Raw genomic sequence first — 113798 nt, 5'->3', positions numbered from 1 at the left:
AATTAGACCGGAACTGGCGCCCATCGCTCTGGAGTGCAAGATTTAGCGTAGTTCCACCTACTTCAGACCCGAGAACAATTCAGGTAGCCGCTCGACCTGTGGTATCGTTCCTACAACTCCATCGCCTCGGGATGGTCTGCTGCGGCTTTGGGTCACAACATGAAGTGACGGCGTGCCTGGCGCAGGCCCGGGCGCGGGTCCACGCCGACCGTGAGCGCCTCCTCACCTATCCCCGAGCCGGCTGTCTGAAGAGGAGAGCGTCACCGGAGACTTCGGCACGGCCTTGAGAAGCTGCCCTGGATGTGGTGGTCAATTCGCGCCTCACACCTCCGTGTGTCCCTGGTGTGGGCGAAGCGTGCTGCTCGGCGTCATCGTTCAGCTCGGTGTGGCTGCTGTGCTGCTGATGGGTGTCGCGACATTCACCGGGATCATTGACTTGTCTAAGCTGGTGCACTCCGTGGTTCCTCAAGGAGTGCTGGCGACGCCTGAGGTGCCGCCGACAGCTCCTCAGGCTGCCAGGGACGATGGGAAGCCGATGCTCGACCGGGCATTTGAGGCCCTGCCGGCTCCCGACCAGGCAGGGAAAGGAGCCCAGCCGCCCAGCTGCAATGTCGCGGACTCGGCTCGCCTGAGTCGCCTGGGTCGCGAGCATCAGGATTGGAACCAGCAGGTGCGCGCCCTCATTTCGTGTCGTCAAGTTCGACCCGGATTCAATGTCGACCAACTTCGGGCCGCTATGGGCCGGCCGGCGAGGATAGTGCGGACTGACTCGGGCGGAGAGGAATGGATCTACAGTCACTTGAGGGTCGTCGTGAAGAACGGGCAGGTCGCAGCCGTCAAGCGTTGACCGCATCGCGTGTCCCGCCGCTTGCCGTCGCGGTGTTCGCGTTCGGCGCTCTCACCCGAATCGTCGGTTTTCTGCAGAATGCCTCACTTAGCGGCGATGAGGCGATGCTCGGTTTGAACATCGGGCGCCGCGGCTTTCTCCGATTGCTTCAACCCCTCGACTATGGTCAGGTCGCCACGATCCCCTTTCTCTGGGCCGAGCGCCTCCTCGTCCTGCTGGGGGGCGTCTCCGGCTACTCTCTGAGAGTGGTGCCGCTGCTCGCCGGCATCGGGCTGCTGTGGGTTCTTTATCGCTTGGCCGCCGAGGTGACCGGCCGAGTCGAGGCACTGGTGGCGCTGGCGCTGGTCGGCACGGCGTTTCCCCTGATCCGGTACTCCGTCGAGGTCAAGCCATACATCGTGGACGCGTTCGTTGCCACGGTGCTGGTCTGGACCGGATGCCGTGTGGCAGAGGACCTGGGCAACCGACGCAATTGGCTCCGGCTCGCGCTCGGCGGAGTGGCGGCCGTGCTGGTGTCCACACCGGCCCTCCTGGTCTCGGGTGCGGTGGCCGGAGGGTTGGCTGTGACTGCGCTCCGCGCCCGAAGGACACGGGCGTTGGTCGGACTCGGGGCGATCCTCACCTGTTGGCTGGCGATCTTCGGTGTCACCTACGCCACATGGTACGCCCCCAACGCCCGCGCCCCGTACATGCGCGACTTCTGGAGCCAAGCCATCCTGCGGCTTGGCACCCCCCATCTCATCTCCCGTTCCTGGTTGGGCCTCGAGGAAACCGGCTGTACCCTGACCTGCTGGCGCGGACTCGTCGACGTCACTCCTCTGCTTATCCTGCTGACTTGCATCGGGGTGGCCGGTATCTGGCGCCGCCGGGGCCCGGACTATGCCATTCTGGTCGCCGGCCCGCTCGCCGCCGCCTTCGGCGCTTCGGCGGTCGGCCAGTATCCCATCGCGGCACGCCTGGTGCTGTTCGCCGCCCCGCTCCTGGCGATTATGGTCGCAACTGGCCTGGTCGGCCTGGCGGAGCGCGCCGAGAGCATGTGGCCCCGAATCCGTTCCCGATGGCTGGTCATGGCTTTCCTCTACCCCTCGGTGATGGTCGCGGCGGTGCTTACGTTCGTGCCACCACCGGACTGGGGGATTCGAGGTTTGGAGGTACGCCCCTTGGCGGACGACTTCCGAGTTCGTTCCAGAGGAGAGCCGATCTACGTGTTTGCCCGGGTCACCCCGCCCTGGGTCTTCCACACCACGGACTGGAGCCGGCCGGACACGGCGCGTCTGGCCTGGGTAGCCAGGATTGCAGGGCCTGATGGCCCGGGCTTCGTCAATGGGGCGAGCCGGGGAAGGCGGGTCGCCGGCGATGCGGATTCGCTGGTCTACCGGCAGAAACGCGGAATCGAGCTCTTTGGCACCCCGAGTGGATCTCAGGGCCGGATGGGCACGGGGTATACTCCGCCCCAGCCCGATCCGGGCTGGGCAGAGAATGAAGCCAGAAGAATTCGCGACGCCGCTCGGCCTTACGCCTGGATGGTGCTCTCGGACTATGCCCACCCTAATCTGGATGAGCGCGCATTGCTTATGGCCGCCGTTGACGATGCCGGTGGAGAGGTGATCTATACCAACCAAACGGCGGACGCAGTGCTGTATCGACTGCGCTTTAATCCTCCGCGACGAATTGAGGCCCGATGCTCCCCCACGAATATGAAGCGATGCATGCGCTCGAAACCCAACATTGGTGGTTTCGGGGACGTCGCAGGGTGCTGCTCGATTTCCTCCGCGCCGTCACCACGACCCGCTCATCAGTTCCGCGGATCCTCGACTACGGGTGCGGCACGGGTGGCAGTACCAGCGTCTACGCATCATTGGGAGAGGTCTTCGGGATCGAACCGGACCGTGAGGCGGTATCACTCACGGGGGCGCGGGGTGGTGGCCGTTTCTGCCGTGCAGTCGGGACCCAGCTGCCTTTCCGCGCGGCCGTGTTCGATGCTGTCGTGGCGTCCGACGTGCTGGAGCACATCGAGAACGACCGCGTGGCCGTGGCCGAAGTGGTGCGGGTGCTCAAGCCTGGGGGAGCGTTTGTCTTCAGCGTGCCGGCCCACCCTTGGCTTTTCTCCGAGCACGACGCCGCTCTTCTCCACTTCCGCCGTTACACCCGGTCGGCACTTCGCTGTCTGATGGAGGAAAGCGGACTCCAGATCGAGCGGCTCTCGTACTGGAATACGGCACTTTTCCCCGTCGTCTGCCTCCGCCGACTACTCGCCCGCCGGCGGGCTGGGGCCCAGGCGGATTCGGATGTCAGACCGGTCCCATGGCTGGTCAACGAGACCCTTGCGTCGATCTTGACTACTGAGGCCACGATCCTGCGCCATGTTTCGCTGCCCTGGGGCGTGTCACTCGTCGGTACGGCGCATCGGGCGTGAGCCCGACTCCGGACAACGGTCAATAGCCTGGTCGGCCGAGTCGGCGAGCGCAGGTGTCATGTCCAAGGGAGTATCGGCACGCCGAATCACCACGGCGAGAGAGTCGCAGTACCATGTACGCCAGCGCCCGTCTCGCACAAGCTCGTGTGGCAACGGCGCATTTCGCGGTAAGAGCAGGAGAGAGATGTCCCACTTGGCCAAGAGCTCCCGCCACCCTGGACTCATCCGGGTGATCTTCGAGTACTCCCGAAACAACTCCACACCGAAGAAGTCCGTTCCCCCATCGATGAAGATCTTTTGCTCCGGCCAGGCGTAATCGACGTAGCCGCCCCAGGCAAACTCGGTGAATAAGTGCCCCTGGAGATGGGCAACTCTGGCCTGCTGGACCGCGGTGACCGGAAAGACGGTGGCATCGAACCGGTCGTCGATGAGCTTCAGTGAGCCCAACAGCCCGTGGCTGAGCGCGAGGGCCAGCATCAAGAGCGTCGTCGGAACTGTCCAGATGAGGGTGGTGGCCGCCCTGGCGGTGATCTCGAAGCGCCCGCGCACGCCTCTCGGGTCGGGCAGTCGGCGCCACGCCTCGTCCATGTGAAGGGCCACCAAGGGGAGTGCCGTCAGGCCGAACAGCGACATGTTGCGCACCGCAATCAGGGATAAGGCCGTTCCCGCGCAGATCACCAGCAGGCGGGGGAGCGACGGGCGATTCCCCTTGGCGCTCAGCGCCATGATGCAGATGAGCAGCGCCCCCAGGAATAGCTTCGGTCCGACCTCGTGGAAGTCGGGCGAAGTGAATTCTGCCGTATTGTCGAACACGTACTGCTGGCTTAGGAACTCGAATAAGTGCCGATGCAAGCCTATCCCATGTGGATTGAGCAGGGTGGCGCTGACCGCTGCCATTAGCGCCGTGGAGTAGTACCGCACACGAGCTGCCCACTTGGCCCTTGCGCATCCGAGGGCGAACTCGCCAATGCTGCCGGCCAGGTACAGCCCCGTTAGGATCCAGCCGTAAAGGAAGCCACCGTGGACGTTTGCCCAGACCGCAAAAAGGGCGGCGAATGGCAGGAAGGGCTTGTGGGGCTCCCGGTCTAGCAGCTCCAGGAGAAGCATCACGGCCACGAACGAAAAGAGATGGGGGCGTGCCAGCCAGTGCCCCGCGCCCACGAGCGCTGCCATGAGGGTGGTTAGGTAGGCCAGCAGTGGATCCACCCCGCGCCTGAGGAGGAATCTCGCCAGCAGGGCATAGGTGAGTCCCACCAGGAGCCCCGCCAACACTGCCACTCCCGGAAGTCCGCCGGCACGCTCGGCGAGGGAATAGAAGATCTGGCTGCCGTACTCGAACCCCACGAACGGGGCGCCGGGACGGGTGAAAGAAAACGGGTCGTGGCGGATGAGAGCTCCGTGATCCAGCATGTAGCGGCCATGTCGAAGATGGCGGGCCAGGTCCCCGTCCGAGTTGAGCAGCGGCTGCTGGAGGCCGATCGGCACCACGGCCGCCAGAATCACGAAAACCACGGCCGGGATGGATGGAGGGCCTGGCCGGAAAGCCTGTCGGAAGACCTGGGGCGTCATGGATTCCTGTCGCTGTTGGCCGGACACGGGGTGAGATCTGGCAGGTGGACTCAATTATCCGGTTTCCCGCCGACCTGGGCAAACATAGGCCTTTCTGGCCCACTTGCGGCGGGGGTGCCAGACCCGTACCATCACTACCTCACAGCAACAGGGAAGTGGCATTCCTGAGGGATTGTTTGGCCGTTTTGGGCGGTTTCGAGTTGCGCGGGCGCAACGTTCGTCTGCACCAATCCTGCAGCAGCGAGACTCTGGCCCGAGTCCTGAACGATGTCCCTCCCGAAGCCAATTCTGGCCGACGGTTGTGCGGGCCGAGCCTATCTGATAAAGCTTTCAAAGACAATAGCTTGTAGGGGAGCTGGAGGCACTTTACCAGCTGTGGAGTTGAACCTGAGCTTGCTTTGGGACCATGCCTATACCCCCCGTGTGGGCATGCCTTTTGCCCGGTGTCATGCGCATTACCACTCCTTAGCGCAATGTCTGTTACCGGCCTGTGTCCGGCTCGGGTTTACGGCGGATCCTCACCCCTGAGGTCTGCCCGTCCGGGGTGATCCTGGCTCTCTGGGCTAGGTCCCCACAGTCAGTACCACCCTATCCGTGGTTGGAGGAACAACGTATGGTGAACCTCGCGAAGGCTTTCTGGAACGACGAGTCGGGGCAGGGTCTGGCGGAGTATGCCCTGCTGCTCGGTCTCATCGTGGTTGGTGTGGTCCTCATCATCAAGGGAATGGGCGCCCACATCAAGAACATCTTCGGTAAGGCGAACAACTCGCTGAATTCCGCGGATACCCCCTAACCTTCGCGGGGTTCCGGGTTGGGCGAGGTTGCCAGAGGAATTCCGCGCTCAGGCCCCCTGGCTAGTGTGGTCCAGGCAGCCCGGAGGGGGCAGGCGTGATTCAGACCGTGGCGGACGTGGTGATCACGATGTTCCTCTGTGCGGCAGCGTGGTGGGATATCACCAGCCGCCGCGTTCCGAACCAGCTGACCCTTGCGGGACTCGCGGCGGCGGTGCTGCTGCGAGCCCCGCTTGGTTTGGAGGCCTGCCTACGGGGTCTCGAGGGGTTCGGGGTGGCACTCGGAGTTGCCCTCCTCTTCTATGCCCTCGGGGCGGTCGGGGGGGGCGACGCCAAGCTCCTGGCCGTGGCGGGAGCGTTCTTGGGAGTTAATGCGCTCCCCGGCGCTTTGGCGTACATTGTGCTATTGGGGGCGGCCTTGGCCGTGGTCATGATGGCCAGGAAGCGCCTCCTCGTCTTGCTTTTCATCAATACGTTGGAGCTGTTCCGGACCCGGCGCATGCTCGCGCGCGAGGGCGAAGTGCGGACGCTGGATTCTCCCGGCGCCCTGACGATCCCGTACGCCGTCCCGATCGCTGTCGGGACCCTCATGTGGTGGTTCGGACAAGGAGTCCGGTTATGAGACCTAGGAGGGGGAAAGGTGGCCGGGGTCGTCGAGGCCAAGCCCTGGCGGAATTCGCCTTGATCATGCCCCTGCTATTCCTGCTCATCGCAGGCATCATCGAGTTTGGCCGCGGGTGGAACATCAAGCAGGCGGTGACCGATGCCGCCCGGGAGGGAGCCCGGTATACCGTCGTACAGGATCCCGCTGGGGCGGCGCTGAGCATGACGGATGTCGAGGACAAGATTAAGGAGCGCCTCGCGCTCGCGAGCATCCCGACCACGGATCCACCCACGACGATCTCCATTACCCCTGCTGGGTTCTTTAAGTGTGGCGCCGGGGGCGCCGGTGAGCCGATGACCGTGCTGGTCTCGACCACGCACCGAATGGGCTTTGTGGGCGCGCTGCTGGGATGGGCCGGTGGGAGCAGCACAATCACCATCTCCTCCACGTCAACTATGCGGAACGAGTGTACATGACCGTGCTGGTCTCCACCACGCACGGCATGGGCTTTGTGGGCGCCATGCTGGGATGGACCGGTGGGAGCAGCACGATCACCATCTCCTCCACGTCAACTATGCGGAACGAGTGTTGATTCCTATGCGAAAAGCGCGTCCTTGGCTGATGCTGGTCCTCGCCCTCTCGTCCGGTGGGCTGGCCGCGGTACTCGCCCTGCGTTATCTGCGCGAGCAGGCGACGCCGCTGATGGCGGCGGAGCCGAAGAAAGTCAACGTCGTGCTGGCCGCACGGAGTCTGCCGATCGGCTCGGTCATTACCGAACAAGACGTCAAGATCGTGGGCTGGCCGGGCGCTGCGGTCCCCGGTGGCTACATCGGTTCGATTGCCGACGCCCTTGGCCGCGGGGTCATCACCTCAGTGGCCGAAAACGAGCCCCTGCTGGCCGCAAAGGTCTCGACCAAGGATGCCGGCGGTGGGTTGCCGATCATCATCAAGGATGGAATGCGGGCGATGAGCGTCCGGGTGGACGAGGTCATCGGCGTCGCCGGCTTCGTCGGTCCTGGAACCCACGTCGACGTGATGCTCACACTCGATAAGGGCGACACTCGTTCGCAATCCAGTACCCGCACCATTCTCCAGAATGTGCAGGTCCTGGCGGCGGGTCAGCAGGTTCAGCGCGACAAGGATGGAAAGCCGCAGACTGTCAGCGTCGTCACGCTCCTCGTGACGCTCGAGGACGCCGAGCTTCTGGTATTGGCGGGCAAGGAAGGACGCATCCAGCTTGCCCTTCGGAACACGCTGGACACCCTGTCGGTCGCGACCGCCGGCGCGAAAGCGGACCAGCTCACTCCGGGCGGAGCGCCCCCGCGCGCCCCACGATCTCCCTCCCGCAACCGGGTCGTGCCCGAGGTTGCGCCCAGAGTGGACCACACGGTCATTGAAGGATACCGTGGCGGTGAGCGCACGCTGACGACGTTCCAGAAGCCCTGACCCTTACTCCGGGAGATTCGTGAGCACCCATCGGCGCGGCCTGATCCCTGTCCTGTCTCTCCGGCGCCTCGTGGGATGCGCCGCCCTGCTCGGGGTTCTGAGCGTCCAGACCGCCGCGGCGCAGCGCGTGGTGCGCGCCCCGGAACAGGTCGTCTCGGTGTCGAAGGGGGCCTCGGCCCTGCTGGTCAACACCACGGCGATCCAGCGGTTCTCCATCGGCGATCCAACGGTCGCCGAGGCCGTCGTCGTCTCGCCCACCGAGGTCCTGATCAACGGGAAGGCGCTGGGTACCACCAGTCTCTTCCTGTGGGACAACGCGGGCGCCATCAAGCTCTACTCCATCGAGGTCACCGCGGACGCGGCAGGTATGGAGCGCTACCTGGCCTCCGTGCTCGAGGGCGAGCACGTGGACGTTGTGGCGAGCGGAAACGTCGTGACCCTCTCCGGCACGGTCCGGGACGCCAGCGTGGCCAACCGCGCGGTGGAGATCGCCAAGGGCTCGGGTGCCACCATCGTGGACAACCTGACCACTCCCGAAGCCGTCCAGGTGATGCTGAACGTGCGGTTCGCGGAAGTGAACAAGAGCGTACTCAAGCAGTTCCGCTCCCAGATCGCGACGCTCAACCCTCACAAACTGGACGACAACGGTAACTGGCAGGGTGCCAGCAACACTGTCCCCCCCGGTAATACCGGTGCGGGCGGATTCTCCGATGGCATCGTCGATGTCGGCCTGTTCAATGCCAATGCCAGCATCGAGCTCCTGATTCGGGCGCTACAGTCGAAGGGCGACTTCCGGAGCCTCGCCGAGCCGAACCTCATCACCTTGCCTGGCAAGGAGGCGAGCTTCCTGGCCGGCGGCGAGTTCCCCTATCCAGCCGTGCAGGGCGGCGGCGGCTCCGGCTCGGTGTCGATCGTCTTCAAGGAGTTCGGCATCCGGCTCAAGTTCCTCCCGACCATCACCCGGAACGGAAGCATCCGGCTCAAGGTCATGCCGGAAGTCTCCTCGCTCGACTTCTCGAACCCGCTGGTCTTCGGGGGCTTCACCATCCCGAGCATTCTGTCTCGCCGGGCCGAGACCGAGGTCGAGATGAAGAATGGGCAGTATCTGGCCATTGCCGGGCTGATGGACAACACACTAACTGATAACGCTACTAAGATTCCGATCCTGGGGGATCTCCCGATCCTGGGACAATTCTTCCGTTCCAAGGACGCTCGGCAGAACCGCACCGAGCTCCTGGTGCTGGTCTCGCCCAAGCTGGTATTGCCGAGCGACACTCCGGCGCCGCTGCCGACCGGCGAGCCCCAGACCTGGCGCTGGAGCGGGTCTATGAAGATGCGGGCATCGGTGGACACGAATTCCACGAAGTGACGCTATTGGGATCACGAAGTGACGCTACTGGGATGTTGTAGTCGACGATTCGGAGGCGGTATGAGTCGCACTATTGCACGCAGAGACCGGCGCGGCGTCGCACTCGTGATCATGGCGGTGATGATCATCATGACGCTCGGGATGGCGGCCCTCGCCATCGACTACGGAATGATCAAGTCGTCTCAGACCGAGGCGCAGCGGGCGGTGGACGCCTCGGCCCTGGCCGGCGCGAGTGCCTTCCAGATCTCGGACCCGGCCGTCGACAAGAATGCGCTTGCCATCACGCGGGCGAAGGAATTTGCCCGGAAGCACACCGTGCACAATGTCTTGATCACGGACCCAGAGGTCGACGTTCATCCCGACGCGACGGTCGACACGGTCGGTGTAGTTTGGGCGCGGTCCGGTCTCAGGCTCTGGTTCGCGAACATCTTCGGTTCCAGCACGATGGGAATCACCGCGCACGCGACGGCTCAGGCCAGCGAATCTGGCAACGCGAACTGCCTCAAGCCGGTCGCGCTGCCCGACATGTGGAACAACGTCAACAACGTGACGTCGGCGAACTCAGGACCAGGGACGCAGCTTGAAGATAAGAACGGCAATCACGTCTGGGATGCCCCGGACCTGAACGGTAACGGCATAGTCGACCCGGGCGAATTTGAGCCGTGGACGTTCAACACTGGGGACGTCTACGATCCCCCGACCACCGGCTACGGCACTACGTTTCGTGATGGGTACACTGCTCCGGTTAAGGATTACGGCAGGCAGGTTCTCCTGCAAACCTTCGATCAGAGTCCAAGCGGCGACAGACTCGTCTCGTCGTATTTTCGAACCTGGCAGGACAACGCCAACACGGGGGGTGTGGATTCCCTCGCGGCAGGCATCAGGGGCGAGCGCTGCATCGAGGCCTCGGTCGGTACCCCGTACACTCAGGCCAATGGCGCCAAGGAACCGCTGCAGCTCGCCTGGGAGTACATCATCAATCAAGATGCTTCGGCCCATTGGCAGGATACCCCGACCGCTACGGTAGTCGGCTCAACCTTTGGGACTAACTGGCTGACTCAGAGTCCTCGGGTAGTCGTCGTCGGCCTCTATCCTCCCGCTATGGCCAACTCCCCGAGCTCGAACCCGATTCAGTTTACGAACTTCGCCAAGATTTGGATTGACCAGCGACCCTGCTCGGCCACCTCGGGCGGGCTGGGGACCTGTAAGAACCCCATCACTGCCAGGTTCCTGGGGTATGTTGAGGGTGGCACTGGTGGTCCGACCACCGGCTCTCTCATCAAACGCCTCGTCCTCATTAAATAAGGAAGCTGGGCTATCGTGACATCTCCGGCTGTCCCACGGGCCGCACTGATCACTACCGATCCCGGGTTCGGGGATCTGGTGCGGCACGTGCTCACGGGCCCTGACCGGCCGCTAGCGATCGAACTGGAATTGACCGTACCGTTCAGCGAGTTCGGCGAACAACAGCTCCACGCGTTGCGGTCGGTAGTGCCCGAGGTCATCCTGTTGGATTTGGAGGACGCGCCCGACCTCGGGCTCAAGTTCGCCCAGTTCATGCTCGACCAGAACCCGGCTCAGCTTTTCGTTGCCACGGGGCCGGTTCTATCGAGCGAGCACCTGCTCGCGGCCATGCGGGCTGGAGTCTCCGAGTATCTGCCGAAGCCCGTGGCGCCGGAGGACCTCCGGGCCGCGGCTACACGGGTCGCCGGAAAGCTCAGGAAACCGGGTGCCGACCAGCAGCGAGCTCCCGGACGGATCCTCGCCTTTTTTAGTCCCAAGGGCGGGGGAGGCTCTACTACGCTCGCCACCAATCTGGCGATCGTGGTCCATAAGACGACGCACAAGCGCACCCTCCTCGTCGATCTGGACCTGGAGATGGGGGAGAGCGCGCTGGTTCTCGGGGTGCAGCCACGGTTCAACTTCGTGGACTTCGTGGAAAATTTCCGCCGGATGGACGCCGGCCTGCTGGCCTCGTACATCGAGCGGCACGATTCCGGCGTCCATCTGCTCTCCGCACCGTTTCAGCCGGAGAAGGCGGAGACCGTTACGGCCGATCAGATCCGCCGCATCCTGGCGTTTCTCCGGCAGCACTACGACTACATCATCGTGGATACGCCCAGGTCGTTCGCCCCGCCCATCCTGGCGGTGTTCGAGCAGGCGGATCTGGTCTTTATCGTGAGCACGGTGGATCTACCGTCGCTGCGGAACATCCAGCGCGGCTTTCCCTTGCTCAAGCGGGTGCTGCCCCGAGGCGAGGAGCAGGTCCGACTGGTGCTCAACCGCTACAATCCTGATGACGCGATCTCGCCCGCGGATGTGGAGCGGAGTCTCGGACTCAAGGTTTACTGGAAGATCAGCAACGACTACGAAGCGGTAATGGGGTCGGTGAACTCGGGCAAGCCGATCGTGCTCAACGGCGGGTCGTCGTACGTCCGGGACATCAAAGGATTGTCGGCCGCACTGACCGGGGTGGCTGAGGCCAAGGTCGCCCGTGGCCCTCTCGGCAGACTCACAGCGTCGGTCGGCAAAGTCTTCGGACGCAACAAGGGGCAAGGAGGAAAGTAGGCCATGGCCAATCACGGCGCAGTGACACCGGGGGGTGGGGGAGCCAACGGGCAGCGCGCGCTGATGCCCTGGGAGCGCGCCAAGGCCGCGGCCGACGCGGCCGGCTCCAATGGGTCGAGCGGTGGCATGCTCAGCGACGCTGCCAACCTGCACGCGCTGCAGCAGGTCAAAGGCCGGATCCACCGGAAGCTGCTGGAACGACTCAACCTCTCCAACCTCGACCGGCTGGACCGCGGGCAGGTCGCCGAGGCGATCCGCAAGGTGGTGCACGACCTGATCACTCAGGAGTCGCTGCCGCTGAACTTCGAGGAGCGGGACCTGGTGGTGAACCAGGTGCTGGATGAGATCTTCGGGTTGGGACCGCTGGAGCCGCTGATCCAGGATCCCGAGGTCTCCGACATCCTGGTGAATACCTACAAGCAGGTCTTCATCGAGCGGCACGGCCGGCTGGAACGGACCGACGTCATCTTCCAAGACGACCGCCACCTGCTCCAGGTGATCGACCGCATCGTCTCGGCCGTGGGCCGCCGGATCGACGACTCCTCGCCGATGGTGGACGCCCGCCTGCCTGACGGCTCCCGTGTCAATGCCATTATCAAGCCGCTCGCGCTGGACGGGCCTCACCTCTCGATCCGTAAGTTCAAGCGCGACGCGCTCTCCGGCGAGGACCTGTTGCGCACCGAGAGCCTGACCGAGCCGATGCTCGAGCTGCTCAAGTGCGTGGTCAAAGCGCGGCTCAATGTGCTCATCTCGGGCGGCACTGGCGCTGGCAAGACGACGCTGCTCAATATCATGTCGTCCTACATCCCGCCTAACGAGCGGGTCCTCACCATCGAGGACTCGGCCGAGCTCCAGCTCAAGCAACCTCATGTGGTACGGCTGGAGACCCGGCCGGCCAACATCGAGGGCTCGGGAGAGGTGCCGCAGCGGCTCCTCCTGGTCAACGCCCTCCGTATGCGGCCCGACCGGATCATCATGGGTGAGTGCCGCGGAGCCGAAGCGATCGACATGCTGCAGGCGATGAACACCGGCCATGACGGATCGATCACCACGCTGCACGCCAACACCCCGCGCGATGCGTTGAGCCGCCTGGAGACCATGATCTCCATGGCAAACCTCGACCTGCCGGAGCGGGCCATGCGGCAGCAGATCGCCAGCGCGATCAACGTGGTGATCCAGGTGAGCCGTATGTCGGACGGCACCCGGAAGATCATGCAGCTTTCGGAGATCGTCGGCATGGAAGGTGACATCATCACCATGCAGGACATCTTCGTATATGAACGCGAGGGGATCGGTCCCGATGAAAAGGTGTTGGGGCACTTCCGCGCCACCGGTATTCGGCCGCGCTTCTCTGAGCGGCTCAAGGCGTTCGGCATCGATCTCTCGAGCTTGCTCTTCTCCAATCTCAGTTCGCCCGAAGCGGCGCGCGGAGGAGCCCAGCGATGGTAGGGATTCCCAACAACATCTGGATCCCGGCCTTCGTCGCCTTCATCGCGGTGGCGCTGGGTACGGTTTCCATCGCGCTCTTATGGGAATGGGCTCAGGAGCAGCGGCGGAAGACCAAGATGGTGGGGGAGCTGCGCTCGCTGGCCAACGAGAACTTCGAGAGCGGCTCCGGGCGCCCGATCTTCCGGTCGGCAATTCTCGATTCTCCCTGGCTCCGGCCGCTCGCTGCCCGGATGCCGGCTCTGCAGGACGCCGAGCTGATGCTCCAGCAGGCCCATCTGTCATGGACCCTGCAGACGCTGATTATTATCTCGATCGGACTCTCGGTGGCGCTGGGGTTCTCGATCCTGATCCTCACCCAGTCATTCTTGATCGCCATTCCGGTCGCCGTGCTGGGTGCGCTGATGCCGACGCTGTATGCGCGCTTCCGCCGAGACCGGCGGCTTAGCCAATTCGAGGAAATGCTGCCGGAGTCGATCGACCTAGTGGGCCGGGCTCTACGGGCGGGGCACCCGCTTTCCTCCGGCTTCAAGATGGCCGCGGATGACGGCGCCGAACCGGTGGCGAGCGAGTTCCGCCGAGTGTTCGAAGAGCAGCGGTTCGGGCTGCCGGTGCAGGACTCATTGCTGGGCATGGCCGACCGGGTGAACATCGTGGACGTCCGCATCCTGGTGACTGCCATCCTCATCCAGCGCGAGGTCGGCGGCAACCTGGCCGAGATCCTGGACAATCTGGCGGCCGTGATCCGAGCGCGCTTCACCATTCGTCGCCAGATCAAGGTGTATACGGCTCAGGGCCGAATGACGGGCTACCTGCTCTCGTTGCTGCCCTTTTTCCTTTTCGGCATTCTGTACTGGATTGCCCCGGAATACATGATCGTCCTGTTCACCGACCCGATCGGAAAGGTGCTCGTGGCGACGGCCCTGAGCATGCAGCTCGCCGGATTTTTCTGGATCCGGAAGATCGTCAACATCGAAATCTGAGGCGCACCCATGCTGGCGTTGATCGCGGTGCTGACCGCGTTTGCGGTCGTTTCGCTGTTGCTGCTGCTGGGGCAGGTCGCCCCCGGCCGGGGAACTCTGTCCACCCAGCTCGACGAGCTGCAGTCGATCGGCGGCCCCGAGGAGACCCTGGCCCGCCGCCGCCGGCAGGCACGGTCGGACCGCCTCAAGGCGGTGCTTCAGGCGTTCGGCGAGCGGATGGAAAGCGGACGCAAGGACACCAGTCAGGTGCGACTGTTCCTGCTTCAGGCTGGCTATCCGGAACATAATGCGGTCGCCATCTACTGGGCCTCGCGCGTTACGCTGGCCGCCTCGTTCACGGTCGGAGCGCTGCTGCTTCTTCCGCTCGCAGGCGTGTCTGCGGTTCAGACCATGCTGGGGGTGCTGTGGCTCGGCGCCATGGGATGGGTCTTCCCCGTGTTCTACGTCCGAAGCCGCCTCAAGTCCCGCCAGAAGGAGATCCAGAAGGCGATGCCGGACATGCTGGACATGCTGGTGGTCTGCGTCGAGGCGGGGCTGGGCCTCAACCAGGCGCTGGTCCGGGTGGCCGATGAGATCGACCATGTAAGCCTGGTCATGAGCGAGCAGCTCGCCCTGGTGAATCTGGAGATGCGGGCCGGCACCCCCCGCGACGAGGCCCTCAAGAACCTGGCGGAGCGTACCGGACTGCCTGACATCAAGTCCCTGGTGGGCATGCTGATCCAGACGGACCGCTTCGGCACGTCGGTTGCCGACGCACTTCGAGTCCACTCCGAAACCATGCGCACCAAGCGCCGGCAACGGGCCGAGGAGGCGGCGGCCAAGACGACCATCAAGCTGGTCTTCCCGCTGGTGCTCTTCGTCTTCCCGGCAATGTTCGTTGTGGTATTGGGGCCGTCGGTCATCGCTCTGTACAGGATGTTCGTCAACCTTCAATGAGGCTGGTGCAGGTCATCAATGCGGACCGGGGAGTCGAGCTGGGTCGCCGGATCGCGCTGGCTGACCACTGGCTTTCCCGGCTCCGCGGCCTGCTGGGGCGGCCCGAGCCCCAGCCGGGCGAAGGCCTGCTCCTGGTGCCCTGCCGGTCGGTGCACATGATGGGCATGCGTTATCCGATCGACGTCGCGTTCCTGGATTCAGATCGGCGGGTGCTGTCGATTCATTGCGGGCTTCGTCCCGGGCCGCGCACCGCCGGAATCCGTGGCGCCCGCTACGCGCTCGAGCTTCCCAGTGGTACGCTGGACGCCACCGGAACCGTTCCCGGTAACCGACTCAACTGGCAGGAGAGCACGCTATGAGCGCCGTCCCGGCTATCCCGCACCTCGACGAGGAGCCTGCACCTGGCCGCCCCGACGCCCCGAGGACACCCGAGAAGCTGGAGGAGCTCGGCCTGGCCCCCGATGCGGTGCGCGACCTCCTGCTCAAGGCGCTCTATGTGCAGGGCAGCCGGACCGGCCAGGAGCTGGCGGAGTACGTCTGCCTTCCGTTCGGCCTGGCGGACGAGGAGCTGTTGACCCTCCAGCAGCGCCGCTTCGTCGAGGTACGCGGCACCATCGGCCCCAACCGGGCGAGCTACCGGTTCGACCTGGTCGCCGACGGACGGGCCCGCGCCAAGGACGCCCTGGAAGCGAGCCAGTACGTAGGACCGATCCCGGTGCCGCTCGCCCAGTACCGCGCATGGATCGAGGCCCAATCGATCCGCCACGCCCACGTGACCCAGCAGGTGATGCGGGACGGCTGCGACCACCTGGTGTTGGACGAGGAGCTGTTCGACATGCTGGGCCCCGCGGTCAACTCGTCCAAGTCGATCTTCCTGTACGGCCATCCGGGCAACGGCAAGACCGCGATCGCCGAGGCGATCTCCCAGATGCTGGGCGGGTCACTCTACATTCCTTATGCGGTGGACATCGACGGTCAGATCATGACCGTCTTCGACGGCGTGCATCACGAGGAGATCGAACCGGAGGGCGGCCGCTCCGACGACCAGGGTATCTGGCTCCGCACCGGCTCCAGCTTCGACCGCCGCTACGCCTTGATCAAGCGCCCCGTGGTGGTCACCGGCGGCGAGCTCTCCATGGAGCAGCTCGATCTCCAGTACGATCCGTTCACCAAGCTCTACCAGGCGCCGTTCCAGGTGAAGGCCAACGGCGGCGTGCTCATCGTGGACGACTTCGGCCGCCAGCGGGTGCCCCCGCGCGACCTGCTCAACCGCTGGATCGTCCCGCTCGAGAAGCGGACCGACTTCCTGACCCTGCACACCGGGGCCAAGTTCCCCATTCCGTTCGACTGTCTGCTGATCTTCGCCACCAACCTCGACCCGGCCGACCTGGTGGAGGAGGCGTTCCTTCGGCGGATCCACTACAAGATCCCGGTGAACGACCCCTCCAAGGAAGGCTACGAGGAGATCTTCCGGCGCTGCTGCGAAGGCTACGCCATCGATTTCGACCCGGCCGCGCTGGCCCAGATCGACCGTGACTGGTACCAGGGGATGAACATCCCGGCGCGCGCGTGCCATCCGCGGGACATCCTCTCCCACGTGTGCGACATCGCCAAGTACCGGGAGACCACGCCTCGGCTCACCCGCGATCTGGTGGACATGGCGTGCCGCTCCTACTTCCTCAGCAACCCGCAGGACCACTGACGCTATGCCCGACCTGAAGTCCGAAATGACGCCGGAGCAGCGGATCAGGCACGAGTTCGAGCGGGGCATCCTCAACCGGGTCGAGACCGTGGAGCGGGAAAACCGCCGGCTCCGGCGTCTCTGGGTGTCCTCGCTCATCAGCATCGCCGTGCTGCTCGGCCTGGCCAGCGCCCTGGTGATCGTCTCCGCCCGCCACGGCTTGCCCGGCACGGTGGCAGATGTGATCGAGTCCCGCCAGTTTCTCCTCCGCGACGCGGACGGCATGGTGCGCGGCGCCTGGGGCACGTTGCCCGACGGTACCATGCGACTCTCGCTCCAGGCCCCCGGCAGCAAGGCCGGGGTGACCCTCACCGCGCTCAAGAGCGGTGCCTCGGGCCTCACCTTCAGCGATAGCTCGGGCCGCTCGCGCGGAGTCTTCGGCATCCTGCCGGACGAAACCCTGAGCCTCACCTTCGGCGACCGCACCGGGATGACCCGCACCTCGCTCGGCTTGAACCCCGAGGGTTCGGCGACGCTGGTCTTCGCCGACCGGACCGGGGCCATGCGCGCGGGAATGGGCGTGGACTCCCGCGGCGCCGGTACCTTCACCGTGGTGGACCGGCCGGGTGCGCAGTCGTCGGCGACGCAATCGGAGCCGGACGACTCCGCCCCGCCCGACACGGCTCCCGCGGCCCCTGCCCCCAAGGCTCCCGCCAAGCGGCGGTAAGACCGCCCGCCATGCGTATCCTCGTCACCGGCGGTGCCGGCTTCATCGGATCCCACCTCTGCGAGCGCCTGCTCAACGAGGGGCACGAGGTCCTCTGCCTCGACAACTTCTTCACCGGGCGGCGGGAGAACGTCGACCACCTGCTGGAGCGGTCCGAGTTCAAGCTGATGCGGCAGGACGTGACCGAGCCGATCTACGTGCCGGTCGACCAGATCTACAACCTGGCCTGCCCCGCCTCCCCGGTGCACTACCAGTACAACCCGGTCAAGACGGTCAAGTCGAACGTGATGGGCGCCATCAACATGCTGGTGCTGGCCAAGCGGGTCGGCGCCCGGATCCTGCAGGCGTCCACCTCGGAGATCTACGGCGATCCCACCATCCATCCGCAGCCGGAGACCTACTGGGGCAACGTGAACCCGATCGGCCCGCGCTCCTGCTACGACGAAGGCAAGCGCGTGGCCGAGACGCTGTTCATGGACTATCATCGGGAGGACGGGGTGGACATCCGCATCGCGCGGATCTTCAACACCTACGGTCCCCGGATGGCCGAGGCGGATGGGCGGGTGGTCTCCAACTTCATCGTCCAGGCGCTCCGGGGCGAGCCGCTCACGCTTTATGGCGATGGCTCCCAGACCCGCTCCTTCTGCTATGTGGACGAGCTGGTGGACGGGCTGATGCGGCTGATGGCCGCGGAGAAGCGGAATCAGCCGGTCAACCTGGGCAATCCGGTGGAGTTCACCATCCGGGAGCTGGCCGAGGAGGTGGCCAAGGTGGTGGGGAAGGAAGTGAAGATCGTCTCCAAGCCGCTGCCCCAGGACGACCCGACCCAGCGTCAGCCGGACATCACCCGCGCCCGCGAGTGGCTCGGCTGGGAGCCCAAGATCCACCTGGTGGAGGGGCTGGGGCGGACGGTGGAGTTCTTCAGGAAACGTCCGCCGAGGGAGACGGGGGCGGGAACCAGGGCTGTCGGCTCACGGGGGGCGGAAAGCACTACCGACTAGACCGGATCCGCTGACAGGAGCGGAACTGCCATCCCGAGTCCCGAGCCCCAATTGCTGCGCTGGGGGCGTGACAGGGCGCCGATCGGGATGACAGCAGGGGCGGGCGACGGGGATCACAGCCCCGGCGGCCGCCCCTCGTCTATGTTCCTGGGGAGCAGCAGGTTGGCCGACCGAACGCGAACCGAGGATCTCCCATGACGCCACGTCGTGCCCTCTCCCGGCTCCTCCTCCCGGCGCTCCTCATCGCCGGCTCGGTGTCGAACTGCGCCAGGAACCCGGTGACCGGGAAGAACGAGCTGTCGCTGGTTTCCGAGTCGCAGGAGATCGAGATGGGCAAGCAGGCCTCCCAGGAAGTGGCCCAGACCATCGGGATCTACCAGAATCCGCAGCTCGAGGCGTATGTCTCGGGGATCGGAAAGCGGATCGCGGCCGCCTCCGAGCGGCCCAACTTGCCGTGGGAGTTCCACGTGGTAAACGACGCCTCGGTCAACGCCTTCGCGCTGCCGGGCGGGTTCATCTACGTCACCCGCGGCCTGCTGGGCTACGTGACCAACGAGGCCGAGCTGGCCACGGTGGTGGGGCACGAGATCGGCCACGTGACCAACCGCCACTCGGTGCAGCAGATCAGCAAGGCCCAGGTGGCCCAGCTCGGCCTCGGCCTGGGGAGCATCCTCTCGCCCCAGGTGGCACAACTCGCCGGAGTGGCCAGCCAGGGGCTCCAGCTCCTCTTCCTCAAGTACAGCCGGGACTACGAGAACCAGGCCGACCTGGCCGGCTTCCGCTACGCGCTCAACCAGGGCTACGACGTCCGGCAGATGAGCAACATGTTCGAGACGCTGGACCGGGTGGGCCAGGCAAGCGGGGGCGGCAAGCTGCCGCAGTGGCTGGAGACGCACCCCGACCCGGAGAACCGGATCAAGGCGACCGAACAGCGGCTCGACACCCTGCACAAGGACCTGTCGAAGGCGATCGTGGGCCGAGATCAGTATCTCCAGCACGTGCAGAACCTGACGTTCGGGGAGGACCCGAGGCAGGGGTATTTCGTGGGCAACCGCTTCTATCATCCTGACCTGCGGTTCCAGCTCACCTTCCCGGAGGGCTGGCAGACCCAGAACGGCGCCAGCGCGGTGGTGGCCCAGAGCCCGGCCCAGGACGCGATGTTCCAGCTCGGCCTCGCGGGCAAAGCCTCGCCGCGGGAGGCGGCCCAGCAGTTCCTCTCACAGCAGGGAATCCAGGCCGGCCAAAGCTCGACCGCCAGCATCAACGGCCTGCCCGCTGCTACCAGCTACTTCCAGGCGCAGGACCAGCAGGGCGGGACGATCCAGGGTGTGGTGAGCTTCGTCTCCTACAACGGGACCACCTACGGACTGATGGGCTACACTGCGGGCGGCAAGCTCGGCACCTATGACCAGGCATTCCGCCAGTCGATCGGCAGCTTCTCGCAGCTGAGCGACCCGGCCGCGCTCAACGTGAAGCCCGCCAAGGTCGAGCTGGTCAAGCTGCCGCGGCAGATGACGCTGGAGCAGTTCAATGCGCAGTACCCGTCCACGATCCCCATCGAGCAGCTCGCGATCATCAATGAGATCGCGGAGCCGGCGTCGAGCATCCCCGCGGGGACGACGGTGAAGCGGGTGGTGGGAGGGATGGGGCCGAAGGGCGAGAATCAGGCGGTGGGGCAGTAGGCGGGAAGGTCGGTAAGACGGTAAGGACGGGAAGGTTCGGAAGGGAAAGGCTCGGATGCCTTCCCGGTTTTCCGGTCTCGCGCTGCTGTCATACCGCAGCTACGGCGGTCCCAGTAAGGTGAGGCAAGGTGAGGCAGGGTGAGGCAGGGGAAAAGATGCTGGGGGAACCCTGCCTCACCCTGCCTCACCTTGCCGTCCTTGCCCCACCCTCCTCAATCCGGCAGCCTCAACAGCAACCTCCCCCCGCCCCCCGCCGGCACCACCTGGGCGAAGATCATCAGCAGCACATCGTCTTTGAGGTCCGGCGCGCAGTCGGGGGGGACGAGGCCACGGACTTCGACGGTGGTATCCTGGGCCGCGAGGATCCAAACGCCCACGCGACGGCCGGCGAGCAGGCCCGGCGCGCTGGCGCACCAGCCGGCGACACGGATCCGGTGGCCCAGCAGGGTGTCGCTGTCCAGCACCTCGCGAAGGCCGACGATGGGGGCCTGCTCCCGGCGGAGGATGGCACCTTGGAGCGGGCTCGGCTCGGCAAGGCGGGGGCGGCTGGCGCAGGCGAACGCTACGCAGGCGAACGCAGCCAGCAGCAGGGTGGCAGCGGGGGAGGAGGTACGCACCCGGGTCCGAACTAGGAGACCCGTCGCGTCTTCCGCTTCATGAAGTCCATCAGGATGAACTGGCCCAGCGTCATCGTGTTGGTGAAGTAAGCCTTGCCTTTGCAGATCGAGGCGACCTGCTTGACGAACTCCACCAGACTCCGGTCCCGGGCGAGCATGAAGGTGTTGATCATGATGCCGTTGCGGCGGCAATTGGCCACTTCGCGGTAGGTGGCCTGGAGGATCTGCGGGTCGAGCCCCATCGAGTTCACGTAGATCCGCCCGTCCGGCATGGTGAGCGCCGACGGCTTCCCGTCGGTGATCATGATGATCTGCCGCATGTCCTTCTTCTGCGCCTGCAGGATACGCCGGGCCAGCTTGAGCCCCTCGGCTGTGTTGGTGTGATAGGGTCCCACCTGCGCCGTGGCCAGCGCGCTCAACGGAATCTCCTCGGCCGAGTCGTGGAAGAGCACCACGCGGAGACTGTCGCCGGGGTACTGGGTGCGGATCAGGTGGGTGAGCGCCAGCGCCACCTTCTTGGCCGGGGTGAAGCGGTCCTCGCCGTAGAGGATCATCGAGTGCGAGCAGTCCAGCATCAGCACGGTAGCGGCGGAGGAGCGGTACTCCGACTGGCTCACCATCAGGTCGCTGTACTCGATGTTGATGGGCACGCCCAGCCCCTCGCGGGCGATGGCGTTGGTGAGAGTGGCGGGCACATCGAGGTTGAGCACGTCCCCGAATTCGTACTGCTTGCTCACCCCTTCGGCCTCGACTCCGGTGGCGAGGTAGGGCGTGTCGTGCGCGCCGAAGCTCGACTTGCCGACGCTGCCCAGCAGGTTCTTGAGGGTCTTGTAGCCGAGAAAGTCGATGCCTTTCTCGGTGAGATTGAACTGCACCTGCTGGGCGGCCGAGCGGGCCTGGCCGCCTGGGCCGAACATCGACTGGTAGCCCTGGGGCACCTGGGGTGCCTGGCCGACGTTGAGGTAGCCTTCGTCGATCAGCCGCTGGACGATCTTGTCGAGCAGCTCGCCGAGTTGCCCTTCGATGTCCTTGTCCTGGGCCGGGTCGCCGGTGGACTCGCCGCGGAGCACCTTGAGCATGTCGGGGGTGAGCTGCCCCGAGTCCATCAGCGCCTGGAGGATGGCCTGGCGCAGCGCGTCCAGCGACCGGTCGCCCTCGCCCATCTCGTCGTTCCAGAACGACGGCGAGCCCCCGGCGAACCCCGACTGGAGCAGGAAGTCGCTCAGCTGGTCGAGCAGCCCCTGCAGATTCACTGCGTCGGCGAGCTCGGGGTGGTATTTGGAATAGGTCGTGAAGCGCATGGCGGGGTGGCCTCCCGTCGAATTGATAATGAGGCTCGGGGGAGACGGGAAGGGCGGTGCGGTAAGGGCGGTAAAGACGGTAAGGGCGGGAAGGTTCGGGGAGGGTACCTCGAGGGCCACGCTGTCATCCCGAGGAACGTCAGCGACGAGGGATCTACTCCGCAGGATGGGACCCCGAAGCCGCCCGCCCACCCGGATATCCACTGCGCTTGTCGGGGAGGCGCGAGCAAGATCCCTCGTCGCTGACGCTCCTCGGGATGACAGCGCAGTGCTTCGGTCCACGGGATGACAGCACGGCCCTCGATGTAAGGCCCCCGAACCTTCCCGCCTTTACCGCCCTTCCCGTCCTTCCCGCTGCCGCCCTTCCGCGATCCAACCTGCCATCCCATCTTAGCCCCCATGCTCATCACCATCTCCCGCCAGTTCGGAGCCGGTGGATCGGAGGTCGCGGAGCGGGTAGCCGCGGCGCTCGGGTGGCGGCTGGTGGACAACGATCTGGTGGAGCAGGTGGCGCGTCGCGCGGGGCTGCCGCCGGAGGAGGTGGCGGAGCGGGAGGAGCGGGTGCCCAGGTTCACCGAGCGCCTGGCCCGTACCCTGGCCGCCGGCACCCCGGAGGTCTTCCCGCTGGTGGGCGAGGGACGGGTGGTGCCCCGGTGCCGGGAGCACGAGCTGGTGAAGATCACCGAAGCCGTGGTCGCCGAAATCGCGGCCGAGGGGCGGGTGGTGGTGGTCGGGCGCGCCACGGCCGCCGTGCTGGCCCGCCAGCGGGACGCCCTCCATGTGCGGCTGGTGGCGCCGAGAGCATTCCGCGCCGACAACGCCGCCCGCCGTCTGGGCATCACGCAGGCCCAGGCCTGTGCCATGATGGATGAGACCGACCGGATGCGGGCCCGATATCACCGCGAGTACTACCATCGGGATTGGAATGACCCCCTGCTGTATCACATGGTGATTAATACGGGAATGGTGGGGATCGCGCGGGCCGCTGAGATGGTCGAGCGGGCAGGGCGGTAAGGGCGGTAAGGTCGGTAAGGTTCGAACGTGGAAGGCCTGGATTCCTCCCCAACTTTTCGTCTCTCCCGCCCTTACCGCCCTTACCGCCTTTCTACTGAAACGAAATCCCCCCCTTCCCATACCCCGGCTCCCTCCGCTCCGGCTTCATCCTCGTGTACCCCAGCTCCTCGCTACGGCTGATGCGCTTCTGGGCGGCGAGACCTTCCAGCAGCAGCTCGCAGGCGGCGACGGCGCGGGGCTTGTCGGTCCGTGAGGTGAGGCCGAATTCCACCACGGTGTCGATCAGCCCGGGCACCACGCCGAAGCCCTGGTAGCAGAGCTCGGAGCGCTCGTCGCCCGGGACCTTGAGGGCGCCGCCGTGGTCGAACCAGGCGACGATCTTGCTCAGATCGGCGCCTCCCATCCGCTCCTCCAGCACCCGGCCGGCCGCGCGCCGGATGAGCTCGCGGGCGATGGCGTCGCCGCCCTGCAGCTCACCCTCGTACTCCAACTCCAGCTTGCCGGTGATCGAGGGCACCGCGGCGTAGACGTCGCTCACCCGGGGCACGATCCGCTCCTCTCCCAGGAGCGCCGTCCGCCGCTCGGCGTTGGAGACGGCGTTCTCCAGCACGCTGATCGGCAGCCGCTGGCTCACGCCCGAGCGCTTGTCCACCCGCTTGTCCTCCCGCGCCTCGAAGGCGACCCGCTCGATCAGCTCCAGCACGAAGTCGGGCACGTCGAGGGGATGCCCGCCACGCTGGGTCCACGCCTCCTGGGTGGTGATCTCCATGCCGAGCTGGACGGTGCGGGGATAATGGGTGATGACTTCGGAGCCGATCCGATCTTTCAGCGGGGTGATGATCTTGCCCCGCGCGGTGTAGTCCTCCGGATTGGCGGTAAAGGCGAGCAGCACGTCGAGCCGGAGGCGCACCGGGTAGCCTTTGATCTGGACGTCGCCCTCCTGCATGATGTTGAACAGGCCGACCTGGACCTTGCCGCTCAGGTCGGGCAGCTCGTTGATGGCGAAGACGGCCCGGTTGGCGCGGGGCAGCAGCCCGAAATGCATGGTGAGCTCGTCCGAGAGCAGGTGGCCGCCCCGGGCCGCCTTGATCGGATCGACGTCGCCGATGAGGTCGGCGATGGTGACGTCTGGCGTGGCCAGCTTCTCGACGTAGCGCTGCTCCCGGGTGAGCCAGCCGATCGGCGTGGCGTCACCGCACTCGGCCAGCAGCTCGCGGGCGTACTTGGAGATCGGGGAGAAAGGATCGTCGTTCACCTCGCTGCCCGCCACCACCGGGATGCGCTCGTCGAGCAGCGTGGTGAGCTCGCGGAGGATGCGGCTCTTGGCCTGGCCCCGGAGGCCCAGCAGGATGAAGTGATGCCGCGCCAGCAGCGCGTTCACGATCTGGGGCAGGATGGTGTCCTCGTAGCCCACGATGCCGGTGAAGAGCGGCGCACCCGAGGCGAGCCGCAGCAGCAGGTTGCTCCGGATCTCGTCGCGGACGGTGCGCCCGCGGAGCGGCGGCTCGGCCCAAGGACTGTTCTTCAGGTCACGTAAGGTGCGCGGCTCGGTCATATCGGCTCATCACTCGACTTCGAAGGCAAAGGTAGGTTCGTTACAAGACACGTAATGCCAACCACTTCTACGCCGCCCGCGGGCGGTTCGGCTTGACAAAGGTCATCCGCGGCTTACTTTGGCCCCATCAGGTCGGACGACGGCTTTGCCATTTCCAGCGGACCGTGTTGGCCCACTTAATCCATTCAGGAGCGACAATGAAGAAGACCCTTTTGATGGCGGCGGCCCTCGTCGTGCTCGCCGGGTGTGGCGAAAAGAAGCCTGCTGGCGCAGCGGGAGATACCACCGGCATGATGTCCTCCGATACTGGTATGGCAGGCGGCGGAATGGCGCACGACAGCGCGATGCCGATGTCCGACTCCACGATGGCCCGGGATACCACTAAGAAGTAAGCTCCCCTGGTCACCTGCTGGGCCGGGCCCCGGGCGCTTCGCCGGGGCCCGATTCTTATCCATCCAGCTCCTCCGCGCCGAACGGCAGGCCCACGACTTTGGCCCGCCGCCCGCCGGCCAGCACCACGTCGCCCGGGGTCACCTCCCGCCGCACGATGGCCAATCCCAGCATTCGGTCCTCCAGCGCGAGCGTGGAGCGCACCGTGCCCACCTCCTTCGTGTCGGTGGTGACGCTGCGGCCCTCCAGCGGCTCGGCCCCGGTCCAGCGGAGTCCCTTGAGCTCCCGGTTGGTGTGGCCCCGGAAATGGAGCCGGGCGACAGTCTCCTGACCGGTGTAGCAGCCCTTGGTGTAGGAGACGCCCCCGATCTCGTCGTAGCGCACCTCCTGGGGCAAGGTGCGCTCGTCGATCTCCGCCCCGAGCGCGGGCCAGCCGCCCAGCACTCGGGCCACTTCCAGATCGCGCTCGTCGCCCGGCACGGCGCACGCGGCAAGGAGCCGCGCGCTCAGCGCGTCCACCGCGGGCGCGAGCCCCACCGCGAGCCCGACGAACGGCGCCGACTCCGGCGCCAGGGCTACGGCCACCGGGCTCAGATCGCCGCCCACCTGGATCACCCGCCCGGCGCCCTCCGGCACCCCCGCACCTGACTTGGCCAGCACCTGGAAGCCGTGGCCTCCCAGGAGCCAAACTACGCGGGCCTGTCCGGTGAGGTCGGTAACCTGGGCCAGCCGGGGCGGCAGGGACCGTTGGAACAGCTCCCGCGCGGCCTCCCGCCCCTTGGGCGACACGATCAGCGTCAGGGCCTCGGGCTGGCGCACCACCCAGGTGTCGACCACGATCATGCCCTTGGGCGTGAGCAGCGCGCCGTAGACCAGGCTGTGGTCTCCCGGCTTCACCAGGTCGTTGGTGAGCAGGCCCTGGAGGCAGGCCAGCGCGCCCGGGCCGGTGATCCGGAAGACGGCCGACTCGGTGGCGACCACCCGGGCGCCGTGCCGCACGCTCTCCAGCCGCGCGCGATCGAGTGTGAGGTCCAGCTCAGCCATGGCGCCACGGCAGCTCGGCCGCCTCGTGACCCAGGAAATCGCGCCAGACCAGGTCCGCGCCGGCGATGGCGTCCTCCGGATGCGAGGTGCAGAGCATGGCGCACTGGAGACCGGCGGCGCGCGCGGCGGCCAGGCCCGGAAGGGAGTCTTCCACCACCACGATCCGCTTGGGCGCGAGGGACAGTGCCGCGCGCGCCCGGTTCAGCCCCTCGGGATCGGGCTTGCAGGCACTCACATCCTCGGCGGCTACGATCTCGGAGAAGTGGGGACGGAGGCCGGTGAGCTCGAGCACCAGCTCGATCTCGCGCCGGAGCGCGCCCGAGACGATGGCGAGCTGGAATCCGTCGAAGGCGGCGTTCTCGATGAACTCGGCCGCGCCCGGCACCAGCCGCATGTCGCCCCGGATGGCGCGCTCATAGCGGGCGTTCTTCCGCTCGATCGCCTCCTGCAGCGCGCCGTCGTCCACCGGACGTCCCAGCCGGCCAAAGCTGTAGCGGAAGCACTCGCGGTCATCGAAGCCGAGGTACTCGCGGGTGTAGGTCTCCCGGTCGAGCGCCTGCCCGTACTCCGCCAGCGTCGCGATGAGGGCATCGCAGTGCTGCGGCTCGTCGTCGATGATCACACCATTGAAATCGAAGATTATCCCTGCGGTCATACGACGAAGGTATAACGGAGTTGGGCTCACCCGTACATGCCCGCGCGGCGATAGCTCTCGTCCAGCAGCTCGACCGGGTGGGCCACCCGGATCGGCAGCCTCGCCGCCAGCACGCCGGCGCCGATCTGCATGAGGCAGCCCGGGTTTCCGGTGGCTACCACCTGGGGCATCGGCTCCGCCGCGGCGTAGCTCTCGATCTTCGTGTCCAGCACGGCGCGCGCCATGGCGGGCCGGAGCATGGCGTACACGCCGGCGCTGCCGCAGCAGCGGTCGGAGCCGGGGAGCAGGCGTAGACGGAGGCCGGGCACCGCACCGAGGACGGCGAGCGGTGCGTCCTGCACCCGCTGCGCGTGCTGCAGGTGGCAGGGCGCATCGTAGGCGACGTCGAGGTCGAGCGCGCCGCCGGGACGCGGGCCCGCCGCGGCGAGCAGCTCGGCGACATCGCGGACCTTGGCGCCGAACGCGGCCGCGGCCTCGGTGCCGAGGAGGTGGCCGTAGTCCTTGAGCAGCGCGCCACAGCCGGCGCTGTTCACCACGATGAAGTCGGCGGACTCGGCAAAGGCGCGAAGGTTCCCCATGGCAAGCGCCTGGGCGGCGGCGCGATCGCCGGCGTGCTCGTGCAACGCACCGCAGCAGACCTGGCCCGGGACCTCGCGGACGGTGTAGCCGTTGGCCTCGAGGGTGCGGCGGGTGGCGGCGTGGACGTGGGGGAAGAGGGTGTCCATCACGCAGCCGCGGAAGAGGGCGACGGTGGGAGTGCGCGCGGAGCTGTCATCCCGAGCCCATTCGCTGCGCTCACGCGGTCCGGATTCGCGGGCAAGATCCCTCGTCGCTGGCGCTCCTCGGGATGACAACGGGTGCTTCCGTCCTTCCCGTCCTTCCCGTCCTTCCCGCCGCCCTCCGCTCGCCGCCAGCATCCCCATTCCGAATCCCACCCTCCCGCCGCCAGCGAGCCACCCCGGCACCCCGCTCGCGCGGAACGCCCGCGCCAGGGTGAACAGCGGCCGCCAGAGCCATTCTCGCCGGAACACGCCCAGAACCACCTTCGCAAGCGGGGGCAGGCCGCGGGACGCGAAGAGCTGGGTCCGCGCCGCCTCGAGGCCGCGACCGTACCCAACGCCCGAGGGGCACACCGGCTCGCAGCCGCGGCAGCCGAGGCAGGCGTCGAGGTGCTGGGCCAGCGCGTCGTCGGCGGGACCGATCTCGCCCCGCTCCAGCGCCCGCATCAGCACGATGCGCCCGCGCGGGCTGTCGGCTTCGTCTCCGGTGGCGAGGTAGGTCGGGCAGGCCGGCAGGCAGAACCCGCAATGCACGCAGGGGTCGAGCGCCGAGTAGCCGGCCTCAGTCACCGGTCACGCCTTCCAGCGCCACTCTCAGACATTGTCCCGGATCGAAGCTGTCCCGGAGCCGCCCGACGATCTGGCCGACGCCTTCGCGGTACGCGCCGAAGTGTCCCAGCGCCCGCCGCACGGGCCAGGGCGCGCGCTCCAAGGTCATCGGGATCTCGCGCGAGGCGGCTACCCTGCGGACCTCGCGGAGCCGCTCCACCGGCGCGTCGCCGGTCCAGCGGATCATCCCGGAGCCCGCGCCCGCCGAGACCAGGCCCTCGTCCAGGGCGTGGGCCAGCAGGTCGACCGTATCGTCGACCCCGTTGCCCAGCACGCCGAGCCGGAGAGTGACCGGCCCGCCCAGAATGCCGCGCGCCACCACGCTCCAGAAGCTCGCCGTACGCTCGGCGGGCAGCGGCTGCCAGACCAGATCGGCGGCCGAGCTCAGCCGGGGCACGTCGCCCCGCACGGCGGCATCGGTGCCGACGAAGCGCGCGGCCAGCACCCACTCCGACTCCGCCGCGAGCGCGGGAGAGATCAGCTCCAGCGCGGCCGGCATCACCTGCGCCTCCATCAGATCGCGCGCAGCGGAGGTGAGCGCGTCGCGAGGGCCGCGGGCCAGCAGGGTGACATCGGCCCGGGGCATCGCCCTGAGTCTCAGGTGCAGCTCCGCGATGATGCCGAAGCCGCCGAACCCACCGACCTGCAGCTTGGTGAGATCGTAGCCCGCGACGTTCTTCACTACCCGCCCGCCGGCCCTCACCAGCCGGCCGTCTCCGGTGGCGACGGTGCAGCCGAGCAGGTGGTCCCGCACCGGGCCGAAGCCGTGGCGGAGCGGGCCCGCGGTGCCGGTGGCCGCGACGCTGCCGATGCTCCGCTCGGGCCGGCCCGGTGGATCGAGCGCGAGCCACATGCTGTCGTCGGCCAGCCGGCGGCGCAGGGTCTCCATCGGCGTGCCGGCCTGGACCGTGGCGACTAGATCGGCCGGGCTCACCGACACGACCTGGTCGAGGGCCCGGGTGCTCACCGCGAGATCGGCCGGCGCATCGCCCGGGAGCCAGGTGCCCTGGCCCTCGATGCGGATCTTCCAGCCCTCCTCGTGGGCCAGGCGGCACACCAGGGAGAGCGCGTCGGCCGACTCGGGGATCGCGCGCGGCAGTCCCACCGGATCGCGCTCCACCCCACCGGTACCGAGCAGTGCCTTGAGCCGCGCCAGGACGATCTTGCCGCTCATCGGACCCCGGGTGCCGCGCGCCACTCCCGGCAAGCGTGGAGCGGCACCACCTTGCCTGGATTGGACCGCTCCGCCGGATCGAAGGCGCAGCGCACCGCCCGCATCGCGCCCAGGGTCTCCGGATCGAAGATCCAGGGCATGTAGTCGATCTTGTCGGAGCCGACGCCGTGCTCTCCGGTGATGCTGCCGCCCGCCGCCACGCAGGCCGCCATGATCTCCCGGCAGGCCAGGTGCACCCGGTGCGTCACATCCGGATCGCGCCGGTCGAAGCTGATGTTGGGGTGCAGATTGCCGTCGCCGGCGTGGAAGACATTGCTGATGCTGAGACGATGCCGGGTGCGGATCTCCTCGATCCGATCCATGACGTCCGGCAGGGCGGAGCGGGGCACCACCGCGTCCTGCACCGCCAGGTCGGGCGCGATACGGCCCATCGCCCCGAACGCCTTCTTGCGTCCCTGCCAGAGGCGGGCGCGATCGGCCGGACTGGTGGCGCTCCGCACCTGGCGGGCGCCGGCCTGCCGGAGAATCGATTCCACGGTGGCGGCCTCGCCGTCGACCGCGTCCGGCTGCCCGTCGAGCTCCACCAGCAGCACCGCAGCCGCGTCGGTGGGATAGCCGGCAGCGTAGATCGAGGCCTCGACGGCGGCGACGCAGGCGCGGTCCATCATCTCCAGCGCGGCGGGCACGATGCCCGCGGCGATGACACCGGAGACCGCCTCGCTCGCGCCGCGCACGGTGGGAAAGTCGGCCAGCATGGTGCGCACGCTCGGCGGCACCGGCTCCAGCCGCACGGTGATCTCGGTGACGATGCCGAACATGCCCTCACTGCCGACGAAGAGGCCGACCAGGTCCGGTCCCCAGGGATCGCCTTGGAGGGAGCCGAGCTGGACCACCGACGCATCGGGCAGCACTACCTCGAGCTGCACGATGTGATTGGTGGTGACGCCGTACTTGAGACAGTGAGGGCCGCCGGCGTTCTCCGCCACGTTACCGCCGACGGTGCACGCCGCCTGGCTGGAGGGATCGGGCACGTAGTGGAGGCCGAGCGGAGCCACCGCCTCGGAGAGGCGGGCATTCACCACGCCGGGCTGCAGCACGGCGCGGCGGAGCACCGGGTCGACCGTGAGGATCCGGTTCATCCGGGTGAGGGCGATCAGCACTGCGTCGGGATCGGCCACCGCGCCACCGGAGAGTCCGGTGCCCGCCCCGCGCGCGACGAAGGGTACACCCACCAGGTGGAGCAGCCGGAGGATGTCGCGGATCTCGGCGGAGCTGGCGGGCATGACCACCAGCCCGGGGAACGACTCCCGGGTGGGCAAGCCGTCCATGGTATAGGTCTTGAGCTCGGCGCGCCGGTGCCGTATCCAGCGGGGGCCGACGATGCGCTCCAGCGCGGCGACTAGCGACGGCTTTACCAGCGACGGCTTCATGTCCCGGCCAGGAGATCGGGATGCGCCGTGCCCCGTCCGTTGGTGTGAGCTCGCTGGTGGACCTCGATTCCCCGCTCGAGCGCGCGAGTGAGCAAGGGCAGGAGCAGGAGGAGCGCCTCGACCCGCCTCGCGATCGAGCGCTCGGTCAGGAGCCGCCGCTTGATGGAGACGTCACACTCGGCGGCCGCGGCGGCGTGGAAGGTGAGGCCGGCGGGATCGTCGGGCAGCTTGGTCTCTTCGGCCTGCAGATCGTTGAGCTGACGCAGGAGACCGAGATAGGTCTGGAACAGCTCGCGCAGCCGCCCGATGCGGTCGTCGGCGGGCTCGCTTCCAGGCTGGTCGTCGAACGTCTGCACCAGCGCTACGTGGTAGGGCACCGGCTCCTCCAGCACCTTGGTGAGCACGAAGCGCGATCCGCCCAGCACTACGATGTTGGAGCGTCCGTCGGGGAGCTCCTGGTTGACCCGGATCTCCGCGGTGCAACCCACCGCTCCCAGCTCGGGCAGCTCCCCGTCCGCGCCGACGGGGGTGATGCCGAAGGTCCGGTCGCCTTCCAGGCAGTCGGCCAGCATCCGCCGGTACCGCGGCTCGAAGATATGAAGCGGGAGCGGAGTAGTGGGGAAGAGCACTACGCCCAGGGGGAAGATCGGGAGTCGGGCGGGCATGATGGAACATAATGGGGCAAGGTGGGGCAGAGTGAGGCAACGTGGGGCAGGGGGAGCTCGCTGGAACTGTGGCACGGGTTGCCGTGCTGTCATCGCGAGTCCGTTCGCGCGCTCAGAGTACAGTCCGCGAGGGATCTTCTCATTACTCGGATCGGACCGGCGCCGTGAGCGGTGGGGACTGTTGCCGTCGCTTTTGCTGTTTGGCTGTCATCCCACGCCGTAGATCTCTCGTCGCTGACACTCCTCGGGATGCCAGCGCCGCCCTTCCCCAGCACCATTCCCTGCCTCACTCTGCCTCACCTTGCCCCACCCTGCCCCACCTTGCCCCACCCTCCCTCACGCCGCTCCCCAGTACCCCCGCAGCGCCCTCACGTCGGCCGAGTCGCGGAGTTTCTCGAAGGCGCGCTCGCGGATCTGGCGGATTCGCTCGCGGGTGACGCCCAGGAGGGTGCCGATCTTTTCCAGGGTGAGTGCCTCGGAGCCTTCCTCCAGGCCGTAGTAGAGCGAGAGGATCTTCCGCTCGCGCGGGGTGAGATGCCGCTGAAAGATTTTATCGATGAACTCGCGCTGCAGCCGAGCGTCGGTCATCTCCTCGATCTCGCCGCCGCCGGTGCCGGCCACGCGCTCGCCGAAGCTGCTGGCGCTCCGGTCCTGCCGTTCGACCGGCGCGTCGAGCGAGACCTCGGTCGAGGTCATGCGGCGGGCGGAGCGGATGTTGTCGAGGGTGTCGTTCAGGGCGGTGGCGATCTCTTGATCGGTCGGCTCGCGTCCCAGCTCCTGGGCCAGGAAGCTCTGGGCGCGGGCCATGCGCACCAGGGCCGAATTCTGATTGAGCGGGATGCGGACGCTGCGGGTCTGCTCGGCCAGCGCCTTCAACACCGCCTGGCGGACCCACCAGACGGCGTACGAGATGAACTTGACCCCGTGGTCGGGGTCGAACTTCTTGACCGCCTTGAGCAGGCCTTCGTTGCCGATGGCCACCAGTTCGGAGAGATCGAGCCCGTGCCCCTGATACTTCTTCACGTAGGAGATCACGAACCGCAGGTTCGCCGTGACCAGCCGCTCCGCGGCCACCTCGTCGCCCGCCAAGGCCCGGCGCGCCAGTCGTTTCTCCTCCTCGGGGTCGGAGATCATGGGGAGCTTCTGGATGTCGAGGAGGTACTGGTCGAAGGCGCCGGCAGGGGCGGAACGCACTAACGCGTGAGCTTTCCGGACACGGACGTGGGCCATAGTCAACCCCAGGGGTGAGTTGAACCGACAGCGGTTTTTGGTTGCGAGAGCGGCGACAGAATGCTCGGAAGGAGTGATCGAATATAGGATTAGCGAGCGGCGCGGTCAAGCAAAGGAAGGTTTCCACATCACAAATCGTTCAAGACCAAACGGTTCGCGCCTTTGTCCACCGATCGCCACATTTTCGAGCCGGCTCCCGGTGGGGACAAAAACTGTAATGTTTTGCAGTCTTTCGGCTTAAAGAATGACCTGAAGTGCCTGTCTCACGATCGCTTCCGGAGCCGGCCGGGTCCACCCCTCGCCCTCATCCATGTGGCCGATTGATGTGGGTAAGGCGAACCGGACCTGGCGGGCCCGATTCTTCTTGTCGCTGCCCATGGCCGCCAGCAGCCGCTCCGGCGGCACCCGAACCGAAAGCCGGACCGGGAGCCCCAACCTCCCCAGCAACGTCGCCACCCGCGCGCGGATGCCCTCTCCGGCCAGTCCGAGTCGCTCGGCCAGCTCGCACTCGGCCAGCAGACCCAGCGCCACGGCCTCGCCGTGGGGCAGGCCGTATCCGGTGGCCTGTTCCAGCGCGTGGGCCACGGTATGCCCGGCGTTCAAGATGGCCCGCCGGCCCGCGTCGCGCTCGTCCCCGCTCACCACCTCGGCCTTGATCGCCACGCTTCCGCGCACCAGCCGGGTGAGGACAGCCTCGTCCCGCGCGAGCAGCGCCGCCGTCTCGCGGTCCATCCACCCGAAGTACTCGGGATCGGCGATCAGTCCGTGCTTCACGGCTTCCGCGAGGCCGCTCCGGTACTCCCGCAGTGGGAGGGTGCGAAGCACGCGGGGATCCGCCACCACCGCCACTGGCGGATGGAAGGCGCCTACCAGGTTCTTTCCCTCCGGCGTATCCACCCCCGTCTTGCCGCCGACCGACGCGTCCAGCATGGCGAGCAGCGTAGTGGGCGCCTGGAGATACGGTACGCCGCGCATGTAGGTGGCCGCGACGAAGCCGGCCAGGTCGCCCGCGACGCCTCCGCCCAGCGCGACGAGTGCGCTGTCCCGGCCGAACCCGCGCTGCAGCAGCTCATCGGTCAGGCGGCTCCATTGTTCCCGGCTTTTCGATGCCTCGCCGGCTGGGAAGGTCAGCACCTCGCCGCCCCACGGCGAACGCGCCAGTCTGCCTCCGTGCAGCAGCTCGAATACCGTGTTGTCCGCGACGAGGGCCGTCCGCCGGCCGGCCAGGTGCTCGGCCACCAGCTCCTCCAGCCGAGCCAGGGCGCCGGGCTCGACGTAGACCGGGTAGCGGCCCAGCGCGTGGCTCACCAGTACCGGTCCGCCGGTCACCAGGTCTCGTCCTCCCGCCCCTCGCGGCGATTGGCCAGCCGAGCCAGGGTGAACAGCAGATCCGAGAGTCGGTTCAGGTAGACCACGAAGAGCGCGGGGACCACCGCCTCCCGTCCCAATTGCACCACGCTCCGCTCGGCGCGGCGGCAGACGGTGCGCGCCAGGTGGAGCGCCGCGGCCTTGGGCGAGCCGGCGGGCAGCACGAAGGCGCGGAGCGGCGGGAGCTCCTGGTCGGCCGCATCCATCGCCCGCTCGAACTCCGCTACCCGCGCCTCCGAGAGCTCCGCCTTCTCCAGCGCCTTGGCCACCTTCTCCGGATCGGGTGTCGCCAGGTGGGCCGCGATGGAGAAGAGGTCCCGCTGCACCGACTGGAGCAGGGGATCGAACAGCTCGACCGGTGCGGTGGCCCGGGCCAGGCCGACGGCGGAGTTGAGCTCGTCGACGTCGCCGTACGCCGCGACTCGCGGGTGATCCTTGGGCACCCGACCGCCGCCGAAGAGGCCGGTCTCGCCCTGGTCTCCGGTCCTGGTGTAGATCTTCACTGGCGCCTTCCGACGGTGCGGAGGAGGGATAGATGAACGGAGGTGTCATCGAACGGAACCAATGTGCCCGGTCCTTCCCGCTCGGGGAAGTCCTCCACGATCGGGCCGTGGGGTCGCCAGTTATATTTATTCAACGGAGTCCGCCCTCACCATTGCCATCACGCAGGAGCTGGATGTGGCCGAGCAGGAGCTGAGAGACATTTCGATCATCGGAGGGGGACCCACCGGGCTCTTCGCCGCCTTCTACGCCGGGATGCGGGGTGCCTCGGCCCGGATCATCGATGCCTTGCCCGCGCTGGGCGGTCAATTGATGGCGCTCTATCCGGAGAAGTACATCTTCGACGTGGCCGGCTTTCCCAAGATCCTGGCCAAGGACCTGGTGCGCGACATGGCCGCTCAGGGACTTCAGTTCGGCGCGACCACCCACATGGGTGAGGTGGTGACCGGTCTCCGCCGGGTGGAGGATGGGAACGGCGGCCACTTCGTGCTGGAGACCGACGGGGGCGACTATCCCTCGCGCACCATCGTCATCGCGGCCGGGATCGGCGCGTTCGAGGCGCGACGGCTGGGCATCGAGGGCGAGGATGCCTTCGAGGAGAAGGGCGTCTATTTCAAGGTCCTCGACCCGAAGCAGTTCGAGGGCCGGCGGGTGCTCCTGGTGGGCGGCGGCGACTCGGCCTTCGACTGGGCGGTCAACCTGCAGGGCGTGGCCGATTCGATCATGCTGATTCACCGGCGGGACGGCTTCCGGGCACACGCCGCCACCATCAACCAGGTCCAGGAGCTGAGCCGGGAGGGCCGCTGCGATCTCCGCACCTTCTGGGAGGTGAAGAAGATCGAGGGCAACGGCCGGGTGGAGCGGGTCACCCTCTTCAACAACAAGACCAAGGAAGAGGAGACCCTGGAGCTCGACGCCATCATCCCGCTCCTCGGCTTCCATTCCGACCTGGGCGCGATCAAGGAGTGGGGACTCGACACCGAGAAGGCCGACATCAAAGTCAACCAGCTCATGGAGACCAACGTCCCCGGCATCTACGCCGCCGGCGACATCACCAGCTATCCCGGCAAGCTGAAGCTGATCGCCACCGGGGCGTCGGAGGCGTGCATTGCAGTGAACAACGCGGTGCACTTCATCAATCCGAAGGCCAAGGTCAACCCGGGGCACTCTTCCAACCTGGCGATCTTCGGGCAGAAGGACGACTAGGGGCTCCTCCCCTACAGCATCTTCGGCCGGAGCAGGAAGCGGAGCTCGCCCGCGGCGGGAGCGAGCTCCGCCAGGTCGAGGCCCAGCACGCCACTCTTGGGAAAGTCGATCCGCACGCCGGTGGCGCTGCCGCCCAGCAGGATGGCCCCCAGCTCCTCCATCCAGGGCGAGTGTCCCACCATCGCCACGATCGTGTTCCGCCCTGGGTCGCCCAGGTCGTCGGCCAGCCGGCTCAGGTCAGGCGAGTCGGCCAGGGCGGTGACGGGAACCGGTTTCTGCTGGAGCTCCAGCTCGCTCGCGAGGATGTCGGCGGTCTCCGCCGCCCGGAGCCAAGGACTGGTGAGGACCAGCTCCGGAATCAGATCGAGACGCTTAAGTGCCCGGCTCACCCGGCGGTGGACCTTGCGTCCCTTGTCGCTCAGCGGTCGTTGGGAGTCGTCGGGCCATTTTGCCGGATCGCGCTCTCCCGCGTCGGCGTGGCGGATGATCAGCAGCAGCATGAGGGGCCTCCCGGACGTATGGTCGTCGCTACCTCCCGATCTCCAGCACCAGGCTGTCGATCGCCGCCAGCATGAGGCGGCCAGGCAGCGTATGGTGATTCGCCAGAATCGAGAAGGTAACCAGCTTTCCGTCCGGCGCGTCGATGAAGCCTGAGAGGCTGTTCACCCGGCCGATGCTGCCGTCTTTGGCCTCCACCCGTCCCGCCAGCGGACTGCCCAGGAACCGGTTCTTGAGGGAGCCGACGGCGCCCGACCGCGGCAGCCCGGCCGCGAACGTCGCATAGCGCGGGTGCGCCCGGATGAAGCGGAGTACCCGGGTGAACGCCTGCGGCGTCACCAGGTCACCGCTGGCGAGGCCGGAGCCGTCGAGCAGATCGAACTCGGTGGAGTCCACACCGACCGAGTCGATCAGAAACCGGCGCTCGACCGCCAGCCCCTCGCTCCACGATCCTGCCCGCCCGAAGCGCCGGCCGAGCTGCTTGAGCAGCATCTCGGCGAACAGGTTCTGACTGCGGTTGAGGATGGGGAAGACCCATTCGCGGAGCGGCCGCGACTGCAGCTCGGCAAGCGGCGCGGTGCTCCGCGCCGAGCGATAAAGCAGCGAGTCTGTGGTGGAGCGGGTAGCGCCGGTGATTGCGATGCCAGACTGTTCCAGTGCCTGCCGCAGCGCGCGGGCGGTGTACAGGTTCGGGTCCGGCAGCGCGAACGACTCGGTCACCGGAGGATGATCCAGCGCCGCGGTTCCCTCGGCCCAGACCTGGAGGGTGCCGGGGACGCGGTAGAACCGGTCGCCGATATCGGAGACGCCGCCCACCGGCACCGTCAGGGTCCGATTTTCGAACGCCACGTCGCCGAAGTCGGGCGACATGGTGATCACCGCCGGCGTGCCCACCGCGGCGCCGGGCCGCCAGAGGAAATCGATGCTGTTGTCGTTGAACGCCAGGGCGGTGACCGGCGCGGCGTACCACCAGTTGAGGTCGAACACTTCCCAGCTGGGGTTGACCGTGGCGGTCTCGAAGTAGCTACCGTCACCCACGATGTCGCCGTGCACCTCGCGGATGCCGCGCGCCCGCAGCGCCTCGGCGAGCTCGGTGAGCCGGGTGAGCGAGCTCCGGTCGCAGGCACCGGCCCGGGTGGTGTCGACCGCGAAACAGCGGCGGCTGAAGGTGGGATCGCCCCGTCCATAGAGGATCAGATCGCCGTTCAGAATGCCGCCGCGCAGCGGGCCGCCGGCGTAGACACTGGTGCGCACGGTCCAGTCGGGCGGGAGCAGCGCCGAGGCCACGGCGGCCACCATGATCTTGGCGTTGCTCGCGGGGGTGAACAGGCGCCGGTCATTGCGGCCGTAGAGCAGGTGGCCGCTCTGGTCCACCACGGCGATGCCCCAGAGCTGCCGGTCGAACGGCGGCGCGTCGAGCCGGGCGTCGAGGCGCCGGCCGAGGGATTGGGCGTGAGCGGAGGAGAAGGAGAGGAGGAACAGCACCGCCAGGGTCATCCCGAGCCCATTCGCGGCGCTCAGGGTAAACTCTGCCAGGGATCTTCTCATCTGGGTCGGACCTCCGCGGCGGCGGTCGGCCCGACCGCCTCGGTTTCGGTGGCCAGTCGGCGAGCCTACGTTGACATGAAGGCGTAAGGTGGTCAAACTACCGGGCTTACAGCATGTCGTCAATTGCCGCTCCCCCATCCGCCCCCCGCTGCCCGGCCGAGGCGCTCCAGTGAGGGGAGCGGTCCCGGTGGCGCTCGGCTTGGCGCTCGCTGTGCTGTGCACGGTGGCCCCGGGCGCGGGTGCACAGGAGCAGCAGCCCGCCCGGGTGGTTCGCCAGCTCTCGTTCGAGGGCAACTCCGCCGTCACCGACGAGGTGCTGGCCAGCGCCATCGCGACCACCAACTCGAGCTGGTTCGCGCGGAGCTTCCTGGTCCGCTGGCTCGGCCTCGGTGAGAAGCGCTACTTCGACGAGCAGGAGTTCCGCCGCGACGTGGTCCGGCTCGAGGTGCTCTACCGGCGGAGCGGCTATCCTCACGTCGCGCTCGACACCACGGTGCGGCGGACGCCGGAGAACGTCTACATCACATTCCGGATCAAGGAGGGTGACCCTACCCGGGTCACGAACTTCGCGGTGACCGGACTCGATTCGCTCTCGCCGACGGTCCGCCGGTCGACCCTGCTGGACCTGCCGCTCCGGCGAGGCGATCCCTTCAACCGGTTCCGGATGCAGGCGGCGTCGGACAGCATCACCCGCCGGTTGCGCGACCGGGGCTATCCCTCCGCCCGCGTCTTCTCCAGCTTCGAGACCAACAAGGAGACCGACACCGCCGCGGTGGCGCTCGAGGTGGTGCCGGGGAAGCGCGCCGTGGTCGGCCAGGTGGGCGTGGTCGGGACCAAGCGGGTGGAGCCGGCACTGGTGCGACGGCTGCTCATCTCCCGTCCCGGCCGGCTCTATTCCCAGGACGAGCTGCTGCAGAGCCAGCGCAATCTGTACCAATCCGACCTCTTCCGCTTCGCCACCGTCAACATCGATTCCTCGGCGTTCGTGGTGGGGTCGGACTCGGTGCCCATCTCGGTGAGCGTCAACGAGAGCAAGCGCCGGCGGATCCAGAGCGGGATCGGCTTCGGTACCGAGGACTGCTTCCGCAGCTCGACCGGCTGGACCTCGAGAAATTTCCTGGGCAGCGCCGGCCGCATTCTCGATCTCACCGGCCGGATCTCCAAAGTCGGGGTGGCGGAGCCGTTCAGCTGGGGCCTGGCCAACTCGATCTGCAGCGCCTCGAAGGACGATACCGTCGGCTCCTCCAAGCTCAACTTCAGTCTCGGCGCCGCCATCAAGCGGCCGGCGTTCCTGTCGCCCAACAACACCATCTCGGTCTCGGTCTTCACCGAGCGCCGCTCCGAGTTCAAGGTGTATCTGCGGCAGGAGACCGGCACCAGCATCACGCTGCGGCGGGAGACGCCGAGGCGGCGGATCCCGCTGTCGCTGGCCTACACGCTCTCCTACGGCCATACCGAGGCGACTGCGGTGAGCTTCTGCGCCTCGTTCAACGCCTGCACGCCGGATGTGGTGGCGCTGCTGCGGCAGAATCGAGTGCTCGCCACCCTCACGGCTCGAGGAACGCTCCCCCGAATCAACAACCCGATCGATCCGTCGCGCGGCTCGCTCAGCTCGCTGGAGATCACCCAGAGCGCCAAGTACCTCGGCTCCTCCTCGTTCCAGCAGTTCACCCGGATCGTGTCGGACTACTCCTGGTACCGGCCGCTGGGGCGCGACGTGGTGTTCAGCTGGCGGGTCCGCGGGGGCATCATCTTCGCTCCCTCGGTGGACGTGGCCACCCAGCGGGGCAGCTTCATTCCGCCGGAGCAGCGGTTCTACGCCGGCGGTCCCAACGACGTGCGCGGCTTCGACCGCAACGAGCTGGGTCCGGTGGTCTACGTGGTGCCCAAGAGCCACGTGGATTCGACGATCCTGAATCCGGTCATGTCGAGGCAGAGGCCGCTCGATCCCGATTCGGTCCAGGTGGCCGCCACCGGCGGGAACACCCTCGCGGTGGCCAACGTCGAGCTCCGGGTGCCGTCGCCGATCTTCAGCTCCCGGCTGCGCTTCGCCGCCTTCGTCGACGCCGGCGGGGTGTGGCAGCGCAACGAGCCCAACTCGCCCGCGGTGATCCGGGTGACGCCCGGCGTGGGGCTCCGGCTGAGCACGCCGCTGGGCCCAGCACGGCTCGACGTGGCATACAACCCGTACAAGCTGCAGGCCGGCACGCTCTTCCAGTTCGACACGACGGGGACGCTGACGCCGGTTCCGGGACAGAGCTCCTACGTGCTCGACCGGAAGGGCCGGCTCACCTACCACATCGCCGTGGGGCAGGCGTTCTGATGCGGCGCGGCGTGGCGCGATTCCTGTTCGTGATTCTGCTGGGCTCGCTCGCGATGGTGCTGGGGGTGGTCAGCTCCATGACACTCACGCCTCCCGGCCGCAACCTGCTGGCGCGGACGGTCACCGAAGGGCTCGGCCGGATCGTGCTGGGCCGGGTGAAGGTCGGGGCTATCTCCGGCTCGTTTCTCTACGATCTCACGCTGGAGAACCTGGTGGTGCGGGACACCAGCGGCGCGCTGCTGGCCGATCTGCCTCGGGTGCGGGTGACCTACCGCCTGCCGAACTTCCTGGCCAAGCAGGTGGTGCTGAGCGGCGTGCAGCTCGAGCGGCCTACCATCCAGCTCATCAAGCACCGGAACGGGCGGCTCAACCTGGAGGAGGTGCTCCGCCTGGGAACCGGCAAGAAGGGCGGCACCTCGCCGCTCATCGATTTCTATCACGTGCGGGTGACCGACGGCGCGCTCCGTATCGCGCTACCCTGGAATCCCGACAAGTCGCTCCGTACGCAACAGGCGCGCGACTCCGCGCTGGCCGCTGAGCGGGCCAAGCCGGGCCGGGTGATCGAGCAGAGTCCGGAGGGACTGCGGAAGGTGATCCTGTTCTCCGACCTCACGACCCGGATGGCGCGGCTGCGCATCTCCACGCCGGATCACCTGCCGTTCAGCATCGACCTCGACTCCCTGGCCACCCGGGTCAGCGATCCCGCGGTGACCGTGCGCGACGCCGTGGGACGGATCCGCCTCCACGCCGACAGCGCCATCTTCGGCTTCTCCCGGGCCGCGCTCCCCGGCACCGAGGTCTCCGGCGGCGGCGCCGTCACCTGGCCGCACGACACGATCCTCTTCGACTTCCAGGCCACCGCGAGCCGGGTGAGCCTGATGGACCTGCTCTGGGTCTCGCCTCACTTTCCCCCCATGATCGGCACCGGTGTGCTGTCCGCCAAGTCGGAGACGGGCGCCCGCACCGCCTACGACATCCGTGATCTGCATCTCCGCGGGGGCGATCAGCGGGTCGACGGCGACCTGGTGGCGATCACCGACAAGAGGCGGGGCCTCGGTGCCCGCGACATGCGGCTCACCCTGCGCCAGCTCGATCTCGACGCGGTGCGCCCCTACCTGGACACCCTGCCGTTCTACGGAACCATCAGCGGCAGTCTGGCCGGGTCGGGCTTTCTCGACGCGATGGATCTCACGCTCGACTGGACCTATACCGACGCCGAGCTCAAGGAGCGCCCGGTGAGCACCCTCGCCGGTGACGGCATCGTGGGCGCCACCCGCGACAGCGGACTCACCTTCACCGACTTCCATCTCCGCCGCTCGAACATCGATCTCCACACGGTCCGGCGCCTGGCACCCGCGGTCATCCTCGAAGGGCGGCTGGCCGCGGCGGGCACGCTCGACGGGCCGCTTCGGAACGTGACCTTCGTCGGGACCTCCCGGCAGCAGGACGCCGCACGGCCGGCCAGCCAGGCCACCGGCACGGTGCACCTCGACACCCGGTTCGACACCCTGGGGCTCGCGACCGACGTCACCTTCGAGCCGCTCTCTTTCGAGGGCATCCGCCGCGCGTTTCCCTCGCTGCGCTCTCAGGGCGAGCTCCGCGGCCGCTTCCAGAGCGAGGGCACGCTGTCCCGGTTGCAGGTCAACACCACACTCACCGGTCAGATCGGCACGGTGGACGCGAACGGCCTGGTGACGCTGCTGCCGCCCAAGTGGGGCGCCGAGCGGCTGCTGCTCCGGTTCTCCCGGTTGGACCTGGAAGCGCTCACCGGACGGAAGCTGCCCACCGCGCTGGCGGGTGAGCTCCGGGTCACCGGCAGCATCGACACGCTCCGCGCGCCGGAGGGTGACCTGGAGCTGGCGCTCGCCCGGAGCCGGGCGCGCGAATGGGATCTCGATAGCTTCTTCGGCCGGGGATCGGTCCACGACAGCGTCATCCGAGTCGACACCGCCTACGCCGAGTGGAAGGGCGCCCGGGCCTCCGGCGGCGGAACGCTCGGCTGGCAGTCGCCGCATGCCGGCCATATGGCCTTCTCGCTGGTGGCAGACAGCCTGATCGGCTTCGACTCCCTGCTGCTCGCGTCCACGGGCCAGAAGCGGGATACCAGCGCCGACGCGCGTCCGCTCACCGGAACCGCCGAGGGAGCGGCGCGGTTTGCGGGAAGCCTCGACTCACTGGAAGCGGCAACCGAGCTGACCGTGCGGGGACTGGAGTGGCAGCGGATCCGGTCGCCCGAGATCTCGGGCAGCTTTACCTGGCTCGGGGGGCGCCGGCCCCGAGTCACGGCGGCGGTGAAGTCGGACTCGCTCACGGTGCAGAAGTGGACCTTCCACCGGCTCACGGCGCAGGCCAGCGGCTTCGCGGACTCGGTGGGATGGACCGCGGGCTCCTCGGTGGGGAGTGTCTCGCGCTTCGACGGCACCGGCCAGTGGTTCCGGAAGGACAGCAGCCAGATCTTCCGGGTCGATACCCTGCTCGCCGGTCTGGCCGCGCACCGCTACCGGCTGCAGGAGCCGGCGAGCATGTCACTCGCCGACTCCGCGCCCTCGGTGAGCCCCTTCGCGCTGGTGGCGACAGACGGCTCCGGTAGCATGCGGGTGGCGGGCCGGGTGCCCGGCACCGAAGCGGGGGCGCTCAGCCTCGAGCTGCTCGGCCTCGACATCCACGACCTCTACGGCCTGCTTCAACGCGACACTACCGGGGTCTCCGGCGAGGTCGGTCTCGACCTGCAGGTGGGCGGAACGGCCAAGGCGCCGACGCTCCGGGGCACCGCGCGGGTGGCGGATGCCAGGTTCGGCGATTTCCAGGCGCCCCTGGCCGAAGCGGTGCTCAACTATCAGAATCGCCGGCTCGACGCCAACCTCGACCTCTGGCGTACCGGGGAGGACCTGCTCCAGGTCGAGGCCCATCTGCCGCTGGATCTCGCCTTCCGCGGGGCGGAGAAGCGGCAGCTCGAGGGGCCACTCTCGGTGCGGGCCCATACCGACAGCGTCGATCTGGGGCTCCTGGAGGCGTTGACCCCGGCGGTGACCCAGGTGGACGGGACGCTGGCAGCCGACGTGCAGGTGGAGGGCAGCTGGGACGCACCGCGCCTGGCCGGCTCGGTGCAGGTGCGGAAAGGCACCATGACCGTGCCCGGCCTCGGAGTCCACTACAACACGGTGCGGGGCAGCGCCATCCTGCAGGGCGATTCGCTGCTGCTGAACGACGTGCTCTTCACTACCAGCGGGGGTGGCCGGCTCACGGTGGGCGGCTCCGTCCGGCTGGAGAACCTGTCCCGGCCGGTGCTCAATCTCGCGGTCAACGCCAAGCAATTTCGCGCCATCGACGTGCGCAGCTTCCTCTCGCTCACCGGCACCGGCGATCTGCAGATCAAGGGCCCGGTGTTCGATGCCACGCTCACCGGACGGCTGCTGGCCAACAGCGGCGTGCTCTATTTCGCCGACCTGATCAACAAGCGGATCGTGGATCTGGAAGACCCGGCCTACGCCGACCTGGTGGACACCACGTTGCTCCGGCAGGAGAAGCTCGGGTCCAAGTTTCAGAATCGCTTTCTCGACTCGCTTCGCATCGACGACCTGCGTCTGGAGATGGGCTCCGACGTCTGGCTCCGCTCGGCCGAGGCGAACATCCAGCTCGAGGGGCAGGTCCGGGCCAGCAAGGTGCGCCAGGAATACCAGCCGACCGGGACGCTCGCCGCGCCGCGGGGCACCTACACGCTCAAGATCGGCCCGGTGGCGCGCGACTTCACGGTGACTCGAGGTGAAGTCAACTATCAGGGCAACTTGAACGCGGTGCTCAACATTCAGGCACAGCACACGGTGCGGCCGGTCCGGGGTGACGAGGTGCCGGTGATCGCCAACATCAGTGGCACCCTCTACGCGCCCAAGCTCACCCTCTCGAGCACCTTCCGGCCGCCCATCTCGGAGACCGACCTGGTGTCGTACCTGATCACCGGACGGCCCGCGAACGAGGCGACGCTGGTGGGGCAGGGGGGCCTGGTGACCACTGGACTGGCCTACTTTTCCAGCGCGCTCTCCAGCGAGCTGGAGCGGGCATTGATCCAGGACCTCGGGGTTCCCATCGACCTGATCGAGATCCGGCCGGGTATCTCGAGTCCTACGGGCGGCGCCACGCTCACTCAGCTCGCCGCCGGCTGGCAGATCGGGAAGAAGACCTTCCTCACCTTCAACGCGGGCTTCTGCCCCGACTTCAGCCAGCTCAGCACCAAGAACCTCGGGGCCGGGCTGGAGTTCCGCTTCAGCCGGGAGTGGAAGTTTCAGAGCACAGTGGAGCCCACCATCCAGTCGTGCCGGCCCGGCGGGCTCACCCAGCCCACCGTGAACACCCCCTACCAGGTGGGCCTGGACATTCTCTGGGAGCGGGAGTTCTAGCGTGGCGCGCGCGCTGTTGATCACCAACCCCGCCGCCGCGCGCACCCGGCGTGCCGCGGTGGAGGCGATCATGCGCACCCTCCGCTCGGCGGGGTGGACCGCGGAGGTGCTCGCCACCGGCGGTCCGGGCGACGCGAAGAGCCTGGCGGAGTACGGGGTGAGCACCGGGGCCGACGTGGTGGCCGTGTTCGGCGGCGACGGGACCACCATGCAGGCGGCGGCGGCGCTGGTGGGCACCGAGGTGGCGCTGGGCGTGATCCCCGGCGGCACCGGCAACCTGCTTGCCGGCAACCTGCGGATTCCCGCGTCGCCGGCCCGTGCCGCGCGCGCGCTCATCGCCGGGCATACCAAACTGTTCGACCTCGGCCGAATGGAGCGCGGGGCCGAGATCCAGTACTTCGCGGTTGCGTGCGGCGCCGGATACGATGCGCGGGTGATGGCCGGCACCCTGTCCCACCACAAGCAGCGCTGGGGGATGGCGGCCTACGTCGCCACCACCCTTCGCCTGATCAGCGAGATCCGCAGCACCGCGCACGTCATCACCGTCGACGGGGTCGAGTACGACGCCAACGCCGCGATGGTGCTGGTGGCGAACTGCGGTGAAGTCATCCCGCCCTACGTCCGGCTCGGCGCCGGCATCACTCCGGACGACGGGCTGCTCGATGTGGTGGTGGTGCGCGCCAACAGCCTGGGCCAGAGCGTCCGGGCCATCTGGGACCTGCTGCGGGTATCCCCGGCACTGGAGGACGAGGACACCTTCGTCGGTTACGCGCGGGGCCGGGAGATCCGGGTGGAGAGCCACCCGGTGCAGCCGGTCCAGCTCGACGGCGAGCCGGGAGGAGAGACGCCGTTCGTGGCGCGCGTGGTGCCCGGGGCCATCCGCATCCTGGTGCCGGGTCCGCCATGAGGCATGGCGCGGACGCGCAGACTGACTAATTTTTGGGGGCCAGCCCTTCGCACCGTTCAGTCCCACCCGAGGTGTCCTTCATGGCGGGTTCTGTTCTGCTCATCGACGATGACGTGGACGTTCTGCGCGGTATCGGCAACTACTTCGAGCGGCTGGGCTACGAGGTCACCCGGGAGCTGAGCGGGGAGGCCGGCATGGCCACCTTCGACCGGCTCCGCCCCGAAGTGGTCATCCTGGACCTCGGTCTTCCCGGCATGGACGGGATGGAAGTTCTGGAGAACATGCGACAGCGCGACGCCGCGGTGATCCTGCTGACCGGCCAGGGCGACGTAGCCACGGCGGTGCGCGCCATGCAGCTTGGTGCGGAGAATTTCCTCACCAAGCCGGTCGACATGGAGCACCTGGCGGCGGCCACCGCCCGGGTGGCCGACAAGGCACGCCTCCGCCGGGTCAACGAGGCGCTCCTGGTGCAGAGCGCGCCGGGACACGGGCTCGACTCGCTGGGGACCTCCACCGGAATGCAGGACTTCGCCCACCAGGTGGGGCTGCTGGCCCAGAGCGAGCGCACCACGGTGCTGCTCACTGGCGAGAGCGGGACGGGCAAGGGGTGGGTCGCCCGGATGATGCACGACCTGAGCCCGCGCGCGCGGGCGCCGTTCGTCGAAGTGAACTGCGCCGGGCTCAACGCCACCTTCCTCGATTCCGAGCTCTTCGGGCATGAGAAGGGCGCCTTCACCGATGCGAAGGACCGGAAGCAGGGGTTGTTCGAGATCGCCGATCACGGAACGATCTTCCTGGACGAGATCGGCGATCTGGCGCCGGAGCTTCAGCCCAAGTTGCTCAAGGTGCTGGAGACCAAGACCTTCCGCCGGTTGGGTGGGACCCGGGAGATCACGGTCGACGTCCGCCTCGTGGCCGCCACCAACAAGGAGCTGCAGGCGGAAGTCGAGCGGGGCCAGTTCCGCGAAGACCTTTACTACCGGCTCAGCGTGATGCCGCTCATGCTACCCGCGGTGCGGGACCGCTCGCGGGAAGACCGGCTGTCGCTCATCACCCGTCTCATGACCGATCTGCGCTCCGAGCTCCCCGATGGGCCGCCGACCCTCACCAGCGAAGTGCTGGAGCGGCTGCTGGCGTATGGTTGGCCCGGCAACGTCCGGGAGATGCGCAACGTGCTGGAGCGCGCGCTGATTCTGGGTCGCGGCGCGCCCGCGGTGAGCGTGGAGCACCTGCCGGGCGAGTTCCGTGCCCGGCCCGGCATCGGCGACCGGCGGCACACGCCGTTGAGCCTGGAGGACCTCGAGCGCCAGCACATCGAGCGCACGCTCAAGCATCACACCGGCAACCGCACCCGCGCGGCCATCGAGCTCGGCATCTCCCGCGCGACGCTGATCAACAAGATCAAGCGCTACAATCTCACTTCCTGAGCCCGCATGGCCGAGATCCACGAGCACGATGCCATGGGTTGCCGCGCCTGCGGTCGGGAAGAGCGGGCCTCCGAAGGCTATCCCTGCGACCTGTGCGGCACGTTCATCTGCCTCATCTGCTCCTTCCGCGGCGTCACCCGCTGCCGCGAGTGCGCCGCCAAGACCGGCACCGCAGCGCCTCCCCCGGCCGGCGCCTGACGCTCGCCCGGGGTTTCCGTCCGTGACCACCGACGTTATCGCGCGCGCCCCTCTCGCACCGCTGTGCGCCCAGCCGAGCCTCCGGGCGGAGCAGGTGAGCCAGCTGGTGCTGGGCGAAGGCGCCGAGCTGCTGGAGAGCTCGGGCGACTGGCGCCGGGTGCGGGCCTTTTCGGACGGGTACGAAGGCTGGGTGCACCGCGGGTATGTATCGGAAGTCGAGCGCTCGGAGCTGGCTGCCTGGCAGCGCGATGCCGGCGGCTGGAGCCTCGGCGCGACTCTCCGGATCGGCAATGAGCCGGTGCGGCTGCCGCTCCGCGCCCGGGTGGCGCTGGACCACGGCGCGGTCCGGCTGCCCGACGGCCGGCGTGGGCGGATCACCGACGGCGCGATCCCCACGGCGGACTCGCTCCTGGCGGAGGCCCGGGCACACGCCCCCGAGCGCTGGGCCCTGGAGCAGTTCGCCAGCGCGCCCTACTTGTGGGGTGGAGTGACTCCGTGGGGCGTCGACTGCTCGGGACTGGTCCAGACCAGCTTCGCGGCCCGGGGCATGAGCCTCCCCCGCGATTCCTCTCAGCAGATCGAGTGTGGCGCGCCGGTGTCGGTCGATCAGCCCCGCCCGGGCGATCTGCTCTTCTTCCGGAGCGAGACCGGCCAGAACATCACCCACGTCGCTTTCGCCGGTGAGGCGGACACGCTGGTGCACTCGACGGTGGCCTGCGGCGGCGTGCTGCAGGAGTCGTGGCTCCCGGGCGCGAGAGCGGGCTCGCTCCGGGAGCGCCTGGTGGCGGTGCGGAGGATGGAGGCGCGGTGAAGCGGAAGCTGGTCCTGTTCGACGTCGACGGAACCCTCCTGCTCACGGCCGGCGCCGGCCGCCGCGCCATCTTCGCGGCGTTGAGCGAGGAGATCGCGGACGTCTCCCCGCTCGACCGGATCCGGTTCGACGGCAAGACCGATCCGGAGATCGTGGCCGAGCTGCTGGCGGCGGTGGGGCAGCCCGAGCCGCGGGACTCGCCGCGGGTGCGGCGCGTGTGCCAGCGCTACGTGGGCCACCTCGCGCGCGAGCTCCAGCTTCCCACGTCCCGAACCACGGTCATGCCCGGCGTGCTCCCGCTGCTCGACCGGCTGCAGGGAGAGACGTCCGTGGTGCTCGGTCTGCTCACCGGCAACGTGGCCCCGGGCGCGGCGCTCAAGCTGCGCTCGGGCGGAATCGATCCGGGCCGCTTTCCGGTCGGTGCCTACGGCTCCGACGCGGGATATCGTCACGAGCTGCCGCCGATCGCCGCGGAGCGGGCCCTGCCGATCTTCGGCCGGGTGCCGAGCGGCGCCGAGGTGGTGATCATCGGCGACACTCCGGCCGACATCGGCTGCGGTGCGGGCATCGCCGCGCGCGCGCTCGGCGTGGCGACGGGGTCCTTCTCGGTGGCCGAGCTCGTCGCGTGCGGCCCCCACGCGGCGTTCGAAGACCTGTCCGACACCGGCCGGGTGCTGGAGGCGATCTTCGGATGACCTGGTCCGTGCCCGAGCTCGGTCCCTCCCTCGGCCAGCTCGGCGACCCGGTGCTGGTGCCTTCCCGCAGCCCCATCGGCGTGACACTGGACGACATCCGACTCGATCTGGTGACCGGCGTCTTCGATCTCGCGGGCGCGGGACGCGCCTTCGCCGCCTCCGGCGACCGCGACGGCGCCGTGGCCTCGCTCGGACGGGTGGCCTGGCTGGCACTGTGGGAGCGCGCGGTGGACGCCGCGGCGGCACGGATCGGCGGTGCGGTCAATGCCCACTTCCGCGAGGCGGCGGCCGAGTCGCGGTTTCCTCCGCGCCGGCTCGGCGCCCTGCTGCTGAGTGACGACGATACCCGGGCCATCGCCGCGCGGCTAGGCAGCGGTGGGGCGCCGCTGGTGACGGCGTTGGACGCGCTGGAGCAGTCGGGCCGCGCCACTTCGAGCCCGCTCCGGTCCGGTGAACCCGATTGGCAGGCCTCGCTCACGGCGGCCAGCCGCCGCCTGGAATCCGCCTGGCGTGGGCTGGAATCGGCCGCGGCGGCCGAGCAGGAGCGTTGGGTGATGGAGATCGAGCAGGTGCGCGCCTGGCGGCGCCCGACCTGGCCGGTCTGGTTGCTCACGGCGGTAGTGCTCAGCGGCGCCAGTTACCTGGGTCTCGTTCTCGGCGGGTTCGTGCCGGTGCCGGCACCGCTCCGGGGTTTCGCCTCCTTCTGGTGGAACTGGCCGTGAGCGTGCTCGGCGTTGGCGTGGACCTGGTCGATCTCGCACGAGTCGCCCGGTTGCTGGACAACAAGGGCGAGCAGGCGATGACCCGCTTCTTCACGGACGAGGAGCGCGCGTACCTCGCCACGCGGCCCGATCCCACCGGTCACGCGGCCGCACGGATCGCGGCGAAGGAGGCGGTGTATAAGGCGCTCCAGGTGCTCCCTGGCGCACGTGGGGTAGGCTGGCAGGAGATCGAAGTGACCCGCGATGACGACGGCCGGCCGGCGATCCGGCTCCATGGCCTGGCGCAAAGCCTGTCGCAAGGCTGCGGGGGGCTTCGCATTCAGGTCTCGCTCACCCACTCGGGCACGGCCGCGGGAGCGGTGGCGGTAGTGCAGACGCCTTGAATCTCCTCGCCCACCCAGCCTCATGCGTCAGAGTGCCTTCCAATTCCGAGTGCCGGACTCTACTTTAATCGCTGGTCTCTTCAAATCGGTGAGAATGATTCTCAGTGGTGCGATGCTTCCGCTCCTCGTCTGGATGGCCGCGGCCATTCCGCAGCAGACCCAGGGCCCAGCGGCGGGGGAGGACCGGGCGCCGGTCGTCCGGCGGGTGGCCGCCACGGCCCAGCTAGCCGCTCAGGAGTACCGCGCTGGTGTGGTAGACGGCCGGGTGGTGGCCAAGAACGAGGTGGAGGAGGCCAGCATGTTCCTCCAGGAAGCCCGGCGCTCGGCCGCGCTTCTCCCCAGCGACAGCGCCCAACCCGCTCTCCACCAGATCGACAGCCTGATTCGCCTGGTGAGCCGGACCTCGCCCCCCGACACGCTCGATGCCCGCGTGCGGAGCCTGGCCGAGGGGCTGTCCCGCCGGTTCGGGGTCTCGCTCGACGAGTTGCCCGCCGAGGCGCCGTCGCTGGCCCGTGGGGCCGAGATCTACCAGGCGAATTGTGCGGGCTGCCACGGTGCCATCGGGCGGGGTGACGGGCCACAAGCTACGGGTCTCGAGCCGCCGCCGGCCAACCTCGCCGATCACGCCGCGCTCCACGACGTTTCTCCGCTCGACTACTACCGTCGCATCAGCATTGGCACCGTCGGCACCGCAATGCCGGCTTTCGAAGCCCGCCTGCCCGCGGAGGACCGCTGGGCCGTGGCGCTCTACGCCAGCGTGCTCCGGCTGCCCGCTCCGGCAGGAGAGGTGCCGCCGGCGCTCCGGGCGTTCGCGACCACCGGCCGGATGTCGGACGATCAAATGGTCGCGGCCCTCGGGTTGCACGACGCCACCGAGCCGGGCGCCCTCGCCCGGGTGGCCGCCGTGCGCACGTTCCAGTCGGATGCCAGCGCCGCCGCCACCGCCCAGATCTTCGACCGGGTGCGCGGGCAGGTGGATTCGGCCTACACCCTGGCCCGCGCGGGTAACCCCGCGGCGACGGCTCGCGCGGTCGATGCGTATATGACGTTCGAGCAGGTCGAGCGAACGGTCCGGACAAAGGACGCGGCGCTCGCGGCCGAGCTGGAGGCGTCGTTCGCGACGCTCCGGGCCCGTGCGGCAGGCGGAGCCACACCGTCGGAGCTGAGCGCCATCCGGGGCCAACTCGCGGCGGGGCTGGAGAAGGCAGAGCGCACCATCGGCAACGATCTCTCGCCGGTCAATCTCTTCTTCCAGTCGTTCATCATCCTGCTGCGGGAAGGGCTCGAGGCGATTCTGATCGTCGGCGCCCTCATGACCTTCCTGAGCAAGATGGGCGCGGGCCACCGCAAGCGGGACATCAACATCGGTGTGGCTGCCGCCGTCGGCGCCAGCCTGCTGACCGCGCTGGCGCTGGAGACGATCTTCGTGCTCTCGCCCGCCAAGCGGGAGGCGCTGGAAGGCGGCACCATGATGGTGGCCACGGTGGTGCTGTTTTACGTGAGCTACTGGCTGCTGTCCAAGATGGAAGTGGTGAAGTGGAATCACTTCGTGAAGAGCAAGGTGCAGGACGCCCTGTCCAGCGGGTCCGCCCTCGCGCTGTCGGCCGCCGCGTTCCTGGCGGTCTACCGCGAAGGGTTCGAGACGGTGCTCTTCTATAAGGCGCTGTTTCTGTCTGGCGGCGGCGGTGGCGCCATGCCGGTGGTGGGCGGCATCGCGGCCGGCTCCGTGGTCCTGCTCATCATCTACGTGGCCATTCACCGGTTCGGGGTGCGGCTTCCACTCAAGCCGTTCTTCGCGGTCACCAGCGCGTTCCTCTACTACATGGCCTTCGTGTTCGCCGGTAAAGGCGTCGCCGAGCTGCAGGAAGGCAATCTGATCCCCAGCAGCTTTGCCCCCTGGGCCCCGCGCATCCCGGCGCTCGGCATTTACCCCACGGCAGAGTCGCTCGCGGTACAGGGGCTCCTGCTGGTCCTGCTCCTGGTGGCACTGGTCTGGAATTTCGTGCTGGAGCCCCGCCGGGTGCGCCGGCGGACCCGAGCCACGGTGCCCGAAGGGCGGGGCGCGCACCACGACCTGCTCCGCTCGTTGGAGCGGATGGAAGCCGATCTGGCGGAGATGCAGGCCGAAGTGGAGCGGATGCGGAGGAACATCGCGATGCCGGCCCCCGGGGCTGCCGCCTCCAAGCCGCCGCGGTGAGCTTCACGACCCCCGACCTTTGCGACCAGTTCGCCCAACACCTCCGCGCGGCGGAGCCGCTGTTCCGCGACTGGGGTGGGGTGTTGAGCTTCGCGGGTCAGATCGAGACGGTGCGGGTGTTCGACGACAACGCGCTGGTGCGGCAGGTGCTGGAGAGCGAGGGCCGGGGACGGGTGCTGGTGGTGGACGGCGGTGGCTCGGTGCGCTCAGCGTTGGTGGGCGGACGGCTTGCCGCGCTGGCCCAGCAGAACGGCTGGAGCGGGCTCGTGGTGCACGGCTGCATCCGCGATTCGGCCGAGCTTGCGGGTACGGCGGTAGGGGTGAAGGCGCTCCACGCCGTTCCGATGCAGAGCGGCAAGGCGGGAACGGGGCAGCGGAGCGTGCCGGTCACCTTTGCCGGTGTGACCTTCACTCCCGGCGCCTACCTGTACGCGGATCGCGATGGTATGCTGGTAGCCGATCGCGACCTGCTGCGGCCCTGAATGCCGAAACTCGAACGGCTCGCCAATGCTGGCGAGCCGTTCGAGTACGTGGTAGATCGCCCCCTGAGTTTTCGGAGACGGACCGAAGTGCCCGCTCCACCCTTCTTCGACCTACCACTTTTTGGATGAAAGTCCTCTTCATTCCGACCTTGTAAGTAGAAGCAAGGGCAGTGCCACTTGGTGCATCACCGTAAGTCATTATGGTACTGGGTCTTAGGGAAGAGCGCCAGAAATGCGCGAGTGGGCTGAAAATGTCGAAGGATTAAACACTACAAAAGACGCACCTGTAATCAATTGAAGTTGCAGCAGTTGCGTCACTGCCTAATTCTTTGACCTCGTCACTTGCTTGCCACCCTCGAGGTAGCCCCCAGGCGCCGGACTGGCCCCCTCCCGCCAGACCGTGAGCAGCCAGACGCCCACCCCGATCAGAATCACCGACGTCAGCTGCGCCAGCGTGAATGGCCCGAGGAACCGATCATCCTTGGCCCGGAGAAACTCCACCGCGAAGCGCTCCGCGCCGGCGAACACCAGGTAGAGCCCGAAGAGCCAGCCCACCGGACGCATCCGCCGCCTCAAGCTCCAGAGCACCCCGAACGCGAGCAGCATCAGGGTGGTCTCATAGAGTTGGGTCGGATGCACTGCCAGGACGGTCGACGGATTGGTGCCCGCCGGCACCGGAATGCCGAACAGGTGCTGCATGTTGCCGGCGGTGGAGGGCGGGAGCCCGCGGGGAAAGCGCACTGCCCAGGGCACGCTGGACGGCCGGCCGTAGTCGTCGTTCACCATGAAGCAGCCGACCCGACCCAGGGCGTAGGCCGCCGCGAGCGCGGGGGCGACCAGCTGCATGGTCCAGCGGAGGGGGACTCGAACGCGCCAGCCGTTGAGGATCACCGCCGCCGTCCCGCCGAGGAAGCCGCCATACCACACCAGTCCGCCTCGGGAGAAGAGCGCGCCCGGGTCGCGGGTGAGGGCCACGTACCAGAGCTTCGCCCCGATGATACCGCCGATGACCGCGGCGGCCACCATGTCGGCCGCATAGTCCTCCGCGAATCCACGGCGCCGGAGCTCCAGCGAGATCAGCCAGCCTCCCACGAGGAAAGCCACCATCATCATGATGCCGTAGCCGGTGATCTCCAGCGGGCCCAGGTGAAAGACCAGGGGATAGATGGTCATGAGGCGAGTCCAGAGACGAGAGATGGCGCGACCAGCCCGGGGATCGGGAGGTCGTCGCGCGGCTCGAGCTCCCACCCGCTTCGCTCCCCGCGTGCCAGGCGCCACGCGCCCGCGGCGGCGATCATCGCCGCGTTGTCGGTGTTGAGCCGCGGAGAAGCTACGCTCACCCGGGCTCGTCCCGCCAGCCGCTCGCGGAGGCGCGCCACCAGCGCCCGGTTGCAGGCGACCCCGCCGCCGATCATCCCCCGCTCGTAGCCCAGCGCCTCCACCGCATGCGCCGCCTTGGCCGAGAGCACGTCGATCACCGCGTCCTGAAAGCCGCGCGCAAGGTCGGCCCGCTCGGCTTCGGGGAGCTCCCGCTGGCCGTCCGGTCCGCGCACCGCGCGGAGCACCGCCGTCTTGAGGCCGGAAAAGGAGAACGCGTACCGGTTGGGGCCTTCGCGGGCCAGCTCCTGGAGCATGGGACGGGGAAAGCGATGGCGATCGCTCCGGCCCTCCCGCGCCAGCCGCTCGATGGGGGCGCCGCCGGGATAGCCCAGGCCCAGCAGCTTGGCGACCTTGTCGAACGCCTCTCCCGCCGCGTCGTCCAGCGTCTGTCCCAGAAGCCGGTACTCACCCCAGGCCGGTACGTCGAGCAGCATGGTGTGCCCCCCGCTCACCAGCAGGGCGACGAACGGGGGCCCCAGCTCCGGATCTTCCAGCACCGGTGCGAAGATGTGACCCTCCAGGTGATTCACGCCGAGCACCGGCCGGTCGAGGCTCATCGCGAGCGTCTTGGCGTACATCACGCCGACCAGGAGCGCTCCCACCAGACCGGGTCCCGCGGTCACCGCGATCCCGTCCACCTGAGGAAGGCCGATTCCCGCGTCTCCCAGCGCGCGCTCCACGACGGATCCGAGGGTCTGCAGGTGCGCCCGGCTCGCCAGCTCGGGCACCACGCCGCCGAATATTCGATGGACGTCTTGCGACAGGATGACCAGGCTACCGAGCTCGGGGCGCCCGCCCCGCTCGGACCGGAGCAGCGCGGCCGACGTCTCGTCGCAGGAGGTCTCGATCCCCAGGATCCACTCGGCCACGTCAGGTCCCCGGCTCGGCCAGCAGGCGCTCGAGCAGGGCGCGATTGACCGGTGAGTTCCAGTCGTGCGCGCCGATGATGCGCTTCACGATGACGCCCTGGCGGTTGAGCAGGAAGCTCTCGGGCACGCCGGTGGTCTGGTAGATCTGCTGGATTCGGGTGCTCCGGTCCTGCAACAGGTCGAACGACAGCCCCAGCTGCTGCCCGAATGCCCGGACCTCGTCGGGCTCGCCTTCGTCGATGCTCACCGCGGCGACCGCGAAGCCGCGGGGGGCGAGGGCCCGATAGACCTGCTCCATCGCCGGCATCTCGATCTTGCAGGGCTCGCACCAGGTGGCCCAGATGTTCACCAGGGTGACCTTGCCCCAGTAGCGCTGCCGGAGCGTCACCGAATCGCCGGTGGCGAGGTCCACCGCGTTGAAGTCCGGCGCGGTGGCGCCCACCTCCACGGAGGCGACCTCGCTGCCGACCCGGGTGAGCACGGCCGCCCCGGTGGCGACGCCCGCCAGCACCACCCCGACGAAGATCCATTGCCTGGACATCGGTCGCCTCAGACGGGCACGGCGCATTGCCGGATGAGGGTTCGTACCGCCTCCGCCGGGTCGGCGGTGCCGAACACGGAGGTGCCAGCCACGAAGGTGTCGGCCCCGGCCGACCATGCCTGGCCGATCGTGGCGCGGGTGATGCCACCGTCGACCTCGAGCGCCGCGCGGGATCCGCCCCGGTCCAGCATCGCGCGGGCCCGGCGGATCTTGTCGGTGGCGTTAGGCAGGTAGGACTGACCGCCGAATCCCGGGTTCACCGACATGATCAGCAGCAGATCGAGATCATCCACCACCTCTTCCGCCAGAGCCAGCGGGCTGGCCGGGTTGAGCGCCAGGCCCGCCAGCATGCCGCGCTCGCGCACGACGGCGAGCTGCCGCTGCACGTGCCAGGTGGCTTCGGGGTGGAAGGTGAAGACCGTGGCGCCCTCGTCGGCGAACTCGGCGATGTACTGCTCCGGCCGCTCGACCATCAGGTGCACGTCGATCGGACGGTCGGTAATCCGCCGGACGGCGTGAATGACCGGTGCGCCGAAGGTGAGATTGGGCACGAAGTGGCCGTCCATCACATCCACGTGGATCCACTCGGCTCCGCCGGCGAGCGCCTGCTCGATCTCCTCCCGCAGCCGCCCGAGGTCGGCGCTCAGCACGCTGGGGGCGATGCGCACGCTCACAGTCCTCCTCCGGTCGGGGCCGCGGCGCTCACCACCAGGTCGACCGCAGCACCTCGGGGCTGGCCGCTCCCGACCCCCGGGCGGGTCGCGATCACCACACCGGCTTCGGGGCCCGCACGTACGGTGTCGATCCGGCCCACCTTGACTCCGGCCGCGTCGAACACCTTCTCCGCGTCGGGAAGCGCGAAGCCGATCACGTCGGGGACGGTGGCCGGCGCCGGGCCGCCGCTCAGGACCAGCTCCACGTTGCTGTTGGGCGCCAGCACCATCTCCGGCGGCGGATCCTGCCACAGCACGGTTCCGCGGGGTGAGGTGTCGCTGGGCCGCTCCTCCTCGATCCGCGGCCGGAATCCCAGCCCGGCCAGCTTGGCCCGCGCCGCCGCCTCGGGAAGGCCGAGCACCCGGGGAATCGGGTGGTCGGTGCCGATCACCGAGCCCGGCGAGATCCACAAGGCCGACACTCCATAGCCTACCACGAACGTGAGCGTCACCAGACCGAGGTCGCGCAGGAACCGCCGGAGCGGCGTGCCCGGACCGAAGGAGAAGGCCGGTCCGGTGTGACGTCGTGTCCTCATCGGGCGCGCCTCAGCCGGGCCGCGAAGGCTCCGTCCATATGATGACGCTGCGGGAGGATCATGAGATCTCCGTCGGGTGACTGCAGGGCCGGCGGGAACGTCTCGCTGGGCTCGCGCTTGAACTCCCGGTGCCGGTCGAGAAAACGAGCGACCTGCCGCTCGTTCTCCTCCGGCTCCAGGGAGCAGGTGGCGTAGATCAGCAGCCCGCCGGGCGCCACCACGGTGGCGGCGCGGTCCAGCAGCTCGGCCTGGCGCCGCTCCAGCATGGCGAGCGCGTCAGGCGTGATCCGAACGCGAGCGTCGGGATGCCGGGCGAAGGTCCCGGTGCCCAGGCAGGGCGCGTCGAGCAGCACCGCGTCCAGCGGCCGGAGCGGCGGGTGCCGCGCGTCCGCTACCACCGTCTGCTCCCGTCCGCTGCCCGCTCGGGCGAGATTGGCCACGAGGCGCCGCACCCGGGCACGGCTCACATCCGCGGCGATGACGCCTGCCACCCGGCGGCCCAGTGAGATCGTCTTGCCGCCCGGCGCGGCAGCGGCGTCGTAGAGCGTCACCTCCGGCGGCAGATCGGCGAACCGGGCGAGCAGCGCCTGCGCCGGATCCTGCACTAGGAAGGCACCTTCGTCGTAGCCCGGAAGATCGGTGGGCCGGGTCCGATCGGTGATCAGACCCGCGCCGTACGGCGCCGGCTCCACCGCGATCCCGGCCCCGCGCCATCTCGCCTCCAGCGCGGGAAGCTCCTCGCGGGCTGCCTGGAGGACCAACCGGGGCCTGGTGTTGTTCCAGAGGAGAAGCGCGCGGGTCTCCTCCGGACCGTACCGCTCGAGCCAGCGCTCCACCATCCACCGTGGATGGGAGAACTCGTCGGCCAGGCGCGCGGCGGCACCGCGGGCAGCGGCGGTGCCGCCGTCGGGCGCGGACGTGGCGGGACCCAGGCGGCGGAGCACCGCGTTCACGAAGCCGCCCGCTCTGGCGCCGCCGACTTCCTTGGCCAGGGTGACGCTGGTGTCCACCGCGGCATGGGCGGGGATCCGGTCGAGCGCCGAGAGCTGAAAGGCGCCGAGTCGGAGGACCTCCTTGAGCTGGGGGGCAACGCCATCCCAGCCGCGGGGTACCAGCGGTGCCAGCCGTTCATCGAGGGTGTTCTGGCTTCGCAGCACGCCCGCCGCCAATTCGTGCGCCAGCCGCCGGTCGGCGGCGGACAGATCCTTCACGGCCTGATCCAGGGCCAGGCCGAACGGCCGGCCGGCGCGGACCTGCTGCAGCACCTCGAGCGCGGCCCGGCGCGATGCGACGCCCGATCCGGGGGAATCCACTGTCGCGTCGGTCTACTCCAGCATTCCGCGCAGTGGACTCGACGGCACCGCCACTTCGCGGCGGGGCATCCGGCCGGCGAGATAGGCCGCGCGTCCGGCCTCGACGGCCAGGCGCATCGCGCGCGCCATGGTCGGCGGATCCTGCGCTTCGGCCAGCGCGGTGTTCATCAGGATTCCGTCGACGCCCTGCTCCATGGTGACACAGGCGTCGGACGCGGTGCCCACTCCGGCGTCGACGACCACCGGTACCCTCAGCCGGCGCTTGATGGTGCGGATGCCGTACGGATTGAGCAGCCCCAGCCCGCTTCCGATGGGCGAGGCGAGCGGCATGACGGCGGCGCAGCCGGCATCTTCCAGCCGAAGCGCCGTGATCAGGTCGTCGGTGGTATAGGCCAGGACCTTGAAGCCGTCGCGCACCAGCTCGCGGGTGGCCAGCAGCAGGCCCTCGGCGTCGGGGAGCAGCGTCTCCCGGTCGCCGATGACCTCCAGCTTGACGAAATCGTTGAATCCGGCCTCGCGGCTGAGCCGGGCGTAGCGGATGGCCTCGTCGGCCGTGTAGCAGCCGGCGGTGTTGGGAAGGAGGAAGTACTGATCCGGGCTCAGGTGGAAGAGAATACTCTCTTCCTTGCTGCGGTCGAGGTCGACCCGGCGCACCGCGACCGTGACGATCTCGGCGCCCGAGGCATCGATGGCGCGCACCATGTCGTTGTTGGTGCGGTATTTCCCGGTGCCTACCATGAGCCGGGAGCGGAAGCTCCGGCCGCCGATGGTGAGCGGACTGTCCAGGGCTGGTTCGTGGGCGAGCGTGGCGGTCATGCGGGGAACATAATGAGGTTCGGCTCGCTTCACCCTCCGCCCACGAAGTGCACCAGCTCGATGGTGTCGCCCTCGGCAACGGGGGTCTCGGCGAGACGGGGGCGCCGGACGATCTCGCGGTTGAGCTCCACCACCACGCTGCGAGGGTCGAGGCCAAGCTGCGCCAGGAGCTCCAGCAGGGTGGCCGGCCCCGCGATCTCGCGGGTCTCGCCGTTCACGAGCACCTGGAGCCGGCTCATGAGGCGTCCAGCCATGGCTGCAGCAGGGCCAGCGCCGCGGCGGCGGAGTCGGGCGCGCGCCAGAGCGCGGAGATCGCGGCCACGCCGTAGGCACCCGCGTCGCGGACTTCGGGGGCACGCGCCGGATCGATGCCGCCGATGGCGATCACCGGCCGCCCCAGCGACGCCGTCTCCCTGACCAGGTCGAGTCCCACCGCCGGCCGATCCGGATGGGAGCCGCTCCGGAACACGCTCCCCACCAGGAGAAAGTCCGCCCCCTCCTCCACCGCCCGCGCCGCCTCGGACGGACTGTGCACCGAGCGGCCGATCCACCCCTGCGGAAAGATGCCGCGCGCGTCTTCCGCCGTGAGGTCCTCGGCGCCGAGCTGGAGGCCTTGCGCGCCCAGGGCGGCGGCGATGTCCGGCCGGGCGTTCACGAACACCGATGCCTCGGGCGGCCGGGCGAGCGCCATGAGCCGGCGGGCGGCCGCGGTGAGGACGGCCCCGCTGGCGGAGCGGTCGCGGGCGTGGAGGGCCACGGCCGGACCGGCGGCGGCGATCGCCGCCGCACGGATTCCCAGATCCGGTGCCGCGAGCACGACGGCGTCGGTGATGGCATGGAGACGCGGCAACGGTCTCACGCGAACTGCTCTCCGACGCTCACCCCACGCCCGCGGACCCACGCGCCCACCGGGAGCCGGGCCTTTCCGGCCGGCTGGACCTCCTTGAGGGCGACGGCCCCGCGCCCGCACGCCACGACCAGGCGCTCGTCGGCCGCCAGCACCGTGCCCGGCGCGCCGTGCGCGATGGAGGCTGCCGCGCCGAAGAGTTTGAGCGGTGCTCCGGCGTGCGAGGTCCACGCGCCGGGGCTCGGGTCGAACGCCCGGACCTGCCGCACCACGGCCTCCGCATCCCCGGCCCAGTCGAGATGGGCCGACTCCCGCTCGATCTTGGGAGCGTAGGTGGCGGCGCCGTCGTCCTGCGGCTCGGCGGTGACCGATCCCGTGGCGAGCAGCGAGAGCACGCTGGTCAGCGCGGCCGCCCCGAGCACCGCGAGCCGGGCAGCCAGCGCGCCGGCGGTCTCATTGGGGCCGATGGCCGTGGCCACCCGATGGAGCACCGGTCCGGTGTCGAGCCCCTCTTCCATGCGCATGATGCTGATGCCGGTCTCTCCGTCTCCCGCGAGCAGGGCATGCTGCACCGGCGCGGCGCCGCGCCAGCGGGGGAGCAGTGAGGCATGGACGTTGATCATGCCGTGGGCTGGAACATTCAGCACCTCGCGGCGCAGCACGTGACCGTAGGCCACGACCACGCCGAGCTCGGGCTCCAGCCGCCGGAGGCTGGCGAGGAAGAGATCGCCGACCGGCCGGACCGGCTGCAGCAGCGGGAGCTGCTCCCGCTCGGCGACCAGCTTGATGGGTGGAGGGACCAGGGTGGAGCGGGAGCGCCCCTGTGGCTTGTCGGGCTGGGTGACGACGCCGGCGATTACCTGGCGCTCGCGGAGGAGCGCCTCGAGCGAGGGGACGGCAAACTCCGGCGTGCCGAAGAAGACGATCCGCATCACTCCGACCGGGCGGATTCCGGCTGCACCTCTTTGAGGTAGCTCGCGTCATCCTTGTGCTCCCGCCGCCAGCGGGCCAGCAGGATCTGCCGCTTCACCAGACTCAAGTGATCGAGGAAGAGGATGCCGTCGAGGTGATCGATCTCGTGCTGGATGGCCCGCGCCTTGAGGCCGGTGGCCTCGCGCCGGTAGCGCTGTCCGTCCTGATCGACCGCCTCGATGACCACCCGCTCGGGGCGGCCGACATCGCCGAAGATCTCGGGAATGGAGAGGCAGCCTTCCTCGGCGGTCGAGCGACCCTCGGTCTCGACGATCACCGGGTCGATCATGGCGAACCGATCGCCGTCGGCATCGACCACCGCCACCCGGCGGGCCACCCCGACCTGATTGGCGGCGAGACCGACGCCGCGGGCGGCGTCCATCGTCTCGAACAGGTCCTCGACCAGCCGGCGGACGTCGTCGTCCACCGCGCCCACCTCCGCGCTGTGTTGCCGGAGGACGGGAGAGCCCAGCAGGTGCAGGGTCCTGAGGCTCATGCCGCGGACACGCTCTGGGCCGAGGCGCCGCCGATGCGCACGATCCGCGACCGCTCGACGATGACGCTGGCCGTGCCGCTCTCCACCGTCACCCGGGTCTCCTTCACACCATCGGCCTCCACGTCCTTGATGTCCTTCACCCGCCCGATGATGCCACCGCTGGTCATCACCTCGTCGCCCTTTTTCAGGTTCGCCAGCATCTCGGCGTGCTTCTTTCTGGCCTGGCCCGACGGGCGCAGGATGAGGAAATAGAAGACCAGGCCGATCGCGACCATCTGCAGCAGCAGGACGCTGAGTCCGCCGCCCGAACCGGATTGGGTTCCGAACATGGTCTCTCCTCAGGTGCCTCGAGCATAGTGGCGGCGGAGCCATTCGTAGCGCCAGCCGTCGAACGTGCCGGCGAGCAGGTGCGCCCGCGCCTGCTCGCCCAGCCGGACCAGGAACCGGACATTGTGCAGCGAGATCAGCCGGAGCCCCAGGATGTCCTCGATCACGAACAGGTGCCGGAGATAGCCCCGGGGAAACGTGGTGCAGGTCTCGCAATCGCACTCGGGGTCGAGCGGCTCGTCCGATCCGGTGAGCGCGGCGCCCCGCACGTTGATCCTGCCGGTCGGGAGCCACGCGGTCCCGTGGCGGCCGTTCCGGGTGGCCGCCACACAGTCGAAGAGATCGATGCCGCGGGCGATCCCCTCGACCAGGTCCGCCGGGAAGCCGACACCCATAAGATAACGGGGGATCTCCCGCGGCAGGGCAGGCTCCAGCGCTTCCAGCACGCGATGCATCACCGGTTTCGGCTCGCCCACCGAGAGACCGCCGATGGCGATCCCGGTCCACGGTCCTGCCGCGAGCGTGCCCTCCAGCGAGCGGCGGCGGAGATCGTCGTGGGTCCCGCCCTGGATGATGGGCCAGATCGTCTGGCAGCCCCCATCGCCCAGCTGGCCGTGCCTGGCCTTGCAGCGCGCGAGCCAGCGCAGGGTCCGCTCCATCCCGTCGAGCGCCGCGTCGTGCGGGGCCTGGCCAGGCACCACGTGATCGAAGGCCATGGCGACGTCGGCCCCGAGGGCCCACTGAATCTCCATGGCGCGCTCGGGCGTGAGGGTCCGGTAGGAGCCGTCGACGTGGCTCTGAAATTCGACGCCTTCCTCGGAGATCTTCCGGAGCCCTTCGAGCGAGAACACCTGGAAGCCGCCCGAGTCGGTGAGCATGGGGCGGTCCCAGGTGGTGAACCGGTTGAGTCCGCCCATCGAGCGGATCACGTCTTCGCCGGGGCGGAGGTGCAGGTGATAGGTATTGCCCAGGATGATCTGGGCCGCGGTGCGGCGGACGTCTCCCGCGCTCAGGCCGCGGACCACCCCGTGGGTGCCGACCGGCATGAACGCGGGGGTCCGCACCTCACCGTGGGGCAGGCTGAGGGTGCCCGCGCGGGCGGCGCCGGAGGTGGCCTCGACCCGAAACTGGAACATCAGCCGAGAATGCGATCGATCTGCCGCCGATGCACCAGGTCGTGACCCGCCATCATCCGGATCATCAGGTCGACGCTTTCGAGTCCCCGCTCGCTGTGCAGCCCCGCGCGTTGGCGCTGCTCCGGCGTGAGCGTTCGCCAGAGGTTGAGATTGCCGCCGCGCAATCCACCCAACTGACCGAGCGCCACGTCGAGCGGCACGTCCGCGTAGCGGAGCACCGAGACCCAGCGGTCCTGATCGTAGCCCTGGAGTGGAGGCTGGTCTTCGGTGAGCGCCATCCGGATGCGGAAGCTCATGACCAGCTCGGCATCGGCGAGGTGTTGAATCACCTCGATCACCGACCACTTGCCCGGCGCCTCCGGCCGGCGGAGCCGGGCCTGGTCGAGTCCGGCCACCCGACGTTGGAGCCAGGGGACTTGCTCCGCCGCCACCGCCAGCGGGTCTTTGGAGCCCAGCAGGTCGAGCAGCGCACGCACGTAGCCGGCGGCGGCAGCGGCGTTGCCTGCCGGATTGGTAAAGGTCATGGAAGCTCCCGGACTCAGAGGATCACCATCGCGTCGCCATAGGAATAGAATCGGTATCGGTCGGCAACGGCGTGCTGGTACGCGGCCATCGTCAGCTCCCAGCCCGCAAAGGCGCTCACCAGCATGAGCAGGGTGGAGCGGGGCAGATGGAAGTTGGTGATCAGCCGGTCCACCACCCGGAAGGTGTAGCCGGGCGTGATCATGAGCGAGGTCTCGCCGGCCCCCGCCCGGATCATACCGTCCGAGTCCGCCGCGCTCTCGAGCGCGCGTACCACGGTGGTGCCCACCGCCCAGACCCGCCCGCCTTGCTCGTGCACCAGCTCGATGAGCGCGGCGAGCCGGGGAGTAATCTCGTAGCGCTCGGGATGCATCGCGTGTTCCCGGGGGTTCTCGACCTCGACCGGCTTGAAGGTACCAGGTCCGACCTGGAGATCGAGCCCGGAGATCACCACCCCGTTCGCGCTCAGCGTATCGAGCAGCTCGGGGGTGAAGTGCAGGCCGGCCGTCGGCGCCGCCACGCTCCCCTCGAGCCGGGCGTAGACGGTCTGGTAGCGAGTCTCGTCCTGGTCGGTCGGCGCGCGGGTGATGTAGGGCGGGAGCGGCAGCAGACCGAATCGGGCAATGGCGTCCTCCGCCGCGAGGCCGACGAACCGCACCAGCCGGTTGCCGTCCGGCAGCACCTCCACCGTCTCCACCTCGGCGCCCTCCGCTAGCGCGATGCGCTTTCCCGGCTCCAACGCGCTGCCCGGCTTCCCCATGGCGAGCCAGGTGTCGCCCGGGCCGGGGTGAATCAGCAGCACTTCCGCTGGCGCGCCCGAGGGACGCCGTCCCAGGAGCCGCGCGTGGCGGACCTTGGTGGTGTTGAGCACCAGGAGATCGCCGGGAGGGATGATGGACGGAAGCTGGGAGAAGCGCGAATCCACCAGCACGGCGCCGGACACCGCGCGGGTATCGCCGGGGAGCATCTCGGGCCGGCGGAAGGCCCCGCTCCGTCGGCCGGGCCGCCGCGCCGGGTCCGGGCCTGCGCGCCGGTCGCCGGCCTGGGCTTCGCGCCGGTCGGCCCGTATCACCATCAGCAGCCGGCTCGCGCTCCTGTCCGCCAGCGGCTCCTGGGCGATGAGCTCGGGCGGAAGGTCGTAGTCGAAATCAGCGGTGCGAAGGCGGGGCTCAGCCGTCAAAGATCGTCGTCTGCCCGACGGGCGGCGTCAGGCCGAAGTGGCGGTAGGCGTGCGCGGTGGCGCACCGGCCTCGGGGCGTGCGCTCCAGGAAGCCCTGCTGAATGAGGTACGGCTCGTACACGTCCTCCAGTGTGCCCGCGTCCTCTCCCACCGCCACCGCGACGGTCCCCAGACCCACCGGTCCGCCGCCGAACTTCTCGATGATGGTGGTGAGAATGCGCGAGTCCATATCGTCGAGTCCGAAGCTGTCCACGTTGAGTCGGGCCAGGGCGGCATCCGCCACCTCGGTCGTGATCCGGCCGTCCGCCTTCACCTGGGCGTAGTCCCGCACCCGGCGGAGCAGCCGGTTGGCGACCCGCGGTGTGCCCCGGCTCCGCCGGGCGATCTCCGCGGCGCCGGTCTCGTCGATGGGGACCGCGAGGATGGTCGCGGAGCGCATCACGATGCGCTGCAGCTCGTCGGCCGGATAGAAGCCCAACCGCTCCACCAGACCGAAGCGGGCCCGCATCGGCGGGGTCAGGAGTCCGAACCGCGTGGTGGCGCCGACCAGGGTGAAGCGTTCGAGCGCCATGGGGATGGTCTGCGCGTGGGGTCCCTCCGAGATGCGGACGTCGACCCGGTAATCCTCCATGGCGGGATAGAGGAACTCCTCCAGCGCCGGCTTCATCCGGTGGATCTCGTCGATGAAAAGCATGTCGCCCGCGCCGAGCGACGTGAGCAGGCCGACCAGGTCGCCCGGTTTCTCCAGCACCGGACCGGAGGTGGTGCGGAGCTGCACGCCCATCTCCTTTGCCATGAGCATTGCAAGCGTGGTCTTGCCCAGCCCGGGCGGCCCGAAGAAGAGGGTGTGGTCCAGGGTCTCCCGGCGCTGCTTGGCGGCATCGATCGCGATCTGGAGCGAGCTCTTCACCTGCGCCTGGCCGATGAACTCGTCCAGTCTGGATGGCCGGAGCGCGGCATCGGCGCCGGTCTCCTCGGGGAGGACCTCGGGGGTGGTGACCTGTAGTCTCGTCATGTGGTGCACCTGGGCCTTCAGTCGTCCAGCCGCGCGGTCCAGCGTACCGGGCGGGTACCCGGCTCGATCAGGTGCCGGGCGTGGCAATGATTGCAGACGTCGACCGTCTGGCTGGTGGTTGCCGGAACCAGCTTGCGATTGGTGGTGCCGCAGCGGGTGCAGTTCCACTCGGCGGTCACCGCGGCGACGGTCATGGGATCAGCGCCCTCCCCGGGCGGCGGCAAGCTGCTGCAGCGCGCGGCGGATAAGTTGCGACGGCTCCATCGGCGTCTCTTCGGCCAGGGCGGCTCGCACGGCGTCATCGGCCGCCGCGACTCCGTAGCCCAGGCTCACCAGTGCGCGGACCGCGTCCTCGGTGCCGGCCGGCCTCGACGGCTGCGGCTCCAGCATCAGGCCGCCGAACCGGTCCTGCAGCTCCAGCACGAGGCGCTCCGCCTTCTTCTTGCCGATGCCGCCGACGGAACTGAGCGCCGTGAGGTCCCGCGCGAGGATGCTGCGCACCGTGCGCTCCGGGCCCAGCGCCGAGAGCAGGGCGAGGGCCAGCTTGGGACCGAACCCGCTGGCGCCGAGCAGCCGTTGGAAGACCAACCGCTCCGCCGCCCGGTCGAAGCCGAACAGGGCCCAACCGTCTTCCTTCACCACCAGCTCGGTATGGAGACTCACCCGGCCGCCTTGGGGCGGAAGCCGCTCCGCTACGCCGGTGGGCACGGTCACGGCGTAGCCCACGCCGCCTTCGGTCTGCACCACGATGGTGTCGCCATCCCGCTCGGAGAGCGTGCCAGTCACCGTGGCGATCATCGCGCGCCCGTGACCTGGCGGAAGAACGCCGCCTGGCGGGTGGCGATCAACAGGTGGGTCAGCGCCACCGCCACACCGTCGGCCGCATCCGCCGGCTGAGGCGGCGCCTTGAGCCGGAGCAGCTGCGCCACCATGTACCCCACTTGGGGCTTCAGCGCCGCGCCCCGTCCCACCACCGCCTTCTTCACCTGCGCCGGCGAGTACTCCGCGATCGTCACCCCGGCCTGCTCGGCCGCGAGCAGGATGACGCCGCGGGCATGGCTCAGCACCACCGTGGTCCGCACGTTCTTGCCGTAGAAGGCGCTCTCCACGGCCATCGCATCCGGCGCGTGCTGGGTGAGGAGCGTGGCCATGCCCTCATGGATCATGCGGAGTCTCGCCGGCAGAGTGTCGCGAGCGGTGGTGGTGAGGGTGCCGCACTCGACCAGCCGGGGATGAGGTCCGGTCCCGCTCTCCACCACGCCATAGCCCAGGACCGCGGTGCCCGGGTCGATCCCCAGCACCCTCACCGAGGCGCTCTCAGGCCTCGGCCTCGGCCAGGTGGGCGGCGTCGATATCGAAGTTGGAGGAGACCTTGGAGACGTCGTCCAGCTCCTCCAGCACCTCCATCAGCCGGAGAATCCGCTCGGCGTCCACGCCCTCGACCTTGACGGTGTTCCTGGGCACCATCGTCAACTCGGCCGACTCGATCGCCAGCTTCCGCGCCCGGAGCGCGTCCTGCACCGCGTGGAAGGCGGCTGGGGTGGTGGTGATGACGAACTGATCGCCCTCCCGGGTGAAGTCTTCGGCGCCGGCGTCCAACGCCGCCTCGAGAGTCGGGTCCTCATCGTAGCGAGTGGCGTCAAGATAGATCTGGCCCTTCCGGTCGAACATCCAGGCCACCGAGTTGGTAGCGCCGAGGTTGCCGCCGTTGCGGCTGAAGGCGTGGCGGATCTCGGCGACCGTCCGGTTGGGATTGTCGGTGGTGGCCTCGATGAAGATGGCGGCGCCGCCGGGTCCGTAGCCCTCGTAGGTGAGCTCCTCGTAGACGCTCCCTTCCAGCTCACCGGTGCCCTTCTTTACCGCGCGATCGATGTTCTCGCCGGGCATGTTGACCGCCTTGGCGGCATCGATCGCGGTGCGGAGGCGGGGGTTGCCGCCGGGGTCGCCCCCGCCGCTTCGGGCGGCGACGGTGATCTCGCGGATGACCTTGGTCCAGGAGGAGGCACGCCGGGCATCGGTGACCGCCTTCTTCCGCTTGATCTGTTTCCACTTGCTATGGCCGGCCATAGCCGAACTCCTTACCGCTGACAAGGTTGGGACGCTGCGATGGGCGGGCTCTCGGACCCGGAGCGCAGGCGGAAACATAAGTCTGACAGCCGCTTGCGGCAACGCGCAGCACTTGACCGACACCGGTCCGGACGCTAGTCTCCCGCCTCATGAACCCCTGGAAAATCTGCCTGGCCGCGCTCGCTCTCGCGGTGGCCGCGTGCGGTGAGAAGCCGCCGAGCCCTCCCAAGATGTCGGACGTGTTCAGCCGGCTGCCGATCCCTCCGCAGGCGACCTTCGTCTCCCGGTCGGGCGGCGCCGATGCCCTGCAGATCACGCTGCGGACACCGATCCGGCCGGACCAGATCGCCACGTACTACCGCTCGGTATTCAAGAATGACGGCTGGAAGCTGATCAACGACGCCAAGGACCGGGGTGGAAGCGTGGTGCTCTTCGCGCAACGGGAGAACCGGCCGCTCTGGGTGCGGGTGAGGCTGGATCCTGGCACCGGGGGGGCTTTGGTGGATCTGGCGGGAGCCGTGGTGGACAGCGCGAAGGTGGCGCAGGCGTCCGGGAGCAAACCCACGTCGTAGCGCGCGCTCAGGACGACGGGTCCAGCATGTCCTCGAACCGGAGCCATCGCGGATAGAAATACAGATCCACGAACCCGGTCGCCCCGTTGCGGTTCTTGGCGATGATGAGCTCCGTCGCCCCTTCGACGCCGTGGCCCGGCCGATACATCTCCTCCCGATAGATCGCCAGCACCAAGTCCGCGTTCTGCTTGATGCTCCCCAGCGCGCCGAGATCGTCGAGCGTGGGCCGCGGGTCATCCCGGCCCGCGCGGTGTCGGGGCAGTTGCGCCAGCGCCAGCACCGCCACGTTGGCTTCGACCGCCAATCCTTTGAGCGCCCGCACGGCCAGCGCGATTCGCTCGTCCAGCCGCGCGGCCGGGCGGGGCGACGGGGTGAGCTGCAGCGAGTCGACCACCACCAGCTGGCGCCCGGGCACCTGCTCCAGCGCCGAGCCGACCTCATCGAAGCTTTCCCCCAGCAGCGGCCGGAGCAGGAGCGGGGCGTTGCGCAGGCGGAGCGCCGCGGCTCCCACCGCCGCCCGGGTGACCGCATCGAGCCGGCCCTGGCGGAGGTCGTCGATCGCCGCCTTGCCCTCGAGGGCGAGCGCGCGCTCCATCACCCGCTCGGGACTCATCTCACCGGAGAGATAGACGGCAGGAATGCCGGCCATCGCCGCGCGCACCGCGATGCCCAGTGCCAGGGCCGACTTCCCACTGGCCACGTCGCCGGCGAGCACCACCAGGTCCTGTCGGCGGAAGCCACCGCCCAGGGTCCGGTCGAGGGATGGAAACCCGGTGGCCACAGTGTCGGGCCCGGTGGATCCCGGCTCGATCGCGTCGATCCGCGCCACCAGCGCCTCGAGCGGTCCGGCCACCTCCCGTCGCGGCGTCACCGCTCCCCCCGGAACACCGCGCGGGCCGACCGCGCCGCCAGGGTGAGCGCCTCACCCGCCGCGCTGCCGCCCGATTCGCGGGCGGGCGCCACCAACTGGCTCAACACCTGGGCGACGCTCTCGGGCCGGGCCTCCCGGAGCTGACTCACCGCGGCGGTAAGCGCGCGCCGGAGCGGAGGCGGCATCGTGAGACTGGAGAGTCGCTGCTCCAGTGCCTGCACCCGCCGCCGGTGAGCCCGCTCCAGCGGTGGGGGCTCCACCAGGAGGTCCTGCGCCACTCTCACGGTGAGCCAGAGCGCGAAGACGCCCTCGCGCTTGGGCCCGCGGACGGTCTCGCTCAACAGGGTCAGCAGGGCGACGGCGGGCGGGTCCCAGGCACTCACGCCAGTGCCCGGGTGAGGGCAGTGAAGACCATCTCGGGCTGGATCTCGCGCATGCAGCGATGGTGCTCCAGCGGGCACGCGGGTCCGCCGTGACTGCTGCAGGGACGGCAGCCGAGGTCTCGCTCCACCACGGTCGCGCGCGCCTTGTAGGGAAAGAATCCGAACTGCCGCACCGTGGGTCCGAAGAGGGCGACCACCGGTGTGTCTAGCCCGGTGGCCATGTGCATGACGCCGGTGTCGCCCGAGATCAGCGCGGCCGACCGCTTGATCACGGCCCCGGTGCCCTGGAGGCTCAGGTCCCCCGCGGCGCTGGCGACGCGGGACCCGGCGCGCACCGCCAGGTCGGTGCCGGTGGCGGAGTCGTCCGGGCCGCCCACGATCACCACGTCGGCCCCGGTGTGGACGATGCTGCGGATGAGCTGGACCCAGTAATCCCGGGGCCAGCGCTTGGTGGCATGGGCGGCACCCGGCGCGATGCTGACCATCGGCCGCTCGCCGCCGATACCCGCCTGCGCCAACCACGCGGCGGCCCGATCCTCCTCGCCCGGATTGAGGAAGAACTCGGGCGGCGCGCCATCGGGCTCGACGCCCAGGTCGCGTGCCGCTTCGAAATACCGCTCCGCCACCGGCACATACTCGGGATAGGCGTTGCGCTTGGTTCGGATCAGCAGCTCCCGCGCCCCCCGTTGGTTGGAATAGCTCGACCAGGGACCCCGGGCGAGCAGGCGGATCGGTGCGGTCCTGAGGCCGCCCTGCAGGTCGAGGAGATGGGTGTAGTGCACGCTCCGGATCTGCTTCACGATGTCCCGGACGCCGTCGGTCGGAGCCACGCCGAACACTTCATTGACGTTGGGGTTGTCGCTCACCAGCGGGGTGTACTGGCGCTTGGTCAGCACGGTGATCCGCGCGCCGGGATAGCGGGTGCGGATGGCGCGCAAGAGCGGCGTCATCAGGATGATGTCGCCGATCGCGCTGAACCGCAGCACCAACACGTCTGGGGAGAGGAAAATGCTGTACGCCACGGCGGCAATGTACGCCTCCGATGCGGCGGGGTGAAGAGTTCCGCGCCCGGGGTTAGACTTCGTGGATGCCGCGTCCCAAGAGCATTCTCTGGGTGGACGATGAGGTCGAGAGCCTCACGTCCCATATCATGTTCCTGGAGGAGCAGGGGTTCGCCGTGGAGACCAGCACCCATGGCGATGATGCCCTGGTGTTGCTCCAGCGCCAGCCCTACGGGGTGGTCCTCCTGGACGAGCAGATGCCCGGCCGGCGCGGGCTCGAGCTCTTCCGTGCCATCCGCGCGCTGGACCACGGCATGCCGGTGGTGATGGTCACCAAGAGCGAGGAGAACGACACCCTCAAGGACGCCATCGGCTCCGACATCTCCGACTACCTGATCAAGCCGGTCAACCCGCGGCAGATCCTCTCGGTGGTCACCCGGCTGCTGGACGGCGACCGGATCCGGCAGCAGCGCCTCTCCCGCGACTTCGCCACCCGGTTCCGCGAGCTCGAGGCCCGCCGCGGCGGACCGCTCGCCTGGCGCGAGTGGGTCGAGCTGGTGGCGGAGCTGGCCGAATGGGAGGTCCGGCTGGGCCAGGCGGACGAGCCGGGGCTGCAGGACGCGCTCCGTACCCTGCAGGAGAGTCTGCGCCAGGACTTCGCCCGGTTCCTTCAGCGCAACTACGCCCACTGGCTGCACGACGGCGACAGCGACCGCCCGCCGCTCTCTGTGGACATCGGCGCCGAGTTCCTGCGGCCGGTGCTGCAGAGCCACGGGAAGGTGCTGCTGGTGGTGGTGGACTGCCTCCGGCTGGATCAGTGGGCCATGATCCGCCCGCTGATCGGGGCTCGCTTCGACATCGAGACGGCGCACTACTTCTCCATTCTGCCGACGGCCACGCCGTTCGCCCGGAACGCCATCTTCAGCGGGCTGTTTCCGGCGGAGATCAAGGCGCGCTATCCCAAGTGGTGGAGCGATCAGGAGGAAGCCAGCCTCAACGCGCACGAGGCGGAGCTGCTCACCGAGCAGCTCAAGGACCTCACCGGCAAGGCCGTGCCGGTGCATTACGAGAAGGTCTTCACCGCTGCCGACGGCGATGCCCTGCTCAAGCGGCTTCCCGCCCATCTGTCGCAAGGGGGCGTCACCGCGCTGGTGTTCAACTTCATCGACCAGCTCACCCACGGCCGCACCGAGAACTCCACCCTGTTCGAGGTGGCCCGCGACACCTCGGCGCTCCGGAACCTCACCCGGACCTGGTTCGAGCGCTCCCCGCTGTGGGACGCCCTGCGTGAGGCCGAGCGGCGGGGCGTCCCGGTGCTGCTCACCACCGACCACGGGTCGATCCACTGCCACACCCCGGCCACGGTCTTCGCCAAGCGGGACACCACGGCCAACCTGCGCTACAAGTTCGGCGAGGACCTGAGAGCCCAGGAGGCCGAGGCGGCGCTGGTGGTGGAGGACCTGCCCAGCTTCGGGCTGCCGGCCCGGACGCCGGCCACCCGGCTGCTGCTGGCCACCGGAGATCGCTTCTTCGTCTACCCGACCAAGCTCCGGGAGTATCAGGCCCGCTACCGCGGCGCCTTCCTCCACGGGGGAGTCTCGCCGGAAGAGGTGATCCTGCCGATCGCCCTGCTGACGCCCCGGCACGGCTGACCGTGCGGACCGAGCTCCGGCTGCTGCGGCAGGTCCGACCCTACCGGGGCTGGCTGGCGCTCGGGCTTCTCACCACCTTCCTGGCGTCGCTGCTCGACGGGGTGACCCTGGTCATCCTGATCCCGCTGCTCAAACACCTCTTCGGCACCGCCGGACCGCTCCGCGCCGGGTCCACCCGGCTGGAGGCCCTGGTCTACCACGTGACCGAGCCGCTGGTGGCGGGACTCACGCCCGCGGGGGCGGCAGGCCGGCTGGTGGTGCTGCTCGCGATCGGCCTGCTGCTCAAGAACGCGCTCGCCTACGCGTCGACCCAGATCTCGGTCGGGGTGCAGGAAGGATTGGTGCGCGACCTCCGCACCCGGATCTTCAGCCACATGCTGACGCTCGACCTGGGCTACTTCCAGCGGACCCGGGCCGGGCAGCTCATCTCGGGCATCATCACCGAGGTGGATCAGACCAAGACGGTCATTACGGCGTCGCTGCTTTCGCTCTTCCAGAACGCGGTGGTGGTGGCGACCACGCTGGTGGTGCTGAGCCAGATCTCGCTCCGGCTCACCCTCCTCACCCTGGCGTTCGTGCCGTTCCTGGTGCTGCTGCTGCAGTCGCTCCTCATCCGGCTCCGGCGGCACTCGCGGGCCCGCACCCGTGAGCGGGGCGAGGTGACGGCCACGATCACCGAGCGGATCAGCGCCATCCGGCTCATCCGCTCCTACGGCGAGGAGCCCCGTGAGGCGGCGCGCTTTGCCTCCCAGGCCAGCCGGTACCGGAAACAGGTGATCCGCACCCAGCGCTTCTCCTCCCTCACCAGTCCGCTCACCGAGGTCTTCTCCGGGCTGCTGGTGATCCTCATCATCTGGGCCGCCACCAAGCCTGGTCTCATCGGTCTCTCCGCGCCGCTCGCGCCCGAGACGATCATCGTCTTCCTCATGGCGGCGCTGAAGCTGACTTCGCCGCTCAAGACCATCGCCTCTTACCCCGCCGTCATGGCGGTCACCCTGGCGAGTGCCGAGCGGGTGTTCGAGATCCTGGACGAGCCCTCGAGCGAGCTCGATCAGCCGGGCGAGGGCGAGGCCCGCTTCCAGCGCGAGGTGGTCTTCGACCGGGTCTCGTTCCGCTATGGGAGCGGCGACCCGGTGCTGCTCGACGTCTCCTTCGTGCTGCCGCGCGGGCGTGTCGTGGCCCTCGTGGGCCCCTCCGGGGCGGGGAAGACCACGCTGGCCGACCTGCTGCCCCGGTTCCACGACCCGACCGGGGGAGAGATCCTGATGGACGGGGTTCCGCTCACCCGGCTCACCCGGCGCTCGATCCGCGCGCTGCTCGGCGTGGTGAGCCAGGATACCGTGCTGCTCAACGACACGGTGCATGCCAATATCGCCTACGGCTCACCGGGAGCTACCCGAGCCCAGGTCGAGGCGGCCGCGGAGGCGGCCAACGCGGCCGGCTTCATCGCCCAGCTCCCTCAGGGCTACGAGACGGTTCTCGGGGAGCGGGGCACCCGCCTCTCGGGCGGCCAGCGGCAGCGCATCGCCATCGCCCGCGCGCTGCTGCGCGATCCGCCGATCCTTATCCTCGACGAGGCCACCAGCGCGCTGGACACCGAATCGGAGCGCCTGGTCCAGCAGGCGATCGACCGGCTGATGCGGGAGCGCACCGTGCTGGTGATCGCCCACCGCCTCGCCACCGTGCGGGACGCCGACGAGATCGTGGTGCTCGATGCCGGCCGGATCGTGCAGCGCGGCACCCACGAGGAGCTCTTCCGGGCCCGCGGTCTCTATCGCCGGCTCTACGATCTGCAATTTCGCGACGAGGAGACGACCGTGCCGGCGGAGTTGTAATCGTCTCGCCATTCGCTACCTTCGGAACCGTGTCAGACATGTTCTCCGATACCCGGGTCTTTCTGGTCGGCGAGTTCGACGAGCAGCTCCACGCCCACGCCAGGCTCCGCCGGCGGGCGCTGGAGCGGCTCGGCTGCCGGGTGGTGGCGTTCAACCTCTCGCGCTCGGGCGGGTGGCTGAGCCGGCTCCGCCGGATCGGACTGCAGGAGCGGCTGGCCCGCGCGTTGGGGCATACGTCGCCCGCGCTGGTGCTGGTGCTCGAGGGCACCCAGATCGACGCCGGCATGGTGGCCTGGCTCAAGAAAGCGGTCCACGCTACCTGGGTGAACTGGTTCTGCGACGCCCGGCGCTCCCCGCAAGAAATCCGCCCTTACGCCGCCTCCTACGACGCCGTGTTCGTAGCGGACAGCGCCACCGCCGGCGTGCTCGAGGCCGCCGGCAACCCACCGGTCTACTACCTTGCGGCCGGCTGCGACCCGTCGGTGCACCGCCCCATGCGTGCGCGCGACCGATTCCGGGCCAACGTGGTGTTCGTCGGCACCGCGACGCCCCATCGCGAGCGGATGCTGTGGGAGCTGGTGGAGTACGGGCTGGCGGTCTGGGGTCCGGGCTGGCGGAAGACCAGGCTGCGGGACTACTGCCGGGGGGAGCTGCTGCAGCACGAGGACTACGTGCGGGCCTACGCGGGAGCCTCGGTGGCCATCAACATCCCCTGCGTCGAGGGCGCGCAGTCAGGCGTAGACCGCCGCCTGTTCGAGCTCGCGGCCATCGGGGTGCCCCAGGTGGTCGAAGACTCGCCCGACCTGCACGACTACTTCCGCGAAGGCTCCGAGATCCTGGTGGCGCGCGGCACGGCCGATCTCCGAAGTCTCACGGCGGAAGCGCTGCACGATCGCGCCTGGGCGGAGCAGGTGGGCGCGGGGGCGCGCCAGCGGGCGCTCACCGAGCACACCTACATGCACCGGATGTGGGCCCTGCTGGAAACCGTCACCCCCCGAGCGGACCCGCCCCCGGCTTACGCCGTCTGATCCATTGGAGCGCGGCCATCCGCGTCCGCCTCCGGCACGGTGTCGTCCAGCGAAAATCCGCGGCCCTCGAGCAGCAGAGCCAGGCGGTCGGCATAGGTGTGATGCTCCAGGACATGGCGGCGGCCGGCATGGGCAATGGCGGAGCGGATCTCGGGCCGGTGCAGATAGTAGTGAATGAGATCCACCGCTTCCTCCGCCGGGTCGTACCACACGCAGTGCTCGCCTCCGTGGGCCAGGCTATCGATCCCCTCCATCCAGGGACCCAGATAGAAGCCGCCGCACGCCAGGATCTTCCACATATGATTCGAGGGGCAGGCCTGCTCGGTGCTCTGGGCACGAAACGCATGCGCGCCGAGCGAGATGGCCGCGCCCCGCACCACCCTGGCGAGCTGGCGGCCGCGCACCGCGCCACCGGCCACCGGCAGATCGCCGTCGGCGTCCTCCCAGCCGGGACCGCGGATCTGCAGGGCGAATCGCGCGGCGACGCTACGCAGCAACTGGTGCCGGAAGGAGTACTCCCCCGATCCGACGAAGGAGACCTCGCAGCGGTAGCGGCGCGAGGACCATCGCGCCGGGCGATCGAGCGCGGGATCGGCCGCGAGGGGGAGAAAGTGCACCGCGTGGATACCCGCGGACTGGTAGAGCTCCACCTGCGAGGGGCAGGTGACGAACATCCGATCCACCGCGCGAGCCAGCCGAATGATACGTTCGTGCGGCTTGCTCACCAGGTCGAAGGACCAGAACGCGGAGCGGCGGCCCCGGACCAGGGCGTCCAGCGTGGGCTGGTCCAGGGCGGCGGCATGGCGGGTCAGGAGGACGCTGTCCGGTGCGAAGCTGTCGGCCCGCCAGCGGATGAGGCGTCCGGCCGGGCCCCCGAGCCGCTGCTGCCAGCGGGGGACGTCGAGGAGGCGGACCGTGTGGCCCAGCTCCCGGACACCCCGGGCGATCGCCGCCTCGATGCGGTGGGAGCCGCCGCGGCCCACGATCAGCACGCGGCGGCGGGTCCGTCCAGGTTCAGATAGCGTCATGGAAGATCCAATGTAGCCGCTCGGCCGGGCGGCAACACCCCCTCCGGCAGACTACCCGTCTCGAGGAATCCCTGGTACATCCGCAGGTATCGCTCCGCCATGACGCGGTGCGAGAAATGCCGCTCGGCACGGGCCCGGCAGGCCAGCGGGTCGATGCGCTCGATGTCGTGAGCTAGTGCCGCAAGCTCGGCAACCGAATCGCCCAACGCTCCCACGTCCGGGGTAATCACTTCGGGCAGCGCACCCCGCCGGGTGCCCAGCACGGGCGTCCCGCTCATCATCGCCTCGACCGCGGTGAGCCCGAACGGCTCGTCCCATCGCGCCGGCATCCAGAGACAGCGAGCGCCGGCGAGCCACTCCGCCTTGGCCGCGCCGTCCACCGATCCCACGAACCGGACGCCCCGCCGGACACTGGGGCGCCATCCGCCCGCCAGCACCAGCCGGCGGCCGCTGGCGCGCGCACCCTCGATGGCCCAGCGGTAGCCCTTGAGCCCGTGCAGCCGTCCGAGGAACAGGTCGTAGTCGCCCTTCGCCCGCCGGAAGACGAACTCGCCGGGATCCACTCCGTTGTGCACGAAGGCTGACGCACCGTGCCGCCGGGCATGGTCGGCACTGACGTAGATGGTGTTCGCCGGCCGGGTCACCCCGGGCTTGCTGTTGCCGTGCAGGGTGAAGACGTGGGGCACGCCGGCGGGCAGATAACGCGGACCATGGAGGTGCAGAATGTCGAAGGCCGCCGGAAGCTGCGCGGCGAGGTCGAACTCCCGCCGGCGAAGCGCCGCCGGATCGAGCGCGATCAGCTCCGCCTCCGGTACCCGCGACCCTCGGGGCGCCAGCAGGGTGACCCGGTGTCCCAGCGCGGCCAGCCCGCGCGTGAGCCATACGACCACCCGCTCGGTTCCACCGTAGCCCCGTACCGGGAGTCGCGCATGATGGTAGAGGACGACGTGCATGGGTGAGGAAATCTATATTGCGACCGGGACACCAACCCCACCAGCGCTGGAGAACCACGCCGTGCTCAAGGTGTCGGGCTTCACCATCGTGAGGAACGCCCTCAAGCTGGACTTTCCGCTGGAAGCGAGCCTCTGCTCGATCCTGCCGATCTGCGATGAGGTCGTAGTGAACGTGGGCCGCTCGGAAGACGAGACCCTGGAGCTGGTGCGCGGGATTGACGACCCCAAGATCCGCATCGTCGAGACCGAATGGGACATGAGCCAGGGCAATGCGGTGCTGGCGATCGAGACGCTCCGGGCGATGCAGCACTGCGGGCATCCCTGGGGCATCTACATCCAGGCGGACGAAGTGCTGGAGGAGCACGGCGCCGTCGAGCTCGCGCGGGCGATCCAGAGATACGACGGCGATCCGAAAGTGGAAGGGCTGCTGGTCCGCTACCTCCACTTCTATGGCGGGTTCGACACGATCGCGACTCACCGGCGTTGGTATCGGCGCGAGGTCCGGGCCGTGCGGCTCGATCCCGCGCTCGACATTCGCCCGTACCAGGACGCGCAGGGCTTCCGGGTGGGGCCAGAGCACCGGAAGATCCGGGCACGACTCACCAGTGCCGAGATGTTCCACTACGGTTGGGCCCGTCCCGCGCAGGCGCTGCGGCAGAAGCGGGAGCTCGACCGAGCGATGTTTCCCTGGCGGCAGTCCGATCCGAGCATGCCGCTGCTCGCCTGGGTGCCGGGGATCCGGCCCTTCCGCCGGCCCCATCCCGCCGTCGCGAGGGAGTGGATCGCCGCGCGGCGGCATGACCCCGCGCGCATCATCTCGCCCCGCCGGTTCCGCTGGAGATTTTTCCGCTACTGGATCTCGGGCCTGATCGAGCGGCTGACCGGCATCCGGGTGTTCGAATACCGCAACTACACCATCGTCTGAGGGCTCGCGGCGTCGTAGCCACGGCGGTCCAACAGCAGGCGGACCCGGTGGGCATAGGTGTGGTGAGCCAGGGCGTGCTCGCGACCCGCGGCGGCGATGGCCCGCCGCTCATCGGGCCGGTCGAGATAATACCGCGCCAGCTCCGCGGCCTCGCCCGGCTGGCGGTACCAGGCGCAGTGCTCGCCGTGACGGGCAAAGGCGTCCAGCCCCTCGACCCACTCGCCCAGGTAGAAGCCGCCGCACCCCATGACCTTCCACATGCGGTTCGAGGCGGAGCCGTGCTGTGCCGCCATCTCGGGCAGCGAGTTGGCCCCCAGCGAGATGGCCGCGCCGCTCACGGTCTGGGCATACGCCGGGCCATACACCGGGCCGCCCACGACGGGCATGTCCGCCGGGGCGCGCTCCCAGTCGGTGCCGCGAATGTGCAGCTTCGCCACCCCGCTCACGGCCCGGAGCACGGCGAAACGGTTCTCGAATTTGCCGCTGCCGACGAATACCACGTCGCAGCGGAAAGCCGCGGGGATCGGGTCCGGGGCCGGGCGGTCGAGCTCCGGGTCCATGCCCTGCGGCAAGTGCAGGACCCGCTCGATTCCGTGCTGGCGAAAGACCTCGACTTGGGGCGCGTAGGTGGTGTACATGGTATCGACCAGCCGGCCCAGGGTGATGACATCTTTGATCGGTGGGATGCGGAGGTCGAAGTACCAGAAGGCGGAATAGCGCCCGCGGAAGAGGCTCCGGAGCCGCGCCTCGCCCAGCAGCAGCGCGTGCCGCGAGCAGATCAGCACGTCAGGCTCGAACGCCTCGATCCGGCGCTGTAGGAGCGGCGCGGCCAGCCGACCTAGATTCTGGGTCCAGGTGACGGCGTTGATCACCAGAGAGGGCAGTCCCAGGGACTCGACGGCCCGCCCGATAGCGGCTTCGTTCTTGTGGCTCCGCCCCGCTCCGATGATGACGACGCGCAGGATCATCCTCCAGGGTGCGTGGCCCGGCGGAGCGAGCCGCGGAAAAGCGGAAAGATAGCGACCACGCCATCATTGAGGGTCCATGAAACTCATCTCCTTGCGCAGCGTCCGCTCCCAGACTCGGGCTCAGTGGCTCGGCCTCGGGGCCATCGTGGCCGGCGTGGTCACTGGACTCTGGGGTGCGGGGTGGGCCGGCGCCGCGCTCTGCGCCGTCGGGACCGGCGCCGTTGTGCTGGCCGAGCTGGCGCGGACGGAGGCGACGCTGTTGCAGGCCGCCCGGCAGCAGGAGGCGCTCATTCAGCTCCAGCCCTTGCTGGGTGACTTTCCGGTCTGGCTGGGCGGATGGGCCGCCGATCCGCTGGTGATGCGGCGCGCCGTCGAGCTGGTGGCCGAGCGGCGCCCGCGGCTGGTGGTGGAGTGCGGCTCGGGCAGCTCCACGGTGGTCCTGGCCCGCTGCCTTCGCCGGCTGGGCGCCGGCCGACTGGTGTCGCTGGAGCACGATCCCGAGTTCGCCAGGCGCACGCTCGAGCAGCTCCGCCTGCACGGCCTGGCGGATCTGGTCACCCTGGTGACGGCACCGCTGGTGGAGCGGCCCGCGCCCGACGGGCGGTCGCTCCGATGGTACGCACCGGTCTACGAATCCGCGCTGGGCGAGCCGATCGATCTGCTGGTGGTGGACGGTCCGCCAGGCGCCGGCGGGCCCCGCGCGCGCTACCCCGCGGTGCCGCTCCTCGGGCCGCATCTCGCGCCCGGGTGCGCCATCCTGCTCGACGACGGCAACCGCGCCGACGAGCGGGAGATCGCGGAGACCTGGGCCCGCGAGCAGGGGTGGCGCGCCACGCGGCTGCCCACCGGCCGCGGTGCCTGGCTGCTCGAGCGCGCGTGAGCCCGGCCGTTCCCGGCATGCGCGTGGCTCTCATGATCGGTGCGGTCGGCTGGCGCGGATCGGCCGCCAGCTATGCCAAGATCGCCCAGGGGCTGCTGGAGCGAGGACACCAGTCGTTGCTGCTCACCGGCGCCCCCCGCCTCACCAGGCGATTCGAAGAGGAAGGCCTGCCGGTGACCCAGCTCCCGGCCAAGAATACCGGCCCGCGCGAGGTCTGGGCATTGAACCGGGCGCTGCGCGGGCTGGGCGCGCAGGCCATCATCGTCGACACGCCGCGCGACCTGCGCCTGGCGGGATACGCCACGCTCCCGCTCAAGACGGCGGTGGTGTATCGCTACAATCTGAATTATCGGGGCGCGCGAGGGCACCTGGCCGACCGAATGTACGCCCGGCGCATCTCCCTCCTGGTGTTTCAATCGCACTTCATCCGGGAGGACGCCTACCGGCAGTCTCCCTGGCTTCGCCGGATTCCCCAGGTGCGAATCCCCAATGGCTACGATACCGTGCGCTACCGGCCCGATCCCCAGGCCGGGCTGGCCTTCCGCGCGGCGTACCGGATCGGCCCCGACCGCTTCGTGGTCCTCACGCCCGGAAAGCTGGCGCGCAACAAGGGTCACGAAGTGGCCTTCGACGCGCTGGCGGGAGTGGTGGCCCGGGAACATCCGCCCATCACCTATGTCGTGATGGGCGACGGCGCCCGGGAGACCGAGCTTCGGTCGCTGGCCGACCGGCTGTCGCTGCCGACGATCTTCACCGGATTGCTGAGTCCGGCGGAAGTGGCGGCCGCGCTCAATGCGGCCGATCTGGTGGTGCACCCCTCGCCCAGGGAGACATTCCCCAACGCGGTGGGCGAGGCGATGTCGTGCGCCCGTCCCGTGGTGGCCGCGGACGGGGGTGGCACCGGCGAGCTGGTCGGTCGCGATGGTAGCGCCGGGCTCCTGGTGCCGCCGGGCGATCCCGACGCGCTCGGCGCCACTGTCGCGGCGTTGCTCGACGATCCTGGCCGCCGCCGGTTGCTGGGCGAGGGCGGTCGCCGGCGGATCGAAGTCGAGTTCCCGCTCCATCGCATGGTCGACGGCTATGAAGCCGCGCTCGGCGGGGCGCTCCGCGTCCACTCGTCGCTCCCGCCGCTCCTGCGCTAGATTGTCGATATATGGGCACCCACCTGCTCCTCACTTATGACTTCCCGCCGATGAGCGGTGGCATTGCCCGGTGGATGGCCGAGCTCACCAAGCGCTACCCTCCCGGCTCGCTGGTCGTCTCCACCGGACAGCATCCCGACGCGGCGGACATCGACGGGACCTTTCCCAACCGGGTCGACCGCCTGCCGATCCCGGCGCGAAGGCTCCGGACCATACAGGGGATCCTGCTCTGGTCCCGCCGCGCGGCCGTGCTGGCCCGGGCCACCGAGGCGGAATTCATCTGGTGCGGCAACATCAAGCCCGCGGCGTACCCGGCCAAATGGACGATGGAACGGGTGGGTGTTCCCTTCGGCGTGCTGCTCCACGGCGGCGATATCCTGATCCTGCGGCATCAGGTGCATCAATCCTCGGTCAAGCGCCGGACGGCCCGGGCCCTCCTTTCCTCGGCCGCGGTGCTGGTGGCCAATAGTCAGTGGACCCGGGACACCTGCCTCACCCTGTTGAGCGAGCTGGAGCTGGACACTCCGCCCGATCTCGTGCGGGTGGTCGCGCTGGGCGCCGACCAGGCGTTCTTTCGCCCCGGTATCGACACGACGGACGTACGCGCGCGCTATGGCCTCGGACCCGGCCGCTGGCTACTCTCGGTAGCGCGGCTCACCCGGCACAAGGGCATCGACACCGCACTCCAGGCCCTCGCCCGGCTGCGGACCGACTACCCCGACTTGCGCTACGCGGTGGTCGGGGCCGGTGAGGCGCAGGACGCCCTGGAGCAGGAGGCCCGCCAGCTCGGCGTGGCCGACCAGGTCCGCTTCCTCACCGACGTGCCCGACCGCGACCTGCCGGCGCTCTACAACGCCGCCGAGATCTATCTTGGCGTCTCCCGTCTCATGGAGCAGCGGGTGGAGGGATTCGGTATCTCACTCTCGGAAGCCTCAGCCTGCGGGCTGCCGGTGATCGCCGGCCGGAGCGGCGGAATTCCGGAAGGCGTGCGGGACGGTGAGACCGGCCTCCTGGTCGATGCCGAGAGCGCGGAGGCCGTGGCCGCTGCCGTGCGACGGCTGCTGGCAGATCCCGGGCTCCGCGCCCGGCTGGGCACGGCCGGCCGGCGCCTGATCGAGCGGCACTACAACTGGGATCGGGTCACCTCGGAACTCGCGCGGATCGGACACGAGCTCGGCCGGGTGCGCGCGCGGGAGGGCGCCCCCTAGTGGTGAACACCTTGGCGCAACTCGCCGCGGCGGACGAGTACGACCGGCAGTACCGCGAATGGATCGAGCGGCAGGGGCCGCGCGCGTTCGACCTCGACTGGCGACTCACCCATCTCCAGTGGAGCCAGCGGGCGCTCCTGCGGCGCTATCCGCCGGAAGGGAAGCGTGTGCTCGACTTCGGGTGCTTCGATGGGGTGTTCACGCTGCGGCTGCAGCAGCTGGGCGGGGAGGCGGTGGGGTACGACATCTCACCCGCGGCCATCGGCCAGGCCAAGCAGTTTCGCGGGTCCGCGGCACGGCCGGTATTCACCACCATGCCGCCGGGGCCGGGGCAGTTCGATCGGATCTACTGCAGCGAAGTGCTGGAGCAGTTCGAGGACGACTCGGGGCTGATCGGTGAGCTGGTGGGATATCTGGCGGCCGGGGGAGCTGTCGTGGGCACCACGCCGGTGCGCGACACCCGTTCCGATCCTGACCCCAAACGGCTCTACGACGAAGCCCTGTTGCAGCGGGCGCTGGCGCCCTGGGGGAAGGTGCGGGCGCATCGGCATTACCGGAGCCGGCTGCGGAACCTGCTTCCTGTCCGGCGGCGGGGCGACGCGGTGTTCATCTTCGAGGTTACGCCGCTGTCTCCTCGGGCCGTACGCTGATGGCGTCGGTCGGACAGTTGAGCACATAGGCCCCGTCCACGGGCGACCAGGTCTGGACCGGGGTCATCACCTCGGCCTTGCCCCGCTGGTCCAGCCGGAACACCTTGGGCGCCTGCACCACGCAGGCACCGCATCCCACGCAGCGGGCATCGTCCACCAGTACCCGCAGCCGGCGCGTCGGGTGCATGCCGCGCTCGATCAAGTGCAGATCCATATCCAGCTGGTCCAGCGTCTGCGCCGTGGCCCGGTAACCCGCCTCCATCAGCTCCTCGGTCTTGTCGAAGGCAAACATGGAGATGTGCTCGACCCGCGGCTGCACCATCACCAGCGGCGGCCCCGTCCAATCGCGGAGCTGCCCCTCGATCTGCGTCTGCATCACGATCTCCAGCCCGCGGATGTAGGTGGCGGCGAACCCTTGGGTCTCGTGCACGTCGCGCCGGATGCTGGTGGCCGCCACATTGACCGCGACGATCGGTCCCGAGCCGAGGGAGGCGGCCAGGCGGACCGGAAGGTTCTCCACGACCGCGCCGTCCACGTAGGCCCGGCCCTGGATCTGCCGGGGCGGGAAGATCCCGGGCAGCGCGCACGACGCCGCCACCGCGTCGGCCACCCGGGCATCGAGCAGACCCGGGAGGCCCCACATCACCTGCATTCCGGAGTGAAGGTCGGTGGTGTTGACCAGCAGGCGCCGGTTGAGCTGGCGGAAGGTTACTTCTCCGACCAGGCTGGCGATCAGCGCCTCCAGCGGCTCCCGGCGGTAGAGCGAGGGCGCGAGCAGCCGGCGGAGGGCGACGTCGGTATGGGCCACCTGGAACACGTCGCGGCGGCGGATGCCGCGTGCCTTGGCTTCCATTTGGGCGATGGTGGCCCCGGCCGCCCAGGCAGCGCCGATGAGTGACCCGATGCTCGACCCCACCACCAGTCCCGGCACCAGGCCCCGCTCTTCCAGGGCTCTCAGCACGCCGATGTGCGCCAGCCCCTTGAGGCCGCCGCCACTCAGGACCAGGGTGAAGGGTCGATCCACTTTCACTCGCTTGCCTGCGCTGAGGGTCAGTGCGTAACGTTTCATGAGACAAAATTGCAAGAATCATGCGCCGGGCGCTGTGAAGGCGGATGGTGCAAGAGGGTGCGCGACTCCGCTTCTGCGGGGTAACCCACATCACGGAATCGACATGGCCGCAGGGAGGCTGGGTGAGCGGTGGGGCCGGGAGTTGCGAAACGCCCCCCAGCCGGGGCCCGGCCGGTGAGCGCCGACCCGGCGGGCGCCGTCGCGGCGCCGCTCGATGTGGCCGCGCTCCGGGCCGGAGAGTTCCCCTGGACCGGGGAGACGATCTACCTCAACAACGCGAGCGTCGGCCCGCTCCCGGAGCGGTCCCGCCTGGCGCTGGAGGAGTTCAACCGGCGCCGGACGATGCCGTTCCGACTCCCGGATCGTGACCTCTTCGGCACCTTGACCGAGAGCCGCCGCCTGGTGGCGGAGCTCCTCTCGGTGACGCCAGGCGAGATCGGATTGACGGTGAACACCGGGTTCGGCCTCACGGTTGTGGCGCGCGCGCTCCCGCTCCGGCCGGGAGACGTGGTGCTGGTGAGCGATCGCGAGTTCCCGGCCAACGTCTACCCCTGGATGCGCCTGGGCGATGCCGGCGTGACCATGGAGCTGGTGCCGACCACGCCGGAAGGCTGGCCGGATGAGGCCCGTCTGCTGGAACGCCTGCGAGACCCGCGGGTACGGGTGCTGGCGGTCTCGCTGGTGCAGTTCAGCAGCGGTTACCTGGCGGACCTGGCGGCGCTCTCGGAGGCGACCCGCCGGACCGGGGCCTACCTGGTAGTGGATGCGATCCAAGGGCTGGGCCAGGTGCCGGTGGACCTCACGCGCGTCCAGGTCGACGTCCTCGCCTGCGGCGGGCAGAAGTGGTTGCTTTCCCCCTGGGGCTCGGGCTTCGTGTACATCCGGCGGGAGCTGATCCCCACCCTGGATCCGCCGGTGACCGGCTGGATGGCCTTCGAGGGCACCGATGATTTCACCCGGCTCACCCAATACAACCGCACCCTCCGGTCCGATGCCCGGCGGTTCGAGCTGATCACGCTCCCGTACCAGGATTTCGCGGGGATGAATGCGTCGCTGGAGCTGCTCCTGGGGCTGGGCGTCGATCGGATCGCGGAGCATTTGCGGAGACTCCAGGAGCCGCTGGTTCGCTGGGCGGAGCGGGGCGGGGGCCGGATCGTCTCACCGCAGGACGCCCATCGCTCCGGCATCATTGCCGTGGCAACTGGTGTCGTGGAGGAGGCGTTTCGCCGACTCAAATCGGCACGGATCATCTGCAGCCTGCGCGAGGGTGCCATCCGGCTGAGCCCGCACGCGTACAACACGGTGGAGGAGATGGAGCGGGTGGTCGAGGTGCTCGAAGGCAACCACTAACCCAATCTGAGTCTATGGCTTCCTCATTCACAGAAATGCTCGCGGCCGGCTACGCATCCACGGACCCGTCGGTGACTCTTGGCGCCGCGCTCGAGTCCGGTGGCGGGGTCCACCAGGAGCCCAAGGTCAAGATCCCCCTCGCCATGCTCAACCGCCACGGGCTCATTGCCGGAGCCACGGGCACGGGCAAGACCAAAACGCTCCAACTGCTCACCGAGCAGCTCGTGGCGCAGGGGGTGCCCGTTTTTGTTGCCGACATCAAGGGTGACTTGAGCGGGCTGGCAGTGCCGGGGGAGGCGAGTGATCGGATCGCCCAGCGCGCCAAGGACATCGGCTGGACATGGAAGCCAGCCGGCGCGCCGGTCGAGTTCGTAAGCCTCACCGGCGCACTCGGAGTGCAGCTCCGGGCGACCGTCAGCTCGTTCGGCCCGCTGCTCCTGGGGAAGGCGCTCTCGCTCAACGAGACCCAGACCAGCGTCCTTACCATGGTTTTCAAATATTGCGACGACAACCAGCTTCTCTTGCTCGATCTGTCGGACCTGCGGGCCGTACTCCAGTTCCTCTCTTCGGACACGGGCAAGCCGGCGCTGGCTCAGTATGGGGGGATGTCAGGTGCATCGGTGGGGGTGCTGTTGCGCAAGTTGGTGGAGCTCGAATCCCAGGGGGCCGAGAAGTTCTTCGGGGAACCCGAGTTCGATGTGAAGGACATGCTGCACGTCACCTCCGACGGTCGAGGCGTGGTCACTTGTCTGGAGATCTCGGACGTGCAGGACAAGCCGCTGCTCTATTCCACTTTCATCATGTGGCTGCTGGCGGAGTTGTATCACAATCTGCCGGAGGCCGGCGACCTGCCCAAACCGAAGCTGGTCTTTTTCTTCGACGAAGCTCATTTGCTGTTCGCCGACGCTTCAAAGGCCTTCCTCGAACAGGTCCAGCAGGTGGTCCGACTCATCCGGTCGAAAGGCATCGGGGTCTACTTCGTCACCCAGACGCCGAAGGACGTGCCCAGCGAGGTGCTGGCGCAGCTCAGCAACCGGGTCCAGCACGCCCTTCGAGCCCATACGCCGGACGACGAGGTGGCACTCAAGGCGACGGCGCGCACCTTCCCCAAGACCCAATTCTACGATCTCGAGGAGACGCTCACCTCTCTGGGAATCGGCGAAGCCGTGGTCACGGGGCTGGACGCCCGCGGTTCCCCGGGGCCGGTCGTGGCGACTCGGCTCGTCCCCCCAGGGTCACGCATGGCGCCGCTCACGCCCGAGGAGCTGCAGGCGGACATCCGCGAGAGCGATCTGATCCAGGAGTACGGAAAGACCGTGGACCGGGAGAGCGCGCGGGAAATCCTCGCCGCGCGGATGGCGAAGACGGAGCCGCCCGCGACACCGGCTCCGACGTCCTCGCGCGGCGGCTCGGCGGCCAGAACGGTGGCACAGGTCGCGGGCGGGGCGCTCGTGGGGGCCCTCTCCTCCAGCATCGGACGGTCGATCGGGCGCGAGGTGGTGCGCGGTCTGTTCGGCCTGCTGGGCGCGAAGCCGTCCCGCAGCACGACCCGATCGCGCTGGTAGGGGGCCTACGGCTCCAACACCAGCCGCACGTAGTTCTTCTTGCCTTTGCGAAGAATCACGAACTGCTGGCCCGGAGGTCCCTGCAGCGCTTCGTCGCCTAGGGCGAGCTCCAAGTCCTCGATCGGGTGACCGTTGAGGTAGAAGCCCCTCCCCTGAATCCCGCGGCGGGCGTCCGCCTTGGAGCTCGCCAGCCCACTCGCGACGAGCACCTCGATCACCGGCAGCCCGTCCGGCAACTGTGAGCGGGAGACCCGGCGCTCCGGCATGTCTGGCAGGTCTTCCGGCGAGAGCTCGATCCCGCCCGCGCTCCCGCCCCCGAACAGCGCCGCGCTGGTCTGTATCGCCTGCTCGGCCGCGGGGTCGCCGTGCACCGTGGCGGTCACCTCCCGGGCGAGGAGGCGTTGGGCGGCGCGCCGGCCGGGATCGCGGACGTGCTCCTCCATCGCGGCGGCGATCCGCTCCAGCCGAAGAAAGGTGAACAGCTTGAGATAGCGCTCGACGTCGTGGTCGTCGGTGTTGAGCCAGAACTGATAGAAGGCATAGGGCGTGGTCCGCGCCGGATCGAGCCAGACGTTGCCGGCCTCGCTCTTGCCGAACTTGGCCCCGGCCGCGGTGGTCACGAGCGGGAAGACGATCCCGTGCACCTGCCGGTGCTCCCGCTTGTCGACCAGTTGCGCGCCGGCCGTGATGTTGCCCCACTGGTCGCTGCCGCCCATCTGAAGCTCGCAGCCTTCGGTCCGGAACAGGTGCCAGAAGTCGTAGGCCTGCACCAGCATGTAGCTGAATTCGGTGTACGAGATCCCGCTCTCGAGCCGGCTCTGCACCGACTCCTTCTGCAGCATGTAGCTGACGGTGAAGTGCTTGCCGGTATCGCGCAGAAACTCCATGAGCGGGACACCGCGGAGCCACTCCGCGTTGTTGCGCATCCGGACGGCGTTGGCGCCCTCGAAAGCGAGGAAGCGCGAGAGTTGCCGGCCGACTGCCTGGGCGTTGCGGTCGATCTGGTCGAGACCCATGACCGGTCGCTCTTCCCGCTTGCCGCTGGGGTCGCCCACCATGCCGGTGCCGCCCCCGACCAGCGCGATCGGTGTGTGCCCCAGCCGTTGCAGCCAAGCCAGCCCCATCACCGGGACCAGGCTGCCGACGTGCAGCGAGTCGGCGGTCGGATCGAAGCCGACGTAGCCGGTGATTGGGGATGCACGCAGCCGCTCCGCCACGCCCGGGGTGGCGTCCTGCACGAAGCCGCGGGCCTGGAGCAGCTCGAAGAGGTCGGTCATAGGCGCCAATCGTACCCGCTGGAAACGGGCCCCGCAACCGGCTAGCTTGCCTGCATGGCCCGCCGGCTGTCCCTCCCGCGCATGCGCGTTCGGCTCTCGCCCCGCGCACAACGCATCGTTCTGGTCTCGTCTCTCGCGGTCGTCGCGCTGGCCCTCGCCATCCTGCTGGCGGCGTGGACCCGGGCGTGCGCGGGCAACAGTTGCCCCTCCATTGCGGGGCTGGGCGGCTACGATCCGAAGCAGGCTTCCAAGGTGTATGCTGCCGACGGACGGCTGATCACCGATCTCGGCCTGGAGCGCCGCACGGTCGTGCCGCTGGTGGAGATGTCGCCCTACGTGAAGGCGGCGTTCATCACCACCGAGGACAAACGCTTCTACCAGCATCACGGGATCGACTGGGTCCGGGTGCTGGGCGCCATCAAGAACAACGTCTTCAAGTTCCGGGTGGCGGAGGGGTTCTCCACCATCACCATGCAGTTGGCCCGCAATCTCTGGCCGGAGGACATCAGCGGCCGGGACAAGTCGCTGCGGCGGAAGCTGCGGGAAGCGCACGTGGCCCAGGAGATCGAGGCCAAATACTCCAAGGACAAGATCCTGGAGCTCTATCTCAACCAGATCGATCTGGGCAACCGGGCCTACGGCGTGGAGGCGGCGTCCCAGCGCTACTTCGGCAAGTCGGTGCGCGACCTCAACGTGGCCGAGGCGGCGACGCTGGCGGCCATTCCCAAGGCCCCCTCGCGCTACAATCCGCGCAAGAATCCCAATCTCAGCCTGCAGCGCCGCAATACCATTCTGAACCTGCTGCGGGACAACGATCTGCTCTCGCCGGAGGAGGCGGAACGCTGGAAGGCGTATCCGCTCCTCCTTTCCTCCCACTCCGACTACAGCGGGGTCGCGGAGTATTTCGTCGAGCACGTGCGCCGGCAGCTGGACGCCCGGTTCGGCCCGGGGCTCTACCGCGCCGGCTACCGGATCTACACCACGCTCGATCTCGACATTCAGCAAGCCGCCGAGCGCGCGCTCGAGGCCAGGCTGGAGGCGATCGAGAGCGGGGCCGATGGCCCGTTTCCCCATAAGACGTACCGCCAGTACATGGACTCGCGGTCCGAGAGCACCGAGTCCGGCGATCGAACCCCGACGCCATACCTCCAGGGGCTGGTCGTGACGCTCGATGCCAAGACCGGCAACATCCGGGCGATGGTGGGCGGCCGCGACTTCGATGACAGCAAATTCAATCGCGCCACTCAGGCCAGGCGGCAACCCGGGTCCACCTTCAAGCCGCTGGTCTACGCGGCGGCGCTGCAGGCCGGGTATCCGCTCTCCTACGTCATGGTGGATGACCCGCTCAGCGTGGAGATCGACCCCGCCCAGGATCCCTGGACCCCGCAGAACTACGACCTCGAATTCGACGGGCCGATGACGCTCAGGCGGGCGCTCTATCTCTCGCGCAACATCATCGCCATCAAGCTGGGGATGGAGATCGGTCCCGACGCGGTGATCAGCGAGGCCACCAAGTTCGGGATCACCACCCCTATCCGGCCATATCCGTCGATCTACATCGGCTCGGCCGACGTGTATCCGCTGGAGATGATCGCCGCGTACACCGCCTTCGCCAACCTCGGCACCCGCACGCTTCCGAACTCGATCCTTCGGGTGGAGGACCGCAGCGGGAAGATCGTGTGGCAGCCGCCGGTACGGTCGGTCACGGTGATGGACACCGCGCACGCCTGGCTCATGACCGACGTGCTCAGGGACGTGGTCCGCCACGGCACAGCGGTCGGCTCGGTGGGTGCGCGGATCAACTTTCCGGCCGCCGGCAAGACCGGGACGACGAACGATGGCTTCGATGTGTGGTTCATCGGGTTCACCCCGGACCTCGTGACCGGCGTGTGGATCGGCTTCGACCAGCCTCAGAAGATCAAGGGCAACGCGCAAGGCGGCGTGCTCGCGGCGCCGGCGTGGACGGCGATGATGCGCGAGGTCTACGAACGGCGTGAGCTCCCGGCGGCCTGGCCCCGGCCGGACGGCCTCACGGCACTCGACATCGACAAGACCACCGGCTACAAGGCGACGCCGTTCTGCCCCAAGGACGTGCACTACATCGAATCGTTCATTCCCGGTACCGAGCCGACCCAGTTCTGTCCCATCCACTCGCCGTTCGGGGCGGTCGGCAGCACCACGGGCCCGCTGGGTGGGACGGCTCCGGCCGCGCCGCCGCCGGTCACCCCTGCGCCGGGTGCGCCGCCGCCGGGAACACCGCTGCAGCCAGGCGCTGGGTCGCCCAAGCCGGGCGGCGGCACGCCGACGCCCTCGCGGCCGGGTACCGCTGCCCCGCCCCCGGGCGCCATGGGGGGCGCGGGACCTCCCGGGTCGCAGCCCCACTAGGATGCCGGCCCGCCGGCTGGTGGCCCGGTGGGTCATTCCCGTCGAAGGCCGCCCGATCGAGCGCGGCGCGGTGCTCATCGGAGCCGACGGCCGGGTGATCGCGGTGGGCCCCGACGACGTGGTGCCTCGTCCCGGAAACAGCGCAGCCGAGACGTACGAGCGTGGCCTGCTGCTCCCCGGCCTGATCAATACGCACACGCACCTGGAGCTCACCGATCTCCAGGGCGAGCCGCCCGAGCCCGATTTCGCCGCCTGGATCCGCGGTGTCCGCCAGCGGAAAGCCAGCCGCGCTCCCGAGTCGATTTTGGCAGCGGCCCGGGCCGGACTCTCGGCATCGCACGCGTCGGGCGTTACGACCATCGCGGATACCGGGGACTCGGGCTCCGTCATCCGCGCGCTCGCCGAGGCGGGCGGGTCCGGCGTGGCGTACCAGGAGGTCTTCGGTCCGCATCCGGAGCAGCTGGGCGAGAGCCTGACCGGACTCCAGCGCCAGGTAGAATCACTGGGGGCGTTCGCAACCGGGCGGGTGCGCATCGGAGTCTCGCCTCATGCGCCCTACACGGTGAGCGGCCCGCTCTACGGCGCGGTGGCCGGATGGGCCAGGCTGGAGGGACTCCCCCTGGCCACGCACATCGCCGAGTCGCGGGCCGAGAGCCAGCTGCTCGCCACGGGAGAGGGCGCGTTCGCCGAGGCGTGGAGAGGGCGGGGGATCCCGAACCCGGTGCCGCTCGGCTGTACCCCGGTAGAATGGCTCGAGCGCCACGGCGTGCTTTCCGAGCGGACGCTCTGTATCCACGTGGTGCAGGCCGGCGCAGACGATCTCGACCGGCTGGCCCGCGCGGGAGCGGCCATCGCGCACTGCCCGCTCTCCAACCAGAGCCACGGGCATGGCGCGGCGCCACTCGCGGGGTTTCTCCACCGGGGCCTGCGCGTCGGACTCGGCACCGACTCGGTGCTCAGCGTGGGGACGCCGGATCTCCTGGCGGAAGCCCGTGCCGCCCGCGCGCTCGCGGGGCTCGATGCGCCGAGCGCGCTGGCGCTCTGCACGTTGGAAGCGGCTCGGGCGCTGGGACTCGACAGCGAGACCGGGAGCCTCCGGGAAGGGAAGTGGGGCGATTGCGTCGTGCTGCGGCCGCCCGACGGCGGGGCTGCTCTCCCGCCCGAAGAGCAGGTGCTTGCGAGCGGACCGGCTGACGTGTTGGCCACCTATGTGGGAGGACGGGACGTGTATCGAGCCGGTGGGCCGGTATGAAGATCCAGCGCCATGCCGCGATCCTGCGCGTCGTGCGGGAGCGCCGCATCGAGAGTCAGGACGAGCTGCGCGGGGCACTCGCGTCCGAAGGGTTCATCGTGACCCAGGCCACGCTCTCGCGCGACATCCGCGAGCTGGGCCTGGCCAAGCTCGCCGATCCCCAGGGCGGGGCGTTCTACACCCACCCGCACCGGGCGGCGGTGCGGCCCGATCTGGCCCAGGTGCTGCCCGCACTGCTGGTGAGCGTGGACGGCGTGGGGCCGCTGCTGGTCCTCAAGACCGCGAGCGGCTCCGCCGGCGCCATCACCGAGGCCCTCGATCAGACCGGGTGGTCCGAAGTCATCGGCACCATCGCGGGGGACGACACCGTGCTGGTCATCACCCGGAGCCAGAAGCAGCGCGAATCGATCGCGTCGAGAATTCAGGCGATCGTCAAGAAATGAGTCGGCCGAAGCGGGTGCCGGACCGGTTTCCCTTGCTCCGGTTGCGGGCGCACATTACGATTCTGCAGCGGTAACAACCGATCTCCCAGTCGGTTCCCCTCCCGTCGGACCCGTCCAACGTTGGGCGAGCAAGGCGGGACACGTGCATCCTCTACCCGTTTCGCAGTGGAGACGTCGCGTGCGGTGTCTCGCGTTGAACGCGTCCTTCGAGCCGCTGACGATGGTCCCGGTCCGGCGCGCGTTGCGCCTGGTGATCGAGGGCAAGGCGGAGATCGTCGAGTCCGACGCGAACGACTACGTTCGAAGTGAACGCCTCACGCTGCCCAAACCTGCCATCATCCGGCTCGTCAAGTTCGTCCACGTTCCCCGCCGCTTCCGCCGCCAAGTCACCAACACCTTCCTCTTCGCCCGCGATGGATACCGCTGCCAGTACTGCCATCGCGGCCAGATCGAGCTGCGGCATCGGGAGTGCCTGACCCGGGATCACCTGATCCCGCTCTCGCGGGGCGGCGACAACGAGTGGAGCAACGTGGTGACCGCCTGCAGCGCCTGCAACACCCGCAAGGGGAACCACCTGCCGCAGGAGTGCGGGATGCACCCGCTGGTGGTGCCGCGGGAGCCGCACTTCGTGCATCTCTCGTGGGCGGTCCGCCGTCTCTCGGCCGCGCAGGCCAAGTACATCAAGCTGTTCTACGGCGAGGAGGCGCTCCGGGCGCTGGGAGGATAGGGTCGCAAGGTGGGGCAAGGTGGGGCAGCGTGAGGCAAGGGTGGGGAACGAGGGCCGCTCACCACTTTGCCTTACTCTGCCCCACCTTGCCCCACCCTGTCACCTCACCACGAATGCCTCGCTCCGCCCCTCCAGCCTGAGCGCCGGCAGCCCGGCCAGCCGTAAGAGAAAACGGGTCGCTCCTCGGCCCAGTGCGTCGCCCACCCGCTCCTTGCCCTGGGCTACATCGCCCACATCCCCCTCCAGGAACCGCTGCAGCTCGTCCAGGTCCGAGTCGGACAGCGTGGAGATCTGCAGCGCCGCGGCGAAGTAGTAGCGGCCGGGCTGTGCCGGCTGCACGTTCACGCGGTAGGCGAACTCCAGCGCCGCACTCAAGGCGTCGAGCGTAGCGTAGCGCCGCTCGCGCGCGCGCGCGCCCACGATGGTCAGCAGAGTGTACTGGTCCAGCAGCGGCTCATGATGGACCACGACGTCCCATTCCGCCTGCCGCTCGAAGGTGTCGAACCAGCCCTCCCGCGAACGCCAGACCTCCACCCGGTAGTGCAGCCGCACCGGCAGTCCCGAGCGCAGCGCCGAGAGCCAGCGGCCATCCGCCAGCAAATTCTGCGAACGGACGATCGGCGCCCGCGCGCCCGCGACCGTCGAGTCCGGCGCCAGCCGCACCTGGAGGTGGACGGCTCCCGGCGCTTGGGCCTGCGCCGTCCCGCCCGCGGCCAGCGCGAGGAGCAGGCCTGTGGCCACCGCTCGCACCCGCGGCGCGAACCGTCGGCGGAGGTGTCCGGCGGTGGGGGGCACTAGAACCGGCGCTGGAGACGGACGAGGAGCCGAACCGGCTCGCCTTGGGAGAGACTCTTCGCCAGATACACGGCGATCTCGCCGGCATCGAGACCGGCGCCGACGTCGAGCTTCCACTCGTCGAACGACGGGATCCGGTTGACCGGCACCTGGCCCGGCCCGTCTCCCGCGAGCCACGCCTTGCCCGCATCGGTCAGGAAGACGAGATCGGCTTCCTCGATCCCGACGAACCGACCCGACGGGCTGCCATCCCGATCACGCACCCGGTACCCCAGGTTGAGGCCCAATCGAGTACGCACCTCGACCTGGGCGGCGATCATCCGGTCGCACAGCGCCGGATCGGATGCGTCGGCGAATCCCCGGGGCGCGCAGGTGAAGGCCCGGAAATCGTAGCCGGGGAGGAGGTCGGGTCCGCCCAGCGAGACCCGCCGCTGCACTGGCAGCCGGTCGCCGCCCACCCAGCCGTCGGCCTTGAGGCGAGCGTTGACCCTGAGCGATGGGGTCAGCCGGGAATAGCGCCTGAGATCGATCGCGAGCCGGTCGAAGGCGTAGCCTCCGCCCGTCGGCGGCGACGGCCGGACCTCCTGGGGCAGCGTGACCGGGGCGATGTCGTCGCTGGTCGAGTGCTCGAAGCGGGCGCGCAGCAGCCAGCCGGTACTCGGGAGATCCCGGGAATTCCGGGTATCCAGGTCCAGCTGGAGCCCGCTGCTGAAGTAGTGGCCGTCGTCGACCAACGGATTCCGGCGCCAGCGGTCGCTGTTCCTGAGGAGTGACCAGGGATCGGTGGCGCGCACCGAGCGCTCCCGGTCCCGCCGGAGCGACAGTTCCAGCCGGACCGGCCGCCACGGCTGGACCCAGACGGCGCCGCCCCCGCCGATACGCTCGTAGTAATCGCGGTAATCCCGCTGCAGCAGAAACGCCGACCAGCCGTTCTCGTTGGCCGAGAGGGGCTGGTCCTCGATCGCGTCCACCTCGCTGTACACCCGGCCGGCGATGCCGATCGTGGGAAGTCGAAGCTCGGCGCGGGTGGTGTACCCGAAATCGCTGGTCAGTCCGGAGCCGCCCCCGGCGGTTCGCAGAACCCCCCGCAGGTCCAGCCGGGCGACCGATCGGGCGGTGGGACGCAGCTCGAAGAGTGGCCCGAAGACGATAGGCAGTCCCTCGATCCGGTCGTACGTCCCGCCGGTGGCGAGGAACAGCGTCGTGCGCACCTTGCCCGTCTGGAAGCTGGTCCTGGCGGCGGCCAGCTCGCCCAGCGGGCGGTGCCGCTCCCGCAGCGCGAGCATGCCGCCGGGAAGCCGGAGCACCGGTGCCGCGTCCCAGAACACCCGCTCGCGACCCTCATGGTGGGCTCCCGCACTGCGGATGAGCCGGCCCCCGACCACCAGGATCTCGCCATCCACTTCGGCGCCGGGAAGCAGGTAGAGGGTGCCGTTGGCCACCGCGATCGACCCCGTCACCCGGCCCGCAATCCGGAGCGATCCCCGGTACTGCGCCAGTTTTCCCTGGAACGTGGTGCCCGGCGGGAAAGCCACGTCGCCCGACATCCGCGTGGTCGCGGAATCGTTGAAGAAGGCGATCAGCTCGGCCACGATGTCGGCGGGCGGGCCGCCCCGGATCACGGTGGAGTCGCCCGGCGGGGCATCGGGGTCGATGACGATGACGCTGTCCTGCGCCCGAACGGTGGTCGCGCCGAGCAGGAGGAGGAGGCCGCCGACGAGCACTCGCATGCGGGTCTCGGGAGTGGAAGAGGAGATCGGACTACTGGCGGTCGAGGCCCAGGCGGCGCATCCGGCGGTAAAGGTTGGCCCGGTCGGTCTGCAGCGCCCGCGCCGCCTCGGCCACGTTGCCTTCGGCCTGCGCCAGCGCCGCGCCGATGACTCTGCGCTCGAAGTCGTCCAGCGCCTCGTTCAACGGCCGGCCCGGCGAGGGCAGTGACAGGACCGGGGCGGGACCCCCTCGCAGGACCTGGCGAACCGCCGTGTCGTCGACCATCGGGCCGCTCAAAATGGTCAGTCGCTCCACCAGGTTGGCCAGCTCACGGATGTTGCCCGGCCAGGCATACGATGCCAGGGCCTCCAGCGCGGCTGGCGTGAAGGTGGCGGCGTAGCGTGGGCGCACCCGCTCGCTCAAGTGGGCCACCAGCGCCGGCAGATCCTCCAGCCGCTCCCTGAGCGGCGGGAGGTGCAACGGGAAGACGTTGAGACGGAAGAAGAGATCCTCCCGGAATCGGCCTTCCTGGACCTCATCCTCCAGCCTGCGATTGGTGGCCGCCACTACCCGCACGTCCACCCGTTGCGAGCGCTCCGCCCCTATGCGCTGCAGCTCCCCGGTCTCCAGCGTGCGGAGTAGCTTGGCCTGGGCCTCACCGCTCAGGTCGCCTACTTCATCGAGAAAGAGCGTGCCCTCGTGGGCCAGCTCGAACCGGCCGAGTCGCCGCTCGGTGGCGCCGGTGAAGGAGCCGCGCTCGTGCCCGAACATCTCGGACTCGACCAGGTCGCGGGGTATTGCCGCGCAGTTCACGGTGACGAACGCCCGCGCCGACCGACGGCTGGCCGCATGAATCGCAGCGGCCACCAGCTCTTTGCCGGTGCCCGACTCGCCGGTGACGAGTACCCGCGCCTCGGTGGGCGCCACCCGCGCGATGAGGGCGCGCACCTCCCGCATGGCCGCGCTGTCGCCGATGAGCGTGCCCCGGCGCGCCAGCTCCGCGTGCAACGCGCGATTCTCCGCGCGGGTGCGGTTGAGCTCCAGCGCAGCCCGCACCGTCACCAGGACTGATTCCGGAGTGAGCGGCTTCTCCAGGAACTGGAACGCCCCCTGCTTGACCGCGCGCACGGCATCGGTGAGCTGGGCCTTCCCGCTCATCATGATGACGGGTGTTCCCAGGCCCCGCTCCCTGATCCGGACCAGGGTCTCCAGCCCGTCCGGGCCGGGCGGCATCAGCAGGTCGAGCACGATGACGTCGGGGTCGACGTCATCGAGCTGCAGCAGCGCCGCGTTGCCATTGGGAGCCTCCGCGACGGTGAATCCCTCCTCCCGCAACAGGGCCGCGAGCATCCGCCGGATGTTGGACTCGTCGTCGACCAGGAGCACCTGTGCCGGCGCGCTGCTCATCGGCCGGCCAGCAGAATCACGAAGCTCGCGCCGCCGCCGGCCGTGGGCTCCACCGCGATGCTGCCGGCGTGCATCTCCACCGTCTGCTTGGCCAGTGCCAGCCCCAGCCCGGTGCCACCATCCTTGGCGGTGAAGTACGGATCGAAGATGCGGGCTGCCAGCTCCGGCGGGATGCCGGGGCCGTGATCGCGAATGATCACCCGCGCCCGGCCATCGGCCAGGGCCTCGGAGGAGATCTCGATCTCTCCCTTCCCGTCGCACGCTTCCACCGCATTCCGCAGGATGTTGCTGAAGGCGCGCCGGAGCGGGTCGTAGTGGCCCAGCAGCGTGGGCGTGCTGGGCGCGAGCACCAGGCGGGCAGTCACGCCCGTGGGCAGCGTGGAGCGCGCCAGCTCGGACAGGAGCTCCGGCAGGTCCACCGGCGCGGCTGGGCCTTCCGGCAGGCGGCCGAACTCGGTGAACTCACGGGCCAGCTGCTCCAGCCGCCCGGATTCCGCCACCAGGACTTCGATGGCGTCCTGCTGGCCCGAGGCCGCCGTGCGCGACAGCTGCGAGACGGCCAGGCGGATCGGCGTGAGCGGGTTTCGCATCTCGTGCGCCACCCGCCGGGCGGTCTCCCGAAAGGCACGCAGCCGTTCACTCTCGATCTCCTGGGCTCGTGCTCGCTCCAGAGTGTCGGCCATCTCGCGGAGCGCCGTCCGGAGCGCGGCGAACTCGGGGGCGCCGCGACGCGGGCGGTCTGCCGGCAGCGGCTCCATACGGCGGATGTTTCCGGTCCACCCGATCAACTCCTCGATCGGCCGGCCGAGCTGGCGGGAGAGATGCCCCCCGAGGCGAACCGACGCATAGAGGAACGCGGCTCCCACCAGCAGCACCACCAGCGCGAGCCCGGCCGAGTAATAGCGGTCGAACGTCGCGGCCCGCTGAAACCGGGCCAACGCCGCGTTGAGCTTGGTGGCGTGGTCCGCCAGCGCTCGTCGTTCGGCGGGGCGCAGGCGAGTGGAATCGAGCGTCTGCAGGAGCGTGCGCCCCGAGGTGCCGACCGCTTCGAGCGCACGGCCCGGACCCGCGGGGGCGGTGGAGCGAATGGTCAGCCCCCAGCCCACGATCGCCACGGCGGTGGGGACCGCGCCGAGGAGGATCAGGATGAGGAGAATGCGCCGATGGAAGGTGAGTCGCATCGATCTGGAAGATAAGCCGCGCGCCGGGAGCAGGCCCACCCGAGCACCTGGCCCGCGGTGGCGGCGGCCCACTCCGACCAGTGCACCGGTGGATAGCCGGCGAGCCGCGGGAGCAGCGCGAGCCCCAGGAACAGGGTGCCGGCCATCCATGCGAGCGACACGCTGAGCGGCAGCCCCACGCGGGCCCACCAGAGTCCGAGCGGGAGCATGAAGCCGGCGAGCCAGAGCCCGGTCAGCAGATGGACCTCGGGTCCGAACGCGTAATCGAACGGGAGCACGAGACTCCAGCTGAAGGATGGGCTCAACTGTAAGCTCCAGCTGCGACCGCCACCGTACGACGAGCTCAGGCGAACCGTCCGCTGCGCAACCTCGGCCGTGAGCTCGAGCGGCACTCCAGACTCGCTCGGGAGGGCGTCGTCCAGTCGTATCGCCACCGGCCGGAAGTTGAGCGGTGTGGCCTGCCATGCGCCCTCGAAGACGAGGTCGTGCCCCGACTGGCTGAGCGCCAGGACCTCATTTCCTGGATGCCAGAGGATGAGAATCGGGCGCCAGTCCGAGGCAGGGAGTCCGGTCAGAACCGACACCCGGAGCCGCATCGTCCCGGCCCGCATCGGGGCCGGCAGCTGGGATCCAGCCGGCAGATGCCCCGGCGGGAGCGGAACGTCTTCCAGCGATGCCGCGGTCACTTTGCCGCCGAAGGGAGGATGCGGCGGCCGCTCCCGCGCCCACTGCACCAGGAATGGTCCGCCCGGTGCCCAGGGGCGCAGAGCCAGAGCCGTGACTCCGCTGACGCCGAGCCATACCGCGGTCCAGGCGAGGGCGAATCGCCGGGCAGCGGGAGCGCTCGGTCGAAACACGGTATCGATGTGGCCTGCCAGCAGCGCCCCCAGCGTTCCGCCCAGCGTATTGGTGAGGATATCGCTCAAGCTGCTGTCCCTGCCGGTCACCACGGTGTACTGGAGGAACTCCACCAGTGCCGTCAGCAGAAAGGACGCCAGGATGACCCGCTTGGTTGCGATGCCCGACAGCCTGAGGCCGAAGGCGAAAGGAATGAAGAGGAGGATGTTCAGCACCACGTCCACCCCTCCCCGCTGGCCGCAGACCAGACAGAGGAACGGGGTGGCGGCGGAGCTCGCTGCCTGCTCCGGGATGGGGATGAGCGTGACCACAAGGATCACGACCAGCCCGCCCAGCGCCAGCATGGAGGCAATCCGGCGGGCGATCACTTCAGACGATCGGCGCGGACGATGACGGGCGATCCCAGGATCCGGCGCAGTCCGGTGAGCCGGCCGGGAAGCTCCAGCGCCCGGGCCAGCGCCGCCCGTCCGACCGCCCGGTGGAGCACCATCGGCAGGAGAAACTGAGGTCGCTCCTGTCGCACCTCGAACCCATGCGCCGCGAAGGCCGCGCGGACGGCGGCGGGCTGGAACACGGCATATGGTCTGGTATCTCGCTCGATCCGGTGCTTCAGTCCAAAGAGGCGGTCGGCGATGATGTTGACGCTTCGGCTGGAGGGGTAGTCCACCACCACCGCCTGCCCGGCCACCCGGCACAGCTCGGACACGAGCGTGGTCCACGCGACGCTGTGGGGCAGCAGGCGAAAGCAGAGCACTGCGTCGAACGCCCGGGCCGCATAGGGCAGCGCGCCAAGGTTTACCACCTCGAAGCGAAGGTGCGGGTGCTCCCGCCACGGGGTCAGCCGGGCAGCGCACGATGGTTCACTCGCGGCCACCCGTACGTCGAAACCGGCGCCCAGCAGCGGCCCGGTGAGCTGCGCGTGACCGCCCCCGACGTCGAGCACCGACGCACCCGCCGGCAGGTCCCGGAGCAGGTCCAGCGTGATCCGCGCCTGCAGATCGAGGAACCACCGGCCAACGCTGCCGGAAAACCGGCGGGCGTATTCCTCCGACGATGTCTCGATGTCGGCGTCTTCCCGGCCGGGCCCACGCTGGTTCACAGGTTGCGTCCTCATGGCCGGAGAAGGTAGTACCGCTTCCGAGCGGCCGTCCACCGCTCTGGTGAGGCGATCCGGCGGCAGTTACACTCCGGCGTGCCCCGACCTCCGCGAGACACCCACGACGGTCCTCGAGTCCTCGCGTGGCCCGGCCTCGGCGCGCGCACCAAAAACCCCTATACCTGGCTCCTCTATTCTCAGCTTGCGTCGCTGGGGGTGCGAGTGGAGGAATTCACCGTCGCGCGTGCCCTCCGCGGCGGATACGATGTCTTTCACGTCCACTGGCCCGACAAGGCACTCACGGCCGGGCCCTGGGTGGTGTCGGCAGCAGGCGCGGCTGCGGCGCTGGCGTGCCTGGATGCGGCGCACCGCCACGGCGCGCGTGTCGTGTGGACCGCTCACAATGCCCATCCCCACGAGTCGCGGCACCCACGCCTGGAACGGTGGTTCTGGGGGGCTTTCGTGCGGCGAGTGGATGCCGTAGTCCATCCCAGCGTCGCAGGGCAGGAGGCAGTGGAGGCGCGTTATCCGGCGCTTGCCGCCCGTCCGCACGCGGTCGTGCCGCTCGGGCACTATCGCGGCTCGTATCCCGATGCCGTGTCCCGGGAGGAAGCGCGCGCCTCGCTGGACATCCCACCCGGCACACGGGTGATGACCTATTTCGGGCTGCTGCGGCCGTACAAGAACGTGCCTCAGCTGATTCGTACGGCGGGCGAGCTGTTCGCCCGGACCGGTGACGTGACACTGCTGGTGGTGGGGGCGCCGCTCACATCGACGATCGCCGAGGAGGTTCGGGCTGCAGCCGGCGGCGACCCCCGCGTGCGACTGGTGCTCGAGCACGTGCCGGAGATCGATGTGCAGCGCTATCTGCGGGCGGCCGACCTCGTCGTGCTCCCCTTCAGGGAGATCACCAACTCCGGAAGCGCTTTGCTGGCACTCTCGTTCGACCGGCCGGTCCTGGTGCCCTCCCGGGGAGCCATGGGCGAGCTCCAGGCTATCGCCGGCCACGACTGGGTGCGGACCTATGAGGGTGACCTGACGCCGCAGATCCTTGCGACCGCGCTGGACTGGGCGACGCATCGGGTGCCGGACGCATCCCCCCGACTGGACGCGCTGGAGTGGCCGGAGATCGCTCGACAGACGCTCGCGTTGTACCTGGCCCCGAGCTAGTCACCCGGTTCACTTGTGGGTCCGCTCGGCCGCGAGAAAGCGCCAGGCCCCGACCACCTGCCACAGACTCCTCCGCAGCCCGCTTCGCATCATCGCCTTCGGCCAGCGATACAGATATTTCCCGCGCAGCTCCGGGTTGGCGAGGCACTTGATGAAGTACGCTCCGGCACCGATTCCGTGCGCTTTCTTCAACTGCCGGAGCTGTTCTGGTGCGCGCCGGCGATGATGATGCAACACGGTCGGCGCGGGATCGTACACTCCCCACCATCCCATGGCGGAGACCCGGGCCACCGCGTCGGTATCTTCGGCGCTGTGGTACTTCGACCCAGCGCCGAGCCGCTCATCAAACCCTCCGACGGCCTCCAATGCCTGACGGCGAAATCCGAAGTTGGCACCATGAATGTCTCCTGGCGCGATGTAGGACTTCGGCGGGAACTCCACTCGTCGGTCGGATAACTGGATCGTGACGGGATAGTCCAGCTGATCGTACAGAAGCACGCGGCCCGCCGCGAATCCCATGCGCGGGTCCGAAAAACAGCTCTGGATGCGCGACAGATAGTCCTCCCGCGGATAGCAGTCATCGTCGGTGAATGCGACGATGCTTCCACGTGCCGCCCGCCACCCGGCGTTTCGAGCACCTCCGAGCCCCGGCCGCTCATGGTGCAGCAGGCGAAGGTGCCCGCTGAAGCTCCGGCCGAACGCCTCGAGTACCTGTGTCGTCGCATCGGAGGAGCCGTTGTCCACGATCACCAGCTCCCATGCCCCCTCGTACTGGAGCCGGGCATACGAATTCAAGGCCTGCTCGAGCTGCGAAGCCCGATTCCTGGTCGAGATCACCAAGGAGATGTCCATACAGGTCAGACCAGCGGCTCCTGCCCGCCGCGCACGATGTGCAGCCGGGAGCGGCGGATGAAGCGATACCGGTCGCGCTTGTCCGCGAAGTACTCGTCCACCGCCTTCCGGCACCCCGACCAGTGCTCGTAATCGTCGATGACCAGCACACCCCCGGGTGAGAGCTGCGGCTCGATCCGCTCCAGACAGATCCTGACCGACTCGTACCAGTCCGCGTCGATGTGCGCCAGGGCCACCGGCCCGTCGACGTCCAGGGTATCCTGGAACAGGCCCTGGACCAGCTCGATCCGGCGAGCTTCCAGATCCAGGCCGAAGCTGCGAAGGGTGTTCACGACCTGCTCTCGGAGGTTCTCCGCGTATCCGTAGTATTTGTCCCCGCCGATTCCGCCGGAGTCACCCCGCAGAATCGTCTCATAGCGGGCGTGGATATCCGCGCCATCCGCCTCCGATGGCGGCGGGATCATGCCGAACACATCGTACACGCGGAGCGGGCGGTCGGGATGCTTGGTCAGCCCCAACACCACCGAGGAACCGCCGAGGGCGCATCCCGCTTCGAGGATGATTCCCCCCACGCCCTCGGCGTCGAGCCGGCGGACGGTACGCTCCAGATCCGAAAGCGCGTCGTAGCCGAGGTAGGTGAGATGGCGCTTCCGGACTTGCCGCACCAGCGGAGAGGCCCGGAGCGCATGCCACGGCTCGCGAAGTTTTTCGAGCGTCCGACGCATGTTACCTCGCACCGCTCAGCACCGACGCCGCCCAGCCCTCGGCGTCGTCGGTCGAGGAGGCGCGGTGGACGCCGCTGGCATCCCCAGTCCAGACATCCAGGAAGCGGCCAAGCTTCCCATAACTGTTGTCCAGCACCGCGTGGGGGATGCCCAGCAGGAGGCTCAACACATGGGCGTGAAGCCGATCGGTGATGACCACTCGTCCGGAGGACAAGAGCCGGCACCCACGAGCCACCCGCGCCCGGGCGACCGCATCATACCACGTGCGCCGCAGCCCGATCCGATCGCGGCACCCGCCGCCGACGGCCCGAGCCACGCCGCGAAGCTTGTGCATCTGGACCGATACCCGACTCTCCGTCAGCCAGTCGACCACCCGCGAGGTGAACTCCGGCCGCCCCGCCGGAGCGTCCAGCACGCGCTCCTTGTCGGTCCGCATTAGATAGCAGACGTCCACCTCCGGTGCACCCGGGCGCTCGAGTGCGCCGAGAAAGAACGCCATGTCCGGGCAGAGCCGGACCTCGCAGTCGAAGTTGGTGGTCGCGAACTCGTAGGAGAACTGATCTCTGACGAACAGTCGAAACCTCCCGTGGCGCGCGATCGCGCGCGCCGTCCGCGCGGCCTGCTCGGGACGGTCGAAATGAATCGACTGGGGGAGCTGAACGATCTCTCGATCCGGGAATCGCTCCAGCAGATGCTCCCGAAGGCCATGATGACGAGGCCAGAGGTCGCCGAAGTTCCCTCCGCCGTGAATCACGATCGGTCCCTCGGGAACCGAGGCCCGGAGCGCTGCCTCGGAGAACGCTCTGAGGGACGCGACGTAACCAGGCTTGGCCCCACGATGCTCCCGCAAGTAGGTCGTGGTGCCGAGCCAGATCGCGGAATCCCCCACGTTGCGCTGGTCCGGAAAATCCACCAGACAGAACGGTCCGTCGGCGGGGACGTCGCGCAGCTCCGCGATGGCCTTCCGTTGCAGCTGCTGGATGACCTTGGTCCGCTCGCGCTCGCCGTCGACCACGGTCACGCTTCCTCTCCCGTCGTCACGCGCCGGCGCCGGAGAGCTTGGCGGAGACGCTGGGGAGCAGGCGCCGAAGATCCCTGAGCTGTTGAGAGACGAAGTTGCGGGCAAAAAGGAACAGGGATGCCGCGTACACCGTGGTTCCGGTGCAGACCATGAGGAGGAGGAAGAGCCCCCGGTTGTGAAACCGCGCCCCGACGAGATAGTCGAGCGCCATGAGACAGCCCGCCATCACCAGGGCCATCGAGAGCGGCGGAGCGATCGCGCCCAGCAGCGCACCATAGCCGATGCCGCTGTAGCGCTTGAACGCTCCCATCTGAACCGGCAGGGTGAGATAGGCGCGCAGCACGTACGCTCCAGCGATCGCGGTCAGTCCGAACGGTGCTGCCAGCAGCGAGAGCACGACCGTCAGCGTGAGCTGCAGAGTCGCGATCTTCGCCAGGGTGCCCGACCGCCCGAGCGCGGCCAGCGCCGGGCCGGCGAAGTAGTTGATGGTGAAGGGGACCGCCATGAGACCCAGCACCTGGGCAAGCCTGGCGCTCGCCGCCCAGCGGGGGCCATAGAGCAGCCGCACCGCGTCGGGGGCCAGCACGGCAAACCCGATGATCGCCGGAAACGCGATCGCCGCGCTCACGCCGAGGATGCGGAGGTAGGCCTTGCGAAAGGCGGGCAGGTCGTCCTGCAAGCGCGCGAGCGCGGGGAGGGACACCTGGGAGAAGGGCATGATCGCACCCTGAGCGATCAGCTCGACCGTCCGCCACGCGGTACGATAGGCCCCGACCGCCGGAACCCCGATGGTCCGGCCCACAATCAGGTCCTGCACCCGCACCAGGCCCACATAGAGCAGCTGGGTGAGCGTCATGCTCGCGCTGAAGCCGGCCATGTCCCGAAGCGCGCCGGACGAGAACCGCCGGCCGGGCATCCAGCGGTACGCGTGCCAGGCCATCGCCGTCCCGGCGATCTCGGTGACCCCGCGCTGCACGACGAGGCTCCACGGCCCCCAACCCGCCCAGGCGGCCGCCAGCGCGGCGGAGCCGCCCACGGCGCCGCTCACCACCGATCGCGAGGCCATCGCCTTGTGACCGAAGGCGCGCAGCGTGAGCGCAATGTGGGTCGCCCCCGCGGCGGACACCGGGAGAATCAGCCCCAGCGCCGTCAGCAGCGGGGCCACCGCTGGCGCGCCGAAGACCGCCGCCAGCGGGTGAGCGATCAGCGCCATCACGCCGGCAATCAGGCAGGAGAGCGCGAGCGTCGACCAGAACACCGTGTCCGCCATCGCGGGGGAGACGTGTTTGGCGCGAGTGAGGGCGCTCACCAGGCCGGTGGACGGAAGGATCTTTCCGAACTCCGCGAACGCCACGGCCAGAGTAAACACCCCGAACGCGGCGGGACCGAGCTTGCGGGCCAGCAGGGCAAAGATGACGAACGAAAGGAAGTAGTCGGACCCGGTGCGGACGATGGTCCACAGGATGGACAGCGCCGTCTTGCGCTTGAGGTCGCCGGGGGGTCCGTCGAGCTCGGGCCCGCCCGCCTCCCCCATCGACAGGTGCGGCGATCCGTCGAGCGGCTCATCCAGCTCGGCCGGCAGCGGCTCGGGCACGGTCGCGTCCTCCCGCGTCACGAGGCGGCCGCGCGGACGCCTGCGGCGGTCCGAAGCTCCGACAGCAGCGTGAGCGCGCTCCGGGTCCAGGAGAAGCTCGCCGCCCGGCGTAGACCCCGGCGCCGGAGCTCCTCTACCAGAGCCTGGTCGAAACTCATCCGCTCCATCGCGGAGCCCAGCCCCTCCATGTCGTCCGGATCCACCAGGAGCGCCGCGTCCCCGGCGACTTCGGGGCAGGCGGCGGTAGTCGCGGTGATCACCGGACAGCCGCACGCCATCGCTTCCACGATGGGGATGCCGAAGCTCTCATAGCGCGACGGGAAAACCAGCGCTCGGGCCATGGCGTAGACCGCCGGCATATCGGTGAACTCCACGAACCCCGGCGTGTGCACCGCCGCGGGATCGGTGTAGCCGGCGATCCTCGCCGGCGTCAGCCGCTCGGCGATCCCGATGCCAAGAATCACCAGCGGCGGCACCGATGCACCGGTCTCGCTCATTCGCCGCCGCATGCGTCCATAGGCCTCGAGGGCGACCGCGACGTTCTTCCTGGGTGTGAGCGCCTGTCCCGAGCTCTGTCCGAGGATCTGGTGCCCCTTGACCACCATCAGGAGGAACGGCTCCGCCGGCAGCGAGTAGCGCTGTCGCACCTGCTCGAGTGTCGCGGGATCGCGAGTGGGCCGGAAGCTCTCGTCAGCCGCCGCGTAGACCGTGCGCAGCTTGGACCGGGGCACGCCGGCGTGACGCACCAGCTCATCGCCCAGGCTGTCGGAGTTGGTGAGGACCCGCTGGGCCCGCCGGCAGTACAGCGGGATGAGCAGGCGGTTGTACAGCCGGTCCACCCTCCCCGACCAGCCCACGTAGAATTCCGGGTGACTCCAGTACTCGGTACCCCGCTGCTGGACCACTGTCGAGCACGGTGGCAGGAGCGGGATGCTGAACTTGTGATGAAAGAGGACGTCGAGGTGCTCCCGGCGCGCGGCAAGGGGGACCAGCACCTGGTCCCAGAACAGCTTGGCACGGCCCGGCACCACCAGCTCGCGCACGTTGGGGTGCCCGTGGTAGCGGCCCGCCTGGCGGGCCTCGCTGTAAAAGGCGACGTACTCGTTCCGGGTGTCCACCTGGAACAAGGCCTCGCACAGCTTGCGGATGTAGATCCCCTGGCCATCGACGTCGTCGATCGCCCGGAGCATCAAGCCAATGCGGAGCGGTGGCGGGCCGGCAGCGGTCTCGCTCCCGCGGTCTTCGGGGGCTGCCTTCGGGGCCCGCGCGACTGGCATCGGGATACGCGTTCCTCGCAAGGGTGAATGCCGGCAATCACCAGCGGGGCGGCAGCACCTCGGCGGCAACGGTCCTGGTCGCCCGCCAGTGCTCGCCGCATGATAGGGCCAATGTTCCTGAAGATCGGACAATTTGGCAACCAGCGGCGTGACCATGGTCACAGTGGCGCCGGCTCCGAAGGTTTATCACATATTTCATGATCGCACGCGTGCAGGAGGGCCCGGTGACCCTGGTGACCGGAGCGACTGGGTTCACCGGCCGGTATCTGGTTCGCTCGCTCGTTTTGGAGGGCCGGCGGGTGCGGGCGGTGGTCCGCTCCTCCAGCCGGGCCCGCGAGCTACTTCCGGCCGAGGTGGAGGTCGTCGCGGGGGATCTCGCCGACCCGGAGCTGGCGCCCCGGGCGATGCCGGGTGTGCAGACGGTCTACCATCTCGCGGCAGTGTACCGGGAGGCCAAGCACACGGATCAGCACTATCGGGAGGTGAACGTCGCGGCGTCGCGCCGGCTGCTGGACGCAGCGATCGCCACCGGCGTCCGTCGCTACGTCCACTGCAGCACGGTCGGGGTCCACGGCCATATCGCCGCCCCGCCTGCCGACGAGGGGGCCGCGTACCACCCGGGCGACGTCTATCAGGAGACCAAGTACGAGGCTGAGCGGCTCGCGCTCTCCTATCGTGATCGGCTTCCCTTGACCGTCGCGCGGCCCACGGCAATCTACGGCCCGGGAGATACCCGTCTGCTCAAGATGTTCCGGATGGTCGCCCGCCAACGGTTCCCCCTGGTGGGCGGCGGCGAGAACTACTACCACATGGTGTATATCGACGACCTCATCCGCGGGTTGCGTCTCCTCGGCACGCATCCGCGGGCGGTGGGCGAAGTATTCATCCTGGGTGGAGACGGATATCAGAAACTGCGGGAGCTCGCGGACATGATCGCGGCGGCCGCCAGGGTACCGCCACCGCGGCTGCGCCTGCCTGCGCGTCCGTTCCAGATCGCCGGGAGCATCTGCGAGAAGCTCTGCGTCCCCTTGGGTATCGAGCCGCCAATTCACCGGCGGCGGGTGGACTTCTATACCAAGAGTCGCGCGTTCAGCATCGAAAAAGCCAAACGGCTGCTCGGCTACGCCCCGCAGGTGAGCCTCGCCGACGGGATCCGGAGGACGCTCGACTGGTACGTCGCCAACGGATATATCGACCGTCTCCGCCCTGCGCCCGAACCCAGCCGGACGAATCCTGATCCGATCACGGCGCGATAGCCGGTGAACCGCCCGCGTGGCGGACCGGTGGGAGCTCCACGACAGGCGGCGCACCCCGCCGGTCGAGGTACTGGCGAGCCCAGATCTCGGCCAGGAGCAGCGACCAGAGCCGGTAGGCACGCTCCTGGCTGTACGGTGTGCCCGCCGGGCGCTGCCGCAGCCGGCCGACGTACCCTGGATCGAAGAGACCTCGGCTCCGCACCGCCGCCGGCTCCAGCAGCTCATCTCCCATCCGATCCAGCACGTCGCTCATCTCCTTGTCGTGCCTGAGCCGGTTGAAGCTCTTACCCGCTGCCAGCATCGTTTGCGGCAGCAGCCCCGCGCACGCCTTCCGCAGGATGTACTTCTGGGTCCGACCGTGAATCTTGAGCCGGTCCGGGATGCCGAGCGCCGTAGCCAGGAAGCCTGGATCGGTGTGGTGCGCGTTCATCCGCACGCCGGCTGCGCTGTACAGGCGCTCGATCGGATGCTGGTAGGGGAGTACCATGAATCCACGCCGGAGGAACTCGGTCAGCGGCTGGTCTCCACCGCGGGGAAAGCCGCCGAACTGGGGCAACGGTGCCGCGCCCGATACCCGTGGCGCCGGATACTCGCGCCCGTGGAAGTATGCGGCCTTGAGCGCACGGCCCGGCAGCGTGCGAGGCTCGACGCTCCGGACGGTGTAGTCGTAGAACTCCTCCAGCGGCCGCCGCAGTGGCGGAAGGCGGGTCGCTAGGTCTACCAGACGGTGCCGCGGCTGCCCCGCGAACAGCCCGTCGAATCCGAAGCCAGCCAGCACCAGCTCGACATGCCGTGCCGCCTCCCGCGCCGCGACGAAGAGGTAGGCGATGTCCTCCCGGCCGATCGGCTCCTCCAGATACCAGGTCATCCACGGCAGGAGGCCCGGCAGGTCACCCGGCTTCAGGACCAGCGGGTGGTGCCGGGTGCCGAGCTCCCGCGCCACCGCCGCGGCATTGACCAGCTCTCGATCGTCCTCTCCGAAGCCGGCGCTGAAGGTGTGCAGCTCCCTGGTCCCGAGCACCTGGCGCGCTCCCGCGGCCATCACGGCCGAATCGAGTCCGCCGCTCAGTGAGACCCCGATCCGCTGGTAGGGCTGAGTCTGCCGGCGCAGCGTTTCGAGGAACGACTCGCGCAGGGCGGCGGCGTGCCGGTCTTCGTCCTGGTGGATCACCCGTATGGGGATGTCCCAGTAGCGCGCGGTGTGCATCCGCTCCGGGTCCAACTCCAGCCAGGTGCCCGGAGCCACCGGATAGACCTGCTCCAGGCAGCTCACGCCGGGTTGAACCCACTTGGTTGACTGAATGGTCTGGAGAGCGTCACGGTTCGGTCGGGCAGGGACCGAGCCGATGGCGAGGAGCGCCTTGTACTCGCTGGCGAAGATGAAGCGCCGGTGGTCGGCCGTGAAATAGAGCGGGGCGTATCCGATGCGGTCGCGGGCGAGCATCAGCCGCCGGGTGGGGGCATGCCAGAAGGCGAAGGCGAACTGGCCCGCGACGAGGGCGAGAGCCTCGGCCCCGAGCGAGCAGAGCAGCTCAACCAGGAGGGCCGCGTCGTCACGCGGCGTGGCATCAGCCGGGTGGGCCTGCTTGAGCAGCCGGGCCAGCTCACTCCGATTGTCGACCGCGCCGTCGAAGGCTAGGACACCGTCCGCCTGGGCCAGGATCGTCTCGCTGCTGCCCCGGATGCCGAGATGAACTCGGGGCGAGAGGGACCACGCCTGGGCGTGCGAACCACGGTGCGACAGGCGTTCTCCCATCGCCCGGACCTCGGCGAGATCGCCCTCCCCCAGTATTCCGTACACGGCCCCCATGACTCAGGGGGCGGTGACCGGCACCGGGGCGGGGAGCCGCAGGTGGCGCAGCGCCAGATGGAATGCGGTCACCGAGCGCAGCACCCAGCCCAGCCCCACCCCATAAATGAGCCCGGCCAGCCCCCAGTGCGCGCCGAACAGTGCCGCCGGTATCGCGATGGCGACCGCAGCCCAACCCGTCACATTCACCAGCCTCAGCTCCCGGGCATCGCCCAGCGCCGAGATGGCGGACTTGCTGAACGAGTTGAGGATCTTGGCGATTCCGGCCACGATGGCCGCCAGGACGAGGGACCCGCCCAGGTGATACTTACCGGCCAGGAACCAGCGCTCCACCAGCGGCGTCACCACCCAGATGAACGCAGAGCCCAGCAGGGCGATCACGCTGACCAGGCGCGCCTCGTGCGCGATCAGCCGCCGGCGCGCGGGCACGTCCGGCGCCGCCCGAAGCTGAGGTAGCAGCGTATAGCCGACCCCCATCTGAAGCACCCGGAAGAGCGAGCCCGCGATGGCGGAGAGGACCCCGAAAGTGGCGAGGTCCTGGATCGGAAGCGCGTGGGGAATGACCAGGCGATCGAGCTGGATCAGCAGGAGGCCGGACGCCTGGAGCCCCGCGTACGAGAGCGCCTCGCCCCAGGGGAGCGCGCCCTCGATCGGCCGGCGACGCTGGTCTTCACGGGAGAGGATCCGCCAGCCATAGAACGCCGCCAGGATGAGGCCCGCAGTGGCGATCAGCAGCGGAAGCCAGGCGTGGGTGCCATGCACCGCCACCGTCGCCAGCGCGGCGAGCAGCAGGACGATATTGGGACTCTGAAGCAGCGCCAGCGAGAGGCCGAACCGCTGATCGCTCTGAAACTGAGCACTGGCCACCATCATGGCGCCACCCGCGACGGTGGAGATCAGCAGCAGCGCCAACAGCATCGGGTCGAGCTTGTACCCCACGGCACCAATTGCCGCGAAGGCCAGCCCCACCAGTGTGGTGACGAGAAGCACCCGGCCCACCAGCCGGGGACCTGCCACCAGGTGGTGCCGGAGCACCAGGCCGTCCAATCCGACCGGGGCGAGCGAGAAGCCCAGGTTTACCAGCGCGGTCACCAGGGTGAAGACGCCGTACTCCACCTCCGACAGGACCCGCGCCAGGATCAGGTTGGCGCCCGCGAACCCCAACCCCGCCGCGCCGTAGACCACCATGCTGCGCAGCGTCGGGGAGTACCACAGCCGCTTCACGCCCTGGCCTCGACCGCCCGGGCCTCGACCGCCCTGGATTCCATCTGCCGATAGAAGGTGTCCAGCTTGCGCCAGGCCGCTTCCGGCGTGAACTCCCGCTGGACATAGGCCTTGGCCTGGCGCGCGAGCCGCTCCCGCAAGGCGCTGTCGCTCAACAGCTCGGCCAGGCCGCCGCCGAGGGCCTGCGGCTCCGGGTCGACCAGGTAGGCGTTCTCGTCGTTGAGTACCTGCGTGTGGGTGCGAATCCGGGTGGCCAGAACCGCCGTGCCGGAGTCGAGGTAGGAGTAGATCTTCATCGGCGTGTTGAGTCCCTTGAGACGAGGCGAGACCAGCACGTCGGCCTGCCGGAAGAGCTCACCCAGCAGGGCGAGCGGACGGGGACCGGTGAAGTAGACCGCGGGAAGGATGCCGAGCGAGGCCGCGAGACTCCGGTACCGGTCGACGTCGTCGCCCTGGCCGCCGACGATCACCAGTCTGGCGCTGGGCACCCGCGCCAGCGTGTGGCGGAAGCCCTCGAGCAGCAAGCCGATCCCCTGGTACCGCTCCAGATTTCCCACGTACATCACCACCGGTCCGCCGTCGGCGCCCTGGGGCAGTCGCACGTCGCCATTCTGGCTGTACGGAGCTCCGCTGGTGAGCAGGGTGGTGTCTTCCACCCGGCCCACCGTCTTCTCTGGCGCGTGGGCAAGCGCCACGTCCTCCAGCGCCGCACAGACCGTCAGTACGCCCAGGCTGCGCCGCACCGCGATCGCTTCCAGCCGCCGGAGAATGGGGAAGACGATCTGCAGCTCGGGGTAGGTCTCGACCAGCTGCTCGGCGAGCGAGGAGTCCATGTCGTAGACATACGGGACGCCGGCCACTGCCTGCATGAACGCCGCGATGAACGCCCCCTCTTCGACCGCGTGAATCAGATCGTACCGGGTGCGCCGGATCATGCCGAGGCACTTGGCGAACATGAAGGTGTCGCAGACGATCTTCTTCAGGGAGAATCCCGGTCGGATGTTCCGGATTCCCGGCACCCGCACGATCCGGAAGATGCGGCAATTGGGAATCTCGACGTCGGCGCCTTCATGGAAGGTCAGCAGATCGACCTGGTGGCCGCGCGCGCTGAGGAACTCCAGAACCCTCCGGACGGCGATAGGGGTGCCGCGGGCTTGAAAGAAGGGATGGGGAGCGATGAGGAGGATCTTCACCTGGAGACCTCCGGCCCACCACCGGGCATCCCAGGCCGACCAGTCACGTCGCCAAGCTCCCGACAGCGCCTCGGTGGAACCCCGAGGCCCGTCCGCCGAACTCGATGTCGGCTTGCGTCCCCGCCATTGGTCCCTCGCTCTGGCCCAGGAGAGTGCATCCGCCGAGCGGCATTTCGGAACAGCGATCCCGGGGCAGCGGCGACCAGATCGGTGCCCCCCGGTTCGCGGCGAACCGTAGATGAATTTTACACTGCCAGCGTAAACAATGGTCTGAACCGGCTTTTGCTGCCGTGATTTGCGACCCCACCACTCAGATCCGCTCTCGCACGCGGTAGGCTCGCCGGTGGGGTGCGCGGAGATGGACAATGATCTCCCCGACCAGCCCCAATCCGATCAGCTGGACACCCAGGGCGATCAGCAGCACGCCCAGGAGCAGCAGCGGCCGATTGGCGATGGGATTGCCCTGGAGCCGCTCCACCAGCAATGCGAAGGAGACGATGCCTCCGACTCCCAGGAACGCCGATCCGACCAGGCCGAAGAACCGCAGCGGCTTCTCGGTGAACTTGGCCAGAAAGAAGAAGGTCGCGATGTCGAGCAAGCGGCGGAAATAGACCGCGGGGCCGTACACCCTCGTGCCCGCGTTCCGCGGATGCTGCGGCACCGCGACTTCCTGGACCACGAACCCTTCACGCATCGCGATCGCCGGAATGAAGCGGTGCATGTCCCCGTAGAGCGGTAGTGCCTCGGCCACCCGCCGGCTCATCGCCCGGACACCGCAGGCCATGTCGTGAAAGCGATGGTCGGAGATGCCGCCCAGGATCTGATGAAACGCGCGCGACTGCATCCGGTTGAGCCAGCTGTCGAGCCGCGGCGATCGGTTGGCTACGGCCATGTCCGCCCCGCCGTCCACCGCGTCGAGCAACGGCGCGAGACCCTCAGGGCGCACCTGGGGATAGGCCGGGAGGGTGAGAATCACCTCGCCCCGGCTCCGCTCGATTCCCAGCCGAAGCGCCGCCGTCTCTCCGAACCGCTGGGCGAAGCGCAACAGGTGAATGTCCGCGATCTCCCGGCTCAGCAGCAGCAGCTCGGGGCTGGGCTCGAAGCCGCCGTCGAACACGAACACAAACTCGAACCGCTCGCCGCGGGTGGCCAGCTCCGGCGTGAACTCCCGATAGAGCGCGACCAGATCGTCGACCCGCTCCACCACCGGAACCACGACAGACACCAGCCGCTCCCCGGCGGGGTGGGCCGCACGCAGGGGCGTCGGCAGTGGCTCCATCAGCACTCCCTTGGCTGTCATGGTCAACCGACCTCCCAGGCAGTCGGGGTGGCGTTGGCGCTTGCCTGCTCGGTGCGCAGCGCCACCTCGGCCACCAGCCCGAGCATGAATAGATACAGCGCAGTGGCGAGCCAGAGGGCCGCCGCTCCGGGAAACACCAGCGCCGTGGACTTCACCGGGGCGAACTGGGTCAACGCGACCAGCCAGAGGATGGTGAAGACCAGCGCCGCGCCCAGCGGAGGGAGCGACGCGGTGATGAAGCCCACCAGCGGCCGCGAGCGGAAGGTGGTGATCATCTTGAGCGTGATCAGGTCCGCCAGCACCTTGACCGTGCGGGAGATTCCGTACTTGCTCTCGCCGAAGCGGCGGGCATGATGCCGCACCGGCATCTCGGCGATCCGGGCCCCCACGCTGGCCGACAAGGCGGGAATGAACCGGTGTTGCTCGGCGTACAGCGAGATGCGACTCAGCAGGGTGCGGCGGTAGGCCTTCAGCGAGCAGCCGTTATCGGTGATGGGTACGCCCGTCAGCCGGCGGATGATGCGATTGGCCACCCAGGAGGGAACCTTCCGCAGCAGCAGCTTGTCCTGGCGCCGTTCCCGCCAGCCACAGACCAGGTCGTAACCCTCATCCAGCTTGGCGATCAACGCGGGGATATCCCGCGGATCGTTCTGCAGGTCCCCGTCCAGCGAAACCACCACCTGCCCCTGAGCGTGATCAAATCCCGCCATCATGGCCGCGGTCTGTCCCACGTTGCGGCCCAGGCGCAACCCCCGGATGCGGTGATCGGCGGCGGCCGCCTGGACCACCTGGGCCCAGGTGTCGTCGCGGCTGCCATCGTCCACCAGAATGATCTCGTAGGAGCGACGGTCGCCCTCGAGCGCCTGGACGATCCACTCGACCAGCGGCTTCACGTTCTCGGACTCGTTGTACAGCGGTGCCACGACCGAGAGGTCGGGCGCGGGCGGAGGCGCTGCGGGCGTGCCGGGTACGGTCATGGTCGCGTCGTCGCTTCCCTGGGGGCTATGTCGAAAATACCTGCATGACTCGCCGGGGAGTAGCAATACCCGTTCCGGCGCGGCGGGCGACTGGACTGGATCAGGGTGTACCGGCGGCTGGGTCGAGGGCTACCAGCCGCCGCGGCGGAGGAGGATGACGGGGATGGTCTTGAGCATGATGCGGAGGTCTTCGCGCAGGCTCTGGCGGCGGATGTACTCCAGGTCGTAGCTCACCTTGGTGCGCACATCGTCCAGCGAGCGGTCGTAGT

107 protein-coding genes are annotated in these 113798 nt (G+C 68.8%); 48 read left to right on the top strand and 59 right to left on the bottom strand.

Going from position 1 to position 113798, the window contains the following annotated elements:
* The first annotated feature begins 355 nt into the window (after positions 1-355).
* Both VHR41_14605 and VHR41_14600 read left to right on the top strand, forming a co-directional pair.
* Positions 356-847 (top strand): hypothetical protein, encoded by a 492-nt coding sequence (locus VHR41_14605; GenBank protein ID HEX3235427.1) that lies wholly within the window; start codon positions 356-358, stop codon positions 845-847.
* Positions 844-3018 (top strand): glycosyltransferase family 39 protein, encoded by a 2175-nt coding sequence (locus VHR41_14600; protein HEX3235426.1) that lies wholly within the window; start codon positions 844-846, stop codon positions 3016-3018. Before VHR41_14605 ends, VHR41_14600 begins: the two co-directional genes overlap by 4 nt.
* A 215-nt stretch (positions 3019-3233) precedes the next feature.
* Here the strand turns inward: VHR41_14600 and VHR41_14595 are convergent, their stop codons facing one another.
* The gene (locus VHR41_14595; GenBank protein ID HEX3235425.1) at positions 3234-4766 is read right to left on the bottom strand and encodes a hypothetical protein; all 1533 of its coding nucleotides are present in this window, start codon (positions 4764-4766) and stop codon (positions 3234-3236) included.
* 679 nt (positions 4767-5445) lie between these two features.
* On the opposite strand from VHR41_14595, the gene VHR41_14590 reads away from it, so the two are divergent.
* From VHR41_14590 to VHR41_14520, 15 genes are all read left to right on the top strand, one after another.
* Positions 5446-5625: a Flp family type IVb pilin gene (locus tag VHR41_14590; protein HEX3235424.1), complete on the top strand. Its 180-nt coding sequence runs from the start codon at positions 5446-5448 to the stop codon at positions 5623-5625.
* A gap of 95 nt (positions 5626-5720) precedes the next feature.
* Complete coding sequence (locus tag VHR41_14585; protein HEX3235423.1) at positions 5721-6245, top strand: A24 family peptidase; 525 nt, start codon at positions 5721-5723, stop codon at positions 6243-6245.
* A complete protein-coding gene (locus VHR41_14580; GenBank protein ID HEX3235422.1) occupies positions 6242-6703 on the top strand; it encodes a TadE/TadG family type IV pilus assembly protein in 462 nt (153 codons plus the stop codon). Before VHR41_14585 ends, VHR41_14580 begins: the two co-directional genes overlap by 4 nt.
* Positions 6704-6824: 121 nt before the next feature.
* Positions 6825-7673, top strand: coding sequence for a Flp pilus assembly protein CpaB (cpaB, locus tag VHR41_14575; protein ID HEX3235421.1), 849 nt, complete (start codon positions 6825-6827; stop codon positions 7671-7673).
* A gap of 19 nt (positions 7674-7692) precedes the next feature.
* Positions 7693-9042, top strand: coding sequence for a pilus assembly protein N-terminal domain-containing protein (locus VHR41_14570; protein ID HEX3235420.1), 1350 nt, complete (start codon positions 7693-7695; stop codon positions 9040-9042).
* A gap of 60 nt (positions 9043-9102) precedes the next feature.
* Positions 9103-10347, top strand: a complete 1245-nt coding sequence (locus VHR41_14565) for a Tad domain-containing protein (GenBank protein HEX3235419.1) — start codon at positions 9103-9105, stop codon at positions 10345-10347.
* Positions 10348-10362: 15 nt separating this feature from the next.
* Positions 10363-11610, top strand: coding sequence for an AAA family ATPase (locus VHR41_14560; GenBank protein HEX3235418.1), 1248 nt, complete (start codon positions 10363-10365; stop codon positions 11608-11610).
* Positions 11611-11613: 3 nt separating this feature from the next.
* Positions 11614-13059: a CpaF family protein gene (locus tag VHR41_14555; protein ID HEX3235417.1), complete on the top strand. Its 1446-nt coding sequence runs from the start codon at positions 11614-11616 to the stop codon at positions 13057-13059.
* A complete protein-coding gene (locus VHR41_14550; GenBank protein HEX3235416.1) occupies positions 13053-14039 on the top strand; it encodes a type II secretion system F family protein in 987 nt (328 codons plus the stop codon). The genes VHR41_14555 and VHR41_14550 overlap by 7 nt, the downstream gene beginning before the upstream one ends.
* A gap of 9 nt (positions 14040-14048) precedes the next feature.
* Complete coding sequence (locus VHR41_14545) at positions 14049-14975, top strand: type II secretion system F family protein (GenBank protein ID HEX3235415.1); 927 nt, start codon at positions 14049-14051, stop codon at positions 14973-14975.
* The gene (locus tag VHR41_14540) at positions 14972-15334 is read left to right on the top strand and encodes a DUF192 domain-containing protein (GenBank protein HEX3235414.1); all 363 of its coding nucleotides are present in this window, start codon (positions 14972-14974) and stop codon (positions 15332-15334) included. The genes VHR41_14545 and VHR41_14540 overlap by 4 nt, the downstream gene beginning before the upstream one ends.
* A complete protein-coding gene (locus VHR41_14535) occupies positions 15331-16677 on the top strand; it encodes a hypothetical protein (GenBank protein HEX3235413.1) in 1347 nt (448 codons plus the stop codon). Before VHR41_14540 ends, VHR41_14535 begins: the two co-directional genes overlap by 4 nt.
* Before the next feature lie 4 nt (positions 16678-16681).
* The gene (locus tag VHR41_14530) at positions 16682-17383 is read left to right on the top strand and encodes a hypothetical protein (GenBank protein HEX3235412.1); all 702 of its coding nucleotides are present in this window, start codon (positions 16682-16684) and stop codon (positions 17381-17383) included.
* 11 nt (positions 17384-17394) lie between these two features.
* The gene (locus VHR41_14525) at positions 17395-18384 is read left to right on the top strand and encodes a UDP-glucuronic acid decarboxylase family protein (protein ID HEX3235411.1); all 990 of its coding nucleotides are present in this window, start codon (positions 17395-17397) and stop codon (positions 18382-18384) included.
* Positions 18385-18578: 194 nt separating this feature from the next.
* Positions 18579-20066, top strand: coding sequence for a M48 family metalloprotease (locus VHR41_14520; GenBank protein ID HEX3235410.1), 1488 nt, complete (start codon positions 18579-18581; stop codon positions 20064-20066).
* Positions 20067-20278: 212 nt separating this feature from the next.
* Here the strand turns inward: VHR41_14520 and VHR41_14515 are convergent, their stop codons facing one another.
* Together VHR41_14515 and VHR41_14510 are read right to left on the bottom strand one after the other, a co-directional pair.
* Complete coding sequence (locus tag VHR41_14515; GenBank protein HEX3235409.1) at positions 20279-20683, bottom strand: hypothetical protein; 405 nt, start codon at positions 20681-20683, stop codon at positions 20279-20281.
* Positions 20684-20694: 11 nt separating this feature from the next.
* Positions 20695-21984 carry a VWA domain-containing protein gene (locus tag VHR41_14510; protein ID HEX3235408.1) on the bottom strand — a complete coding sequence of 430 codons (1290 nt, stop codon included), beginning with the start codon at positions 21982-21984 and terminating at the stop codon, positions 20695-20697.
* Positions 21985-22383: 399 nt separating this feature from the next.
* Between VHR41_14510 and VHR41_14505 the strand changes: the two genes are divergently transcribed.
* Entirely contained in the window at positions 22384-22998 is a 615-nt protein-coding gene (locus VHR41_14505; protein ID HEX3235407.1) for a cytidylate kinase-like family protein, read from the top strand.
* 91 nt (positions 22999-23089) lie between these two features.
* Here VHR41_14505 and VHR41_14500 read toward each other — a convergent pair whose 3' ends face one another.
* A complete protein-coding gene (locus tag VHR41_14500; GenBank protein HEX3235406.1) occupies positions 23090-24553 on the bottom strand; it encodes a magnesium chelatase in 1464 nt (487 codons plus the stop codon).
* A gap of 197 nt (positions 24554-24750) precedes the next feature.
* Between VHR41_14500 and VHR41_14495 the strand changes: the two genes are divergently transcribed.
* Entirely contained in the window at positions 24751-24945 is a 195-nt protein-coding gene (locus VHR41_14495; GenBank protein HEX3235405.1) for a hypothetical protein, read from the top strand.
* A 55-nt stretch (positions 24946-25000) separates the two neighbouring features.
* On the opposite strand, the gene VHR41_14490 is transcribed toward VHR41_14495, so the two are convergent.
* The 9 genes from VHR41_14490 to VHR41_14450 form a co-directional block, all read right to left on the bottom strand.
* Positions 25001-25987 (bottom strand): hypothetical protein, encoded by a 987-nt coding sequence (locus VHR41_14490; protein HEX3235404.1) that lies wholly within the window; start codon positions 25985-25987, stop codon positions 25001-25003.
* Complete coding sequence (locus tag VHR41_14485) at positions 25980-26642, bottom strand: HAD family phosphatase (protein ID HEX3235403.1); 663 nt, start codon at positions 26640-26642, stop codon at positions 25980-25982. The genes VHR41_14490 and VHR41_14485 overlap by 8 nt, the downstream gene beginning before the upstream one ends.
* Before the next feature lie 26 nt (positions 26643-26668).
* Positions 26669-27991, bottom strand: a complete 1323-nt coding sequence (locus tag VHR41_14480; GenBank protein HEX3235402.1) for a heterodisulfide reductase-related iron-sulfur binding cluster — start codon at positions 27989-27991, stop codon at positions 26669-26671.
* Complete coding sequence (locus VHR41_14475) at positions 27984-29204, bottom strand: FAD-binding oxidoreductase (GenBank protein HEX3235401.1); 1221 nt, start codon at positions 29202-29204, stop codon at positions 27984-27986. The genes VHR41_14480 and VHR41_14475 overlap by 8 nt, the downstream gene beginning before the upstream one ends.
* The gene (locus tag VHR41_14470; protein ID HEX3235400.1) at positions 29201-30634 is read right to left on the bottom strand and encodes an FAD-linked oxidase C-terminal domain-containing protein; all 1434 of its coding nucleotides are present in this window, start codon (positions 30632-30634) and stop codon (positions 29201-29203) included. The genes VHR41_14475 and VHR41_14470 overlap by 4 nt, the downstream gene beginning before the upstream one ends.
* On the bottom strand, positions 30631-31299 hold the full coding sequence (locus tag VHR41_14465; protein HEX3235399.1) for an LON peptidase substrate-binding domain-containing protein: 669 nt from the start codon (positions 31297-31299) through the stop codon (positions 30631-30633). The genes VHR41_14470 and VHR41_14465 overlap by 4 nt, the downstream gene beginning before the upstream one ends.
* 336 nt (positions 31300-31635) lie before the next feature.
* Positions 31636-32493 carry an RNA polymerase sigma factor RpoD/SigA gene (locus tag VHR41_14460; GenBank protein ID HEX3235398.1) on the bottom strand — a complete coding sequence of 286 codons (858 nt, stop codon included), beginning with the start codon at positions 32491-32493 and terminating at the stop codon, positions 31636-31638.
* A 273-nt stretch (positions 32494-32766) separates the two neighbouring features.
* Positions 32767-33858, bottom strand: coding sequence for a 3-dehydroquinate synthase (aroB, locus tag VHR41_14455; GenBank protein ID HEX3235397.1), 1092 nt, complete (start codon positions 33856-33858; stop codon positions 32767-32769).
* Positions 33855-34400 carry a cob(I)yrinic acid a,c-diamide adenosyltransferase gene (locus VHR41_14450; GenBank protein HEX3235396.1) on the bottom strand — a complete coding sequence of 182 codons (546 nt, stop codon included), beginning with the start codon at positions 34398-34400 and terminating at the stop codon, positions 33855-33857. The genes aroB and VHR41_14450 overlap by 4 nt, the downstream gene beginning before the upstream one ends.
* Positions 34401-34575: 175 nt before the next feature.
* Between VHR41_14450 and VHR41_14445 the strand changes: the two genes are divergently transcribed.
* Positions 34576-35604: an NAD(P)/FAD-dependent oxidoreductase gene (locus VHR41_14445; GenBank protein ID HEX3235395.1), complete on the top strand. Its 1029-nt coding sequence runs from the start codon at positions 34576-34578 to the stop codon at positions 35602-35604.
* Positions 35605-35615: 11 nt separating this feature from the next.
* On the opposite strand, the gene VHR41_14440 is transcribed toward VHR41_14445, so the two are convergent.
* Together VHR41_14440 and dacB are read right to left on the bottom strand one after the other, a co-directional pair.
* Positions 35616-36104, bottom strand: a complete 489-nt coding sequence (locus VHR41_14440; protein HEX3235394.1) for a histidine phosphatase family protein — start codon at positions 36102-36104, stop codon at positions 35616-35618.
* 28 nt (positions 36105-36132) lie between these two features.
* Positions 36133-37650, bottom strand: a complete 1518-nt coding sequence (dacB, locus tag VHR41_14435; protein HEX3235393.1) for a D-alanyl-D-alanine carboxypeptidase/D-alanyl-D-alanine-endopeptidase — start codon at positions 37648-37650, stop codon at positions 36133-36135.
* Positions 37651-37819: 169 nt separating this feature from the next.
* On the opposite strand from dacB, the gene VHR41_14430 reads away from it, so the two are divergent.
* The 11 genes from VHR41_14430 (at position 37820) to rraA (ending at position 52189) form a co-directional block, all read left to right on the top strand.
* A complete protein-coding gene (locus VHR41_14430; protein ID HEX3235392.1) occupies positions 37820-39973 on the top strand; it encodes a BamA/TamA family outer membrane protein in 2154 nt (717 codons plus the stop codon).
* On the top strand, positions 39973-44367 hold the full coding sequence (locus tag VHR41_14425; protein HEX3235391.1) for a translocation/assembly module TamB domain-containing protein: 4395 nt from the start codon (positions 39973-39975) through the stop codon (positions 44365-44367). The genes VHR41_14430 and VHR41_14425 overlap by 1 nt, the downstream gene beginning before the upstream one ends.
* Position 44368: 1 nt before the next feature.
* A complete protein-coding gene (locus VHR41_14420; GenBank protein ID HEX3235390.1) occupies positions 44369-45274 on the top strand; it encodes a diacylglycerol kinase family protein in 906 nt (301 codons plus the stop codon).
* A gap of 80 nt (positions 45275-45354) precedes the next feature.
* A complete protein-coding gene (locus tag VHR41_14415; protein HEX3235389.1) occupies positions 45355-46701 on the top strand; it encodes a sigma-54 dependent transcriptional regulator in 1347 nt (448 codons plus the stop codon).
* A 6-nt stretch (positions 46702-46707) separates the two neighbouring features.
* On the top strand, positions 46708-46899 hold the full coding sequence (locus tag VHR41_14410; protein HEX3235388.1) for a hypothetical protein: 192 nt from the start codon (positions 46708-46710) through the stop codon (positions 46897-46899).
* A gap of 22 nt (positions 46900-46921) precedes the next feature.
* On the top strand, positions 46922-47710 hold the full coding sequence (locus tag VHR41_14405; protein ID HEX3235387.1) for a C40 family peptidase: 789 nt from the start codon (positions 46922-46924) through the stop codon (positions 47708-47710).
* Positions 47707-48405: an HAD family hydrolase gene (locus VHR41_14400; protein ID HEX3235386.1), complete on the top strand. Its 699-nt coding sequence runs from the start codon at positions 47707-47709 to the stop codon at positions 48403-48405. Before VHR41_14405 ends, VHR41_14400 begins: the two co-directional genes overlap by 4 nt.
* Positions 48402-49127, top strand: coding sequence for a hypothetical protein (locus VHR41_14395; protein HEX3235385.1), 726 nt, complete (start codon positions 48402-48404; stop codon positions 49125-49127). Before VHR41_14400 ends, VHR41_14395 begins: the two co-directional genes overlap by 4 nt.
* Positions 49124-49510, top strand: a complete 387-nt coding sequence (gene acpS / locus VHR41_14390) for a holo-ACP synthase (GenBank protein ID HEX3235384.1) — start codon at positions 49124-49126, stop codon at positions 49508-49510. Before VHR41_14395 ends, acpS begins: the two co-directional genes overlap by 4 nt.
* Before the next feature lie 112 nt (positions 49511-49622).
* Positions 49623-51707 (top strand): FTR1 family protein, encoded by a 2085-nt coding sequence (locus VHR41_14385; protein ID HEX3235383.1) that lies wholly within the window; start codon positions 49623-49625, stop codon positions 51705-51707.
* Positions 51704-52189, top strand: a complete 486-nt coding sequence (gene rraA, locus VHR41_14380) for a ribonuclease E activity regulator RraA (protein HEX3235382.1) — start codon at positions 51704-51706, stop codon at positions 52187-52189. The genes VHR41_14385 and rraA overlap by 4 nt, the downstream gene beginning before the upstream one ends.
* Positions 52190-52510: 321 nt before the next feature.
* Here the strand turns inward: rraA and VHR41_14375 are convergent, their stop codons facing one another.
* Genes VHR41_14375 through VHR41_14280 form a run of 20 tightly spaced genes read right to left on the bottom strand, consistent with a single transcriptional unit; the run spans position 52511 to position 66919 of the window.
* The gene (locus tag VHR41_14375; protein HEX3235381.1) at positions 52511-53362 is read right to left on the bottom strand and encodes a prolipoprotein diacylglyceryl transferase; all 852 of its coding nucleotides are present in this window, start codon (positions 53360-53362) and stop codon (positions 52511-52513) included.
* Entirely contained in the window at positions 53359-54438 is a 1080-nt protein-coding gene (gene tsaD / locus VHR41_14370; GenBank protein ID HEX3235380.1) for a tRNA (adenosine(37)-N6)-threonylcarbamoyltransferase complex transferase subunit TsaD, read from the bottom strand. The genes VHR41_14375 and tsaD overlap by 4 nt, the downstream gene beginning before the upstream one ends.
* A gap of 1 nt (position 54439) precedes the next feature.
* On the bottom strand, positions 54440-54979 hold the full coding sequence (locus VHR41_14365; protein HEX3235379.1) for a TlpA disulfide reductase family protein: 540 nt from the start codon (positions 54977-54979) through the stop codon (positions 54440-54442).
* Between the two features lie 8 nt (positions 54980-54987).
* Complete coding sequence (rpe, locus tag VHR41_14360; protein ID HEX3235378.1) at positions 54988-55653, bottom strand: ribulose-phosphate 3-epimerase; 666 nt, start codon at positions 55651-55653, stop codon at positions 54988-54990.
* Positions 55650-56228 carry a PASTA domain-containing protein gene (locus VHR41_14355; GenBank protein HEX3235377.1) on the bottom strand — a complete coding sequence of 193 codons (579 nt, stop codon included), beginning with the start codon at positions 56226-56228 and terminating at the stop codon, positions 55650-55652. Before VHR41_14355 ends, rpe begins: the two co-directional genes overlap by 4 nt.
* The gene (locus VHR41_14350; GenBank protein HEX3235376.1) at positions 56225-57541 is read right to left on the bottom strand and encodes a transcription antitermination factor NusB; all 1317 of its coding nucleotides are present in this window, start codon (positions 57539-57541) and stop codon (positions 56225-56227) included. Before VHR41_14350 ends, VHR41_14355 begins: the two co-directional genes overlap by 4 nt.
* 12 nt (positions 57542-57553) lie before the next feature.
* Positions 57554-58357: a thiazole synthase gene (locus tag VHR41_14345; GenBank protein ID HEX3235375.1), complete on the bottom strand. Its 804-nt coding sequence runs from the start codon at positions 58355-58357 to the stop codon at positions 57554-57556.
* 29 nt (positions 58358-58386) lie between these two features.
* Complete coding sequence (thiS, locus tag VHR41_14340) at positions 58387-58596, bottom strand: sulfur carrier protein ThiS (GenBank protein ID HEX3235374.1); 210 nt, start codon at positions 58594-58596, stop codon at positions 58387-58389.
* On the bottom strand, positions 58593-59216 hold the full coding sequence (locus tag VHR41_14335; protein ID HEX3235373.1) for a thiamine phosphate synthase: 624 nt from the start codon (positions 59214-59216) through the stop codon (positions 58593-58595). Before VHR41_14335 ends, thiS begins: the two co-directional genes overlap by 4 nt.
* The gene (gene fmt / locus VHR41_14330; GenBank protein ID HEX3235372.1) at positions 59213-60136 is read right to left on the bottom strand and encodes a methionyl-tRNA formyltransferase; all 924 of its coding nucleotides are present in this window, start codon (positions 60134-60136) and stop codon (positions 59213-59215) included. The genes VHR41_14335 and fmt overlap by 4 nt, the downstream gene beginning before the upstream one ends.
* On the bottom strand, positions 60136-60672 hold the full coding sequence (def, locus tag VHR41_14325) for a peptide deformylase (GenBank protein HEX3235371.1): 537 nt from the start codon (positions 60670-60672) through the stop codon (positions 60136-60138). The genes fmt and def overlap by 1 nt, the downstream gene beginning before the upstream one ends.
* Positions 60669-61001 (bottom strand): preprotein translocase subunit YajC, encoded by a 333-nt coding sequence (gene yajC, locus VHR41_14320; GenBank protein HEX3235370.1) that lies wholly within the window; start codon positions 60999-61001, stop codon positions 60669-60671. The genes def and yajC overlap by 4 nt, the downstream gene beginning before the upstream one ends.
* Positions 61002-61010: 9 nt before the next feature.
* The gene (gene tgt, locus VHR41_14315; GenBank protein ID HEX3235369.1) at positions 61011-62135 is read right to left on the bottom strand and encodes a tRNA guanosine(34) transglycosylase Tgt; all 1125 of its coding nucleotides are present in this window, start codon (positions 62133-62135) and stop codon (positions 61011-61013) included.
* A complete protein-coding gene (locus VHR41_14310) occupies positions 62135-62659 on the bottom strand; it encodes a DinB family protein (protein HEX3235368.1) in 525 nt (174 codons plus the stop codon). The genes tgt and VHR41_14310 overlap by 1 nt, the downstream gene beginning before the upstream one ends.
* Positions 62660-62673: 14 nt before the next feature.
* On the bottom strand, positions 62674-63837 hold the full coding sequence (gene queA / locus VHR41_14305) for a tRNA preQ1(34) S-adenosylmethionine ribosyltransferase-isomerase QueA (GenBank protein HEX3235367.1): 1164 nt from the start codon (positions 63835-63837) through the stop codon (positions 62674-62676).
* Positions 63827-64852, bottom strand: coding sequence for a Holliday junction branch migration DNA helicase RuvB (ruvB, locus tag VHR41_14300; protein ID HEX3235366.1), 1026 nt, complete (start codon positions 64850-64852; stop codon positions 63827-63829). The genes queA and ruvB overlap by 11 nt, the downstream gene beginning before the upstream one ends.
* 17 nt (positions 64853-64869) lie before the next feature.
* On the bottom strand, positions 64870-65046 hold the full coding sequence (locus tag VHR41_14295) for a hypothetical protein (GenBank protein HEX3235365.1): 177 nt from the start codon (positions 65044-65046) through the stop codon (positions 64870-64872).
* A 4-nt stretch (positions 65047-65050) separates the two neighbouring features.
* Positions 65051-65650, bottom strand: coding sequence for a Holliday junction branch migration protein RuvA (gene ruvA, locus VHR41_14290; protein ID HEX3235364.1), 600 nt, complete (start codon positions 65648-65650; stop codon positions 65051-65053).
* Entirely contained in the window at positions 65647-66159 is a 513-nt protein-coding gene (ruvC, locus tag VHR41_14285; GenBank protein ID HEX3235363.1) for a crossover junction endodeoxyribonuclease RuvC, read from the bottom strand. Before ruvC ends, ruvA begins: the two co-directional genes overlap by 4 nt.
* Positions 66160-66169: 10 nt before the next feature.
* Positions 66170-66919, bottom strand: coding sequence for a YebC/PmpR family DNA-binding transcriptional regulator (locus tag VHR41_14280; protein HEX3235362.1), 750 nt, complete (start codon positions 66917-66919; stop codon positions 66170-66172).
* Between the two features lie 149 nt (positions 66920-67068).
* On the opposite strand from VHR41_14280, the gene VHR41_14275 reads away from it, so the two are divergent.
* The gene (locus tag VHR41_14275; protein ID HEX3235361.1) at positions 67069-67491 is read left to right on the top strand and encodes a hypothetical protein; all 423 of its coding nucleotides are present in this window, start codon (positions 67069-67071) and stop codon (positions 67489-67491) included.
* 7 nt (positions 67492-67498) lie between these two features.
* Here VHR41_14275 and VHR41_14270 read toward each other — a convergent pair whose 3' ends face one another.
* Genes VHR41_14270 through waaF form a run of 3 tightly spaced genes read right to left on the bottom strand, consistent with a single transcriptional unit; the run spans position 67499 to position 69767 of the window.
* Positions 67499-68362: a DnaB-like helicase C-terminal domain-containing protein gene (locus VHR41_14270; protein ID HEX3235360.1), complete on the bottom strand. Its 864-nt coding sequence runs from the start codon at positions 68360-68362 to the stop codon at positions 67499-67501.
* Complete coding sequence (locus tag VHR41_14265) at positions 68359-68745, bottom strand: hypothetical protein (GenBank protein ID HEX3235359.1); 387 nt, start codon at positions 68743-68745, stop codon at positions 68359-68361. The genes VHR41_14270 and VHR41_14265 overlap by 4 nt, the downstream gene beginning before the upstream one ends.
* The gene (gene waaF / locus VHR41_14260; GenBank protein HEX3235358.1) at positions 68742-69767 is read right to left on the bottom strand and encodes a lipopolysaccharide heptosyltransferase II; all 1026 of its coding nucleotides are present in this window, start codon (positions 69765-69767) and stop codon (positions 68742-68744) included. Before waaF ends, VHR41_14265 begins: the two co-directional genes overlap by 4 nt.
* A 65-nt stretch (positions 69768-69832) precedes the next feature.
* On the opposite strand from waaF, the gene VHR41_14255 reads away from it, so the two are divergent.
* The 3 genes from VHR41_14255 to VHR41_14245 are packed head-to-tail and all read left to right on the top strand — an operon-like array spanning position 69833 to position 74261.
* The gene (locus VHR41_14255; GenBank protein HEX3235357.1) at positions 69833-71398 is read left to right on the top strand and encodes a response regulator; all 1566 of its coding nucleotides are present in this window, start codon (positions 69833-69835) and stop codon (positions 71396-71398) included.
* A gap of 2 nt (positions 71399-71400) precedes the next feature.
* The gene (locus tag VHR41_14250) at positions 71401-73233 is read left to right on the top strand and encodes an ABC transporter ATP-binding protein (protein ID HEX3235356.1); all 1833 of its coding nucleotides are present in this window, start codon (positions 71401-71403) and stop codon (positions 73231-73233) included.
* A 38-nt stretch (positions 73234-73271) separates the two neighbouring features.
* Positions 73272-74261, top strand: a complete 990-nt coding sequence (locus VHR41_14245; GenBank protein HEX3235355.1) for a glycosyltransferase — start codon at positions 73272-73274, stop codon at positions 74259-74261.
* Here the strand turns inward: VHR41_14245 and VHR41_14240 are convergent.
* Entirely contained in the window at positions 74249-75289 is a 1041-nt protein-coding gene (locus tag VHR41_14240) for a glycosyltransferase (protein HEX3235354.1), read from the bottom strand. The two genes, VHR41_14245 and VHR41_14240, sit on opposite strands and share 13 nt — an antisense overlap.
* On the bottom strand, positions 75286-76242 hold the full coding sequence (locus VHR41_14235; GenBank protein HEX3235353.1) for a glycosyltransferase: 957 nt from the start codon (positions 76240-76242) through the stop codon (positions 75286-75288). Before VHR41_14235 ends, VHR41_14240 begins: the two co-directional genes overlap by 4 nt.
* Between VHR41_14235 and VHR41_14230 the strand changes: the two genes are divergently transcribed.
* Positions 76241-77167 carry a hypothetical protein gene (locus VHR41_14230; GenBank protein ID HEX3235352.1) on the top strand — a complete coding sequence of 309 codons (927 nt, stop codon included), beginning with the start codon at positions 76241-76243 and terminating at the stop codon, positions 77165-77167. The genes VHR41_14235 and VHR41_14230 overlap by 2 nt on opposite strands.
* Here VHR41_14230 and VHR41_14225 read toward each other — a convergent pair.
* Positions 77152-78135 carry a glycosyltransferase gene (locus VHR41_14225; protein ID HEX3235351.1) on the bottom strand — a complete coding sequence of 328 codons (984 nt, stop codon included), beginning with the start codon at positions 78133-78135 and terminating at the stop codon, positions 77152-77154. The genes VHR41_14230 and VHR41_14225 overlap by 16 nt on opposite strands.
* Positions 78136-78211: 76 nt before the next feature.
* Here VHR41_14225 and VHR41_14220 point away from each other — a divergent pair, with 76 nt between their 5' ends.
* The 4 genes from VHR41_14220 to VHR41_14205 are packed head-to-tail and all read left to right on the top strand — an operon-like array spanning position 78212 to position 82015.
* Complete coding sequence (locus tag VHR41_14220; protein HEX3235350.1) at positions 78212-79015, top strand: class I SAM-dependent methyltransferase; 804 nt, start codon at positions 78212-78214, stop codon at positions 79013-79015.
* Positions 79012-80157: a glycosyltransferase family 4 protein gene (locus VHR41_14215; GenBank protein HEX3235349.1), complete on the top strand. Its 1146-nt coding sequence runs from the start codon at positions 79012-79014 to the stop codon at positions 80155-80157. Before VHR41_14220 ends, VHR41_14215 begins: the two co-directional genes overlap by 4 nt.
* An 11-nt stretch (positions 80158-80168) precedes the next feature.
* Positions 80169-81365 (top strand): glycosyltransferase family 4 protein, encoded by a 1197-nt coding sequence (locus VHR41_14210; protein ID HEX3235348.1) that lies wholly within the window; start codon positions 80169-80171, stop codon positions 81363-81365.
* 2 nt (positions 81366-81367) lie between these two features.
* Entirely contained in the window at positions 81368-82015 is a 648-nt protein-coding gene (locus VHR41_14205) for a class I SAM-dependent methyltransferase (GenBank protein ID HEX3235347.1), read from the top strand.
* On the opposite strand, the gene VHR41_14200 is transcribed toward VHR41_14205, so the two are convergent.
* Positions 81984-83039: a patatin-like phospholipase family protein gene (locus VHR41_14200; protein ID HEX3235346.1), complete on the bottom strand. Its 1056-nt coding sequence runs from the start codon at positions 83037-83039 to the stop codon at positions 81984-81986. The two genes, VHR41_14205 and VHR41_14200, sit on opposite strands and share 32 nt — an antisense overlap.
* Before the next feature lie 219 nt (positions 83040-83258).
* On the opposite strand from VHR41_14200, the gene VHR41_14195 reads away from it, so the two are divergent.
* Positions 83259-84434 carry an aminotransferase class V-fold PLP-dependent enzyme gene (locus tag VHR41_14195; GenBank protein HEX3235345.1) on the top strand — a complete coding sequence of 392 codons (1176 nt, stop codon included), beginning with the start codon at positions 83259-83261 and terminating at the stop codon, positions 84432-84434.
* A 14-nt stretch (positions 84435-84448) separates the two neighbouring features.
* On the top strand, positions 84449-85999 hold the full coding sequence (locus tag VHR41_14190; protein HEX3235344.1) for a helicase HerA-like domain-containing protein: 1551 nt from the start codon (positions 84449-84451) through the stop codon (positions 85997-85999).
* A 5-nt stretch (positions 86000-86004) separates the two neighbouring features.
* On the opposite strand, the gene tyrS is transcribed toward VHR41_14190, so the two are convergent.
* Positions 86005-87276, bottom strand: a complete 1272-nt coding sequence (tyrS, locus tag VHR41_14185) for a tyrosine--tRNA ligase (protein HEX3235343.1) — start codon at positions 87274-87276, stop codon at positions 86005-86007.
* Between the two features lie 81 nt (positions 87277-87357).
* Here tyrS and VHR41_14180 point away from each other — a divergent pair, with 81 nt between their 5' ends.
* The 4 genes from VHR41_14180 (at position 87358) to VHR41_14165 (ending at position 92083) form a co-directional block, all read left to right on the top strand.
* Complete coding sequence (locus tag VHR41_14180; protein ID HEX3235342.1) at positions 87358-89661, top strand: PBP1A family penicillin-binding protein; 2304 nt, start codon at positions 87358-87360, stop codon at positions 89659-89661.
* A 1-nt stretch (position 89662) separates the two neighbouring features.
* Positions 89663-90913, top strand: a complete 1251-nt coding sequence (locus VHR41_14175) for an amidohydrolase family protein (GenBank protein HEX3235341.1) — start codon at positions 89663-89665, stop codon at positions 90911-90913.
* Complete coding sequence (gene argR, locus VHR41_14170) at positions 90910-91356, top strand: arginine repressor (GenBank protein ID HEX3235340.1); 447 nt, start codon at positions 90910-90912, stop codon at positions 91354-91356. The genes VHR41_14175 and argR overlap by 4 nt, the downstream gene beginning before the upstream one ends.
* A gap of 178 nt (positions 91357-91534) precedes the next feature.
* Positions 91535-92083 carry an HNH endonuclease gene (locus tag VHR41_14165; protein HEX3235339.1) on the top strand — a complete coding sequence of 183 codons (549 nt, stop codon included), beginning with the start codon at positions 91535-91537 and terminating at the stop codon, positions 92081-92083.
* A gap of 99 nt (positions 92084-92182) precedes the next feature.
* Here VHR41_14165 and VHR41_14160 read toward each other — a convergent pair whose 3' ends face one another.
* From VHR41_14160 to VHR41_14135, 6 genes are read right to left on the bottom strand one after another with little or no spacing between them, the layout of a single operon-like run.
* Positions 92183-92824 (bottom strand): DUF4390 domain-containing protein, encoded by a 642-nt coding sequence (locus VHR41_14160; protein ID HEX3235338.1) that lies wholly within the window; start codon positions 92822-92824, stop codon positions 92183-92185.
* Positions 92825-92877: 53 nt separating this feature from the next.
* Positions 92878-94608: a BamA/TamA family outer membrane protein gene (locus VHR41_14155; GenBank protein ID HEX3235337.1), complete on the bottom strand. Its 1731-nt coding sequence runs from the start codon at positions 94606-94608 to the stop codon at positions 92878-92880.
* 31 nt (positions 94609-94639) lie between these two features.
* Positions 94640-95995, bottom strand: a complete 1356-nt coding sequence (locus tag VHR41_14150; GenBank protein ID HEX3235336.1) for a sigma-54 dependent transcriptional regulator — start codon at positions 95993-95995, stop codon at positions 94640-94642.
* Complete coding sequence (locus VHR41_14145) at positions 95992-97176, bottom strand: ATP-binding protein (GenBank protein HEX3235335.1); 1185 nt, start codon at positions 97174-97176, stop codon at positions 95992-95994. Before VHR41_14145 ends, VHR41_14150 begins: the two co-directional genes overlap by 4 nt.
* The gene (locus VHR41_14140) at positions 97137-98378 is read right to left on the bottom strand and encodes a VanZ family protein (protein ID HEX3235334.1); all 1242 of its coding nucleotides are present in this window, start codon (positions 98376-98378) and stop codon (positions 97137-97139) included. The genes VHR41_14145 and VHR41_14140 overlap by 40 nt, the downstream gene beginning before the upstream one ends.
* A 20-nt stretch (positions 98379-98398) precedes the next feature.
* A complete protein-coding gene (locus tag VHR41_14135) occupies positions 98399-99133 on the bottom strand; it encodes a class I SAM-dependent methyltransferase (protein ID HEX3235333.1) in 735 nt (244 codons plus the stop codon).
* Between the two features lie 93 nt (positions 99134-99226).
* Here VHR41_14135 and VHR41_14130 point away from each other — a divergent pair, with 93 nt between their 5' ends.
* Positions 99227-100300 carry a glycosyltransferase gene (locus VHR41_14130; protein ID HEX3235332.1) on the top strand — a complete coding sequence of 358 codons (1074 nt, stop codon included), beginning with the start codon at positions 99227-99229 and terminating at the stop codon, positions 100298-100300.
* Between the two features lie 9 nt (positions 100301-100309).
* On the opposite strand, the gene VHR41_14125 is transcribed toward VHR41_14130, so the two are convergent.
* From VHR41_14125 to VHR41_14105, 5 genes are read right to left on the bottom strand one after another with little or no spacing between them, the layout of a single operon-like run.
* A complete protein-coding gene (locus VHR41_14125; protein HEX3235331.1) occupies positions 100310-101152 on the bottom strand; it encodes a glycosyltransferase in 843 nt (280 codons plus the stop codon).
* A 5-nt stretch (positions 101153-101157) separates the two neighbouring features.
* Positions 101158-101877 carry a TylF/MycF/NovP-related O-methyltransferase gene (locus VHR41_14120; protein HEX3235330.1) on the bottom strand — a complete coding sequence of 240 codons (720 nt, stop codon included), beginning with the start codon at positions 101875-101877 and terminating at the stop codon, positions 101158-101160.
* Position 101878: 1 nt separating this feature from the next.
* A complete protein-coding gene (locus tag VHR41_14115) occupies positions 101879-102898 on the bottom strand; it encodes a polysaccharide pyruvyl transferase family protein (protein ID HEX3235329.1) in 1020 nt (339 codons plus the stop codon).
* A gap of 16 nt (positions 102899-102914) precedes the next feature.
* The gene (locus tag VHR41_14110) at positions 102915-104492 is read right to left on the bottom strand and encodes a lipopolysaccharide biosynthesis protein (GenBank protein ID HEX3235328.1); all 1578 of its coding nucleotides are present in this window, start codon (positions 104490-104492) and stop codon (positions 102915-102917) included.
* A gap of 17 nt (positions 104493-104509) precedes the next feature.
* Positions 104510-105769 carry a glycosyltransferase family 1 protein gene (locus VHR41_14105; protein ID HEX3235327.1) on the bottom strand — a complete coding sequence of 420 codons (1260 nt, stop codon included), beginning with the start codon at positions 105767-105769 and terminating at the stop codon, positions 104510-104512.
* Between the two features lie 197 nt (positions 105770-105966).
* Here VHR41_14105 and VHR41_14100 point away from each other — a divergent pair, with 197 nt between their 5' ends.
* Positions 105967-107025, top strand: coding sequence for an NAD-dependent epimerase/dehydratase family protein (locus VHR41_14100; protein HEX3235326.1), 1059 nt, complete (start codon positions 105967-105969; stop codon positions 107023-107025).
* Here VHR41_14100 and VHR41_14095 read toward each other — a convergent pair.
* The 5 genes from VHR41_14095 to VHR41_14075 all read right to left on the bottom strand — a co-directional run bounded on the left by VHR41_14095 (position 107012) and on the right by VHR41_14075 (position 113529).
* A complete protein-coding gene (locus tag VHR41_14095) occupies positions 107012-108826 on the bottom strand; it encodes an asparagine synthetase B (GenBank protein HEX3235325.1) in 1815 nt (604 codons plus the stop codon). The two genes, VHR41_14100 and VHR41_14095, sit on opposite strands and share 14 nt — an antisense overlap.
* 12 nt (positions 108827-108838) lie before the next feature.
* The gene (locus VHR41_14090) at positions 108839-110059 is read right to left on the bottom strand and encodes a hypothetical protein (GenBank protein ID HEX3235324.1); all 1221 of its coding nucleotides are present in this window, start codon (positions 110057-110059) and stop codon (positions 108839-108841) included.
* Positions 110056-111252, bottom strand: a complete 1197-nt coding sequence (locus tag VHR41_14085; GenBank protein ID HEX3235323.1) for a glycosyltransferase family 4 protein — start codon at positions 111250-111252, stop codon at positions 110056-110058. Before VHR41_14085 ends, VHR41_14090 begins: the two co-directional genes overlap by 4 nt.
* Positions 111253-111562: 310 nt before the next feature.
* A complete protein-coding gene (locus VHR41_14080; protein HEX3235322.1) occupies positions 111563-112552 on the bottom strand; it encodes a glycosyltransferase in 990 nt (329 codons plus the stop codon).
* A gap of 2 nt (positions 112553-112554) precedes the next feature.
* Positions 112555-113529: a glycosyltransferase family 2 protein gene (locus VHR41_14075; GenBank protein ID HEX3235321.1), complete on the bottom strand. Its 975-nt coding sequence runs from the start codon at positions 113527-113529 to the stop codon at positions 112555-112557.
* Positions 113530-113798 lie beyond the last annotated feature (269 nt).

This window comes from Gemmatimonadales bacterium (genome assembly GCA_036265815.1).
Lineage (GTDB): Bacteria > Gemmatimonadota > Gemmatimonadetes > Gemmatimonadales > GWC2-71-9 > CAVVWJ01.
Note: the sequence above shows the minus strand (reverse complement) of the source record. Positions and strands in the feature narration are given on the sequence as shown.

What these genes read in the sequence shown, in the direction of transcription:
- VHR41_14590 (HEX3235424.1), top strand. Translation starts at nt 5,446, where the DNA reads ATGGTGAACCTCGCGAAGGCTTTCTGGAACGACGAGTCGGGGCAGGGT.
- VHR41_14580 (HEX3235422.1), top strand. Translation starts at nt 6,242, where the DNA reads ATGAGACCTAGGAGGGGGAAAGGTGGCCGGGGTCGTCGAGGCCAAGCC.
- cpaB (HEX3235421.1), top strand. Translation starts at nt 6,825, where the DNA reads ATGCGAAAAGCGCGTCCTTGGCTGATGCTGGTCCTCGCCCTCTCGTCC.
- VHR41_14565 (HEX3235419.1), top strand. Translation starts at nt 9,103, where the DNA reads ATGAGTCGCACTATTGCACGCAGAGACCGGCGCGGCGTCGCACTCGTG.
- VHR41_14555 (HEX3235417.1), top strand. Translation starts at nt 11,614, where the DNA reads ATGGCCAATCACGGCGCAGTGACACCGGGGGGTGGGGGAGCCAACGGG.
- VHR41_14550 (HEX3235416.1), top strand. Translation starts at nt 13,053, where the DNA reads ATGGTAGGGATTCCCAACAACATCTGGATCCCGGCCTTCGTCGCCTTC.
- VHR41_14545 (HEX3235415.1), top strand. Translation starts at nt 14,049, where the DNA reads ATGCTGGCGTTGATCGCGGTGCTGACCGCGTTTGCGGTCGTTTCGCTG.
- VHR41_14540 (HEX3235414.1), top strand. Translation starts at nt 14,972, where the DNA reads ATGAGGCTGGTGCAGGTCATCAATGCGGACCGGGGAGTCGAGCTGGGT.
- VHR41_14535 (HEX3235413.1), top strand. Translation starts at nt 15,331, where the DNA reads ATGAGCGCCGTCCCGGCTATCCCGCACCTCGACGAGGAGCCTGCACCT.
- VHR41_14530 (HEX3235412.1), top strand. Translation starts at nt 16,682, where the DNA reads ATGCCCGACCTGAAGTCCGAAATGACGCCGGAGCAGCGGATCAGGCAC.
- VHR41_14525 (HEX3235411.1), top strand. Translation starts at nt 17,395, where the DNA reads ATGCGTATCCTCGTCACCGGCGGTGCCGGCTTCATCGGATCCCACCTC.
- VHR41_14520 (HEX3235410.1), top strand. Translation starts at nt 18,579, where the DNA reads ATGACGCCACGTCGTGCCCTCTCCCGGCTCCTCCTCCCGGCGCTCCTC.
- VHR41_14510 (HEX3235408.1), bottom strand. Translation starts at nt 21,984, where the DNA reads ATGCGCTTCACGACCTATTCCAAATACCACCCCGAGCTCGCCGACGCA.
- VHR41_14505 (HEX3235407.1), top strand. Translation starts at nt 22,384, where the DNA reads ATGCTCATCACCATCTCCCGCCAGTTCGGAGCCGGTGGATCGGAGGTC.
- VHR41_14500 (HEX3235406.1), bottom strand. Translation starts at nt 24,553, where the DNA reads ATGACCGAGCCGCGCACCTTACGTGACCTGAAGAACAGTCCTTGGGCC.
- VHR41_14495 (HEX3235405.1), top strand. Translation starts at nt 24,751, where the DNA reads ATGAAGAAGACCCTTTTGATGGCGGCGGCCCTCGTCGTGCTCGCCGGG.
- VHR41_14490 (HEX3235404.1), bottom strand. Translation starts at nt 25,987, where the DNA reads ATGGCTGAGCTGGACCTCACACTCGATCGCGCGCGGCTGGAGAGCGTG.
- VHR41_14485 (HEX3235403.1), bottom strand. Translation starts at nt 26,642, where the DNA reads ATGACCGCAGGGATAATCTTCGATTTCAATGGTGTGATCATCGACGAC.
- VHR41_14475 (HEX3235401.1), bottom strand. Translation starts at nt 29,204, where the DNA reads ATGAGCGGCAAGATCGTCCTGGCGCGGCTCAAGGCACTGCTCGGTACC.
- VHR41_14470 (HEX3235400.1), bottom strand. Translation starts at nt 30,634, where the DNA reads ATGAAGCCGTCGCTGGTAAAGCCGTCGCTAGTCGCCGCGCTGGAGCGC.
- VHR41_14465 (HEX3235399.1), bottom strand. Translation starts at nt 31,299, where the DNA reads ATGCCCGCCCGACTCCCGATCTTCCCCCTGGGCGTAGTGCTCTTCCCC.
- VHR41_14440 (HEX3235394.1), bottom strand. Translation starts at nt 36,104, where the DNA reads ATGCTGCTGCTGATCATCCGCCACGCCGACGCGGGAGAGCGCGATCCG.
- dacB (HEX3235393.1), bottom strand. Translation starts at nt 37,650, where the DNA reads ATGAGAAGATCCCTGGCAGAGTTTACCCTGAGCGCCGCGAATGGGCTC.
- VHR41_14425 (HEX3235391.1), top strand. Translation starts at nt 39,973, where the DNA reads ATGCGGCGCGGCGTGGCGCGATTCCTGTTCGTGATTCTGCTGGGCTCG.
- VHR41_14415 (HEX3235389.1), top strand. Translation starts at nt 45,355, where the DNA reads ATGGCGGGTTCTGTTCTGCTCATCGACGATGACGTGGACGTTCTGCGC.
- VHR41_14410 (HEX3235388.1), top strand. Translation starts at nt 46,708, where the DNA reads ATGGCCGAGATCCACGAGCACGATGCCATGGGTTGCCGCGCCTGCGGT.
- VHR41_14395 (HEX3235385.1), top strand. Translation starts at nt 48,402, where the DNA reads ATGACCTGGTCCGTGCCCGAGCTCGGTCCCTCCCTCGGCCAGCTCGGC.
- VHR41_14385 (HEX3235383.1), top strand. Translation starts at nt 49,623, where the DNA reads ATGCTTCCGCTCCTCGTCTGGATGGCCGCGGCCATTCCGCAGCAGACC.
- VHR41_14375 (HEX3235381.1), bottom strand. Translation starts at nt 53,362, where the DNA reads ATGACCATCTATCCCCTGGTCTTTCACCTGGGCCCGCTGGAGATCACC.
- VHR41_14365 (HEX3235379.1), bottom strand. Translation starts at nt 54,979, where the DNA reads ATGTCCAGGCAATGGATCTTCGTCGGGGTGGTGCTGGCGGGCGTCGCC.
- VHR41_14355 (HEX3235377.1), bottom strand. Translation starts at nt 56,228, where the DNA reads ATGAGGACACGACGTCACACCGGACCGGCCTTCTCCTTCGGTCCGGGC.
- VHR41_14345 (HEX3235375.1), bottom strand. Translation starts at nt 58,357, where the DNA reads ATGACCGCCACGCTCGCCCACGAACCAGCCCTGGACAGTCCGCTCACC.
- thiS (HEX3235374.1), bottom strand. Translation starts at nt 58,596, where the DNA reads ATGAGCCGGCTCCAGGTGCTCGTGAACGGCGAGACCCGCGAGATCGCG.
- fmt (HEX3235372.1), bottom strand. Translation starts at nt 60,136, where the DNA reads ATGCGGATCGTCTTCTTCGGCACGCCGGAGTTTGCCGTCCCCTCGCTC.
- def (HEX3235371.1), bottom strand. Translation starts at nt 60,672, where the DNA reads ATGAGCCTCAGGACCCTGCACCTGCTGGGCTCTCCCGTCCTCCGGCAA.
- yajC (HEX3235370.1), bottom strand. Translation starts at nt 61,001, where the DNA reads ATGTTCGGAACCCAATCCGGTTCGGGCGGCGGACTCAGCGTCCTGCTG.
- tgt (HEX3235369.1), bottom strand. Translation starts at nt 62,135, where the DNA reads ATGTTCCAGTTTCGGGTCGAGGCCACCTCCGGCGCCGCCCGCGCGGGC.
- VHR41_14310 (HEX3235368.1), bottom strand. Translation starts at nt 62,659, where the DNA reads ATGACCTTTACCAATCCGGCAGGCAACGCCGCTGCCGCCGCCGGCTAC.
- ruvB (HEX3235366.1), bottom strand. Translation starts at nt 64,852, where the DNA reads ATGACGAGACTACAGGTCACCACCCCCGAGGTCCTCCCCGAGGAGACC.
- VHR41_14295 (HEX3235365.1), bottom strand. Translation starts at nt 65,046, where the DNA reads ATGACCGTCGCCGCGGTGACCGCCGAGTGGAACTGCACCCGCTGCGGC.
- ruvA (HEX3235364.1), bottom strand. Translation starts at nt 65,650, where the DNA reads ATGATCGCCACGGTGACTGGCACGCTCTCCGAGCGGGATGGCGACACC.
- VHR41_14280 (HEX3235362.1), bottom strand. Translation starts at nt 66,919, where the DNA reads ATGGCCGGCCATAGCAAGTGGAAACAGATCAAGCGGAAGAAGGCGGTC.
- VHR41_14275 (HEX3235361.1), top strand. Translation starts at nt 67,069, where the DNA reads ATGAACCCCTGGAAAATCTGCCTGGCCGCGCTCGCTCTCGCGGTGGCC.
- VHR41_14255 (HEX3235357.1), top strand. Translation starts at nt 69,833, where the DNA reads ATGCCGCGTCCCAAGAGCATTCTCTGGGTGGACGATGAGGTCGAGAGC.
- VHR41_14245 (HEX3235355.1), top strand. Translation starts at nt 73,272, where the DNA reads ATGTTCTCCGATACCCGGGTCTTTCTGGTCGGCGAGTTCGACGAGCAG.
- VHR41_14240 (HEX3235354.1), bottom strand. Translation starts at nt 75,289, where the DNA reads ATGACGCTATCTGAACCTGGACGGACCCGCCGCCGCGTGCTGATCGTG.
- VHR41_14230 (HEX3235352.1), top strand. Translation starts at nt 76,241, where the DNA reads ATGGGTGAGGAAATCTATATTGCGACCGGGACACCAACCCCACCAGCG.
- VHR41_14235 (HEX3235353.1), bottom strand. Translation starts at nt 76,242, where the DNA reads ATGCACGTCGTCCTCTACCATCATGCGCGACTCCCGGTACGGGGCTAC.
- VHR41_14225 (HEX3235351.1), bottom strand. Translation starts at nt 78,135, where the DNA reads ATGATCCTGCGCGTCGTCATCATCGGAGCGGGGCGGAGCCACAAGAAC.
- VHR41_14220 (HEX3235350.1), top strand. Translation starts at nt 78,212, where the DNA reads ATGAAACTCATCTCCTTGCGCAGCGTCCGCTCCCAGACTCGGGCTCAG.
- VHR41_14210 (HEX3235348.1), top strand. Translation starts at nt 80,169, where the DNA reads ATGGGCACCCACCTGCTCCTCACTTATGACTTCCCGCCGATGAGCGGT.
- VHR41_14190 (HEX3235344.1), top strand. Translation starts at nt 84,449, where the DNA reads ATGGCTTCCTCATTCACAGAAATGCTCGCGGCCGGCTACGCATCCACG.
- tyrS (HEX3235343.1), bottom strand. Translation starts at nt 87,276, where the DNA reads ATGACCGACCTCTTCGAGCTGCTCCAGGCCCGCGGCTTCGTGCAGGAC.
- VHR41_14180 (HEX3235342.1), top strand. Translation starts at nt 87,358, where the DNA reads ATGCGCGTTCGGCTCTCGCCCCGCGCACAACGCATCGTTCTGGTCTCG.
- VHR41_14175 (HEX3235341.1), top strand. Translation starts at nt 89,663, where the DNA reads ATGCCGGCCCGCCGGCTGGTGGCCCGGTGGGTCATTCCCGTCGAAGGC.
- argR (HEX3235340.1), top strand. Translation starts at nt 90,910, where the DNA reads ATGAAGATCCAGCGCCATGCCGCGATCCTGCGCGTCGTGCGGGAGCGC.
- VHR41_14155 (HEX3235337.1), bottom strand. Translation starts at nt 94,608, where the DNA reads ATGCGAGTGCTCGTCGGCGGCCTCCTCCTCCTGCTCGGCGCGACCACC.
- VHR41_14150 (HEX3235336.1), bottom strand. Translation starts at nt 95,995, where the DNA reads ATGAGCAGCGCGCCGGCACAGGTGCTCCTGGTCGACGACGAGTCCAAC.
- VHR41_14145 (HEX3235335.1), bottom strand. Translation starts at nt 97,176, where the DNA reads ATGCGACTCACCTTCCATCGGCGCATTCTCCTCATCCTGATCCTCCTC.
- VHR41_14140 (HEX3235334.1), bottom strand. Translation starts at nt 98,378, where the DNA reads ATGCTGGCGCTGGGCGGGCTGGTCGTGATCCTTGTGGTCACGCTCATC.
- VHR41_14125 (HEX3235331.1), bottom strand. Translation starts at nt 101,152, where the DNA reads ATGGACATCTCCTTGGTGATCTCGACCAGGAATCGGGCTTCGCAGCTC.
- VHR41_14120 (HEX3235330.1), bottom strand. Translation starts at nt 101,877, where the DNA reads ATGCGTCGGACGCTCGAAAAACTTCGCGAGCCGTGGCATGCGCTCCGG.
- VHR41_14105 (HEX3235327.1), bottom strand. Translation starts at nt 105,769, where the DNA reads ATGCCAGTCGCGCGGGCCCCGAAGGCAGCCCCCGAAGACCGCGGGAGC.
- VHR41_14100 (HEX3235326.1), top strand. Translation starts at nt 105,967, where the DNA reads ATGATCGCACGCGTGCAGGAGGGCCCGGTGACCCTGGTGACCGGAGCG.
- VHR41_14080 (HEX3235322.1), bottom strand. Translation starts at nt 112,552, where the DNA reads ATGACAGCCAAGGGAGTGCTGATGGAGCCACTGCCGACGCCCCTGCGT.
- VHR41_14075 (HEX3235321.1), bottom strand. Translation starts at nt 113,529, where the DNA reads ATGACCGTACCCGGCACGCCCGCAGCGCCTCCGCCCGCGCCCGACCTC.